Origin of the sequence: Fictibacillus arsenicus (assembly GCF_001642935.1) — a bacterium.
In the GTDB taxonomy this organism is placed as follows: Bacteria; Bacillota; Bacilli; order Bacillales; family Fictibacillaceae; genus Fictibacillus; species Fictibacillus arsenicus_B.
The window spans coordinates 1,726,418-1,841,760 of the sequence record NZ_CP016761.1; the positions used below are offsets into that span (position 1 = coordinate 1,726,418).

117 protein-coding genes, 1 riboswitch and 1 other annotated feature (2 of these 119 running past the window's edge) are annotated in these 115,343 nt (G+C 39.7%); of the genes, 105 read left to right on the plus strand and 12 right to left on the minus strand.

The window, feature by feature from the left end; translation table 11 throughout:
* Positions 1–314, plus strand: partial view of a nucleotidyltransferase domain-containing protein gene (locus ABE41_RS09045; protein WP_367642149.1) — the final stretch only. The gene continues 409 nt to the left of window position 1, outside the view; the window shows 314 of its 723 coding nt (coding positions 410–723); its start codon lies beyond the left edge, outside the window; the stop codon is at positions 312–314.
* 44 nt (positions 315–358) lie between these two features.
* Here ABE41_RS09045 and ABE41_RS09050 read toward each other — a convergent pair whose 3' ends face one another.
* Positions 359–709, minus strand: coding sequence for a YugN family protein (locus ABE41_RS09050; RefSeq protein ID WP_066289067.1), 351 nt, complete (start codon positions 707–709; stop codon positions 359–361).
* A 160-nt stretch (positions 710–869) separates the two neighbouring features.
* Here ABE41_RS09050 and ABE41_RS09055 point away from each other — a divergent pair, with 160 nt between their 5' ends.
* Together ABE41_RS09055 and ABE41_RS09060 are read left to right on the plus strand one after the other, a co-directional pair.
* Positions 870–1,298: a CBS domain-containing protein gene (locus ABE41_RS09055; protein ID WP_066289069.1), complete on the plus strand. Its 429-nt coding sequence runs from the start codon at positions 870–872 to the stop codon at positions 1,296–1,298.
* 108 nt (positions 1,299–1,406) lie between these two features.
* On the plus strand, positions 1,407–2,438 hold the full coding sequence (locus ABE41_RS09060; protein ID WP_066289071.1) for a CAP domain-containing protein: 1,032 nt from the start codon (positions 1,407–1,409) through the stop codon (positions 2,436–2,438).
* A gap of 47 nt (positions 2,439–2,485) precedes the next feature.
* Here the strand turns inward: ABE41_RS09060 and ABE41_RS09065 are convergent, their stop codons facing one another.
* Positions 2,486–2,965, minus strand: coding sequence for a PaaI family thioesterase (locus ABE41_RS09065; protein WP_066289073.1), 480 nt, complete (start codon positions 2,963–2,965; stop codon positions 2,486–2,488).
* Positions 2,966–3,366: 401 nt separating this feature from the next.
* On the opposite strand from ABE41_RS09065, the gene ylbD reads away from it, so the two are divergent.
* The 4 genes from ylbD to ABE41_RS09085 all read left to right on the plus strand — a co-directional run bounded on the left by ylbD (position 3,367) and on the right by ABE41_RS09085 (position 5,330).
* On the plus strand, positions 3,367–3,768 hold the full coding sequence (ylbD, locus tag ABE41_RS09070; RefSeq protein ID WP_066289078.1) for a spore coat protein YlbD: 402 nt from the start codon (positions 3,367–3,369) through the stop codon (positions 3,766–3,768).
* A 14-nt stretch (positions 3,769–3,782) separates the two neighbouring features.
* Complete coding sequence (locus ABE41_RS09075) at positions 3,783–4,070, plus strand: YlbE-like family protein (protein ID WP_066289081.1); 288 nt, start codon at positions 3,783–3,785, stop codon at positions 4,068–4,070.
* 66 nt (positions 4,071–4,136) lie between these two features.
* Positions 4,137–4,568: a hypothetical protein gene (locus ABE41_RS09080; protein WP_066289083.1), complete on the plus strand. Its 432-nt coding sequence runs from the start codon at positions 4,137–4,139 to the stop codon at positions 4,566–4,568.
* A 327-nt stretch (positions 4,569–4,895) separates the two neighbouring features.
* Positions 4,896–5,330 carry a YlbF/YmcA family competence regulator gene (locus tag ABE41_RS09085; RefSeq protein WP_066289085.1) on the plus strand — a complete coding sequence of 145 codons (435 nt, stop codon included), beginning with the start codon at positions 4,896–4,898 and terminating at the stop codon, positions 5,328–5,330.
* A gap of 3 nt (positions 5,331–5,333) precedes the next feature.
* On the opposite strand, the gene ABE41_RS09090 is transcribed toward ABE41_RS09085, so the two are convergent.
* Positions 5,334–5,657, minus strand: a complete 324-nt coding sequence (locus ABE41_RS09090) for a hypothetical protein (protein WP_066289088.1) — start codon at positions 5,655–5,657, stop codon at positions 5,334–5,336.
* A gap of 112 nt (positions 5,658–5,769) precedes the next feature.
* Between ABE41_RS09090 and ABE41_RS09095 the strand changes: the two genes are divergently transcribed.
* A complete protein-coding gene (locus tag ABE41_RS09095) occupies positions 5,770–6,045 on the plus strand; it encodes a YlbG family protein (RefSeq protein WP_066289093.1) in 276 nt (91 codons plus the stop codon).
* Positions 6,046–6,084: 39 nt separating this feature from the next.
* Here the strand turns inward: ABE41_RS09095 and ABE41_RS09100 are convergent, their stop codons facing one another.
* Positions 6,085–6,462: a DUF7147 family protein gene (locus tag ABE41_RS09100; RefSeq protein ID WP_066289095.1), complete on the minus strand. Its 378-nt coding sequence runs from the start codon at positions 6,460–6,462 to the stop codon at positions 6,085–6,087.
* Between the two features lie 340 nt (positions 6,463–6,802).
* Between ABE41_RS09100 and rsmD the strand changes: the two genes are divergently transcribed.
* Together rsmD and coaD are read left to right on the plus strand one after the other, a co-directional pair.
* Positions 6,803–7,357, plus strand: a complete 555-nt coding sequence (gene rsmD, locus ABE41_RS09105) for a 16S rRNA (guanine(966)-N(2))-methyltransferase RsmD (RefSeq protein ID WP_066289097.1) — start codon at positions 6,803–6,805, stop codon at positions 7,355–7,357.
* A 20-nt stretch (positions 7,358–7,377) separates the two neighbouring features.
* Positions 7,378–7,866 (plus strand): pantetheine-phosphate adenylyltransferase, encoded by a 489-nt coding sequence (gene coaD, locus ABE41_RS09110; protein WP_066289099.1) that lies wholly within the window; start codon positions 7,378–7,380, stop codon positions 7,864–7,866.
* Here the strand turns inward: coaD and ylbJ are convergent.
* The gene (ylbJ, locus tag ABE41_RS09115; protein ID WP_066289107.1) at positions 7,863–9,080 is read right to left on the minus strand and encodes a sporulation integral membrane protein YlbJ; all 1,218 of its coding nucleotides are present in this window, start codon (positions 9,078–9,080) and stop codon (positions 7,863–7,865) included. The two genes, coaD and ylbJ, sit on opposite strands and share 4 nt — an antisense overlap.
* A 129-nt stretch (positions 9,081–9,209) precedes the next feature.
* Here ylbJ and ABE41_RS09120 point away from each other — a divergent pair, with 129 nt between their 5' ends.
* Both ABE41_RS09120 and ABE41_RS09125 read left to right on the plus strand, forming a co-directional pair.
* Entirely contained in the window at positions 9,210–10,007 is a 798-nt protein-coding gene (locus ABE41_RS09120; protein WP_066289110.1) for a patatin-like phospholipase family protein, read from the plus strand.
* Positions 9,994–11,034, plus strand: a complete 1,041-nt coding sequence (locus ABE41_RS09125; RefSeq protein ID WP_066289112.1) for a SepM family pheromone-processing serine protease — start codon at positions 9,994–9,996, stop codon at positions 11,032–11,034. The genes ABE41_RS09120 and ABE41_RS09125 overlap by 14 nt, the downstream gene beginning before the upstream one ends.
* Positions 11,035–11,411: 377 nt before the next feature.
* Here the strand turns inward: ABE41_RS09125 and ABE41_RS09130 are convergent, their stop codons facing one another.
* Positions 11,412–12,617 (minus strand): nucleotidyltransferase, encoded by a 1,206-nt coding sequence (locus ABE41_RS09130; RefSeq protein ID WP_066289115.1) that lies wholly within the window; start codon positions 12,615–12,617, stop codon positions 11,412–11,414.
* A 151-nt stretch (positions 12,618–12,768) separates the two neighbouring features.
* On the opposite strand from ABE41_RS09130, the gene ABE41_RS09135 reads away from it, so the two are divergent.
* The 4 genes from ABE41_RS09135 (at position 12,769) to ABE41_RS09150 (ending at position 15,283) form a co-directional block, all read left to right on the plus strand.
* Positions 12,769–13,287, plus strand: coding sequence for a YceD family protein (locus ABE41_RS09135; RefSeq protein WP_066289118.1), 519 nt, complete (start codon positions 12,769–12,771; stop codon positions 13,285–13,287).
* Positions 13,288–13,338: 51 nt separating this feature from the next.
* Positions 13,339–13,512 (plus strand): 50S ribosomal protein L32, encoded by a 174-nt coding sequence (gene rpmF, locus ABE41_RS09140; protein ID WP_066240492.1) that lies wholly within the window; start codon positions 13,339–13,341, stop codon positions 13,510–13,512.
* 79 nt (positions 13,513–13,591) lie between these two features.
* A complete protein-coding gene (locus tag ABE41_RS09145) occupies positions 13,592–14,356 on the plus strand; it encodes an enoyl-CoA hydratase/isomerase family protein (RefSeq protein ID WP_066289120.1) in 765 nt (254 codons plus the stop codon).
* Positions 14,357–14,713: 357 nt separating this feature from the next.
* Positions 14,714–15,283 (plus strand): RsfA family transcriptional regulator, encoded by a 570-nt coding sequence (locus tag ABE41_RS09150; RefSeq protein WP_066289123.1) that lies wholly within the window; start codon positions 14,714–14,716, stop codon positions 15,281–15,283.
* A 31-nt stretch (positions 15,284–15,314) separates the two neighbouring features.
* Here the strand turns inward: ABE41_RS09150 and ABE41_RS09155 are convergent, their stop codons facing one another.
* A complete protein-coding gene (locus ABE41_RS09155) occupies positions 15,315–15,794 on the minus strand; it encodes an N-acetyltransferase (RefSeq protein ID WP_066289129.1) in 480 nt (159 codons plus the stop codon).
* Positions 15,795–15,960: 166 nt separating this feature from the next.
* Between ABE41_RS09155 and ABE41_RS09160 the strand changes: the two genes are divergently transcribed.
* The 23 genes from ABE41_RS09160 (at position 15,961) to ftsZ (ending at position 41,708) form a co-directional block, all read left to right on the plus strand.
* Entirely contained in the window at positions 15,961–17,304 is a 1,344-nt protein-coding gene (locus ABE41_RS09160; protein WP_066289131.1) for an acetyl-CoA carboxylase biotin carboxylase subunit, read from the plus strand.
* A gap of 18 nt (positions 17,305–17,322) precedes the next feature.
* On the plus strand, positions 17,323–17,535 hold the full coding sequence (locus ABE41_RS09165; protein ID WP_066289134.1) for an acetyl-CoA carboxylase biotin carboxyl carrier protein subunit: 213 nt from the start codon (positions 17,323–17,325) through the stop codon (positions 17,533–17,535).
* Positions 17,536–17,584: 49 nt separating this feature from the next.
* A complete protein-coding gene (locus ABE41_RS09170; protein WP_066289136.1) occupies positions 17,585–19,126 on the plus strand; it encodes an acyl-CoA carboxylase subunit beta in 1,542 nt (513 codons plus the stop codon).
* Positions 19,127–19,395: 269 nt separating this feature from the next.
* The gene (locus tag ABE41_RS09175; RefSeq protein WP_066289139.1) at positions 19,396–20,289 is read left to right on the plus strand and encodes a ketopantoate reductase family protein; all 894 of its coding nucleotides are present in this window, start codon (positions 19,396–19,398) and stop codon (positions 20,287–20,289) included.
* 4 nt (positions 20,290–20,293) lie between these two features.
* Positions 20,294–20,677, plus strand: coding sequence for a DUF3397 domain-containing protein (locus ABE41_RS09180; protein WP_066289141.1), 384 nt, complete (start codon positions 20,294–20,296; stop codon positions 20,675–20,677).
* Between the two features lie 80 nt (positions 20,678–20,757).
* Positions 20,758–22,380: a bacillithiol biosynthesis cysteine-adding enzyme BshC gene (gene bshC / locus ABE41_RS09185; protein WP_066289143.1), complete on the plus strand. Its 1,623-nt coding sequence runs from the start codon at positions 20,758–20,760 to the stop codon at positions 22,378–22,380.
* 128 nt (positions 22,381–22,508) lie between these two features.
* Positions 22,509–22,940, plus strand: coding sequence for a division/cell wall cluster transcriptional repressor MraZ (gene mraZ / locus ABE41_RS09190; protein ID WP_066289146.1), 432 nt, complete (start codon positions 22,509–22,511; stop codon positions 22,938–22,940).
* Positions 22,941–22,973: 33 nt separating this feature from the next.
* Positions 22,974–23,906, plus strand: a complete 933-nt coding sequence (gene rsmH / locus ABE41_RS09195; protein ID WP_066289152.1) for a 16S rRNA (cytosine(1402)-N(4))-methyltransferase RsmH — start codon at positions 22,974–22,976, stop codon at positions 23,904–23,906.
* A gap of 15 nt (positions 23,907–23,921) precedes the next feature.
* A complete protein-coding gene (gene ftsL / locus ABE41_RS09200; protein WP_066289153.1) occupies positions 23,922–24,287 on the plus strand; it encodes a cell division protein FtsL in 366 nt (121 codons plus the stop codon).
* Positions 24,288–24,302: 15 nt separating this feature from the next.
* Positions 24,303–26,522: a penicillin-binding protein gene (locus ABE41_RS09205; protein WP_066289156.1), complete on the plus strand. Its 2,220-nt coding sequence runs from the start codon at positions 24,303–24,305 to the stop codon at positions 26,520–26,522.
* Between the two features lie 74 nt (positions 26,523–26,596).
* Complete coding sequence (locus tag ABE41_RS09210) at positions 26,597–28,531, plus strand: stage V sporulation protein D (RefSeq protein ID WP_066289159.1); 1,935 nt, start codon at positions 26,597–26,599, stop codon at positions 28,529–28,531.
* Positions 28,532–28,631: 100 nt separating this feature from the next.
* Positions 28,632–30,098 carry a UDP-N-acetylmuramoyl-L-alanyl-D-glutamate--2,6-diaminopimelate ligase gene (locus ABE41_RS09215; protein WP_066289161.1) on the plus strand — a complete coding sequence of 489 codons (1,467 nt, stop codon included), beginning with the start codon at positions 28,632–28,634 and terminating at the stop codon, positions 30,096–30,098.
* Positions 30,095–31,477 carry a UDP-N-acetylmuramoyl-tripeptide--D-alanyl-D-alanine ligase gene (locus ABE41_RS09220; RefSeq protein WP_066289164.1) on the plus strand — a complete coding sequence of 461 codons (1,383 nt, stop codon included), beginning with the start codon at positions 30,095–30,097 and terminating at the stop codon, positions 31,475–31,477. Before ABE41_RS09215 ends, ABE41_RS09220 begins: the two co-directional genes overlap by 4 nt.
* A complete protein-coding gene (mraY, locus tag ABE41_RS09225) occupies positions 31,474–32,448 on the plus strand; it encodes a phospho-N-acetylmuramoyl-pentapeptide-transferase (RefSeq protein WP_066289165.1) in 975 nt (324 codons plus the stop codon). The genes ABE41_RS09220 and mraY overlap by 4 nt, the downstream gene beginning before the upstream one ends.
* Positions 32,449–33,801: a UDP-N-acetylmuramoyl-L-alanine--D-glutamate ligase gene (gene murD, locus ABE41_RS09230; protein WP_066289167.1), complete on the plus strand. Its 1,353-nt coding sequence runs from the start codon at positions 32,449–32,451 to the stop codon at positions 33,799–33,801.
* 63 nt (positions 33,802–33,864) lie between these two features.
* Positions 33,865–34,938: a stage V sporulation protein E gene (gene spoVE, locus ABE41_RS09235; protein ID WP_437435472.1), complete on the plus strand. Its 1,074-nt coding sequence runs from the start codon at positions 33,865–33,867 to the stop codon at positions 34,936–34,938.
* A 442-nt stretch (positions 34,939–35,380) separates the two neighbouring features.
* Positions 35,381–36,289 carry a UDP-N-acetylmuramate dehydrogenase gene (gene murB / locus ABE41_RS09240; RefSeq protein WP_437435473.1) on the plus strand — a complete coding sequence of 303 codons (909 nt, stop codon included), beginning with the start codon at positions 35,381–35,383 and terminating at the stop codon, positions 36,287–36,289.
* Between the two features lie 240 nt (positions 36,290–36,529).
* Positions 36,530–37,309 carry a cell division protein FtsQ/DivIB gene (locus ABE41_RS09245; RefSeq protein ID WP_066289173.1) on the plus strand — a complete coding sequence of 260 codons (780 nt, stop codon included), beginning with the start codon at positions 36,530–36,532 and terminating at the stop codon, positions 37,307–37,309.
* Positions 37,296–37,991: a DUF881 domain-containing protein gene (locus tag ABE41_RS09250; RefSeq protein WP_083207750.1), complete on the plus strand. Its 696-nt coding sequence runs from the start codon at positions 37,296–37,298 to the stop codon at positions 37,989–37,991. The genes ABE41_RS09245 and ABE41_RS09250 overlap by 14 nt, the downstream gene beginning before the upstream one ends.
* Positions 37,992–37,996: 5 nt before the next feature.
* Positions 37,997–38,704 (plus strand): DUF881 domain-containing protein, encoded by a 708-nt coding sequence (locus ABE41_RS09255; RefSeq protein WP_172827348.1) that lies wholly within the window; start codon positions 37,997–37,999, stop codon positions 38,702–38,704.
* 1 nt (position 38,705) lies between these two features.
* A complete protein-coding gene (locus ABE41_RS09260) occupies positions 38,706–39,059 on the plus strand; it encodes a small basic family protein (protein WP_066289181.1) in 354 nt (117 codons plus the stop codon).
* A gap of 143 nt (positions 39,060–39,202) precedes the next feature.
* Complete coding sequence (gene ftsA / locus ABE41_RS09265) at positions 39,203–40,483, plus strand: cell division protein FtsA (protein ID WP_066289189.1); 1,281 nt, start codon at positions 39,203–39,205, stop codon at positions 40,481–40,483.
* Positions 40,484–40,514: 31 nt separating this feature from the next.
* A complete protein-coding gene (gene ftsZ / locus ABE41_RS09270) occupies positions 40,515–41,708 on the plus strand; it encodes a cell division protein FtsZ (RefSeq protein WP_066289193.1) in 1,194 nt (397 codons plus the stop codon).
* 279 nt (positions 41,709–41,987) lie between these two features.
* On the opposite strand, the gene ABE41_RS09275 is transcribed toward ftsZ, so the two are convergent.
* Together ABE41_RS09275 and ABE41_RS09280 are read right to left on the minus strand one after the other, a co-directional pair.
* Positions 41,988–42,875: an AbiTii domain-containing protein gene (locus tag ABE41_RS09275; RefSeq protein ID WP_066289199.1), complete on the minus strand. Its 888-nt coding sequence runs from the start codon at positions 42,873–42,875 to the stop codon at positions 41,988–41,990.
* Positions 42,876–42,937: 62 nt separating this feature from the next.
* Complete coding sequence (locus ABE41_RS09280; protein WP_066289203.1) at positions 42,938–44,266, minus strand: hypothetical protein; 1,329 nt, start codon at positions 44,264–44,266, stop codon at positions 42,938–42,940.
* Positions 44,267–44,560: 294 nt separating this feature from the next.
* Between ABE41_RS09280 and ABE41_RS21035 the strand changes: the two genes are divergently transcribed.
* The 25 genes from ABE41_RS21035 to ABE41_RS09400 all read left to right on the plus strand — a co-directional run bounded on the left by ABE41_RS21035 (position 44,561) and on the right by ABE41_RS09400 (position 69,982).
* On the plus strand, positions 44,561–44,722 hold the full coding sequence (locus ABE41_RS21035; protein WP_156774260.1) for a hypothetical protein: 162 nt from the start codon (positions 44,561–44,563) through the stop codon (positions 44,720–44,722).
* A gap of 842 nt (positions 44,723–45,564) precedes the next feature.
* Positions 45,565–46,476 carry a sigma-E processing peptidase SpoIIGA gene (gene spoIIGA, locus ABE41_RS09285; RefSeq protein WP_066289205.1) on the plus strand — a complete coding sequence of 304 codons (912 nt, stop codon included), beginning with the start codon at positions 45,565–45,567 and terminating at the stop codon, positions 46,474–46,476.
* Positions 46,477–46,508: 32 nt separating this feature from the next.
* Complete coding sequence (sigE, locus tag ABE41_RS09290) at positions 46,509–47,228, plus strand: RNA polymerase sporulation sigma factor SigE (protein WP_066294757.1); 720 nt, start codon at positions 46,509–46,511, stop codon at positions 47,226–47,228.
* A 121-nt stretch (positions 47,229–47,349) separates the two neighbouring features.
* Entirely contained in the window at positions 47,350–48,132 is a 783-nt protein-coding gene (gene sigG / locus ABE41_RS09295) for an RNA polymerase sporulation sigma factor SigG (RefSeq protein ID WP_066240567.1), read from the plus strand.
* Between the two features lie 388 nt (positions 48,133–48,520).
* Positions 48,521–48,805 (plus strand): YlmC/YmxH family sporulation protein, encoded by a 285-nt coding sequence (locus ABE41_RS09300; protein ID WP_066289211.1) that lies wholly within the window; start codon positions 48,521–48,523, stop codon positions 48,803–48,805.
* Positions 48,806–48,879: 74 nt separating this feature from the next.
* Entirely contained in the window at positions 48,880–49,704 is an 825-nt protein-coding gene (pgeF, locus tag ABE41_RS09305) for a peptidoglycan editing factor PgeF (protein ID WP_066289212.1), read from the plus strand.
* Between the two features lie 4 nt (positions 49,705–49,708).
* Positions 49,709–50,389, plus strand: a complete 681-nt coding sequence (locus tag ABE41_RS09310; RefSeq protein WP_083207751.1) for a YggS family pyridoxal phosphate-dependent enzyme — start codon at positions 49,709–49,711, stop codon at positions 50,387–50,389.
* 12 nt (positions 50,390–50,401) lie between these two features.
* Positions 50,402–50,824 carry a cell division protein SepF gene (locus tag ABE41_RS09315; RefSeq protein ID WP_066289213.1) on the plus strand — a complete coding sequence of 141 codons (423 nt, stop codon included), beginning with the start codon at positions 50,402–50,404 and terminating at the stop codon, positions 50,822–50,824.
* A 19-nt stretch (positions 50,825–50,843) separates the two neighbouring features.
* A complete protein-coding gene (locus ABE41_RS09320; RefSeq protein WP_066289215.1) occupies positions 50,844–51,119 on the plus strand; it encodes a YggT family protein in 276 nt (91 codons plus the stop codon).
* Positions 51,120–51,128: 9 nt separating this feature from the next.
* On the plus strand, positions 51,129–51,902 hold the full coding sequence (locus ABE41_RS09325) for a YlmH family RNA-binding protein (RefSeq protein WP_066289218.1): 774 nt from the start codon (positions 51,129–51,131) through the stop codon (positions 51,900–51,902).
* A 76-nt stretch (positions 51,903–51,978) separates the two neighbouring features.
* Entirely contained in the window at positions 51,979–52,488 is a 510-nt protein-coding gene (locus ABE41_RS09330) for a DivIVA domain-containing protein (RefSeq protein WP_066289220.1), read from the plus strand.
* 39 nt (positions 52,489–52,527) lie between these two features.
* Positions 52,528–52,753: a binding site (T-box leader), on the plus strand.
* A gap of 291 nt (positions 52,754–53,044) precedes the next feature.
* The gene (ileS, locus tag ABE41_RS09335) at positions 53,045–55,807 is read left to right on the plus strand and encodes an isoleucine--tRNA ligase (protein WP_066289223.1); all 2,763 of its coding nucleotides are present in this window, start codon (positions 53,045–53,047) and stop codon (positions 55,805–55,807) included.
* Between the two features lie 271 nt (positions 55,808–56,078).
* Positions 56,079–56,543 (plus strand): signal peptidase II, encoded by a 465-nt coding sequence (lspA, locus tag ABE41_RS09340; protein ID WP_066289226.1) that lies wholly within the window; start codon positions 56,079–56,081, stop codon positions 56,541–56,543.
* Positions 56,536–57,450, plus strand: coding sequence for an RluA family pseudouridine synthase (locus tag ABE41_RS09345; protein WP_066289228.1), 915 nt, complete (start codon positions 56,536–56,538; stop codon positions 57,448–57,450). The genes lspA and ABE41_RS09345 overlap by 8 nt, the downstream gene beginning before the upstream one ends.
* A gap of 193 nt (positions 57,451–57,643) precedes the next feature.
* On the plus strand, positions 57,644–58,186 hold the full coding sequence (pyrR, locus tag ABE41_RS09350) for a bifunctional pyr operon transcriptional regulator/uracil phosphoribosyltransferase PyrR (RefSeq protein ID WP_066289231.1): 543 nt from the start codon (positions 57,644–57,646) through the stop codon (positions 58,184–58,186).
* Between the two features lie 162 nt (positions 58,187–58,348).
* Entirely contained in the window at positions 58,349–59,668 is a 1,320-nt protein-coding gene (locus ABE41_RS09355) for a solute carrier family 23 protein (RefSeq protein WP_066289233.1), read from the plus strand.
* A gap of 127 nt (positions 59,669–59,795) precedes the next feature.
* Positions 59,796–60,716: an aspartate carbamoyltransferase catalytic subunit gene (locus ABE41_RS09360; protein ID WP_066289236.1), complete on the plus strand. Its 921-nt coding sequence runs from the start codon at positions 59,796–59,798 to the stop codon at positions 60,714–60,716.
* Entirely contained in the window at positions 60,691–61,983 is a 1,293-nt protein-coding gene (locus ABE41_RS09365) for a dihydroorotase (protein ID WP_066289237.1), read from the plus strand. The genes ABE41_RS09360 and ABE41_RS09365 overlap by 26 nt, the downstream gene beginning before the upstream one ends.
* Entirely contained in the window at positions 61,980–63,077 is a 1,098-nt protein-coding gene (locus ABE41_RS09370; protein WP_066289239.1) for a carbamoyl phosphate synthase small subunit, read from the plus strand. The genes ABE41_RS09365 and ABE41_RS09370 overlap by 4 nt, the downstream gene beginning before the upstream one ends.
* Complete coding sequence (gene carB, locus ABE41_RS09375; protein ID WP_066289244.1) at positions 63,070–66,276, plus strand: carbamoyl-phosphate synthase large subunit; 3,207 nt, start codon at positions 63,070–63,072, stop codon at positions 66,274–66,276. The genes ABE41_RS09370 and carB overlap by 8 nt, the downstream gene beginning before the upstream one ends.
* Positions 66,273–67,043 carry a dihydroorotate dehydrogenase electron transfer subunit gene (locus ABE41_RS09380; protein WP_066289246.1) on the plus strand — a complete coding sequence of 257 codons (771 nt, stop codon included), beginning with the start codon at positions 66,273–66,275 and terminating at the stop codon, positions 67,041–67,043. Before carB ends, ABE41_RS09380 begins: the two co-directional genes overlap by 4 nt.
* Positions 67,040–67,978 (plus strand): dihydroorotate dehydrogenase, encoded by a 939-nt coding sequence (locus ABE41_RS09385; RefSeq protein WP_066289247.1) that lies wholly within the window; start codon positions 67,040–67,042, stop codon positions 67,976–67,978. The genes ABE41_RS09380 and ABE41_RS09385 overlap by 4 nt, the downstream gene beginning before the upstream one ends.
* The gene (gene pyrF / locus ABE41_RS09390; RefSeq protein WP_066289250.1) at positions 67,951–68,685 is read left to right on the plus strand and encodes an orotidine-5'-phosphate decarboxylase; all 735 of its coding nucleotides are present in this window, start codon (positions 67,951–67,953) and stop codon (positions 68,683–68,685) included. Before ABE41_RS09385 ends, pyrF begins: the two co-directional genes overlap by 28 nt.
* Complete coding sequence (gene pyrE / locus ABE41_RS09395) at positions 68,654–69,292, plus strand: orotate phosphoribosyltransferase (RefSeq protein ID WP_066289252.1); 639 nt, start codon at positions 68,654–68,656, stop codon at positions 69,290–69,292. The genes pyrF and pyrE overlap by 32 nt, the downstream gene beginning before the upstream one ends.
* Before the next feature lie 30 nt (positions 69,293–69,322).
* Complete coding sequence (locus tag ABE41_RS09400) at positions 69,323–69,982, plus strand: class I SAM-dependent methyltransferase (RefSeq protein ID WP_253805492.1); 660 nt, start codon at positions 69,323–69,325, stop codon at positions 69,980–69,982.
* Positions 69,983–70,670: 688 nt separating this feature from the next.
* Here the strand turns inward: ABE41_RS09400 and ABE41_RS09405 are convergent.
* Entirely contained in the window at positions 70,671–72,380 is a 1,710-nt protein-coding gene (locus ABE41_RS09405; RefSeq protein WP_066289258.1) for an Rqc2 family fibronectin-binding protein, read from the minus strand.
* A 97-nt stretch (positions 72,381–72,477) separates the two neighbouring features.
* On the opposite strand from ABE41_RS09405, the gene ABE41_RS09410 reads away from it, so the two are divergent.
* From ABE41_RS09410 to spoVM, 17 genes are all read left to right on the plus strand, one after another.
* A complete protein-coding gene (locus ABE41_RS09410) occupies positions 72,478–75,150 on the plus strand; it encodes a calcium-translocating P-type ATPase, SERCA-type (RefSeq protein ID WP_066289261.1) in 2,673 nt (890 codons plus the stop codon).
* Between the two features lie 383 nt (positions 75,151–75,533).
* The gene (remA, locus tag ABE41_RS09415; RefSeq protein WP_066240628.1) at positions 75,534–75,791 is read left to right on the plus strand and encodes an extracellular matrix/biofilm regulator RemA; all 258 of its coding nucleotides are present in this window, start codon (positions 75,534–75,536) and stop codon (positions 75,789–75,791) included.
* Positions 75,792–75,806: 15 nt separating this feature from the next.
* Positions 75,807–76,424 (plus strand): guanylate kinase, encoded by a 618-nt coding sequence (gmk, locus tag ABE41_RS09420; protein ID WP_066289264.1) that lies wholly within the window; start codon positions 75,807–75,809, stop codon positions 76,422–76,424.
* Positions 76,424–76,630 (plus strand): DNA-directed RNA polymerase subunit omega, encoded by a 207-nt coding sequence (rpoZ, locus tag ABE41_RS09425; RefSeq protein ID WP_066289267.1) that lies wholly within the window; start codon positions 76,424–76,426, stop codon positions 76,628–76,630. Before gmk ends, rpoZ begins: the two co-directional genes overlap by 1 nt.
* Before the next feature lie 263 nt (positions 76,631–76,893).
* Entirely contained in the window at positions 76,894–78,105 is a 1,212-nt protein-coding gene (gene coaBC / locus ABE41_RS09430) for a bifunctional phosphopantothenoylcysteine decarboxylase/phosphopantothenate--cysteine ligase CoaBC (protein ID WP_066289273.1), read from the plus strand.
* Complete coding sequence (gene priA, locus ABE41_RS09435) at positions 78,102–80,510, plus strand: primosomal protein N' (protein WP_066289276.1); 2,409 nt, start codon at positions 78,102–78,104, stop codon at positions 80,508–80,510. Before coaBC ends, priA begins: the two co-directional genes overlap by 4 nt.
* A gap of 21 nt (positions 80,511–80,531) precedes the next feature.
* A complete protein-coding gene (gene def, locus ABE41_RS09440; RefSeq protein WP_066289280.1) occupies positions 80,532–81,005 on the plus strand; it encodes a peptide deformylase in 474 nt (157 codons plus the stop codon).
* Positions 81,006–81,010: 5 nt separating this feature from the next.
* Positions 81,011–81,940, plus strand: a complete 930-nt coding sequence (gene fmt, locus ABE41_RS09445; protein WP_066289283.1) for a methionyl-tRNA formyltransferase — start codon at positions 81,011–81,013, stop codon at positions 81,938–81,940.
* Positions 81,941–81,942: 2 nt separating this feature from the next.
* Positions 81,943–83,316 (plus strand): 16S rRNA (cytosine(967)-C(5))-methyltransferase RsmB, encoded by a 1,374-nt coding sequence (gene rsmB, locus ABE41_RS09450; RefSeq protein WP_066289287.1) that lies wholly within the window; start codon positions 81,943–81,945, stop codon positions 83,314–83,316.
* Positions 83,309–84,394 (plus strand): dual-specificity RNA methyltransferase RlmN, encoded by a 1,086-nt coding sequence (rlmN, locus tag ABE41_RS09455; RefSeq protein WP_066289290.1) that lies wholly within the window; start codon positions 83,309–83,311, stop codon positions 84,392–84,394. The genes rsmB and rlmN overlap by 8 nt, the downstream gene beginning before the upstream one ends.
* A 7-nt stretch (positions 84,395–84,401) precedes the next feature.
* Positions 84,402–85,160, plus strand: coding sequence for a Stp1/IreP family PP2C-type Ser/Thr phosphatase (locus tag ABE41_RS09460; RefSeq protein WP_066289293.1), 759 nt, complete (start codon positions 84,402–84,404; stop codon positions 85,158–85,160).
* Positions 85,157–87,127, plus strand: coding sequence for a Stk1 family PASTA domain-containing Ser/Thr kinase (gene pknB / locus ABE41_RS09465; protein ID WP_066289297.1), 1,971 nt, complete (start codon positions 85,157–85,159; stop codon positions 87,125–87,127). Before ABE41_RS09460 ends, pknB begins: the two co-directional genes overlap by 4 nt.
* A gap of 2 nt (positions 87,128–87,129) precedes the next feature.
* Positions 87,130–88,020, plus strand: coding sequence for a ribosome small subunit-dependent GTPase A (rsgA, locus tag ABE41_RS09470; RefSeq protein ID WP_066289299.1), 891 nt, complete (start codon positions 87,130–87,132; stop codon positions 88,018–88,020).
* Positions 88,021–88,668, plus strand: coding sequence for a ribulose-phosphate 3-epimerase (rpe, locus tag ABE41_RS09475; protein WP_066289305.1), 648 nt, complete (start codon positions 88,021–88,023; stop codon positions 88,666–88,668).
* Between the two features lie 19 nt (positions 88,669–88,687).
* A riboswitch (TPP riboswitch) is annotated at positions 88,688–88,795 on the plus strand.
* A 325-nt stretch (positions 88,796–89,120) separates the two neighbouring features.
* Entirely contained in the window at positions 89,121–89,690 is a 570-nt protein-coding gene (gene thiT / locus ABE41_RS09480; RefSeq protein WP_066289307.1) for an energy-coupled thiamine transporter ThiT, read from the plus strand.
* Positions 89,687–90,331 carry a thiamine diphosphokinase gene (locus ABE41_RS09485; RefSeq protein WP_066289309.1) on the plus strand — a complete coding sequence of 215 codons (645 nt, stop codon included), beginning with the start codon at positions 89,687–89,689 and terminating at the stop codon, positions 90,329–90,331. The genes thiT and ABE41_RS09485 overlap by 4 nt, the downstream gene beginning before the upstream one ends.
* A 105-nt stretch (positions 90,332–90,436) precedes the next feature.
* Positions 90,437–90,517 (plus strand): stage V sporulation protein SpoVM, encoded by an 81-nt coding sequence (spoVM, locus tag ABE41_RS09490; protein ID WP_066240671.1) that lies wholly within the window; start codon positions 90,437–90,439, stop codon positions 90,515–90,517.
* A gap of 596 nt (positions 90,518–91,113) precedes the next feature.
* Here spoVM and rpmB read toward each other — a convergent pair.
* A complete protein-coding gene (gene rpmB / locus ABE41_RS09495) occupies positions 91,114–91,302 on the minus strand; it encodes a 50S ribosomal protein L28 (protein WP_066240673.1) in 189 nt (62 codons plus the stop codon).
* Between the two features lie 234 nt (positions 91,303–91,536).
* Between rpmB and ABE41_RS09500 the strand changes: the two genes are divergently transcribed.
* From ABE41_RS09500 to rnc, 11 genes are all read left to right on the plus strand, one after another.
* Positions 91,537–91,899: an Asp23/Gls24 family envelope stress response protein gene (locus tag ABE41_RS09500; protein ID WP_066289314.1), complete on the plus strand. Its 363-nt coding sequence runs from the start codon at positions 91,537–91,539 to the stop codon at positions 91,897–91,899.
* Positions 91,900–91,914: 15 nt separating this feature from the next.
* A complete protein-coding gene (locus tag ABE41_RS09505) occupies positions 91,915–93,588 on the plus strand; it encodes a DAK2 domain-containing protein (protein WP_066289316.1) in 1,674 nt (557 codons plus the stop codon).
* A gap of 298 nt (positions 93,589–93,886) precedes the next feature.
* Positions 93,887–94,549, plus strand: a complete 663-nt coding sequence (gene sdaAB, locus ABE41_RS09510) for an L-serine ammonia-lyase, iron-sulfur-dependent subunit beta (protein WP_066289318.1) — start codon at positions 93,887–93,889, stop codon at positions 94,547–94,549.
* 14 nt (positions 94,550–94,563) lie between these two features.
* Positions 94,564–95,451 (plus strand): L-serine ammonia-lyase, iron-sulfur-dependent, subunit alpha, encoded by an 888-nt coding sequence (gene sdaAA / locus ABE41_RS09515; RefSeq protein WP_066289321.1) that lies wholly within the window; start codon positions 94,564–94,566, stop codon positions 95,449–95,451.
* Positions 95,452–95,453: 2 nt separating this feature from the next.
* Positions 95,454–97,490, plus strand: a complete 2,037-nt coding sequence (gene recG / locus ABE41_RS09520) for an ATP-dependent DNA helicase RecG (protein ID WP_066289323.1) — start codon at positions 95,454–95,456, stop codon at positions 97,488–97,490.
* A gap of 178 nt (positions 97,491–97,668) precedes the next feature.
* Positions 97,669–98,241 (plus strand): transcription factor FapR, encoded by a 573-nt coding sequence (gene fapR / locus ABE41_RS09525; protein WP_066289325.1) that lies wholly within the window; start codon positions 97,669–97,671, stop codon positions 98,239–98,241.
* 6 nt (positions 98,242–98,247) lie between these two features.
* Positions 98,248–99,246 carry a phosphate acyltransferase PlsX gene (plsX, locus tag ABE41_RS09530; RefSeq protein ID WP_066289328.1) on the plus strand — a complete coding sequence of 333 codons (999 nt, stop codon included), beginning with the start codon at positions 98,248–98,250 and terminating at the stop codon, positions 99,244–99,246.
* Between the two features lie 3 nt (positions 99,247–99,249).
* Positions 99,250–100,200, plus strand: coding sequence for an ACP S-malonyltransferase (gene fabD, locus ABE41_RS09535; RefSeq protein ID WP_066289330.1), 951 nt, complete (start codon positions 99,250–99,252; stop codon positions 100,198–100,200).
* Entirely contained in the window at positions 100,193–100,933 is a 741-nt protein-coding gene (gene fabG / locus ABE41_RS09540; RefSeq protein ID WP_066289332.1) for a 3-oxoacyl-[acyl-carrier-protein] reductase, read from the plus strand. The genes fabD and fabG overlap by 8 nt, the downstream gene beginning before the upstream one ends.
* A 329-nt stretch (positions 100,934–101,262) precedes the next feature.
* On the plus strand, positions 101,263–101,496 hold the full coding sequence (acpP, locus tag ABE41_RS09545; RefSeq protein ID WP_066289334.1) for an acyl carrier protein: 234 nt from the start codon (positions 101,263–101,265) through the stop codon (positions 101,494–101,496).
* A gap of 174 nt (positions 101,497–101,670) precedes the next feature.
* Positions 101,671–102,387: a ribonuclease III gene (gene rnc, locus ABE41_RS09550; RefSeq protein WP_066294761.1), complete on the plus strand. Its 717-nt coding sequence runs from the start codon at positions 101,671–101,673 to the stop codon at positions 102,385–102,387.
* Between the two features lie 47 nt (positions 102,388–102,434).
* On the opposite strand, the gene ABE41_RS09555 is transcribed toward rnc, so the two are convergent.
* Entirely contained in the window at positions 102,435–102,659 is a 225-nt protein-coding gene (locus tag ABE41_RS09555) for a DUF1128 domain-containing protein (RefSeq protein ID WP_066289337.1), read from the minus strand.
* 568 nt (positions 102,660–103,227) lie between these two features.
* Here ABE41_RS09555 and smc point away from each other — a divergent pair.
* From smc to ABE41_RS09620, 13 genes are all read left to right on the plus strand, one after another.
* A complete protein-coding gene (gene smc, locus ABE41_RS09560) occupies positions 103,228–106,794 on the plus strand; it encodes a chromosome segregation protein SMC (RefSeq protein WP_066289342.1) in 3,567 nt (1,188 codons plus the stop codon).
* Positions 106,795–106,806: 12 nt separating this feature from the next.
* Positions 106,807–107,796 carry a signal recognition particle-docking protein FtsY gene (gene ftsY / locus ABE41_RS09565; RefSeq protein WP_066289344.1) on the plus strand — a complete coding sequence of 330 codons (990 nt, stop codon included), beginning with the start codon at positions 106,807–106,809 and terminating at the stop codon, positions 107,794–107,796.
* Between the two features lie 411 nt (positions 107,797–108,207).
* Positions 108,208–108,531: a putative DNA-binding protein gene (locus tag ABE41_RS09570; protein WP_066289345.1), complete on the plus strand. Its 324-nt coding sequence runs from the start codon at positions 108,208–108,210 to the stop codon at positions 108,529–108,531.
* Positions 108,532–108,546: 15 nt separating this feature from the next.
* Positions 108,547–109,893, plus strand: a complete 1,347-nt coding sequence (gene ffh / locus ABE41_RS09575; RefSeq protein ID WP_066289348.1) for a signal recognition particle protein — start codon at positions 108,547–108,549, stop codon at positions 109,891–109,893.
* Positions 109,894–109,975: 82 nt separating this feature from the next.
* The gene (gene rpsP / locus ABE41_RS09580; protein WP_066289350.1) at positions 109,976–110,248 is read left to right on the plus strand and encodes a 30S ribosomal protein S16; all 273 of its coding nucleotides are present in this window, start codon (positions 109,976–109,978) and stop codon (positions 110,246–110,248) included.
* A 21-nt stretch (positions 110,249–110,269) separates the two neighbouring features.
* Positions 110,270–110,497, plus strand: a complete 228-nt coding sequence (locus ABE41_RS09585) for a KH domain-containing protein (protein WP_066289352.1) — start codon at positions 110,270–110,272, stop codon at positions 110,495–110,497.
* Between the two features lie 351 nt (positions 110,498–110,848).
* The gene (gene rimM / locus ABE41_RS09590) at positions 110,849–111,364 is read left to right on the plus strand and encodes a ribosome maturation factor RimM (RefSeq protein WP_066289354.1); all 516 of its coding nucleotides are present in this window, start codon (positions 110,849–110,851) and stop codon (positions 111,362–111,364) included.
* Positions 111,365–112,105, plus strand: coding sequence for a tRNA (guanosine(37)-N1)-methyltransferase TrmD (gene trmD / locus ABE41_RS09595; RefSeq protein WP_066289357.1), 741 nt, complete (start codon positions 111,365–111,367; stop codon positions 112,103–112,105).
* A gap of 113 nt (positions 112,106–112,218) precedes the next feature.
* A complete protein-coding gene (rplS, locus tag ABE41_RS09600) occupies positions 112,219–112,563 on the plus strand; it encodes a 50S ribosomal protein L19 (protein WP_066289359.1) in 345 nt (114 codons plus the stop codon).
* Between the two features lie 84 nt (positions 112,564–112,647).
* Complete coding sequence (gene lepB / locus ABE41_RS09605) at positions 112,648–113,199, plus strand: signal peptidase I (RefSeq protein WP_066289363.1); 552 nt, start codon at positions 112,648–112,650, stop codon at positions 113,197–113,199.
* 11 nt (positions 113,200–113,210) lie between these two features.
* Positions 113,211–114,071, plus strand: coding sequence for a ribosome biogenesis GTPase YlqF (ylqF, locus tag ABE41_RS09610; protein WP_066289365.1), 861 nt, complete (start codon positions 113,211–113,213; stop codon positions 114,069–114,071).
* A 110-nt stretch (positions 114,072–114,181) separates the two neighbouring features.
* Positions 114,182–114,967 (plus strand): ribonuclease HII, encoded by a 786-nt coding sequence (locus ABE41_RS09615; RefSeq protein ID WP_066289366.1) that lies wholly within the window; start codon positions 114,182–114,184, stop codon positions 114,965–114,967.
* A gap of 1 nt (position 114,968) precedes the next feature.
* Positions 114,969–115,343, plus strand: the beginning of a protein-coding gene (locus tag ABE41_RS09620) for a DUF6240 domain-containing protein (RefSeq protein ID WP_066289368.1). It continues 1,083 nt past the right edge of the window; 375 of the gene's 1,458 nt are visible here — the first part of the coding sequence; the start codon lies at positions 114,969–114,971; its stop codon lies off the right edge, out of view.

Consider the following 115,343-nt stretch of genomic DNA (forward strand, 5'->3'; position numbering starts at 1 on the left):
ACCTTTTAAATGATTTAGAAGGATCAATCAATGAGATTGAGGATTTGTTTATTGTGTCAAAGCTAGCCGACTTAACGCATGAATTTGTGCTTAGAGTCAACGGTCATTGGATTGGAGAAGGTAAGTGGATCATTAGGGCATTAAAGGAGTTCAATGAATCATTTGCAGATGATTTTGCTGAGGTGTTTAACCTTTACTATAGCAGCCGTGAAAAAGCAGGTGTGATTCATTTTGTTGATGAAACTATCGCTCCATACGGAGGCAGGCTTTTTGAAGGTTATTCTTCACAAGCACCTGAAAGTGCAGCTGAATAGAAAAAAAATCCCTCATGATCATGATCTGAGGGATTTTTTTTATTTTATACATGGAGTTCATTATGAAGTGCTTCAATCAACTTGTTGCATTGGTTAACGACATGTTTTGGAAACTCTTCATCATATTCGACACCGTGCGGATAATAATGCTTGCCTAAATATGGAGTGCCAAGTTCAATCTTAGCATGCGGTGTTTCAGTTTCTCCCTCAATCACGTGGCAAGGAAAACGGAAATAATAAACATCGCCGTTTGTCATGTCTTCAAATTTGTAATCGTATGTAATACGGTCATAGTCCCATTGCCCTGCGCGGATCATTCCGTGGCTGTCCATGACATGTTCTAAAAGTGAGAATTCAATTACCTTCCCGTTTAAGCCGCTTTCTTCAAATTTCATTGTGAAACCTCCTAGGAAAATTCAATAAAAAATAACAATCACTTCTTAATGATATTATGAAAGCGCTAAAGATGCAATCATTGTCAAAAACATGCATATTTGTTCTTTTAACGCAAAAGATAAAAGGTATCAAAATGAATATTTAAGGAGGTATTTTTTTATGAAAAAGATAAGTGATATTATGACGAGAGATGTAGACTTTGTAACGCCATTGGATAATGTCTACGAAGTAGCTGTAAAAATGAAACAAGATAATGTAGGTGTTATACCAGTTTGTGAAAACGAACAGATAATAGGGGTAATTACAGACCGCGATATCGTAGTAAGAGGCGTAGCAGAGAAACGCCCGGGCTCTACTCAAGTTTCTGATATCATGAGTGAAGATTTGTATACGGGAACACCTGAAATGACCGTGAAGGAAGCTGCTGAACTTATGGCTGATAAACAAATCAGAAGACTTCCGATTGTTGAGAACAATAAAATAGTAGGAATTATTTCCTTAGGTGATATTTCTCTTAATAAAGAAAGTGATAATGCGGCAGGACATACTTTAAGTGAAGTTTCAGAACAGAGAGATCAATTGCAATAAGTACTTAAACAGTATCATCATTTATTGATGATGCTGTTTTTTTATTAACCCTGTAAATCGCACTATATGCTAAACTATAAGAAGATGAAAGACACAGGGGGAACCATTATGCGTGGATTGGTTACTTTTTTTCTATCTGTAGTGATCTTGATTGGTTTGTTTTTTTATGACGTACTGCCAGAATTTTCATTGGAAAAAGAACCATCTGAAACAAAATTAAAGTACATAGAAGAACCATTAAAAATTCCAGAAGGCGCTTTATCTTATTGGCTGGGCAAAGATATAGATACTTTTAAAAAGCAGTGGGGAGAACCCGAGAGAATTGATCCATCAGCTTATGATTATGAATGGCTGATTTATGGCAGCAGAAGTCCTAAAGGATACATGCAGGCTGGTGTTCAAAATGGTAAAGTCGTTACCATTTTTGCGATTGGTTCTGAGTTGAATACGAAACCTTTTACCATTGGTGATTCATCAAACAGCATCATTAAGCAATATCCGATTGAAAGTGATGTTACCATTAACGATGGTGAGAATTTTTTCAGATTTGAACTTTCTGAACAAGAAGTAATGCTTAGACCGCTAATTAATGTTGGTAAAGATAAATGGGTACAATTGTACTTTGATAAATTTACAAATAAATTATCAAGTGTTAGATACACCACATCGAATATTTTATTAAAACAGAGACCTTATTCTATTGTTTACAGGGGAGACCTTCCGGAAACTGATGAAATATCGGAAGAACAACAAATTAACATTGATCAATCAGAGGAACAGCAAATTTTTGAACTGACGAATATTATCAGATTGAAATACAGTAAGAACCCGCTGCTATGGGATGAGAGTACATCAGATGTTTCCTTCTTACATTCTAAGGACATGCTCGAACAGCAATATTTTTCACATGAGAGCAAAGACGGAAGAACACTTTCAGACCGGCTGCAGGAAGGAAATGTAGAATTTATGCAAGCGGGTGAAAACATTGCTGCAAACTACACTGATGGAATCGCAGCAGTTGAGGGCTGGATGAACAGTGAAGGACATCGAAATACAATGCTAAACGATGAATATACCCATTTAGGGGTAGGTGCTTATAAGAAGTACTATACACAAAACTTTCTTATTCCTGCTGAATGAAGTAAAGAGCTGACTTGATAAGTCAGCTCTTCTTTATTTACCAGCTTTCATTCTGGAAGCTTAAAGAATGTTCCAGTAGCTGAAGCAATTAGGTTTCCTTTTTCATTTCTTACTTTACCTTCCATTCGTACTAATTGACGGCCATTATGAACAACTTCAGCTCTGCAAATGAATTTTTCACCAATACCAGGTGATAGGAAATCCACTTTTAACTCTACGGTCACTGCTCCCTTTTTATTTCCAGGGACATGGCTTGCCAAAGTACCTAAAGCGGTATCAAGTAGTGTTGCAGTAAGTCCTCCGTGAACAATTCCTAGGGAGTTATCAAGCAGAGGTGAATTTGGCATTTCCATTTCCAAAAGGTTCTCATCTAAAAGGGTAGTTTTGAATTGCAATAAGGATGCGATATAAGTAAGGTTTGTGTTTTCTCGTTTAGCCTTCAGGCTGTTTAATAATAATTTCATAGCCTCTTTTTCTTGTTCGCTGCTTTCATCAATAAAATGGTTAAATTCTTCTATAATATCCACAGATGCATTCCCTCAATCTTTTTATTTGGCTGTTTTCTAAAAGATTGTTGCTTTCGAGTAATTTTTTCATTCTCTTCATTGACAGTTGATTGGAGCGCAAGGTGCGAGACTCCTGCGGGATTAGCGGGACAGGTGAGACTACCAAGGGCGCAAAGCGCCGAGGAGGCTCACCGCACGCCCCGCGGAAAGCGAGCAACCTGAAGCGGAAATCAACCACTTACAAGAGCAACAAAGATTACGAAAACAGCCTTTTATTTTTATTGTACCTTTTTAGACACAGTGGAATAAAGTAAACAGAATCATCTTAGAAATTTTACGAAAAATGGGCGCACCAAATACTGGGCATTTATGTATCATGTAGTAAAACATGATTCGTCAGTGGACGGCTGGGGGTGGATTCTGTGGTAAAGACTGATATCGAAAGCTTCAAGGAATTTGTGCAAAAACATCCTGAATTAATAAAAGAAGTAAAGAAAAATAAACGGCCCTGGAAAGAAGTTTACCAGGATTGGATTGTGTTAGGAGAAGAGCATGAAAGCTGGAATCAATATTCCAAAGAGAAGAAAAAGCAGCAAGATAAACGGTCATCATCTGCACAAAATACGAAATCAGAACTAACGATAGGCGATATTATCGCTGGGCTGAGCAAACTTCAAATCAACGATGTCCAGAAATACTTATCGCAATTTGGCAGTTTAATGGACGCAGTTCAAGAACTTTTACAGCAATTTAATAATCAGTCTGACAGACCAAGCCAGCTGCCGGAAAATAAAATGAATGATTATCCTTCTTACAAAGATTAAAGGATGTGAGTGGAGTGCGCAGAGAAATCCAGGATTACTTAAATACAAGACCTGACCTCAAGTACTATATAAGAGAAAAGCCTGAATGGTATAGAAAGTTATGCCGCAATCCTTTTTCAGTGGCAGAACTTGAAGAAAGCGCAAAAGTATTTTATGGACGTACATTTGGCCAGAGAGTAGACCGGTTTCACCAGCAGCTTCAAAACTTTGGACTATTAATGGAATTAATCTCAGTTATGGGGGAGACATCAAATGATTCCATGCCTCCTGAAGGATTTAATCCTCAGATGCCTGATGCGTAATTAAACATCAGGCGGATAATATAATAAAATTTGGAAAAAACTATTCCTATAAGGAGTGGTTTTTTTATGAATAAAAAGAAGGCAATGTTACTAGCCGCCGGATTTATAATGATCGTTTCTCTAGTTACATTCGGGTTTAACTACACTGATACTGCCAAGCAAAATGAGTCTGATAATAATAAAGCGATAGAAGCATCAAGTGTATATCCGTTAATGGAAAAAGATTGGGCCATAAACTACCGTGTAAAAAAACAGCGCATCTATGTAGAAAACATTATCCCTAGATTTTCTTTTCAAGGGAATGCTTCAGAAGGTATGAATCGATTAGATGGGTATATAGCTGTTTTTATAAATGGGAAATGGACAATGAATGCGAATAAATCTATCTTTATATTGAAAAATATGAGCCAGGGAAAACATAAGATTACACTTCAGCTTAAGAAAACTGACGGATCAGATTACGGGATTAAAAAAAATATATATGTTCATATTCGCTGACTCTTCTAACCGAAGGGTTTTTTTATTTGGTCTTGTAAGTAGTTGATTTCCGCTCCAGGATGCTCGCTTTCCGCGGGGCGTGCGGTGAGCCTCCTCGGCGTATAGCGCCTGCGGGGTCTCACCTGTCCCGCTGCTCCCGCAGGAGTCTCGCACCTTACGCCCCAATCAACTTGTCAATGAAGTGAGGTAAAAAAATACTCAAAAGCAACAATTTTTTTAGAAAAGAACAGCCTTTTATTTACTGCTAACAGACGGCTGTGCTTTTAACTAGAATCATTATCCGCTATAATAAAAAGGAAACCTCATACCTAAAGGGAGGTGTGTCGTATGAGTTTAGATCAAGTTGTATTGCTGGAAGAGTCTTTAACATTAGCTGAAATGGTTTCAAGTTCCAGCATTGCGTTTGAATATAAAAAATCCAAATACATTTTGGAACAAGATAAACAAGCTCAGGAGATGATCTCACGCTTTGCAGATATGAAAGAGAAGTATGAAGAAGTGCAAAGGTTTGGTAAATATCATCCTGACTTTCATACAGTTTCTGCACAAGTTCGTACGCTTAAAAGGGAACTGGATTTTCATGAGAACATAGCAAACTTTAAGAAGGCTGAGAAAGAGCTTGAAACGCTTCTTATTGAGTGCAGCAGAATCATTGCCCACAGTGTTTCGGAGCAGATTAAAGTACCGACAGGCAATCCGTTTTTTGATGAGAGTTCTTGCAGCGGAGGCTGTGGATCTGGAGGATCTTGCGGGTGTGCATAGAATCTAATTATTCCTTAGTCTGATACAATCAAAACATAAGTTGCCGCAGCAGAACATTTTTTCCTGGGGAACCAGGAAACGCATACGGAAAACAAAAAGGTTTTCTTCTGATCTGACAAAGTTTATTTCCAATGTTAGACGTTTTCCTTTCATTGATTTTACCGCATGTTTTTTCAAAATGTCTGTTGTGGCATCAAGTGATGTATTTGGGACAACTAATACATATACAAAAGGAATGCCTGCCATTATTTTTTTTTCGATATTTATCACTTCAGGGGCTGGTTTGGTACGATTAAAAAAATCTTCCCATATGATATTTAAGTCCATACAGCATCACATCCTTATCAAACAAATAGTATGGGTAAAATATATTATCGAAGCTTTGCAATGTGTGTGTATTATAGAGGTATGAAAATTTTTAATTAAAGGGGCTTATGTTATGATTGGTAACCGTCGTGGACTCTCTGTCTTTCTCCATTCCTTAAAGTTCTCTAAGCAGCTGCGGCGCTATGGAAATGTTCATTACGTTTCCAGAAGACTGAAATATGCTGTGTTATATTGTGATGGAAACAAAGCAGACGAGATTGCAGCAAAGCTAGAGTCACTGCACTTCGTAAAAGAAGTAAAGAAATCCCACAAACAGGAAATTAAAACCGAATACGAAAGTAAAATTGCTGATAAAGCAAAAGAATATGATTATAAAATGGGTATTTAAAAACAGGCGAGCAAAGCTGAATAGCTGCTGCCTGTTTTTTTACGTTAACGGCGGGATTAAATAGTTAAGCCTTAAGATGCCGGTAAGGTAATGGAAATAGAGCTCAGTTTCGGCAAAATCTGTTGACGGTTTAACGTGAAAAGAAATAATTTCCTTATTGATCTCAGCGGCTTTTGCTTCAAACAAGCTGTAGCGTTTCGAAGGTATAGGTATTCCTTCACGGCATATGTATAAAGGCTGAAATTTACCCTCTGATGCAGGATTAAGAACTGCTGCAACAGATGCATATTCTTTGTCTTCTTTTTTTACCCTCAAACACAAAAGCTGTGAAACTCTATTTTGGTTTGTTTCCATAATTTCGAAAAGCTCATATAAATCAGAATACCCTTCACCAAGCTCAATAAATCGTTGAATCATATCAGATGCTCCTTTCTCCTTCCTCAATGTAGCATAACAAAAAGCCGTTATAAAGGGTTTTACACATGAAAAAAACCTGCAGCATTTGCTGCAGGTTGCCTTTAAAACAAAATCACTTCTGTTCAAAGGCGATGGGAGAGGAGAAACCGGATGAAGAACTTATGGGGAGTAAGTCTTCTCCGCGGTTGGCAACAACATCGTTCGTGATGTTGTTATATGTAGTATGACCTCTTTTATTTTGCTCTATACTTACTAGTAAAAGATTTGACTGTTTGATTACGTGTTTACTTGTGATAGGATAGGTAATGGAAAAAAGGACAAAAGAATCAGGTGAAAAAACGTGAGAGTAATAGCTGGAGAATGCAAAGGAAGACCACTTAAGGCTGTACCGGGAACAAATACGAGACCAACTACCGATAAGATTAAAGAATCCATTTTTAACATGATCGGCCCTTTTTTTGAGGGGGGAACAGGTCTTGATCTTTATGGCGGAAGCGGAGGTCTTGGACTCGAAGCATTAAGCCGCGGTATGAATCATTTTATATTCATTGATAAAGACCAAAGAGCTATACATACGATTAAAGAAAATATAAAACAATGCAACTATGAAGAAAAAACGGAAGTTTTTAGAAATGATGCAAAACGCGCATTGAAAGCGCTTCATAAAAGAGAAGTTCGATTTGATATGATATTTCTCGATCCTCCTTATGCAAAACAGATGCTTATTAAAGATATGGAGGAGATTGATAAGCTCGAACTGCTTGCAGATGATGGAAGCATCGTAACGGAACATGGGGCAGACATTTCACTGCCTGAGCAGGTTGGCAACTTTCAACGCATAAGACAGGAAACCTACGGGAAAACGACGACGATTTCTATTTTTAAACGCATTTAAGAAAATAAGAGGTGAAGATTATGCCAACGACTGCTGTTTGTCCTGGTAGCTTTGACCCTGTTACAAGAGGTCATCTGGACATTATTAAACGCGGAGCAAAAGTATTCGATGAAGTAATTGTTGTAGTAGCCAATAACCAGAGTAAAGACCCTTTATTTACAGTAGATGAAAGAATAGTTTTGTTAAAAGAAGTTACACAAAAGTTTCCTAATGTAAAAGTAGATTCTTTTAATGGTCTTTTGATTGATTATGTAAAAAGTATCGGTGCAAATGTTATCTTAAGAGGACTTAGAGCCGTTTCAGATTTTGAATATGAAATGAAAATAGCTTCTATCAATAAAAAATTGGACGATGAGGTCGAAACATTCTTCATGATGACCAATAACCAATATTCATTCTTAAGTTCAAGCATTGTAAAAGAAGCTGCAAAATATCATGCGAACGTATCGGACTTGGTTCCTGAAGTTGTAGAAGAAGCTCTTAAAGAAAAATATAACAGCCCCCGTTAGTAACGGAGGCTGTTTTTCTTAATAAGTTTTCGATGCCAAATGAATATGGAAAGCAATAAAAATCCGAGTGTTACATAGTGACTATGTGCCAGCGCAGCCATACCGTAATTACCAAAATCCTCACTTTTTTCAGTAATGAAGGCAAATGCCGGAGCTGCTCCGCTTTTAACGTGGTACAAATAAGGGAATACTAAAACACAAATAATAGCAGACAAAAACCCATGCATGATTCTCGCAATAAAGAAAGGTTTAAACTTAATATCTGTATCTGCAAGAATACTGGCAACTTGTGCCTGTACAGAAAAACCGCTAAATGCCAAGATGAAACTTGTGATTGCTGCTTGCTGTAAAACGGAGGATTGAGCAAGACTTGTTAAATTGCTGCCAAGTGTAATTTCAAAAATACCTTTTATTAATGGAAGACTTAGTGTTTCCGAAAGTGAAAACAGAAGGAAGATATAGTTCATGAGCTTTGATAAAAGATCAGCAACATGCAGCAGATCCATCATTCGGCTTAATACCGAAAACAGAATGATAAAACCGCCTATCATTAAAAGGGTTTTAGTGGACTGCTGAACGGCATCACCAAGCAGCTGACCAATAGGGCGGTTATCAGCCAGCCTTGCCTCATGCATGTGTTTAAAAGCATTTTTGAGTCCTTTCCCGCGATAAATATCATTTTGAGTTCTTTCGTCTTTTTTCCAGCCATGAAATCTCATGATCAAGCCGACAACGAAATTTCCTATATAATGACTGACGGCAAGTACGATACCAAGAGCTGCATTATGGAAAAAGCCAACTGCGATCGCACTGAACATAAAGAGAGGGTTAGAACAGTTTGTAAAAGAAACGAGACGTTCTGCTTCTATGGTAGTAATCTGTTTTTGATGCCATAGACGGGCTGTTAATTTCGCTCCTGCGGGAAAACCTGATGAGATTCCCATCGCCCAAACGAACCCTCCAGATCCAGGCACTCGAAACAGTGGCCGCATAAGAGGTTCAAATATAACACCAATAAGATGTACGACACCAAAGCCCATCAAGACCTCAGATAATATAAAAAAAGGCATAAGAGAAGGGAAAACAACATCCCACCACATTTTGAGCCCTGTTACAGATGCCATATAGGTATCTTTTGGGTATATAATAATGGAAAAAGCAATAATGATTGCAGAAGCAGCCAGTAAAAATGATTTTAAATGTGCTTTATTCATAAAGGGGAGTGCTCCTCTCACCAATAAATTACGCAATGCTTACTTGTCCTCATCCTTATTTATACGTATAGCGAATCTCTTTAGACCATATGTTAAAAAAAGACGATGCTTCCAAAGGAGGAGCAAAGGATGACTGAACCCAAAATCGGACTTGCTCTAGGATCTGGCGGTGCCAGAGGCTTTGCGCATCTTGGAGTGGTAAAAGCGTTAAGAGAAGCTGGAATTCCAATCGATATGGTGGCTGGAAGCAGTATGGGAGCGCTTGTCGGTGCAATGGTTTGCATCGGACAAAATGACGAAAACCTTTATAAAATGGCAAATCTTTTTAAACGGAAATATTATATGGACTATACAGTTCCAAAAATGGGCTTCATTACTGGCAAAAAAATAAAAGAATTAATAAAACTTCTTTCAAAGCAAAAACTTATTGAACAAACGGAGATTCCTTTGGCCATCGTTGCAACTGACTTGCTTCATGGAGAAAAAGTAGTATTTAGAACTGGACCGATAGCTGACGCAGTAAGAGCGAGCATATCTATTCCAGGAATTATGGTTCCTGAAAAGATAGACGGCAAGCTATTAGTGGATGGCGGCGTAATTGACCGTGTGCCTGTATCTGTAGTTCGAGAGATGGGGGCAGATTTGGTTATTGCAGTGGATATATCTCATTTTAAAGCCGAGCATGAGGTATCTTCTATTTTTGATGTGATCATTCAAAGCATAGATATCATGCAGCGTGAAATGGTCAGGTGGCATGAAGTATCTGCCGACATTATGATCCGTCCAATGGTAGAGCAATTCAGTTCTACGGCGTTTAAAGATGTTAATGACATCATTGCTATAGGAGAGGAAGCTGGCAGAAAGCAGGTTCCAAAAATATTAGAAAAGATTAAGACGTGGAAGGAGTCATCGAATGACCATCAATAGAGATGAGAAGAAAAATTTTTTCTCACAAAATAAATTTGTAATCTTGTTTTTAATCGCATTTGCATTCATCGCTTTTTATCCCCTTCCTTACTACATTACTTCTCCTGGAGATGCAAGGGAGCTGGATCCGATAATTCATGTAGAAGATGGTGATGAAGATGAAGGGGTCTTTATGCTGACAACCGTATCGATCGGTACAGCTAATATCCCGCAGTACATATGGGCAAAACTCAGCGATTATCGAGAAGTAATACCTGCAGATCAAATCAGAAGCGAAGATGAAACAGATGAGGAATATAACCAGCGACAGCTGCAAATGATGGAAGATTCTCAGCATGCGGCGACAATCGTTGCATATCAAGAAGCAGGAAAGAAAGTCGACATAGAATATCACGGTGTGTATGTGACGGGAATCATGTCTGGCATGCCGGCAGAAGAAAAATTAAAAGTTGGAGATAAGATCGTAGCAGTTGACCATAAACCTGTTATGGAAACTAAAAAACTGCTTGAAGTGCTAAGTCCTAAAAAAGCAGGGGACAAAGTAGATTTGACTATTTTACGCGGTGATAAAAAGATGAACGTCGCTTTAAACATTGAAGAGTTCCCAAAAAAGTATGTGCAAGATGAAGGTCCAAAAGCAGGACTAGGAATCACTTCACCTGTAGCAGATGTTTCAATCGTAACGAATCCAAAAGTTAAGATTGACACTTCTCAAATCGGAGGACCGTCTGCTGGTCTTATGTTTACTCTTGAGATCTTAGATCAGCTTAATAAAGAAGACTTAACACACGGAAAAAAAATTGCAGGAACAGGCACGATGGATCTTCAGAAAAACGTGGGTCCGATCGGAGGGATTCAGCAGAAGATAGTAGCTGCGGATGATGCAGGTGCAGAAATATTCTTTGCGCCAGTTGAAGCCAACAACTATCGTGATGCTGTTAAAGTCCAAAAGGACATCGGTTCGAAGATGAAGATCGTGCCAGTAAAGACTTTAGATGACGCTTTGGAGTATTTGGAGAAGCTTTAATTAAGGCTGTTTTCGCAATTTTTGTTGCTCTTTTAAGTGGTTAATTTCCGCTGCAGTATGCTCGCTTTCCTCGGGGCGTGCGGTGAGCCTTCTCAGCGCTCTGCGCTTACTGAGTCTCACCTGTCCCGCTGCTCCCGCAGGAGTCTCGCACCTTCCGCTCCAATTAACTTGTCAATGAAGAGAGGTAACAAAAGACTCAAAAGCAACAATCTACTAGAAAAGAGCCTTAATTAACAAAGAAAGGATGCAGATCTGTTTTAATGGGACCTGCATCCTTTTTCTTTATGTATTTGCGGCATTTAAGAAAAGAATGAGTAGCTCGTTTAGCAGGATTTATCCTTGCTGAAACGAGCGACATACGAAATTTATGAGCGCTCTTACTTCACCATCACCGGCGGAGTATTATACTCTTCCTTCTCAGCCTCTAGCCTGCTTAATGATGCTCCTTGCGCATACACTAGCGACGTTTTGGCCTCCATCTTCAAACCTTCAAAATCATGTTTTGAGACGGTCGTCACCAGAGGTAATTCTAATGATTTTTTTACAGAACTCAGATATTCGCGTCCTGTTTCTGTCATCCCTAAGACACGCAAATATGCAGGAGGAGACTCTAAAATACGGTGCATATCCTCTTTACTTACTTTGTTCAGGACATGAAGACATGCTCGCTGTAGTCTTGTCCATGTATATCGCTTTGTTTTTAAACGGATCATAAACGAATGAAAGCTGTCAGAGTCCTTCATTGCTTCGATCATTCTATTTTCTAATCCTTCTTCCACTTCATAAAACCTGTTTAATTCAGAAGGACTTGAAGATAATAGTTGATAACGAAGCAGCGGGTAAAAACGTTCCCAGTTCATTAATGCACCTTTATCCTCTTTTTCTTCTTTTAATATGTCAAAAGTGAAAGACGGCATATAGTTAATTGCTTTTTCAATATCGTGAGAGAATACAGCTTCCCGGATAGCAGTTGCACTTGCAATGTCTCCTTTTCCTAGAACAACATCATGATAATCCGCGTTCTTTCTTTTTATAGTCAGCGGCTTTATAACTGAACCTAGTTCCCGGCTTGCACGTATGTATTCAAACCCTAAAATGTTATTTGGCTTGCTTAGGTCAAGTGTCAGTGGCATATTAAGCTGTTCATATGCCTTGGCAGCAGCTGCAGGATAGGAGAACCCTTGTGAGATAAATTCGCTAATATATGCTTGGTAGACATGGTCTTGGGAACTTACTAATTCATGTGTTTCGTTAAAAACCGTGACATCACCAGATTCGCTTCCAAAGCAGAAGGAATCAGCACCTGCTGCTTGAAGCAAATAGATGCTCCCAAAAGCAAAACGGGGTGCGTGGCTTGTGGCATAAGCGTAAGGAAGTTCAATCACAAGATCAGCGCCTCCTAAAAGAGCCATCTTCGTTCTTTTCCATTTAGAAAGCAGAGCAGGTTCCCCACGCTGAAGAAAGTTTCCGCTCATAACAGCGATAATACAGTCAGCTTGTGTTACATTCTTGGATTCCTGCAAATGATAATAATGACCATTGTGAAAAGGGTTATATTCTACAACAACACCGGTAGCTCTCAATATTTCCACTCCCTTGACAGACCTTAAATCTTTTACGTTTACATTGTACTAAAAACAGTTTAAAATCAAAAGCATCACTGTAAAGATATAATATTGACATTTTATATTTTGACCGATATAATTACTACTGTTGCCTTGAGGTGATAAAGACATGAAATGGTCACTACAGGAATTAAAGAATTTTTACCGTAAACCGTTAACGTTTGAACAAAATGTTGATGCGAGCGGTGTGATGGAAAAAGACCCGGAGATCAGAAGCATTGATCCTGTTTACGTAGAAGGACATGCAGATGTTACTCAACAAAAAGCCACTTTTTATTTGACGATAAAAGGAAAAATGGTGCTGCCTTGTGCAAGCACATTGGTGGATGTGGAATTTCCATTTTCGGTAAAAACGACGGAAATTTTCATTTTCGACCCGAACTATACGGAATTTGAAGATGAAGAAAGCCTTCATAAAGTCGAAGGACATTACGTTGATCTTCTCCCTGTCATCGAAGAGCATATTTTGCTTGAAAAGCCGCTGAAAATAACGGCTGGTGATGTCACAGATGGTCCTGCTCCCAAAGAGGGAAAAGGATGGCAAAGGATAACGGATGAAGACCGTCAAAACCGGGTTGACCCGAGATTGGCTGGTCTGGCTAAATTTTTTGACAAAGACAATGAATGAAAGAATAGGTTATAATGATTCTTTCAAGACCTTTAAGGAGGTGGATACAAAATGGCAGTACCTTTTCGCAGAACATCACAAACTCGCCAAGCGAAGCGTCGTACACACTATAAGCTTTCCATGCCTGGTATGGTAAAGTGTCCACAGTGCGGAGAATACAAGTTATCTCACCGTGTTTGTCGTGAGTGTGGATCTTACAAAGGAAAAGAAGTAGTTAGCAAGTAATGAAAAACAGGAAGCCTTATGCTTCCTGTTTTTTCATATACATAAAAAGAAGCGCTTTCTTTTATTGGAGGTGTAAAGATTGAGTGAGCAGCCTGTACTCTGGCATAAAGAAAATCAAATCGGTTGGGTAACGCTAAACCGTCCTTCTGTAAGAAATGCAATTAATTTTGAAGTGATGGAAAAATTGTCATCACTATTGGATACAGCAAAAAAAGATGATGATGTAAAAGTGCTGATCATTACGGGAGCTGGAACAAAAGCCTTTTGTTCTGGCGGGGATTTAAGTGCTTTTCACTCATTAAAAACAGAAGATGAAGCATTTGGCATGCTTTCTAAGATGGGGAATGTGCTGGATGAATTATTTTTCTTTCCTAAACCTACTGCAGCATTGATAAATGGCTCAGCGGTTGGAGGGGGTTGTGAGATTGCTGCTGCCTGTGATATCAGGCTTGCACGTGCTGAAGCGAAAGTTGGTTTTATACAGGGTAAGCTTGGAATAACAACTGGCTGGGGTGGGGGCAGCTATCTTTTAGAGCGAATCGGTCAGACGGAAGCCATGGATCTCCTCTATAGCTCTTCTCCAGTCACTGCTAAGCAAGGAATGGACCTCGGATTTATACAATATGTAATCAAAGGAAGCAGTAAAAAAGAAGCTGAACGTTATTTACAGCGATACACTTCACAGCCTCTTGGAGTAATCACTTCCTATAAAACGCTTCAGCTCAATAGGTTTGATCAGCAGAAAATTAAGCAAAATGTTCAGCACGAAATAAGAAGATGTGCAAAACTCTGGGCTTCTGATGAACATCATAGAAGAGTAGAGGCGTTTTTAAAAAAGGCTTAATTCTAAAGATTTTTGCTTTTAAATATTTATTATTGAATTGGCTTCTTTGACTAGATGATTGGAGCGCAAGGAGTGAGACTCCTCGAAAATGAAAAATCACATTTTCTTAGTGCGATGTAACGCTGTCGAAGTCTCCTTATCCTGCGGGATCCGCGGGACATGTGAGACCTCTGCAGGCTTAAATAGCCTAGGGGGCTCACCGCACGCCCCGCGGAAAGCAACATCTCCTAATAGCAACAATGGTTACGAAAACAGTTTTTAAAAAATAAACTTACCCTCATTTTAGTAGAATAAAAAGTCTATCTTTTCTAGCACTAGCATATTCATATTACAAACCACTAAAATGGGGGGATCATAATGACCAATTTGCGCCAGGATGCCTGGACAAAAGACGAAGATGCGATTCTTGCAGAAATTACACTAAGGCACATACGTGAAGGCAGTACACAGCTTGTTGCGTTTGAAGAGGTGGGAGAGAAATTAACAAGAACACCTGCTGCCTGTGGGTTTAGGTGGAACTCACTTATACGCAAACAATATGAAAAAGCGATAGCTGAAGCGAAAAAAGTTCGCAAAGAACGCAATAAAAGAAAAGGTAAACAGCTAGTTTTACAATCCAGCGATAATTCATTTTCTGTCAATGCAGAAGTCTATAGCAGAAATGAAGGAGAGAAAAGTCTCTCACTGAATGAAATCATTGTATTTTTACAGCAGCTACAATCAGAAGGTCCATCCGCAAAAAATTTAGAAGCTGAAAACAAAGCCCTGCTTTCAAGGCTGCAGCATATGAAAAAAGAGAACGGAACTCTGAAAAATAAGCTGGATAAAGTTAATAAAGAATATGAATCTGTTTGCCGTGACTATAAAGAAATTCTGCAGATCATGGAAAGAGCTAGAAAACTGACAGAAGTACCTGTTGAAAATTAAAAAAAGATGGCATCTGCCATCTTTTTTCAATTTATGCAAGCCGCTGTTCGCTTACTCCGGATGGATACCATACATAAGGATTTTGTCCGCGGTCGCGGTCTTTATTATATGTTACTGCCTCAAACCCCATCTTCTCCCAAAAGCTGCCTGATTGCTGTCTTCCGTTAGTCTTGATAGGCAAATTAAACGTTTTAGCAAACTCCACTAGAGCTCTTCCAAGTCCTTTTGTCTGGTAATGCGGAAGTACTTCCAGTTTCCATAACTCTAAATAGTCTTGCGGAGGATCAAAATATTGATCATACGCCGCTTCGATCTGATATAAACTCATTCGTGCGACTAACTTATCACCGTAATAAATTCCGTAGAAAGGGGACTCGCTGTCGTTTTCAATCATATTTTCTTGAAGGTCCTCGAGCATTGACAGTTCTTGTACACCATATTCTTTAAACTGTTTAAACTCTTCCAATGTTTTATAGTTAACTAATAATTTCTTAACTTCATATTGAAACATCTTCTCTCCCCCAGTCATTCTGTACTTTTCTCTATGCTTATAGTATATACTAATTATGCTAAAAATTCTTTAAAAATAAAATATTCGTTTAGTTTGCGCTTTCAAAAAAGGAAAATGAGTCTTTTTGTCGAAAAAGGTAATGTTGACAACAGGAAGGAGGATTAACATGAAAAAAATCTTAATAGCTAATCGTGGAGAAATTGCACTTCGAATTATTCAAACGTGTAAAGAAATGAATATTGAAACAGTTGCCGTTTATTCTGATGCAGACAAAGACCTCCCTTTTGTAAAGGCTGCTGATGTGGCAATACATATTGGGGAATCCCCGGTTGCCAAATCTTATTTACAAAGTGATTCTATCTTAAAAGCCGCTATCGAGCAAAAAGTGGATGCTATTCACCCTGGGTATGGCCTTCTATCTGAAAATGACGAGTTTGCTAAAAAAATTGAAGAAGCAGATATTAAATTTATTGGTCCTTCACCTCAAACCATCGAGTGGATGGGTGACAAGATCATGGCTCGCAAAACGATGCAGCAAGCAGGCGTTCCAATCGTTCCGGGCACTATCGAACCAATCGAGGATGTAGAAGAAGGTGTGAAACTTGCTGAACAGATCGGTTATCCTGTCATGCTTAAAGCAAGCAGCGGCGGCGGCGGAATCGGAATGGTAAAATGCGAAAATAAAGAAGATCTTCATAAGCATTTCGTATCCTCGCAGCAGAGGGCTAAGAACTATTTTGGCTCCGGAAGAATGTTTATTGAAAAATGTATTGAAAACGCAAGACATATTGAAGTTCAGGTAATGGGTGATACACATGGGAATATCGTTCACTTGTACGAACGCGACTGCAGCATTCAGCGTCGAAACCAGAAAGTGGTAGAAGAATCTCCTTCACCTTTTTTAACTGAAAGTCTTCGCTCAAAAATTACAGAAGCTGCGGTGGAAGCAGCAAAAGCTGTAAATTATGTGAATGCAGGAACAGTTGAATTTGTAGTAAGTGAGAACGGTGATTTCTACTTCCTGGAAATGAATACACGTCTTCAAGTTGAGCACCCCGTGACAGAAAGTATTACAGGACTTGATTTAGTAAGATGGCAGATTCAGATCGCACAAGGAGAAACTTTGCCACTGGCTCAAAATGAGATCTTGAGCAAAGGGCATGCGATGGAATTCAGACTGTATGCTGAGGATCCAGTTTCTTTCTTCCCTGCGCCTGGAAAGATTGAAGAATTAGTTTGGCCTGAAATGGATAACGTGAGAATTGATACAGGGTATGAAAGCGGAAATCAGGTCACACCTTTTTATGACCCAATGATTGCGAAGATTATTGTAAGCGATTCCAATCGTGCTGAATGTCTGATTAGCGCAAAGCGTTTCTTTGACAGTATTCAGATTAAAGGGCTCAAAACAAACGTGCCGCTTTTTCAACAGCTATTAGAAGATGAAGGATTTAGAAAAGGGAACTACACAACAGATTTCCTCAGCAAGAGATCAGTAAGCAAACCGTAAACAAAAAGGAGAGAGAACATGAAAGAAATTACAGCATCTATGGCAGGAACAGTATGGCAAGTATTAGTAAGTGAAGGTGATGAAGTAACAGCAGGACAAACCGTTATTATTTTGGAATCTATGAAAATGGAGATTCCGGTTGATGCTGCAGATGCAGGAACAGTAGAAAGCATCAAGTTTGCATCTGGCGATTTTGTAAATGAGGGAGACGTACTCGTTACGTTGAAATAAAAGTTATGCCCACATTCTGAGCGAGCGCTCACTCTCTTGAAGGAGGTACATGATGGTAGCAAAATTAGAAAATCAGCTAAAAGAGAAAATTGAACAGATAGAAGCTGGAGGAGCACAAAAGTATCATGAAAAAAACAGTGCCCAAAACAAAATGTTCGTGCGTGACCGTCTTAAACAATTATTCGATAAAGGTGAATATACAGTAGAAGATGCAAAATTCGCTAACAACCAAGCAGGTGATCTGCCTGCTGATGGTGTTGTTACTGCGATCGGTAAGATGGGTGGAAAAACAGTTTGTGTAATGGCAAATGACTCTACAGTAAAAGCAGGCTCTTGGGGAGCACGTACTGTAGAAAAAATAATCCGTATTCAAGAAACGGCTCAAAAACTTAAAGTGCCGATGCTGTATCTTGTTGACTCAGCGGGAGCAAGAATAACAGATCAGATCGACATGTTTCCAAATCGGCGCGGAGCAGGGAAAATCTTTTATAATCAAGTGAAGATGTCAGGGATGATCCCTCAGATCTGTATTTTATTTGGTCCTTCTGCTGCAGGTGGAGCATACATTCCAGCTTTCTGTGATGTTGTTATCATGGTTGATCAAAATGCTTCCATGTATTTAGGAAGTCCGCGTATGGCTGAAAAAGTTATTGGCGAAAAAGTAACGCTTGAAGAAATGGGCGGAGCAAGAATGCATTGTTCGATAAGCGGATGCGGTGATGTTCTGGCTGCAGATGAGACAGAAGCAATTGAAGAAGCTCGCCGTTATCTTTCTTACTTCCCTAGTAACTATAAAGAAAAAGCACCGGTTTCTGAAGCACTCTCTCCAAAAGCAGGGAGAGAGCTCGAGGAGATTGTTCCAGAAAATCAAAACGTTCCTTTTGATATGTATGAGTTTATCGATGGATTGATTGATGAGGGCAGCTTCTTTGAGATGAAAAAGCTGTTCGCACAAGAAATCGTTACTGGATTTGGACGTATTAACGGAAAGCCGGTTGGTATTATTGCAAATCAGCCTAAAGTAAAAGGCGGAGTATTATTTGTAGATTCAGCAGATAAAGCTGCACGGTTTATCACTCTCTGTGATGCTTTCTCAATTCCGCTTCTTTTCTTATCAGATGTTCCCGGCTTTATGATTGGGACAAAAGTTGAGAGAGCAGGAATTATCCGACACGGAGCAAAACTGATTGCTGCGATGAGCGATGTTACGGTTCCGAAAATTTCTGTAATCGTTCGTAAAGCATACGGTGCTGGTCTTTACGCAATGGCAGGTCCTGCTTTTGAACCAGACTGCTGTTTGGCGCTTCCAACAGCGCAGATTGCTGTCATGGGACCAGAAGCAGCAGTAAATGCTGTTTATTCCAATAAAATTAACGAGATTGAAGATGTGAAAGAGCGAATTCAATTCGTACAGCAAAAACAGCAGGAATATAAAGAACACATTGATATTTACAAGCTTGCATCAGAAATGATCATTGATGATATCGTTTCCCCTTCATCCCTTAGAGATGAACTGAAGAACCGATTTAGTTTCTATGAAAACAAAGAAATGATTTTCAGTGAACGTAAACATCCAGTATATCCTGTATAAAATGCACCCCTCCTTCTGAAGGAGGGGTGTTTTTGTTTTCGCATTGTTGCTCTTGAAAGTGGTTGATTTCCGCTCCAGGTTGCTCGTTTTCCGCGGGGCGTGCGGTGAGCCTCCTCGCGCATTGCCCGTTCAGGAGTCTCACCTTTAACCAAGTACATGTGCTCCTGCGTTTACAAGCGAATTCTGACGAGGTGTGTTCATCGTCGTTATGGTAATTCCTTTTATATGGTAAAATCATACTAAGAAAATTGATGGTAGGGAGGTATTCTATGAAAGTCGGTGTGATTGGCGGGGGCGCAATTGGCTTATTAATCTCTTATTTTCTCAAATTAAACGGGCATGAACCTGTTATATATACACGAACTAATGCACAAGCTGAATTTTTAAATCAAAATGGAATTACATATAGAAATCAATCAAGCAATGAAAAAAACGTTAATGTTCAAGCACGCCAAGTGAAGGAATATTCAGGTGAAGAATCGTACTGCATCATTACGGTGAAACAAACTTCGATCCCGGAATTATTCTTTTTAAAAGATGAAAAATTCCAAGAAGTATCGTACTTGTTTTTGCAGAACGGGATTAGCCATATAAAATTTTTAGAAAATCTTCCGCAAGAGAATCTCTCAGTGGGAGTTGTGGAGCACGGAGCAGTTAAAGAAAGGTTTTCATCTGTTCACCACTTAGGAGAAGGCAGAATTAAAGTGTCATCTTTTAAAGGTGATTCAACATCTGAATGGATTGAAATTCTTCATAGTTTACATTTTCCTGTCACTGCAGAGAACAATTGGGAAGAAGTGCTGTACAAAAAATTAATTATGAATTCCTCCATAAATCCAGTAACTGCAATGCTTAGAATACCGAACGGTCAATTGATCGAAAATAAATATGCTCTTTCAATCATGAAGGAACTTTTTGAAGAAACAATTTTAGTTTTGGATATGACGGATAAACGAGTTGAATTATGGAAGGAATTGTTAGATCTTTGCAGAAATACTTCATTTAACCGTTCTTCTATGCTAAAGAGCGTCGAAAGCGGCCAAATAACTGAAATAGACAGCATTACAGGTGAAATTATAGAGCGTGCAAAGAATAGGAACATACTGGTTCCTTGTTCTATGCATGTGTTTAAAGCTGTTAAAGCATTGGATTGGAGAGGATGAGTAATTGTCTAGTGTTTTTGGTGCTGTTCTTGCTTCATTCATAACGGTACCATTTCTTGTCTTTTTTGTTGTTAATATGAGCATTTATAAAGTAACCAGGAAAAAAAGAAAAGCTTTTAAAATAAGTACGGATGTAACAACCCTTTTTTTATTTCTTTCGATTGAAAGAATGACAGTTGAAATTTGGGGCCAATCTTATTATTGGGTACTAATCATATTGTTTATATCAGGATGTGTATTGTTCACATTACTAATCTGGAAAAATGATCTGGACATGCCACTGGGGAAAATCTTCAGACTGAACTGGCGGCTGCAGTTTTTGCTGCTTACTTTTGGCTATTTTTCACTTATGGCATACGGGATAATCGATCGCATACTTAAGGCTTAGAGCATATCTTTTATAATCAAGGCTGTTTCTTTGCTATACTCTTTAAGGATGTAATTGATATGCAGAAAGGAAGTACATAAATGAGACTGGAGGAAATAAAACTTCAGACATCGCCATTTCTAGAGAAGTACTTGAATGGAGATGAGGATGCTGCCAGTTTTTTTGATTATAAAGAGCCTTTTAACAACAGGGATTTTTTTAAAAGACAGCAGGAGTTAAAGAATTATTCGTTTCCAAGAAATGAACTGACTGAATATTTGTCATCATACAACCAAAAGATCGGTACTTCAGACAAAACACTGAATAACATTCAAAAATTAAAAAGCAGTGATGGATTAGCAGTTGTAGGAGGGCAGCAAGCCGGTCTTCTTACTGGACCGCTACTCGTAATCTATAAATGTATCAGCACAATTCATTTAGCCAAACAAGCAGAAAAAGAGCTTGGGGTTCCAGTTGCTCCTGTATTCTGGATAGCAGGTGAAGATCATGATATGGATGAGATAAACCACGTTATTGTTCCTATGAATGATACTGCTAAGAAAATTTCTTTAAAAGCAGCGTCATCAGTAAAATCTTCTGCTTCATTGTGGCAATGGGATCCAGATGATGTGAAGCCTTGGCTCAAAGATGTTTTTCGTTCGTTTGGAGAAACTGCTTTCACAAATGACTTCCTTGCACAAACTGAACGTTTTCTTTACGAATCAGACTCTATCGTAACCTTTTTTGCAAAACTTCTTTCATGCTGGTTTTCAGAAGAAGGATTAATATTACTGGATTCAGGTGATCCTGAATTCAAAAAGCTTCAATCTAAATATCTTGAAAAGATGATTCGAAACAATCTTGATATCGATCAGGCATTTAAAATGCAAACTAAGAATCTGAACAGTAAGGGATTTGCTGATCCGATTGAAGTTCAGCAAAACAATGCTCATTTGTTTTACACGAAAAATGGGGAGCGTATTCTGTTATTTCGAAATGAACATGGTTTCACTTCTAAGGAAAAAGACTTTACAATTTCTGTAGATGAATTATTGAAAGAAGCTGCACTTTATCCAGAGAAGTTCAGTAATAATGTAGTGACTCGTCCTTTAATGCAGGAATTCCTGCTGCCTGCTTTATCCTTTATAGCAGGTCCAGGAGAAATTTCATACTGGGCATCACTTGGAAAAGTCTTTCGTCATTTTGACCGTAAAATGCCTGTAGTAATGCCAAGACTGTCTATAACACTTGTACCACAAAGGATTAAGGGACTCTTAGATTCTAAGAAACTTAGAGCGGAACAGGTGTTAGTAGAAGGAACTGAAAAGTACAAAAGAGATTGGTTCGATGAGAACAGACCTGTTGAAACGAATGATTCAATAGAGACTGTGAAATCGGATATCGCAAAATCATATTCACAGCTGGTAAAGCTTGCTGAGGAAATAGATCCTAAGCTGCTTCCAGTCGCTGAGCAAAACTTGAACCGTATTTTATCTGAGATTGATTATATGGAACAAAAGATGGAACAGCGTGTCAGGCAAAAAGTAAAAGTTCCGCTTGCTGAATTTGATGAAATTATGCTGGAATTAAAACCAGGCGGTGTATTGCAAGAAAGAGTGTGGAACGTATATCAATATATGAACGAAGAAGGCTCAGATTTAATAAAAGACCTATTAGAATTCCCTTTTTGTTTCAATGAAAAACATAAAATTGTTTTCCTGTAAAAATGAAAAAATATTTTCGAAAAAATCCTGTGAGACAGCAGGATTTTTTTTTTTGTAAACGAATAATACTTGTAGTGGTGAAAAGTGGAGCGTTGTGGTAGATTTAGGGGAGAAAGTGGGGTGATCATATGTTCATGGGAGAGTATCAGCACAGCATCGATGAGAAAGGACGTATGATCATCCCCTCCAAATTTCGTGAAGAACTAGGCACCGAGTTTATTTTGACTCGCGGGTTGGATCAATGTGTATTCGGTTATCCTTTAAGTGAGTGGAAGGTTATTGAGGAAAAATTAAAGAGCCTGCCATTTACTAAAAAGGATGCACGGGCCTTTACCCGTTTTTTCTTTTCTGGAGCTGCAGAATGCCAGCTTGATAAACAGGGAAGAGTGAATATTGCATCTCCGCTCAGAGACTATGCAAAACTAGAAAAGGATTGCGTAGTGATAGGTGTGTCGAATAGAATTGAGATTTGGAGCAAATCAATTTGGGAAGAATACTTCTCAAAATCAGAAGATTCTTTTGGTGAGATTGCAGAGAGTCTTATGGACTTTGATTTATAAACCCTTAAGTTTACAGCAGAAAGGAATTTTCCATTGTTTGACCATATAACCGTTTTAAAACAAGAATCAGTAGATGCATTAAACATTAAACCAGATGGAATTTATGTTGATTGTACGTTGGGTGGGGCAGGCCATAGTGCACTTATACTGTCCCAATTAGAAACCGGTCATTTATATGCTTTTGATCAAGATGACAAAGCTATCGAAAATGCACGGCAGGTGTTGAAAGAATATGAAGGGAAGTTCACGATCGTCCGCAGTAATTTTCGGTACATAAAAGAAGAGCTGAACCGCCTTGGGGTACAAGAAGTAGATGGGATTCTTTTCGATCTTGGGGTTTCATCACCGCAGCTTGACGAAGCTGACAGGGGATTCAGTTATCAGCATGATTCTGAATTAGATATGCGAATGGATCAGACTAGTGAACTTACAGCGAAGCAAATTGTAAATGAATGGTCTTTTAACGACTTGATGAAGATTATTTCTCGATATGGCGAAGAAAAGTTCGCTAAGCAGATCGCAAGAAAAATTGAAGCGGCCAGAGAGAAAAAAGAGATTCAAACAACCGGTGAACTTGTCGAAATAATAAAGGATGCTATACCTGCACCTGCGAGAAGAACAGGTGGTCATCCGGCAAAAAGGACATTTCAAGCCATTCGTATTGCAGTTAATGATGAACTGAACGCCTTTGAAGATGCACTTAAAGACTCCATTGAACTATTGAATATCGGTGGACGTATTGCAGTCATCACGTTTCATTCACTTGAAGATCGTGCGTGTAAAAATATACTAAAAAAAGCCAGTACAGGCCCGGAACTCCCTCCAGGGCTGCCTATCATATCAGAAGAATACAAACCAACTTTAAAACTGATCACACGTAAACCAATTGTGCCAACAGAGAACGAGCTTGAAGAGAATAGAAGATCTCGATCAGCGAAACTAAGAATTGCCGAAAAGCAGAAATAGAGAGGAGAAAAAGTATTGAGTAATTTAGCATATCAAGTTCAAAAACAACAAATACAAACACAAGCACAGCCCCAAAGAAATCCTAGACCCGTCGAACAGCCGTCACGAAAACTTTTTACAAAAGGTGAAGTGATCTTGTGGGGAATGATGGGAGTTGTTTTAATAGCCGGTCTAGTGTGGCTTATTTCACTTTACGCATCTGTATATCAAACTACTGCTAAGGTTGAAACAATCCAAAGAGATATCTCAGCTGAAACTAAGATCGTAGAAGATTATCACCTACAAGTTACAGAATTAAGCAACCCTGAGCGCATCATGAAAATCGCTAAGGAACAAGGATTTATTTTTGATGATAAAAACGTAAAAGTTGTTCAGGACTAAAAAGCAGGTGTTGTTATGAAATTAAAAAGAAAAAATGTAGGAGCAGGTATTCTTATGGTTTTGTTTACCGTGCTCTTTTTTGTATTAACAAGCAAGTTCTTTCTCGTGGCATCTTCTCAATCTGCTGAAGGTGTAGATTTAATCGAATATGGTCAAAGAAAATGGATGAAGAGCGATGTTCTTGATGCGAAGCGCGGCACGATGTTTGACAGGAATGGTGAAGTAGTTGCACAAGATATTCCTTCTTACAGTGTAATTGCAATTCTTGACAAGAATTACCCGAATCATATCAAGGATCCAGAAGATGCTGCTGGAAAATTAGCTAAGGTTATTGATACTGATAAAGAAAAGCTAGTTGAATTGCTAAGCAAGGAAGGCCGTTTTCAGGTTGAGATCCCTTCAGGCCGAAAAGTTTCTTACCGCAAAAAGGAACAGATTGAAGACCTGAAGATTCCTGGAATTGATTTTCTTAGAGAATCCAGACGTTACTATCCTAATCAAACATTTGCCTCTCATGTTATCGGTTATACAGGAAATGGTGAAAAGGGAGTTCAAGCTGGATTGATGGGTCTTGAGAAATCATTGAATAAATATTTGCAGGAAAAGGACGGAAAGATTACATTTCTTGGAGATGCATTCAGCCGTGCTATCCCTGCTAATAAAGAATCGGTTGAGAAACCTAAGCATGGTCAGGATGTCTATTTGACTATCGATGAAAAGATCCAGTTATATTTGGATGAGGCGATGCAGGAAGCGGCTAAAGAATATGAACCAGAAAAGATTACAGGAATTGTTGCAGACCCTAAAACAGGAAGAATCCTAGCGATGAGCAACTATCCAGCTTTTAATCCGAATCAAAAAGATATCAAAAACTACACAAATTTTGCGGTTTCTTATCCTTTTGAACCTGGATCAACCATGAAAATCTTCACATTGGCAGCAGCTATTGAGGAAGGCAAATATAACGGAAACGAACAGTTCCAGTCAGGTTCGTACAAACTTCCGAATATCGGACGCCCGATATATGATCATAACCGCAAGGGCTGGGGAACGATTACTTACAATGAAGGGGTTCAAAACTCTTCTAACGTAGCATTCTCAAAATTAGTACGGGAAAAATTAGGGTACGAGAAATTTAGAAGCTACATCTCTAAATTTGGATTGGATCAAAAAACAAACATTGATCTGCCTAATGAGAAGAACGGTTCTATCCTATATAACTATGAAATTGAAAAAGTAACAACTGCGTTTGGACAAGGTTCCACTATTACACCTATTCAACAGATACAAGCGGCAACTGCGATTGCGAATGGCGGCAAAATGATGCAGCCATATGTGATCGATAAAATTATGAACCCTGAAACAAAAAAGGTGGTCCAAGATAATGAACCTAAAGTGAAAGGGAAGCCGATATCAGAAGCCACTTCCAAGCAAGTCAGGGACATTTTAGAAACGGTTGTAACTGAAGGAACTGGGAAGCCATACATGATTGATGGCTACAGTGTAGCAGGTAAAACTGGGACTGCACAGATTCCGGGAAAAGATGGGAAGTACATTTCAGGATGGGGAGAAAATGTCTTTTCATTTATTGGAATGGCACCTAAAGATGACCCTAAACTACTAGTGTATGTTGCTGTCGAACGTCCAAAGGTTGAATTTCCAGAAATGGGGTCTACACCAACAGCTAATATTTTTACCAGTGTTATGAAAAACAGCCTTCAATATTTAAATATCCAGCCGGAAGCGAAAGAAAAACAGAGTAAGTCGAAAGCGAAAAAAACATACGGTAAGGAATTGGATAATTACACAGGACAATCTGCTAAGGAAGCTAAATCTGAACTTGAAAAGTTAGGTATGCAAGTTTCTGTGATTGGCTCTGGAGATGAGGTTATAAAACAGGAGCCTTATGAAGGAGCTTATGTCATTAAGGGAGAGCGTGTTATTTTACGGACTTCAGGCGATGCCAAAATGCCGGATTTAACAAACTGGTCCTATATGGACATACTTCGCCTGAGCAAGCTTCTGGGACTGAAAGAAACAATCACAGGCAGCGGATTTGCAGTCAAACAAAACGTTAAGGCAGGGAACCCGGTAAAAGAGGGAGATTACCTGGTGGTTCAGCTTGAGGCACCAAAGGAAACTGAACCTGTATCAGAAGAAAATAGTGAAGAGGCAGAACAGAACGGCGAAGGAACGGAGCAGAACAGCGAAGAAGAAACCATAGTAACTGACTAAGTAACAGCTATATGTTCTATGCGCTTGTGTACAAGCATATATTTGAAACGAATCATACAGAGGAGGTATTGTATGTGCGAGTTTCAAATGTAACAGTACGCAGGCGCTTAATTTTTGTTCTTGTATTTGGACTAGCATTCTTTTTTGTTATATCGGTCCGTCTTGGATATGTACAGTTCGTTTTAGGGAATATGCTGACAGATCAAGCTCTGGATTCGTGGAGCCGGAATATTCCTTTTGAACCTAAGCGAGGTAAGATCCTTGATAGAAATGATGTAGTACTTGCTACAAATATCAGTGCTCCGACTGTCTTTGTTGTGCCAAGACAGGTCAAGGAACCAGAAGATACAGCTGAAAAACTTGCAGCAGTTCTGAATATATCAAAAACCGAAGTTTATAAGAGGATTACTAAAAAAGAGTCGATTGTAAGAATTGATAATGGCGGCAGGAAGATCAGTAACAACAAAGCGAAAGAGGTAGAAGCATTAAATCTTTCAGGTGTGTTTGTCGCTGAAGACAGCAAGCGTCATTATCCTTATGGTGCCTATCTCTCTCATGTGCTGGGTTTTGCAGGTATAGACAGTCAGGGCTTAACAGGTCTGGAACTATATTATGATGATCAATTAAACGGTAAAAAAGGACATGTTTCTTTCTTCTCTGATGCCCGCGGCAGAAGAATGCCTTCTTTATCTGATAAATATGAAAAACCTAAAGACGGGTACGATCTGAGACTTACCACTGATTCCAGAGTTCAGACGATCATTGAGCGGGAATTGGATATTGCACAAGCCACATACAATGCAGATGGAGCGATTGCAATCGCTATGAACCCGAACACCGGTGAAATTTTAGGTATGAGTTCAAGACCAGATTTTGATCCTGAAGAATACAAGCGTGTAGCCCCTGAAGTTTATAACCGCAACTTGCCGGTTTGGGCTCAGTATGAACCTGGTTCTACTTTTAAGATTATTACACTTGCAGCCGCTTTAGAAGAAGGTAAAGTGGACCTTGAAAATGACCACTTTCACGATCCAGGTTCGATTGAAGTTGCGGGTAGAAAGCTGAAATGCTGGAAAGCCGGAGGGCATGGCAGTCAGAGCTTTTTAGAAGGTGTTCAAAACTCGTGTAACCCAGGCTTTGTTATTTTAGGGCAGCGATTAGGAAAAGATAAACTGTTCTCATATATAAAAGACTTTGGATTTGGCGAAAAAACGGGGGTTGATCTTGCAGGTGAAGGAAAAGGAATCCTATTCCCGCTTGATCGTGTAGGTCCGTTAGAACTAGCAACAACGGCTTTTGGCCAGGGGGTTTCAGTTACTCCTATTCAGCAGGTTGCAGCCGTTTCTGCGGCCGTAAATGGGGGGTACTTGTACGAACCATATATAGCTAAAGAGTTAGTTGATCCTGTAACGGGTAAAGTAGTCAGTAAGCAAACTCCAAAACTTAAAAGAAAAGTTATTTCTGAAGAAACATCCAAAGAAGTCAGACATGCTTTAGAAAGTGTAGTTGCTCAAGGAACAGGGAAAAATGCATTTGTAGATGGTTACCGTGTTGGCGGTAAAACAGGTACTGCCCAAAAAGCAGAAGGCGGCGTCTATTTAAAAAATAATCATATCGTTTCTTTTATTGGAATGGCACCAGCGAACAACCCTGAGATTGTAGTTTATGTCGCAATCGACAATCCGAAAGAAACATTGCAGTTCGGGGGAATTGTCGCTGCGCCAATCGTTGGAAACATAATTGAAGACAGTCTTTCCGCAATGGGTGTAGAAAAACAAAAAGGGCAGATTGAGAAAGAAAAGACATGGCTTGATGCCCCTGAAGTGGTCGTACCAAATTTAGTAGGGAAGAAAACAAAAGAGCTGACAAATCTATTATACAATTTAAAAATTGAAACATCTGGCAAAGGGAATTACATCGTTCAGCAAGCTCCGCAAGCAGGAGTAAAGCTTCAGGCAGGAAAGACGATCCGTTTATTTTTGGGTGACAAAAAAGATGTGGAAGATTAAAATGGAAGATGTACACATAGCCAAGCGCGTAATCTTGCCTTGGCTTATTTTTCTTAATATGTTGAATTTCTAAGGATGATTAGAGGAGAGGTCAGGATTAATGGAATTAAGAGAATTGCTTACATATTTAGTGAATTATGAAATGGATATTGAAGCCAATCCTGAAATTACCTCTGTTGAAATGGACTCGAGGAAAGCTGGGAAAGGCTGTCTATTTGTATGTATTGAAGGAGTAATATTTGACGGCCATGATTTTGCTGAGACTGCTGCGAAAAATGGTGCAGCAGCTATATTAGCTGAAAAGGATATAGATGTTAACATTCCTGTAATTAAAGTTAAGAACTCTAAAAAGGCTTTGGCTGTTTTGGCAGATGCTTTTTATGGCCATCCCTCACAAAAATTGCATTTAATCGGGATCACTGGAACAAACGGCAAGACAACTACATCTCACCTTATTGAAAAAGTTTTTCGTGATGCAGGCAGAAGTACTGGAATGATCGGTACGATAGAAATGAAAATTAAAGATCAAAGTTTTAAAGTAGCAAATACTACACCTGATTCATTATTTCTTCAAAATGCTTTCTATAGAATGACTCAGGAAAAAGTTGATGCAGCAGTAATGGAAGTATCTTCACATGCTCTTGATCAGGGACGTGTTTGGGGCTGTGATTTTGATATTGCCATCTTTACGAATCTTACACAGGATCACCTCGACTACCATAAAAATATGGAAGAATATCAGTTTGCTAAAAGTCTTCTGTTCTCTCAAATGGGCAATACTTATCATAGAGCAGATCGAAAGGTAGCTGTCCTCAACAACGATGATCCAGCTTCTAAAATATTTGAGAGAGTTACATCTGCACAAGTGATTTCTTACGGGATCGACAATGATAGCGATGTTCGTGCTGCAGACATAACTATTGGCTCGCAAGGAACTTCGTTTACACTGGTTACACCAAAGGGTTCTAGGAAAGTTACACTTAAGCTTATCGGTAAGTTTTCCGTTTATAACGTACTTGCAGCTATTACAGCATGCTTATTATCCGGATTGGAACTTGATCAGATTATTTCATCTCTTGAAGATGTAACTGGCGTTTCAGGCAGATTTGAACCTGTAATAGCAGGGCAGGATTTTACGGTTATTGTTGACTATGCACATACACCTGACAGTTTGGAAAATGTTTTAAGAACGATTAAGGAATTTGCCAAAGGAAGTATCACTGCAATAGTAGGCTGTGGAGGCGACCGTGATAAAACAAAGCGCCCTCTAATGGCAGGTATTGCTGCAGACTTAGCAGACTCAGCTATTTTTACAAGTGATAATCCGCGTACAGAGGACCCGCTTCAGATTCTAAAGGATATGGAAGAGGGAGCAGACGAAGGAAGTTATGTGACGATTCCTGACCGAAAAAAAGCGATTGAATATGCAGTTGAGCGAGCAAAAACAAATGATGTTATACTTATTGCCGGCAAAGGCCACGAGACTTATCAGATAATTGGAAAAGACGTGTTTGATTTCGATGATAGAATCGTTGCACGTGAAGCGATTAAGGCGGTGAAAAAATGAAGCTGGATATAAAGGAACTGGTCGCATTAGCCGACCGGTCATCCGGAAAAAAAGAAAATATTGTATTAGAAAGTGTTTCAAAAGATACGAGACAAAAAACCGAGAACGCTCTTTACCTGCCAATTGCAGGAGAGCGGTTTGATGGGCACGATTTTTTACTCGATGCTATTAAACAAGGGTGCATCGCTGCTGTCTGGCAAGAAGGTAAAGAACTTCCTGCCGGGCTTCCAGAGGATTTCCCTGTACTTTACACAACAGATACAGTAGAGTACCTGCAAAAAATATCTAAGTATTTCCTTAAAAAAGTTAATCCTGTTGTAGTTGCTGTAACAGGGAGCAATGGCAAAACTACTACAAAGGACATGATTGAAAGTGTGTCTTCAACTAATTTCAAAACATTTAAGACACAAGGGAACTATAACAATCATATTGGACTTCCATTAACGATTCTCGCTATGGAGGAAACAACGGAAGTTTTAATACTTGAAATGGGAATGAGCAACTTTGATGAGATTTCCCTTTTAAGCAAAATTGCTGAACCAGATGCTGCTGTTATTACAAACATCGGCGAAAGCCATCTTGAACAGCTTGGCAGCCGTGAAGGTATAGCAAAAGCAAAGCTTGAGATTGCTGATGGGTTAAAACAAGGCGGTCTGCTCATCATTGATGGCGATGAACCGCTTCTTTCACATGTAAAGGGTGAAAATGTTCTTAAAGTCGGTTTTGGAGATTCTTGTACGCTTAAATTATCCAACTTGCAGACTGACGCGCAAGGTGTTTCTTTTACATTGGAAGAAGGTACTTCTGTGTACCGCATCCCTATGCTCGGGCGGCATAATATTAAAAATGCGGCATATGCAATTGCAATCGGGCATTACTTAAATATAGAAGAAAATAAAATCCAAGAAGGACTGGAAAATCTTAAAGTTACTTCAATGAGATTAGAGATGAAAAAGGGCCGAAAAGGTACGCTCCTGATTAACGATGCGTATAATGCGAGTCCAACGAGTATGATTGCTGCACTTTCAACGCTTGCAGAATTAAACGATATCTCCAGAAAAGTCGCAGTACTTGGAGATATGTATGAATTAGGCTCGACCGAAGAAAACATGCACAGAAAAATAGCTGATCATGTTGCTCCTTCAATTAACCATGTGATAACAGTTGGAGAAAAAGGAGCATGGATAGCAGACGAGTTAAAGAAACAAAACCGAAAAGACCTTGACGTAATTCAATGTCTGAAGAAAGAAGAAGCGCAGGAACCGATTGAAAAGCTCTTATCGAAAGACACTGCTATTCTTTTTAAAGCATCGAGAGGGATGGTTCTAGAAACCCTAATCTCTACATTTACAGAGGAAGAACAGGAGTCGAAAAAATGATTGAGCAAGTCTTACTATTTACATTAGTTGCATCCTTTTTAATAGCAGTATTAAGTTCACCTTTTTTTATACCTTTTTTAAGAAGGCTGAAGTTCGGGCAAAGCATTCGTGATGAAGGACCTAAATCTCATCAGAAGAAACAAGGAACACCAACCATGGGTGGGATTGTTATCGTATTAGCCCTTGTGGTCGCTACATATGCGATGACTGCAAAGTTTTTCACCATTACCACTGAAACGCATCTTCTTCTTCTTGTGACATTAGGTTATGCACTCATAGGATTTTTAGATGATTTTATTAAAGTAGTTAAGAAAAGAAACCTTGGATTAACTTCCAAACAAAAGCTTGTTGGACAGCTGATCATTGCGGCTCTCTTTTATTTAGGGTTAAAATTGATCGGTTTTTCAACTGCGGTTAATATCCCAGGAACTGATTTTTCGTTTGACCTTGGGTGGTTTTATCCGGTCTTTGTACTATTTATGTTAATCGGTGCTTCTAACGCAGTAAATCTTACAGACGGCCTTGATGGGCTTCTGGCTGGAACTGCAGCTATCGCATTCGGTGCTTTTGCAGTATTAGCTTCAACGATGCTTCAATTTGAGGCGGCAATCTTCTGTGTGGCAGTTGTTGGTGCGGTTTTAGGATTCTTAGTGTTTAATGCACACCCTGCAAAAGTGTTTATGGGTGATACCGGCTCACTCGCACTAGGCGGTGCTATAAGTGCTGTTGCGATTTTAACGAAGATGGAAATTCTGCTTGTTATCATTGGGGGAGTATTTGTAATCGAAACTCTTTCGGTAATGATCCAGGTAACCTCTTTTAAGCTTACAGGCAAGCGGGTATTTAAAATGAGCCCGCTACACCATCATTATGAACTGTCTGGCTGGAGTGAGTGGCGCATCGTTGTTACTTTCTGGCTTGTTGGACTTGTATTTGCAGCTTTAGGAATTTATTTAGAGGTGTGGGTTTAAATGAAGAACAAAGAGTTTTTTACAGGTAAAAACATTTTAATTGTAGGTTTGGCCAAAAGCGGTTTTGCTGCAGCAAAACTGCTTCATTCTTTTGGAGCACATGTTACAGTAAATGACAGACAGCCAAGAGAAGGGAATGCTGAAGCAGAAATGCTGGAGCAGATCGGAATTTCCGTAGAGTGTGGCGGACATCCATTTAGCCTGCTTGACGATGACATTGATTTTTTAGTGAAGAATCCTGGAATTCCTTACGAGAATCCATTAATAGCTGAAGCTGTAAAACGCAAAATTCCTGTTTATACTGAAGTAGAGATCGCGGGTCTTATTTCTGAAGCATCTATCATTGCCATAACAGGCTCAAATGGGAAAACAACAACCACGACATTAATTGGAGAAATGCTAAAAAACAGCGCTAAAACCCCAGTTGTTGCGGGCAATATAGGCACTGTTTTTTCAGAGGTTGCAGCAAAGTCAACCTCTGACGATATCCTTGTAGCAGAACTATCAAGTTTTCAGCTGATGGGTACAGAAAAATTCAAACCGCAAATCTCTGTCTTTTTGAATCTTTTTGAAGCGCATTTGGACTATCATGGCTCTGTGGATGAGTATGGAAAAGCAAAAGCAAAGATTACTGAGAACCAAGATAAGGACGATTATGTCATCTATAATGCGGATGATGAGCGTGTAACAGAACTTATGAAACATTCAAAAGCCAAGCATATCCCTTTTTCAGTTAAGAGACAGCTGAAAGAAGGAGCTTATATTCAAGAAAGTACTCTGTATTTTCAAGATAGAAAGATCATCGAGCTGAAAGATATCGTACTTCCTGGTGAACACAACTTGTCAAATATTATGGCGGCAGTTGCTGCGTCTATGCTTGCTGGTGCATCAACAGAACAAATTGGAAAAGTGTTAACAACCTTTGCTGGTGTAACTCACCGTCTTCAATATGTATGTGAGGTTGAGGGAAGACGATTTTATAATGATTCAAAAGCTACGAATATATTAGCAACAAAAGCCGCCCTTTCAGCTTTTGAAAAGAATGTTATTCTCTTGGCAGGCGGTCTCGACAGAGGAAACACATTTGATGACCTCATTCCATCATTAAAAAATGTAAAGGTACTTGTCACATTCGGCCAGACTGCAGAAAAAATGGCTGATGCAGGAAGACAAGCAGGAATAGAAACGATAAAACGTGCTGATAATGTGGAAGAAGCTGTTCCCGTGGCATACAGCCATTCAAAAGATGGTGACGTTATATTGCTTTCTCCTGCATGTGCAAGCTGGGATCAATATAAGACTTTTGAACAAAGAGGGGACATGTTTATCAACTCCGTGCATAAACTTAAATAAGGTTTGTACAAATAACAAGAGTTGAGGTGTTTCCCTTTGCCTGCAACGAGATCAACCCCTGATATGATTATGATTGTTGTTACGCTTCTGCTGTTATCCGTCGGAATCATCATGGTCTACAGCGCTAGCGCAGACTTGGGACAGTATAAGATGGATGATTCATTCTTTTTTGTGAAGCGGCAAATGTTATTTGCTGGAGTCGGAATTGCAGCGATGTTCTTTATTATGAATATCAACTATATGACTTGGAGAGTTTGGTCAAAAATTCTTCTTATCATTTGTTTTTTTCTTTTAATCGCTGTCTTAATTCCTGGTGTCGGATTGGTTCGCGGAGGTGCCAGAAGCTGGATCGGCGTCGGAGCATTCTCTATCCAGCCTTCTGAATTTATGAAATTAGCCATGATTGTCTTTTTGGCAAAATATTTATCAGAACACCAAAAGAAGATTACATCTTTAAAAAAAGGATTGCTGCCAACACTTTCTTTAGTGATGGTCGCCTTCGGAATGATTATGCTCCAGCCTGATCTCGGTACAGGCGCAGTTATGGTTGGAACGAGTATTGTTATGCTTTTCGTTGCGGGTGCTCGAATCTCTCATTTTGTTGGAATGGGGCTAATTGGATTGATTGGGCTGGCAGGTTTAATTATTTCAGCTCCATACCGAATTAAACGGATTACCTCCTTTTTAGATCCTTGGAGCGATCCATTAGGAAGCGGTTTTCAGATCATTCAGTCACTGTATGCATTGGGGCCAGGAGGGCTGTTAGGTCTAGGACTGGGACAGAGCAGGCAGAAGTTTGGATATTTGCCAGAACCGCAAACAGATTTTATTTTTGCGATAATTTCTGAGGAACTAGGATTTATCGGTGCTGTTTTTGTTTTAATCCTGTTCAGTTTACTTTTATGGAGAGGTATTAGGATCGCACTTGGAGCACCAGACCTTTTTGGTTCCTTTTTAGCGATCGGCATCATAGGGATGGTCGCTATTCAAGTAATGATCAACATTGGAGTTGTGACAGGGCTAATGCCGGTAACCGGGATTACCCTTCCATTTTTAAGCTATGGAGGTTCTTCTCTTACACTTATGCTTGCCTCGATCGGAGTAATATTGAATATTAGCCGCTACGCTCGTTATTAATACTTGAGTTTCAAAGGGAATTCTCTTATTCTAATCATAGTGAAGATTCAATGGTTACCCTGTCAAAAAAATGGCAGGGTATCTTCTTTTTCTTAAGTGTCTTTTTAAAAGATTGTTGTTTTTGGATATTTTTGCGAGATGCTTCATTGATAAGTTGGTTGGAGCGGAAGGTGCGAGACTCCTGCGGGATCAGCGTGACAGGTGAGACTCCTAACGGCGCAAAGCGCAGAGGAGGCTCGCCGCACGCCCCGCGGAAAGCGAGCATCCTGCAGCGGAAATCAACTACTTCCAATTTTTTTCTTAAGACAACATAGCAATAAACATAATTGTTTTTTCGAATACTACTTTGTTGATGTTTATCAATCGTTTAAACATGGAAAAGAATAATGCATAATATATAAATAGAGTTATGCGCGATGAATGTAGGGGGTTTTTTATAATGATAAACCAAATAGCTGATACGTTAAAAAATGAAGACTTAGGAACTGTATTATTAAATGAACCGTTAAAAAACCACACAACATTAAAAATCGGGGGTCCAGCGGATCTTTATTTCGAACCGAAGAATATTGACGCCCTTAAAAAAGCGGTTGTTTACTTAAAAGAAGCGAATGTTCCGATTCGGGCTATCGGAAGAGGGTCCAATCTCCTCGTTGCAGACGGCGGTATTGAAGGTGCTGTTATCAAAGTAGGGGAGGGGCTGAACCAGTTAAAACAAGATGATAACAAGATTACAGTCGGCGGGGGATACTCTTTAATTCCGCTTGCCACTTTAATGTCCCGAGAAGCTTTTACTGGACTTGAATTTGCTGCCGGTATTCCTGGGTCTGTTGGCGGTGCTGTATTCATGAATGCGGGAGCGCATGGTTCTGATATGTCTCAAATCGTTGAAAAAGCACTTATTCTTTTTCCTGACGGTGAACTGAAATGGCTGAAGAATGAAGAGCTGGGTTTTTCTTATCGTACATCTGTACTTCAAGAAACAGGCGGTATTTGTGTTGAAGCTGTCTTGGTGTTAGAAAAAGGCGATAAGGAAACAATTATGGCTGAACTTAAGAAAAATAAAGATTATAGAAGAAATACACAGCCTTGGAATTTTCCATGCTGTGGAAGTGTATTTCGAAATCCACTTCCTAATTACGCTGGGCAGCTAATTGAATCTTCAGGACTTAAAGGCACGAAGATCGGCGGAGCGCAAATATCAGAAATGCATGCGAATTTCATTGTAAATACCGGTGATGCTAAGGCACAAGACGTTTTGGATCTTATTGGTCATATCCAAAAGACGATTAAAGAAAAGCATGGAATCGACATCGAAACAGAAGTTGAAATCATCGGGCGGAATGAATAACAAAAAATTGGATAAATAGTGCTAAATTGGGACTTATCCGTGCTATAATACAGAGAACAAGAGAAAAATGACCAACGACGTTGTGAAGCGAAGAATCAGTTTCGTTTATTCCTGATAAATCAGCTGTATTTTAAGCCTTTATTTGTAGGGCTTGGCGTCTTTAGCCAAGTTCTTTTATTTGATTCAAACAGTTGGGCATTTGTTTTTTTCTTGTACTATTTGATAAAACGGAGGAAGAGGATGGACAAGGTGAAGGTTGTCAAGATTGAGGACCGAATTCCGAAGCTGAAAGAACATCGTAAACAAAAAGCGAATCGCCGCCTGATATTTTACTTGTCCTTTTTCTTCCTGTTATTAATGGTCGTTGTATATTTTCAATCTGATTTGAGCCATGTAAAAAAAATAACGGTTTCAGGAAACTACTTTGTAACCGATGATGAGATTTTAAAAAAGAGCCGGATTTCAACTAATACAAAATACTTAAACATATCAGAAGACAGCATACAAAAAAGACTCGAAGCGATTTCTGAGATAAGTTCTGTTGCCATCGAAAAGAAATTCTTTAATCATGTGGTGATCACTGTTAAAGAATATCAGCGGGTTGGTTATTTTAAAAAGGACAATACATATTATCCGATGCTGCAAAATGGAAAGATGCTAGAACCCCTTAATAAAAATGAAAGACCTGTAAATGCACCTGTTATTGTCAGCTGGAAAGAACCAGAGCAACTCGAGACGATGGCACAAGAACTTCAAAAACTGCCAGAGGGAATCATACACCGTATTTCGGAAATTACCCATACGCCTGATTTGGACAATCCTAGTAAACTAACATTGTTTATGACAGATGGAAATAAAGTAGTTACTTCAATATCCAAGTTTTCAGAAAGACTATCCGCTTATCCTTCTTTGATAAGCGAAATTAAGCCAGATGAAAAAGGTACATTTTATTTAGGAATAAGTACGAGATTTGAACGATACAACCGAGAAGTTACGGAGGAAAAAAATGAGGAAAATTAAAGGGATGCATCTCTTTTTGTCTCTTATCCTTCTAGTTACCGGTTTCATTTTATCCTTCTCCTACCAAAGAGCTCAAGAAGAGCAAAAAGAAGCTGTTCAAACTGACGAGTGGAAAAAGGAAGATTCTTTACGCAGCCAAATATTAAGTCTTCAAAAAACAAACCGTGAACTGTCAAATGAACTTAAAGGTTTGCAGCAGAGCGTTGAAAAGAAAGAAAACAAATTTGCTGATCAGGAAGAGATCTCTTCTAAACTCGTAGAAGAATTGAAAGAACTGCGAATGGTAGTAGGGAATGTGAAAGTGAAAGGGGAGGGGGTAGAAGTTACACTTCAAGACTCCTCTTATATTCCAGAAGGTGAGAACCCGAATAATTATATTGTCCATGAAGAACATATTAGAAGTGTAATAGATGAGCTTCATGTTTCAGGTGCAGAAGCAATTGCGATCAATGGCCAGAGAATTTCACACGATACTTATATTGCATGTATTGGACCTGTTGTAAGTGTTGATGGTAATCAGTATCCTGCACCATTTGTTATTACAGCCATTGGAAACTCATCCGCACTGGAAAAATCTTTGAATCTATACATTGTAGATAAAATTGTGAATGATGGTGTGGAAGTAAGAGTAGAACAGGAAAGCGCGATCGAGATGGAGCCATTTATAACAGAAGAGGGATGAGTAAGTTGAAAGATAAACAATTTATGTTTGCAACTATTGCCCTCATTATAGGCGGAATGCTGGCGATCCAGTTTGAGACCACAAATAACCCGATCACCAGAGACACACGAGATCTTTGGGAACTAAGAGCTGATCTGGAGAAAGAAAAACAGCGTCAGCAGGAGCTAAATGAGGAACTTCAGCGTTATAGCGAACTTTTGAATAAGTATAAGACTGAAGGAAAAGACGAAAAAATCGAAGCGATGGAAAAAGCTTTGGCAGATTTAAAAAAACAGGCAGGATTAACTACAGTGAGCGGTCAAGGAATCGTAATGACTATCGAACCTTTTAATGACGAGCTAATTGGAGTAGATCGCCCTCTGCCACAGATTGACCCTGATATGCTTAGAAGACTTGTTAATGAATTGAATAGATACGATGCGAAAGAGATCAGTATTGATGGACAGCGCATTGTATCGAAAACACCGATCCGGGAAGTAAATGGTGACATTTACATAAACAACGAGCCTATTTCAACTTTTCCTATAGAAATCAGAGTACTGGCTAAAAATAACGAAAAACTGCATCAAAAAATTATTGCTTCGCTTGCAGTTGAAGAGTTTATAAGGGAAGACTTCCTTGTAGAATCTGCTCCGGCAGCAAAAGTGATTTTGCCAGCATTTGATAAGGAAGTAAAGGTGAAGTTTATGAAACCGGCAAAGGAGGAAACATAAGATGTGGTTACCGGTACTTGGACTCTTGCTAGGTCTATTATTAGGTTTCATGTCTGATATCCGGGTCCCTCCTGAATACTCAAACTATTTATCAATAGCTGTGCTGGCTGCGTTGGATACATTATTTGGAGGTATCCGTGCTCATCTCCAGGGCAGTTTTGAAGATAAAGTGTTCATTACAGGTTTTTTCTTCAATATTTTACTAGCTGCCGGTCTGGCATATCTAGGTGTTCACCTAGGTATTGACCTGTATTTAGCTGCAATTTTTGCATTTGGGGTAAGGCTGTTTAATAATATCGCTGTTATCAGACGACTATTAATCTCGAAATGGTCAGACTCACGTAAAAAGGCCTAAAAAATTTGAAAAAACGGTAAAAAAAAAGAGGGATAACCCGTTGTTTGTGGAATTTATTCCATAAATAAGCGAAAATGAAGGAATTTTGTTCATCTTTAATAGATGAAGGATTTAATGGATGAAAGGTTAGGAGGTGCCACAGAATGAACAGCAATGAAATTTATGTAAGTTTAGACATCGGTACATCCAATATTAAAGTGATCATTGGAGAAATGACCAGTGAATCCTTTAATGTTATTGGTGTTGGCCATGCGAAATCAGCTGGAATCCGAAAAGGTTCCATTGTAGATATTGATGAAACTGTTCGTTCCATAAGAAAAGCCGTTGAACAGGCAGAAAGAATGTTAGGTATCCCTATCAATGCCGTTATTGTAGGTGTGAAAGGAAACCATATTCAGCTTCAGCCTTGTCACGGAGTTGTAGCAGTATCTAGAGAAGATCGAGAAATTGGTGATGAGGATATTGCTAGAGTAATAGAGGCAGCTCAAGTTATGTCAGTGCCTCCTGAAAGAGAAATCATCGATGTTATCCCACGGCAGTTCATTGTTGATGGAACTGATGAAATCATTGATCCAAGAGGAATGCTTGGAGTACGATTGGAAATGGAAGGAACGGTTATTACCGGTTCTAAAACCATCTTACATAACTTACTTCGATGTGTGGAACGAGCAGGTCTTACAGTAGCTGATATTTGTCTAGAACCATTAGCTACATCATCAATTGCTCTTTCACGCGATGAAATGGAGCTTGGAGTGGCACTGATTGATATCGGCGGTGGTTCAACTACGCTTTCCGTTTTCGATCAAGGGACGATGCAACTGACTACAGTTCTTCCGATTGGCGGAGACTTTATTACAAAGGATATATCAATCGGATTAAGAACATCTGCAGAAGATGCAGAAAAAATCAAACTTAAACACGGTCATTCTTTTGTCGATTATGCATCTAAAGATGAAACATTTACCGTGTCTCAGATCGGCTCTTCTCAAGAGCAGGAAATTTCACAATATGAGCTATCATTAATCATCGAGGCGCGTATGGCTGAAATTTTTGAAATGATTGATGATGAATTGCATCAGCGAGGATATTCTGAACTCCCTGGCGGTTTTGTCATCACTGGGGGAGTAGCAGCCATTCCAGGAGTATTGGAATTAGCCCAGGATATATTCCAGCAAAATGTAAGGGTTTCATTGCCTGATTATATCGGTGTAAGAGAACCGAAGTTTACAGCAGGAGTGGGGCTGATTCAATTTACTCACAAAAATATTAAAGTACAGGGAAAAGAAGTTGCTTCTGCATTAGCTGAAGATGCAGGGGAGCCTTTGCCGAAGAAAAAACAGTCCAGCCAGAAGCCGGCACAAGAGAAACAACCCGGCGGAATGAAATCAAAAGTGAAAGACTGGTTTGGTTTATTTTTCGAATAACTTAAGGAACTAGTCATTAGGAGGAACGCTCATGTTAGAGTTTGATATGAATATGGATCAATTGGCAACGATTAAAGTTATTGGTGTTGGCGGCGGCGGAAGCAATGCTGTTAACCGAATGATTGAACACGGAGTACAAGGTGTAGAATTTATTTGTGTTAATACAGACGCACAAGCCTTGAATCTTTCAAAGGCGCCTGTAAAAATGCAGATCGGCACTAAGTTAACAAGAGGACTTGGAGCAGGTGCAAATCCTGATATCGGTAAAAAAGCTGCTGAAGAGAGCCGTGAACAGATCGAAGAGGCTCTTTCTGGAGCTGATATGGTTTTCGTAACGGCTGGAATGGGCGGAGGAACTGGTACAGGTGCAGCCCCAGTAGTTGCTGAAATCGCTAAAGATTTAGGTGCGCTTACTGTGGGTGTAGTAACGAGACCTTTTACATTTGAAGGCCGCAAACGTTCTACGCAGGCAGTTGGCGGAATTTCTGTATTAAAAGAAAAAGTAGATACACTTATCGTAATTCCAAACGACCGCTTATTAGAAATCGTTGATAAAAATACACCAATGCTTGAAGCATTCCGTGAAGCAGATAACGTACTTCGTCAAGGTGTACAAGGTATCTCTGACCTAATCGCTGTACCAGGTTTGATTAACTTGGACTTTGCAGACGTTAAGACAATTATGACTGAGCGCGGATCTGCACTAATGGGTATCGGTGTTGGTACTGGTGAAAACCGTGCAGCAGAAGCAGCGAAAAAGGCTATTTCATCACCGCTTCTTGAAACGTCAATCGACGGAGCTAAAGGTGTATTGATGAATATTACTGGTGGCGCTAACTTAAGTCTCTACGAAGTAAATGAAGCTGCTGATATTGTTTCATCAGCATCTGACCCAGAAGTTAACATGATTTTTGGTTCTGTAATAAACGAAGAATTAAAAGATGAAATCCTTGTAACTGTAATCGCAACTGGATTTGATGAGAACGAAAAGCTAGTGAATAATCAGCAAAGAGCTGAGCGTCCAAGAATGCAGCAATCTCCTGCATCTTCTAATCAATCTCACTCAAATCAAAGTCAGCCGCAATCACAAGGTCAGTCTCAATCACAGTCACGCGAAGAAAGCCAATCTGAATCAAGAAGCAACAATTCTTATTCCAATGCTGATTCAGATACGTTGGATATTCCAACATTCCTTCGTAACCGCAGCCGTAACAGAAGAAAATAAAATACAAAAATAAAAGCATGTTCTCTTCGATAGAGAGCATGCTTTTTTGTTTTTTCCATAAAAAAGCTGTTTACATTCATTTATATTCTGCAACGTCACTAATTGGAATATAAATCGTTGTAAGGGACAAAAGGAGCTGGGTCAATCATGGAAAAGAAAATAAAAGCTGTCGCTGTTTACTTTCGGTAAAGTCGTGAGGAGGAAACGGAAGAAACTCTGAATAGACAACAAGCTGACTCATTGACCTATGTGGAGTCCAATAAGGACTCCATTGTTGTTTTACATATTAATTTTACTAAGTTCGTGAAGTAAACCAGAAGCTAACAAACTTCCTGTAATTCCCTCAAGTACATTTCTAATAGTTTGTAATGATTGATTTATAACCGAAGACTTTGGTTGAGTTGCTCCTAATTGTGTTGTAATTGTTGCAATTTCTGTTTCAACAGTTTGTTGCGAGTCCTCTTGAAGTCCAATTTGATTAAGGTTTTCTTTAAGGGTAGAAATGAAGGTGGAGACTTTACCCAAGTCCATTTCATTTATCATTGTTTGATTTGAATTTTGTGTGTTTTGTTGTATCTGTACTCCAGTTGCATTTCCTATAACAACAGTATAATCATGTTTGCTTGCTTCTTGCTTTTCCTCTTTTGAGAAGCTTAGTCCTTCTCCCATAATGCCGTCCTCCTCTAGTTTCAACGACCATTCAAGAATAATATTTCTTACAATGTCTATCATTCTCTGAGCTTGAGATTTTCCGAAAGTAAGTCGAAACTCTGCTATTTCATTGAGTAGTTTTGATAAGAGATTTTGTTGACCTTGTGGTAAATGGATAACTAAATATTCAGAATCACTTTTGACCAGGTCTTCAATTTCAGTGATTGGTTGAGCAATTTTACATTTACTAACTATATCCAATATTTCCTCGTCTTCGATAATGACTGGAGACCAACCATGATAAGCATTAAACCACTGAATTTTTCCAACAACTTCTCTGTATTCTGGAATTTCATTTCGGGGCACTTTGAAACCATTCAATTCTTGATTAACCCATTGCTCGAACTCTATGATTTTTAATTTCCTTGCAACAACCATTGACTTTCTTAATAAATCGGAAATGTTTGAAGTTGACCTCATGGCTTCCATTTGAAGTTCTTGAACAATTGAACCCATTGTTTATTCCCCTTTTCGCCTTGTTTTAATTGAAAAGAGAGAGGGGAGCGTTATGTCCTCTCTCACTTAGTTGATATAATTTGTGTTACTTTTTCAGCTATCGCTTGCAGCAATTGAGGATTAGAGCTTACAGTCTCAAGAGCATTTTGTTGTATCTGAGTTTGTCCTTGTTGAGTTTGTGTATTCGGTAATTCAACTCCAAAATACTTATCAACAAGACTTTGCTTTACCTTTTTTTGTTCCGTTTCTTCTAAATCTTTCAGATAAGGATCAAGTGAAGCGAGTTCCAATTCTATTTTTCTATTTCGACGTTCTTCATTTCTATGGTTAGTAGCTTGTTTTGCACAATAAGTGAACAGGGTTATTCCTACACCAGTCAAGACTACTCTACTGATTAAAGCAGTCCAAGTCATTGTTCCTTCATGAAGAATAATGAACTTATAACCAAACCATAAAACACCTAAAATCGAAAGAATAGAAATAGCATTCCAAACAAAAGCTTTATTACCTTCACTATTGGCAATTTTTTGATAACCTTGAGCGAGTCCTTTCATACTCATTATTCCAAGTATTTTTTCAGCCTTTTGGTTCATTTCTTTTATTTGGTCAAGCTCAGATTGTACTTTAGACTTCAAATCGTCAATTAATGTATCAAAAGACTGTTGTTGATTTTCTGTTTGTTGTTCAAAACCCTCATTTAATGTATCAAAGGACTCCTTTTGTGTTGTAACGAGCTTTTCAAAGCCATCGTTATATGAACTAAGATTCTCTTTAAAGTCATCTTCAGCTTTCTTCAAGAAGTCATTGAACTCTTCATTCCTATTCGTTTGGGCATTTAAAAACTGATTCTGAAAATCACTGATAACTGAGTCAATCCTACCTTTTTGATTTTCGATTGCACCAGTTAGTTCATTTAGTTTTTCAGTATTAATTTTTAATGTTGCAGAGGTATCTACTGCTTCTCTTTCTACGTTTGACAAGTGTTGACCAACAGATTTTCTAAAAGAAATTACGGAGCTTCTAATCCCTTCAATATCATCTGGGGTTTTTGGAACCAAGAATTGAGTGAAATAGGGTAACAAATTTTCAAGGTGATTGAATATATTGGTTAAATGCTGTTCGTTTTTATCATTCCTGAAATTTGTTAGATAACTAGCAATTTGATTAATAGTGTTATTCATATTTGTTAATGAAGTTGTTGAAACTAGCCACGGGTCAACCTTGTCCAAAGCTTCTTTCAAAAAGGTAAAGGTCTCAAGTATTCTACCTAACATTTGCAGTTTGTTTGTATTTAAATTACTAGAGTCCATTTCGTCTAATAATTGTAATACTCTATCGATATTGGTGTATGTAGCATGTTGGGTTATTCTTTCCTCTAGTGCAATTGACATGAAATTCACTCCTTTAAACAATCCATATAATATTAATTATATAGCAAGTATCGATAGGAATGTACAAATATTGACAAAAACAAGTTCCGCTTATATCAAATGCTTGGAGAAGTGTTTTTGATTTTAGGTTGAAACTTAACCGTTGAGAATGACCACAACCTTTTTAGACTGTACGGAGTTTTCTCAATTGCAAAGAGCTTCTTTTTATTTTGTCACAACGTTAACATCTTCTCGTTGGTTCAAGTAATGAGACAAGTCTGCTCATTAATAAACTTGAATAAGGAGTTGGTCAACATGAAAAATCAACATGAAAATTTTTTGGAGAATAATATAATAGAAAAGAACTTAACCAGTGAGACGAAGGTCGAAGGGATTGGGACGGTGAAAACATATGGAGAACTAAATGTGAGGAAACTTGTTGAGAGGTTACTTAAGTCAAAGTATATTGCCGATTGAATGGAGACCAATATGGCTCCAATTTTTTTTGCATAGTTGTTGCAAAATACTCATAGTTTGTTTTCATATCATTGTTGCATTTAAAAGTAGCTGATTTCCGCTCCAGGTTGCTCGCTTTTCACCTATCGAACGTTGAGCCTCCTGTCGCTTTGCGCCATTAGTTTCAATGAAGCATATGTGCTCCTGCGTCTCAAAGCAACTCTCAATGAAGCCAGCTTCCTCGTCGCATGCTTTGCGAGAAGAATATTCAGGTAGTTGGCACGCTCGTCCCGTAGGACAAGGAAGGCAACGACCGCATTATATCGCACGAAGAAAATGTGATTTTTATTTTTAAGGAGTCGGGCAACCTTGCGCTTCCATCAACATGCATGTTAAGAGAATAAAAAAATTAAAACATTCAAAAGCAACAATCCTATAGAAAACAACCTTTCTAAACTTCTTTTGGCTTTCTATACAAAAGGATCATTGAAAAGTAGATTGTTGCTGCAGATAGATTTATGAAGTGCTTCATTGAATAGTTGATTGGAGTGTAAGGTGCGAGACTCCTGCGGGACAGGCGGGCAGGTGAGACACTTAAGAGTGAAACGTACAAATGTGGCTCACCGCCTGCCCCGCGGAAAGCGAGCACCTGAAACGGAAATCAACCACTTCCAAGAGCAGCAAGGATTACCAAAACAGAGCGTTTAATTTTGTCATATTCTTGTCCCAAAAACGTATATCTAACATATAAGCTTTTTTGACAAAAAAAGAGAAAATAAGAACAATACTTCTCTCATAAACTGACAGACTTTCAAACAACCTATACGTTATACTAATTTCAAAATTAAGAAAGGAGAAAACCAATGACCCTTTATTTGGATGTCATTTGGTTTCTTAATTTCTGCATTGATTATGTATTGATCTCGTTAACAGCCTATGTTTTAAAGCGCAATGCATCGAAAAAGAGAATCCTTCTTGCCTCTCTTCTAGCATCCAGTTACGTCATTTTAGTTGTCTATCCAGAACTGATGGTTTTCTCACAGCCTTTGGTAAAGTTTCTTTTGTCTATTGCAATCATGATTACAGCTTTTGGCTTTAAACGTATTCGATTTGTAGTGAAAAATGTAGCGATGTTTTATTTTGTTTCCTTTGTAACGGGTGGCGGAATTTTTGCACTTCATTATTTTATGCAGAGTGAAGCTGTGATTATGAATGGGGTTATTTCAACCAAAAGTACAGGAATGGGTGATCCGGTAAGCTGGTTGTTTGTAGCGGCAGGTGTACCAGCTCTTTGGTATTTTTCGAAGAAAAGAGTAGATGACATTACTGTGGAAAAAATGGATTCCAACAGTCTTGTCAAAGTGAAAATCTCTATTGGAGAAGTCATTATTTATGCAAATGGACTTATTGATACAGGTAATAAATTATACGATCCCATTTCAAAAATGCCCGTTATGGTTTTAGACATGAACATCCACAGCTCTGAATTTCCAGAAGCTATTCAAACGGCTGCAAGAGATGTGATGTCGATTGGTACTGAGGATAATGATCATCCATGGATCAGCAGATTGCGAATCGTACCGTATCGATCTGTTGGACATCAGCAATTTCTTGCCTGCTTAAAGCCAGATCGGATTGAGATTGAGAAGGATGGAATTGCAGTTTGTTCACCGCCGGGTCTTGTTGGATTAAGCTGGACTTCATTATCAAGCGAGGGTCAGTTTGATGCCATTGTGCATCCGAAAATGTATCTTCAACATGTACAAGCGTCATAGTAAGCACTTGATGTGAAAGGGGAGTAAAAATGATCAGCAAATTGCGACTTAGGATAACGATGTTTTGGTATAAGCTATTATTCAAGCTTGGATTAAAATCAGACGAAATTTACTACATCGGCGGTAATGAAGCGCTGCCTCCTCCATTAAGTAAAGAAGAAGAAGCGGTTTTGCTCGAAAAACTGCCTTCAGGTGATCAAGCTGCCAAGTCCCTTTTGATCGAACGAAACTTGCGTCTTGTTGTTTATATTGCCAGGAAGTTTGAAAATACAGGAATCAATATCGAGGACTTAATAAGTATTGGTACGATAGGTTTAATTAAAGCTGTAAATACGTTTAATCCAGAAAAAAAGATTAAACTAGCCACATATGCTTCCAGATGTATTGAGAATGAAATATTGATGTACCTGCGTCGCAATAACAAAACACGTTCTGAAGTATCTTTTGACGAACCATTAAATGTGGATTGGGATGGCAATGAACTGCTGCTTTCAGATGTTCTCGGTACTGAAGATGACCTTATAACAAGAAGAATTGAAGCTAACGTTGACCGGAAACTTTTACTAAAAGCTCTTTTTACACTCAATGACAGAGAGAAACAGATCATGGAACTCAGGTTCGGACTCTCAGGCGGAGAAGAAAAAACACAAAAAGATGTAGCAGATATGCTGGGTATATCTCAATCATATATCTCGAGGCTTGAGAAGAGAATTATTAAAAGGCTTCAAAAAGAATTTAATAAAATGGTTTAGATATTATTCTATATAGGATATTGAATCATTAACTGCTTTAATCAAAATTTACAATTGCATAAATTTCCCTCCGTTCGGTGATACTTAATTTGAAATTAGCTCCCGGCAGGAGGGAAAAGACTTGACAAGAAATAAAGTTGAGATTTGCGGAGTTGACACATCAAAGCTTCCTGTTTTAAAAAATCCAGAGATGCGTATCTTGTTTGATAAAATGCATAAGGGTGATCCGGATGCGAGAGAAACTCTGGTGAATGGAAACCTCAGGCTCGTCCTGAGTGTGATTCAGCGATTCAACAACCGCGGAGAGCATGTTGATGATTTATTTCAAGTAGGGTGTATCGGACTCATGAAGTCTATTGACAATTTTGATCTTGGTCAGAATGTTAAATTTTCTACCTATGCTGTACCGATGATTATTGGTGAAATAAGGCGTTATCTTCGGGACAATAATCCGATACGCGTTTCCAGAAGTCTAAGAGATATTGCTTATAAAGCATTGCAAGTTCGTGACCAGCTCATGAATAAACTATCTCGGGAGCCAACAGCACAGCAAATTGCAGAAGCGCTAGATGTACCGAAGGAAGAAGTCGTTTTTGCACTCGATGCCATCCAAGATCCTGTGTCATTGTTTGAACCCATCTATAATGATGGAGGAGATCCTATTTTTGTTATGGATCAGATCAGTGATGATAAAGCTAAAGACATGCAATGGATCGAAGAAATCGCATTAAAAGAAGGTATGAGACGTCTAAACGACAGAGAAAAAATGATATTAACTATGAGGTTCTTTCAAGGCAAGACACAGATGGAAGTGGCAGATGAAATTGGAATCTCCCAAGCCCAGGTGTCAAGACTTGAGAAAGCAGCAATATCTCAGATGAACAAAAATATACAGAGCAGCTAAAACCCGCAGATCTGCGGGTTTTTTTAATGAGCTTTTTTCTAAAAGATTGTTGCTATTGAGTATTCCTGTCACCTCTCTTCTTTGATAAGTTGATAGGAGTGTAAGGTACGAGACTCCTCGAAAATGAAAAATCACATTTTCTTCGTGCGATGTAACGCTGTCTAAGCCTTCCTTGTCCTGCGGGAGCAGTGGGACAGGTGAGACCCCGCCAGCGCGAAGCGATAGGGAGGCTCACCGCACACCCCGCGGAAAGCGAGCATCCTGGAGTGGAAATCAACCACTTGCAAGATCAACAAAGTTTATGAAAACAGCCTAATATTTCTTTATTGCTACGAACATGAAACAGCTTGTTCCTTCATATAATGAAAACAGAAAGGCGGGTTGTGACATGAACAAAATATCAGACTTTCAAGTTAAAGACGTTGTTAACGTAGCAAACGGAAAAAAACTAGGCCATATTGCTGATCTTGAGATTAATTTAAATACCGGAAAGATTGACGCAATCATCATTCCTGGTGCAGGAAAAATGCTTGGGTTTTTTGCAAGAGAAAATGATATTGTAATTCCATGGCGCAACATCGTTAAAATAGGTGCAGACGTAATACTCGTCAGGCATATGGAAGCCAGTGAATTAAACGAATACGTAAAAGAACCGTTTGATCAATTGAAATAAACGGTTCTTTTTTTCTTTATTCCTCAAAAATGTGGTAAAATAAAGATAAAACTTTCCAGGAGGAATACATAGAAATGAAGACATTTAAACAAACTGGAAAGCACCTTGTTATAGAAGAATGGCAAAAAGAGAATTCCTTTATTACCGCTGGTTTCACCATGCGTGATGGAGGGTATAGTCCAATGCCTTTCAACTCATTAAACATGGGATTTCATGTTAATGATGAACCCAGATTTGTACAAGATAACCGCAAAACTTTTGCCGATGAAATTAATTTCCCGATTCAATATTGGGTAGGTTCAAAGCAGGTTCACGGTACACATATTGTAAAAGTCACTGGAGAAGACCGTGGCAGAGGCTCAATGGATTTTGAAACTGCTATCTCAGATGCGGACGGATTGTACACAAAGGATGAGGACGTTCTATTAACTTCTCTCTATGCAGATTGTGTTCCGCTTTACTTTTATTCACCAAAAAATAACTTGATTGGTCTGGCACATGCGGGATGGCGCGGAACAGTAGGGAAAATCGGTCCTAAAATGATCGAGCTCTGGTGTGAAAAAGAGAATGCAGACATTCAAGATATTAAAACAGCAATTGGACCTGCAATAGGTGAATGCTGTTATGAAGTTGATGAAAAGGTTATTCGTGAAGTAAAAGAAGCATTGAAGCAGGATGAAGAACCGGGTGTATTCACAACAAACAATATTGGCAGATTTCAATTAAACTTACAAAGATTAAATGAGATTCTATTCTTGCAAGCCGGAGTACTTCCAGAAAACATCATGGTCTCCCAGCAATGTACGAGCTGTGAAAATTCTATGTTCTTTTCACACCGCAAAGATAATGGCAAGACGGGCAGGATGATGAGTTTTATAGGCAGGAAAGGAGTTAAGTAAGCGTTTGAACATATTAGAAAATAAAGAAAAGATATTAAATGAGATTCAAGCTGCATGCATGAAAAAAAACAGGTCTCCAAAGGGCGTTAATCTAGTTGCTGTAACGAAATATGTAAGTAACGAAACGACGAAGAATGCTGTTTTGGCAGGTGTTGAACATATCGGTGAAAACCGCATTGAAGGATTGCTTGAAAAAAAAGAATACCTGGCAGACAAGAATGTAAAATGGCACTTTATTGGCACGCTTCAGTCTCGTAAAGTAAAAGATATTATCAATCATGTAGATTATATCCATTCCTTAGACCGGCTAAGCTTAGCAAAAGAGATTCAAAAAAGAGCAGACAAGACGATTTCTTGTTTTGTACAAGTCAATGTTGCTGAAGAAGATTCGAAACATGGACTGGCAGTAAAAGAAGTTATTAGTTTTGTCGATAAACTAAAAGACTACGACAAAATTAAAGTTGTAGGTCTTATGACAATGGCGCCTTTTACAGAAGATGAATCGATTGTAAGAAATGTATTTTCAACGTTAAAACAGTTGCAAATCGACATTCAAAATAAAGATCTGCCGCATGCACCTTGCGAGGAACTTTCTATGGGAATGTCTAACGACTATGTGATAGCAGTTGAAGAAGGAGCAACCTTTGTTCGAATTGGAACAGACTTAGTAGGAAAAGAATTTTAGGAGGTGGAATAAATGGGAATCAAAACAAAGTTTAAGCGTTTTTTTGATTTAGAAGATGATTATGAGTATGAGAAAGATTATGAAGAAGAGTCTTTGGCTGAAGAGGAAGAGATTACACCATCTCATACCAAAAAGGGCAAGCCGAATGTTGTGAGCTTGCAAAGTATCCAGCAGCAGGTTAAGGTTGTTCTTGTTGAGCCGCGCGTTTATGCTGAAGCTCAAGATATTGCGGATCAGCTGAAAAATCGAAGAGCAGTAGTTATGAATTTGCAAAGAATTCCGCATGATCAGGCTAAACGTATCGTAGACTTCTTATCAGGGACTGTTTATGCGATAGGCGGAGATATCCAAAAGCTCGGACCAAATACATTTTTGTGCACTCCTGAAAACGTTGATGTTTCCGGTACGATCTCAGAAATGATGGACGAAGACTAAACCAGGCAGGTGAAATTTATTGGTATACGAAATTGCAAACGTAGTTCAGACACTGATACAAATCTACTATTACATGATAATAGGATACATACTTTTATCTTGGTTTCCTAACGCTAGAGAGTCTTCAATCGGCCAGGTTATTGGAAGGCTTGTAGAACCTTATCTCTCTCCTTTCCGCAAAATCATTCCGCCGCTCGGCATGATTGATCTTTCGCCAATCGTAGCACTTATGTCACTGCACTTTGCGCAATATGGAGTAAGTGCAGTAGCTAGAATGCTCGCTGGCTCATTTTAAGGTTTTTTTATGAGTATTTACCAGCATTACCGGCCAGAGGAACATGAGTTTGTTGATCGCGTAATGAGATGGAAATCAGAAACGGTTGAACGATATAGTCCGAAGCTGACTGATTTCCTTGATCCTCGTGAACAGGAAATTGTTAAAACAATTGTAGGAAACGATACAGATGTACGCCTCTCTTTGTGGGGAGGCTCTTCTTTTTCTGAACGAAAAAGGGCACTGCTTTATCCGGATTATTATGAAGCAGCACAAGATGATTATCAGCTCGTCTTTTATGATATTGCCTATCCATCTAAGTTCACAACAATCGAGCATCGTGATGTGCTGGGAGCTTTGATGAATATTGGAGTAAAAAGAGGCAAGTATGGCGATATCCTAATATCCGGAGATCAAGTACAATTTGTTTGTGCAGCTGAAATATCAGGATTTATAGAATTGAACCTTACGAAAATAGGTAAATCAGGAGTTAAACTGCATCATATAGGAAATCATGACTTGATGGAAATTAAAACTGATTACGATGAAAAAAATGGAACCGTTTCTTCTCTCCGGTTGGATGTTATTGTTGCTGAGGTTTATAACCTTTCACGTTCTAAAGCTTCACCTTTAATACAGCAGGGCCGTGTTAAATTAAATCATAAAATAATAGACCAGGTTGCAGCAGAAGTTATGGAAGGTGATGAACTCTCAGTTAGAGGTTTTGGCAGAAGCAAATTATTCGCTATTGAAGGCATGACCAAGAAAGAAAAATGGCGTATACGATACGGACTTTTAAAATAATTTCCAGGAATAGAAGGAATGACCGACATTTTGTCGAAATTAGGTAGGAAATAATGCATCTATGGAGGTGGCTGTTTTGCCTTTAACGCCGTTGGATATTCATAATAAGGAATTTACAAGAGGTTTCAGAGGGTATAGTGAAGATGAAGTGAATGACTTTTTAGATCAAGTCATTAAAGATTACGAAGCGGTTATTCGTGAAAAGAAAGATTTAGAGGAAACAGTTTCCAAGCTTGAAGAAAAAATTTCATACTTTAAGAACATTGAAGAAACGTTGAATAAATCCATTCTTATTGCACAAGAAACTGGTGAAGAAGTAAAGCGCACAGCTTCAAAAGAAGCACGCTTGATCGTTAAGGAAGCTGAAAAGAACGCAGACAGAATTATCAATGAATCGTTATCGAAGTCCAGAAAGATTTCAATGGAGATCGATGAATTGAAGAAGCAATCATCTGTGTATCGCACACGATTTAGAATGTTAATCGAAGCACAGTTGGAGATGCTAAAGAATGATGACTGGGATTCTCTAAACGCCCCTGAAAATCTTGAAGGCTATGAACTTCAGGAAGTAAAGACGGAAGCTTGACATTCATTTAAAAAATCGCATATACTTTTGTAAGATTAATATGTGACGAAGACGGGGACAGTAAGGTACTTTTCTCTATTATAGCGAACCAGGAAATGGTGCAAGCCTGGTATAGAGCGGTATTCGAAGATCACCCCTGAGTTCCTGGACTGAAAACTTTAGTAAGTTCAGGCGCTTCATCCACGCTACGGATGACTAAGCGGGTTTTAGATGAAAATCAGAACCTATTAGGGTGGTACCGCGGGTTAACCTTCTCGTCCCTACTGTAACAGTAGTGGGCGAGAAGGTTATTTATTTGGCTTTTTTCTAATAGATTGTGGTTTGAGTATTTTTTTCAATCTCTTCAATGACAAGTTGATTGAAGCGCAAGGTGCGAGACTCCTGCGGGACGAGTGGGACAGGTGAGACTCCTAGTGGTGCAAAGCGCCAGGAGGCTCACCGCCCGCCCCGCGGAAAGCGAGCATCCTGAAGCGTAAATCAACCACTTACACAAGCAACAAGGAATGCGGAAAACAGCACTTTATTTTTACGGTAACGATATTAAGGAGGAAAAGCAATGAATTATAAAGACACTCTTTTGATGCCTAAAACGGAGTTCCCGATGCGTGGAAACCTTCCACAGCGTGAACCTGTTGTTCAGGAGAAATGGAATGAATTAAATATCTATGAAAAAGTTATGGAAAAAACGAAGGATCTGCCGCCTTTTATCCTTCATGACGGTCCTCCTTATGCAAATGGTGATATTCATATCGGCCACGCTGAGAATAAGATTCTAAAAGATATCATCGTTCGTTTTAAATCAATGACAGGTCACTATGCTCCATATGTTCCTGGCTGGGATACACATGGGCTGCCGATTGAAACGGCTTTGACAAAAAGCGGAAAAGTAAAAAGAAAAGAACTCACAGTTGCTGAGTTTCGTAAACTTTGTGAAGAATATGCATTAAAGCAAGTTGATCATCAGCGTGAACAATTCAAGCGTCTTGGTGTTCGCGGTGATTGGGAGAATCCTTATATCACTCTTGATAAAAGATATGAAGCTAGACAGATCGAAGTGTTTGGCGAAATGGCAAAAAGAGACCTTATCTACAAAGGATTAAAGCCAGTTTACTGGTCGCCTTCCTCAGAATCTGCATTGGCTGAAGCAGAGATCGAGTATCAAGATAAGCGTTCTGCTTCCATCTATGTTGCATTTGATGTGAAAGATGGAAAGGGAGTTTTGGATGCAGACGAAAAACTCGTTATCTGGACAACAACTCCATGGACGATTCCTGCAAATCTTGGTATTTCAGTTCACCCTGAACTAGACTATGTTTCTGTTCAAACTGAGAACGGTAAATATGTTGTAGCTGAAGCATTAGTAGAATCTCTTAAGAAAGAGTTTGAATGGGAACAAGCTGAAATTGTTAAACGATTTAAAGGAGCAGAAATCGAACATGCTGTTGCAAGTCATCCGCTTTATGGACGTGATTCACTCGTTATGCTTGGTGACCACGTAACAACAGATGCAGGTACAGGATGTGTTCATACAGCTCCTGGACACGGGGAAGATGACTTCCTTGTAGGAAAGCGCTACGGATTAGACGTTTTGTGCCCAGTAGACGACCGCGGTGTAATGACAAAAGACGCTCCTGGTTTTGAAGGTCTGTTCTATGATGAAGCAAATAAGCCGATCACAGAACAGCTTCAGGAAAAAGGTGCATTATTAAAGCTTTCGTTTATCACTCACTCTTATCCTCATGACTGGAGAACGAAGAAACCTGTTATTTTCCGAGCCACAGCTCAATGGTTTGCTTCAATTAAAGGAATTCGTGATGATATGCTTTGTGCGATTGAAGAAGTGAACTGGGTTCCTACATGGGGTGAGACTCGACTTCACAACATGATCAAAGACCGTGAAGACTGGTGTATTTCCCGTCAGCGTGCATGGGGTGTGCCGATTCCGGTATTCTATGGTGAAGATGGCGAAGCGATCCTAACAGAAGAAACGATCGCTCACGTTGTAGAACTATTTAGAGAGCATGGTTCTAACGTATGGTTTGAAAGAGAAGCGAAGGATCTTCTTCCTGAAGGATTCACTTCTCCACACAGTCCAAACGGACGTTTTTCAAAAGAAACAGATATCATGGATGTTTGGTTTGATTCTGGAACATCACACTGGGGTGTGCTAGAAGAAAGAGAGAACTTAGTTCGTCCAGCAGATCTTTATCTTGAAGGATCTGACCAATACCGCGGCTGGTTTAACTCGTCACTTTCAACATCTGTTGCAATCACTGGCAAAGCTCCTTATAAAGCAGTGCTAAGCCATGGATTTGTTCTCGATGGGGAAGGACGCAAGATGAGTAAATCAATTGGTAATACATTGGATCCGATCAAGGTGATGAAGCAGCTTGGTGCTGATATCATCAGACTATGGGTCTCTTCTGTAGATTACCAGTCAGATGTACGTGTATCAGATGATATTTTAAAGCAGGTAGCTGAAGTTTACCGTAAAATTAGAAATACACTTCGCTTCTTATTAGGAAACCTGCACGGTTTTGATCCAAAACAGCATGCAGTTTCATTTGAAGATATGCCTGACCTTGAAAAATATATGATGGTTAAGCTGGATCAAGTCGTTTCAAAAGTTAAAAAAGCTTATGAAGAGTATCAGTTCATTACCGTTTATAATACGATCCACAACTTCTGTACGATCGAGTTAAGTTCTTTCTATCTCGATATGGCAAAAGACACGCTTTATATCCAAGCTGAAGATGATCATAAACGAAGAAGCATTCAGACTGTGTTATATGAATCACTTATGGCTTTAACAAAACTGTCTGCACCTGTTTTATCTCACACAGCAGATGAAGTTTGGGAGTACATTCCTGGAGTTGAAGAAGTTAGTGTTCAATTGACTTCTATGCCTGAAGAGAAAAACTATAAAGGTACAGAGCAGCTTGAAAAAGACTGGGATCTGTTTATGGATGTTCGCGATGAAGTACTAAAAGCTCTTGAAGAAGCGAGAAGCCAGAAAACGATCGGTAAATCACTTACTGCATCCATTACTTTGTATCCAACTGAGTCGCTTAAGCCTTGGCTTGAGAACGTTGAAGATTTAAATAAACTCTTTATCGTTTCAAAAGCGGAAGTTGGCGGTGTGAAATCAGAAGCACCAGAAAATGCGTCTTCCTTTGATCATGTTGCGGTATCAGTAACATCTGCTGAAGGTGAAACATGTGAACGCTGCTGGGTTGTTTCAGAAGAAGTTGGCAAAAATGACAATCACCCAACACTTTGTGCGAGCTGTGCAGAGATCGTTGAAAAGAATTATGCATAATCGCTAAAGGAATCCCGCTGTTTTGGCGGGATTCTTTTTTATATACGAAAGAAGATAATTGTCGAGGAATGCAGACTCGTGGATAAACCCCGAAAATTTTTGGATTAACAGCCAAATCTCATGGATATAAGCTCAAAACTTTTGGATTCAGCTTGAAAACTTTTGGATTCACGTCTCTAAACAGGTGTTGATTGGGTAAATTAAATTGTAGAACATCCGATGGCTGTGCTACAATTCATAAAGACATATTTAATATATCGGAGGAGTTCTATTGTTTTATTATCTATTGGCCTTGTTAATGTTCGCGGCTGATCAAGCGACAAAATGGATGATTGTTAAAAAAATGGACCTCGGCCAGTCTATACCTGTCATTGATCAAGTGTTATACATAACCTCACACCGAAACAGAGGGGCTGCATTCGGTATTCTGCAAGATCAGCGCTACTTTTTTATTATCATAACAATTATTGTAGTTGGTGCTGTCATCTATTATTTACAGAAGCATGCCACTGACAGATTGCTTAAAACGGCACTGGCACTCGTTCTTGGAGGCGCATTAGGAAACTTTATCGATCGTCTTCTTCGCGGAGAAGTAGTTGATTTTGTTGATGTATATATCGGAAGCTATGATTTCCCTATCTTTAATGTCGCAGACAGTGCCCTAGTAATCGGTGTAGGTTTGATTTTTATCCAAAGTTTTATGGAAAGCAAACAGAAGGAGACAGAAAATGAGTAAATTTGAATATACGGTAACCCCTGAACAAGAAGGGAACCGTATTGATAAAGTTTTGTCTGATGTCCAAAATGAATGGTCACGGTCACAGATTCAAAACTGGATTAAAGATAAAATTGTATTACTGAACGAAAAACCTGTTAAGTCAAATTATAAATGTGTATCAGGTGATACCGTTGAAATCGAAATACCTGAACCTCAGGAACTGGATGTTGTTCCAGAAGAAATGGATCTTGATATTGTTTATGAAGACTCGGATGTCCTTGTTGTGAATAAACCAAGAGGGATGGTAGTGCACCCTGCGCCAGGACACTATAACGGTACACTTGTTAATGGTCTGATGGCACATTGCAAAGATTTATCTGGAATTAATGGTGTTCTGCGACCTGGTATTGTACATCGTATCGATAAGGATACATCGGGATTATTAATGGTAGCAAAAAATGATATGGCACACGAATCACTCGTAAGCCAGCTCAAGGACAAAACAACAACTAGAATTTACAAAGCGATCGTTCACGGCGTTATGCCTCATGATCAAGGAACGATTGATGCTCCGATCGGCCGGGATAAAAGCGATCGTCAAAAAATGACCGTTACAGATGATAATAGCCGTAATGCTGTTACTCATTTTAATGTAATAAAACGATTTACTAACTATACATTTGTTGAATGCCAGCTTGAGACTGGAAGAACCCATCAGATTCGTGTTCATATGAAATATATTGGCTTCCCGTTGGCTGGAGATCCAAAATACGGTCCATCTAAAACACTTCCAATTGAAGGACAGGCACTTCATGCTCAAACTCTGGGCTTCAATCACCCAAGAACAGGTGAGTACATGGAATTTGAAAGAGAGATTCCTTCTGAAATGAGCGAGCTATTGGATTTGTTAGAGAAAAGAAGTTGACAAAGGGAACACAGTTTGTCATAATCAATGTAACTTAAATAGTCCTTTAACTTTAGTCCCGTGAGGCTGAGAAGGAAACGTTGTTAAAGAGAATCCAACAGGGATTACTCTATCCTCTCGTCATGCGTGACGGGAGGATTTTTTTTTGCGAATGCTGACGGTTAAAGGGATCTTGGAAAAAGGAGGGTGCATTATGTCAAAGACAGTATTAATGGATGACCAGGCAATTAGGAGAGCATTGACTCGAATTGCTCATGAAATTATCGAGCGAAACAAAGGAGTCAAGAACATTGTATTAGCCGGCATAAAAACCCGAGGTGAGTTTCTTGCAAAAAGACTTGCTGAAAGAATTGAACAAATCGAAGGTAATGCAGTTTCAGTTGGTGTGATTGATATTACGCTATACAGAGATGATCTGAGAATCAAGACTGAAAATCAGGAGCCCGAGCTGAAAGGAACTGACATTCCTGTTGAAGTATCAGACAAAAAAATTATCTTAGTAGATGATGTTCTTTATACAGGAAGAACCGTAAGAGCTGCAATGGATGCGATTATGGATCTTGGACGAGCTTCCAGTATACAGCTGGCAGTATTGATTGACAGAGGACACCGGGAACTGCCGATCAGAGCTGACTACGTTGGCAAAAACGTTCCAACTTCAAGTGAAGAAGTTATTTCTGCGTCACTGATCGAAGTGGACGGACTGGATGAAGTAGCAATCTCAACAAATAAATAATTGTCCCTTTAAATTCAGTCCAGAGAGGCTGGCAAGGGAGGTAATAAATCGCGTGCAGCACAGAAAGACCTGTGTGCGCGTGTGCCTCCACGGCCTCTTTTGCTAAAGCAAGAGAGGTTTTTTAATGGAAAGAATGCTTTTTTAAAATGGGAGGTAATTAATATGGATAACAATACAAAAGCAATTTTAGATGTACATGAAAAACCATCACCGGTTCAATGGCTTACATTAAGCCTGCAGCACTTATTCGCTATGTTTGGTGCAACAGTGCTTGTACCGTTCTTAGTTGGACTTCATCCTGGAGTCGCGCTAGTTTCAAGCGGACTTGCAACGCTTGCGTATCTTTTAGTAACAAGAGGTCAGATTCCCGCTTACCTCGGATCGAGCTTCGCTTTTATAACGCCGATTTTAACTGTAAAAGCTTTTGGCGGTCCTGAAGCAGCAATGCTCGGAAGCTTTCTTGCAGGTCTTGTATACGGAGTAGTCGCACTGCTCATTAAAGGCTTCGGTTTTAAATGGCTGATGCGCATTCTGCCTCCAGTAGTAGTCGGACCAGTAATTATCGTAATCGGACTTGGACTTGCAAACGTTGCTGTAGGAATGGCAATGAACCTGCCTGGAACTGAAGAATACAGCTTAACACATTTTACAGTCGCACTATTTACACTGGCAGTGACAATCATTTGCTCCATCTTTTTTAGAGGAATCTTAGGAATTATTCCAATCTTAATAGGGATCATCGCTGGATATACATTTGCCTACTTTAGAGGATTGGTTGACTTTACCAAAGTAGCTGAAGCGAATTGGATTCAAGCTCCTGATTTCATCGTACCGTTCGTAACGTACACTCCTGACTTTTCTTGGAGTATCGCGATGATTATGATGCCTGTCGCAGCAGTAACGATTGCTGAACACATCGGACATCAGCTTGTATTATCTAAAGTGGTTGGACGCAATTTTATTGAAAAGCCAGGGCTTCATCGTTCCATTTTAGGAGACGGACTTGGAGTCATGATCGGCTCCATGATCGGTGGACCGCCAGTAACGACTTATGGTGAGAACATTGGAGTATTAGCAATCACTCGAGTCTACTCGGTATTCGTAATAGGAGGCGCTGCAGTGACAGCCATCCTGTTCGGATTCTCCGGAAAAGTAACAGCCTTAATCAGCACGATTCCAACTGCTGTAATGGGAGGAGTATCAATCCTGCTGTTTGGTATCATCGCTTCATCTGGATTAAGAATGCTTGTAGATAACAACATCGACTTTGGAAATAAAAGAAACCTGATAATCTCATCTGTAATTCTTGTAACAGGAATTGGAGGAGCGGCACTTAAGATTAATGCAAACTTTGAGATTGCTGGAATGGCACTCGCTACATTAATCGGTATCTTTTTGAACCTGGTACTGCCAGGCAAAGAAGATGATAATGACTTAATGAATAAGATGTTTAAAACGAACGGTAACGATACAGCTGCATAATACACCTTTTAATTAAGTACGAGAGACTTAAAAGGGTGGACATTAATAAAAGAACTTTGATTCTTTTGTTAAGGGCACCCTGAAAAAACTTTCAGGGTGCTATTTTTATGTAAAAGGAGAGTTTTGGATGAATCATCTGCTATCAATGAATGAATTGTCTATTGAAGACATCCAGTACATTTTAAATCTTGCTGAAGAATTTAAAGGCGGTAAACAAGAAAAAGCTTTTGACCAGAAGCTGATCGCAAATTTATTTTTTGAGCCAAGTACTAGAACAAGGTTTAGTTTTGAAGCTGCTGAACACAAGCTTGGTATGAAGCCTATGAATGTTGAAGTGAGCGGTTCAAGTGTTCAAAAAGGAGAAACGCTTTATGACACATTAAGAACACTTGAGGAAATCGGAGTTTCAGGGTTCGTGATCAGGCATCCCGAAGACCGCTATTTTGATGGCTTAGCTGAAAAAATAAACGTGCCGATCATCAATGCAGGTGATGGATGCGGCAATCATCCGACACAATCACTTTTAGATCTATTAACAATTCAACAAGAATTCATCGTAATACAGGGTTTAACTGTGGTCATTGTGGGAGATATTCTTCACAGCCGAGTTGCCCGGTCTAATGCGGAAGTTCTTCGCAAAATGGGTGCAAGAGTGCTGTTTTCTGGTCCTGAGGAATGGTTTGTAGATGAATGGAAAGAAGATTTTATTCCGATGGATGAAGCAGTTGAAGCGGCTGATGTAGTAATGATGCTAAGAATTCAGCATGAAAGGCACAGCGCAAGCATGTTGCTGACAAAGGAAGATTATCACCAGCAATATGGTTTAACGATCGAACGTGAAAAAAGAATGAAGGATCATAGCATCATCATGCATCCGGCTCCAGTTAATCGCGGGGTTGAAATAGCGGATGAGCTGGTGGAATGTGAACGCTCCAGAATATTTAAACAAGTTCAAAATGGAGTCTACATCCGGATGGCTGTGCTTAATTGGACACTAAAAACAAACCAGGAGGCGGTAAACAATGGGTTATTTATTGAAAAACGCTAGCATTTTAGACGGGAATAACAATTTGATTAAAACAGATATCCTGATTGAAAAAGATATGATTAAGAAGATTGAAGAAAACATTCCCTTTGATCAGCATGAAGTTTTCGAAGCAGAAGGAAGACTTGTTACTCCTGGTTTTGTTGATCTGCATGTTCATTTAAGAGAGCCTGGCGGTGAACATAAAGAAACGATTGAAACGGGAACAAAAGCGGCTGTGAAAGGCGGCTATACAACGCTGGCTGCCATGCCGAATACACGGCCTGTTCCGGATACGATCGAAACGATGGAATTTGTTCAGCAAAGAATCAAAGAAACGGCAAGCTGCAGAGTTTTGCCATACGCTTCGATAACAACTCGTCAGATTGGAAAAGAATTAACCGATTTTAGCGGTTTGTTAGAAAAAGGAGCCTTTGCATTTACAGATGATGGAGTAGGTGTTCAATCAGCCGGTATGATGCTAAAGGCCATGAAAGAAGCGAGTGAAAACGATGCTGTAATCGTTGCTCATTGTGAAGACAATACACTTCTTCCAAAAGGAGGGGCATTTCATGAAGGACAATTCACTGAAAAGGAAGGGCTGCCTGGCATACCATCTGTAAGTGAATCTGTGCATATCGCACGAGATGTTCTGCTCGCTGAAGCAGCGAACGCAAGATATCATGTCTGCCATGTAAGTACAAAAGAATCCGTAAGAGTTATAAAAGACGCAAAGCGTGCAGGGATTAAAGTAACGGCAGAAGTTACACCTCATCACCTGATCTTAAGTGATAAAGACATTAAGAGTAATGACACCCATTATAAGATGAACCCGCCTTTAAGAAGCGAAAGTGACCGTGAGGCATTAATACAAGGATTAAAAGAAGGAACGATTGATTTTATCGCAACTGACCATGCTCCGCACAGTGCTGAAGAGAAAAACCAGGATGTTGAACTCGCACCGTTCGGAATCGTAGGACTGGAGACAGCTTTTCCGCTTCTATACAGTGAGCTTGTTTTAAACCAAGAAATTCTTACACTGCAAGAGTTAGTTGACATGATGACCAGCAAACCTGCTGTGAGCTTTAATCTTCCATACGGAACACTTTTAGAAGGTGCAAAAGCGGATTTAACAATCGTTGATTTGAATAAAGAAGAAGCAATCGACACAAAAACATTTGTTTCTAAAGGTAAAAATACACCATTTGATGGAAGAGTATGCAAAGGGTGGCCAGTCGCAACAATTTTTGAAGGAAAGCTTGTTTACAACAAGGAGGAGAGCTTCGTATGAAACGTTACTTAATCTTAGAAGATGGCACAATTTTTAATGGTTTAGCTTTTGGATCAAATCGTGAAGCAAACGGAGAGGTTGTTTTTACAACGAGTATGACAGGCTATCAGGAAGTTCTTACAGACCCTTCATACTGCGACCAAATTATAACTTTCACGTATCCGCTAGTAGGCAATTATGGCATCAATCGTTCGGATTATGAATCCATACGGCCGGCAGCAAGCGGAATCATTGTAAATGAACATGCGGAGTTCCCTAACCATCATGAAGGAATTCAGTCCTTAAGCAGCTGGCTCACGGCTAAAGATATTCCAGGACTTTATGGAATTGATACTAGAAAATTAACAAGAAAAATCAGGCAGCACGGGACATTAAAGGGAAGATTGTCCAATACGATTGAAAATGCTCAAGAAATCATCGATGAGATGAACGCATCACCTTTATCAACAGATCAAGTATCAAAAGTTTCGACTAAATCACCTTATCACCTTCCAAACAGCGGAAATAGAGTGGTTGTTGTAGATTTTGGAGTAAAAACAGGTATGCTGAGAGAATTATCAAGAAGATTATGCGATGTAATCGTAGTCCCTTATAATACACCGGCTGCTGATATTATCCGCCTTCAGCCAGATGGTGTTCTCTTGAGCAACGGACCTGGTGATCCAAAAGATGTCCCTGCAGGCATAACGATGATACAGGAGCTTTTAAACTATAACATTCCGATTTTAGGAATCTGTTTAGGGCATCAGCTTCTTGCGCTAGCTTGCGGCGGTGATACTGAAAAGCTGAAATTTGGACATCGGGGATCGAATCATCCTGTAAGAGATCTTGAGACAGGTAAGATTGCGCTGACTTCACAAAATCACGGCTACGCCGTTACTGAAAATTCATTAATGAACACTTCTTTAGAACTTACACATCAGGCTGTAAACGATGGAACTGTTGAAGGATTAAAACATAAAGAGAAACCAGCATTTTCAATCCAATATCACCCTGAAGCATCACCTGGACCACAAGATTCTAATCCGATATTTGATGACTTCATGAATATGATTAAAACAACGAAGAAAGAAGGTTTGATGCAGAATGCCTAAACGACATGACATACGAAAGATTTTAGTAATTGGATCAGGACCGATTGTAATTGGACAAGCAGCAGAATTTGATTATGCAGGAACACAGGCTTGCCAAGCATTAAAGGAAGAAGGATACGAGGTTGTACTTGTAAACTCAAATCCTGCAACAATAATGACAGATCCGAACATGGCAGATAAAGTATACATCGAACCTTTAACACTTGAGTTTGTATCAAGAATCATCCGTCAGGAACGCCCAGATGGTCTTCTTGCAACACTTGGTGGACAAACTGGCCTTAACCTGGCCGTCGAACTCTTCAATTCCGGTATTTTAGAGGAATACAACGTGGAATTTTTAGGCACTAAGCTGCCTTCTATTCAACAAGCAGAAGACCGAGATCTGTTTAGAGAATTGATGAGAGAGCTGAATGAACCGGTTCCTGAGAGCGCGATTGTCCACAACATGGATGAGGCAAGAGAGTTTGTTGAAGAACACGGTTACCCAGTGATTATTCGACCTGCTTTCACATTAGGTGGAACTGGCGGCGGTATCGTTACCGATAAAGAAGAGTTTTTAGAAATCACACCGGCAGGTCTGCATGCAAGCCCAGTTGGACAAGTTTTGATTGAAAAGAGTATCGCAGGATTTAAAGAAATTGAATATGAAGTGATGAGAGATAAGAACGACACTGCAATCGTTGTATGCAACATGGAAAACATTGATCCAGTGGGTATCCATACAGGAGATTCAATCGTTGTTGCACCGAGTCAAACTTTAACAGACAGAGACTATCAGCTGCTGCGCAACGCTTCATTAAAAATAATCAGAGCATTGAAAATCGAAGGCGGCTGCAACGTTCAGCTGGCACTTGATCCAGATAGCTCACAATATTATGTAATCGAAGTAAATCCGCGTGTAAGCCGTTCATCAGCTTTAGCATCGAAAGCGACAGGTTATCCAATCGCAAAGCTTGCAGCTAAAATCGCGGTCGGCTATACATTAGATGAAATCAAAAACCCAGTAACAGGCACCACATACGCTTGTTTTGAACCAGCACTTGATTACATCGTAACTAAGATTCCAAGATGGCCATTTGATAAGTTTGAAGGTGCAAATCGAAAGCTTGGAACTCAAATGAAGGCGACAGGAGAGGTTATGGCAATCGGCCGCAACTTTGAAGAATCACTTTTAAAAGCGGTTCGTTCGCTTGAAATTTCAGCTTTCCACCTGGAAGTGAAAGAAAATCACCTTACAGAGTCAGAAGTAGAAGAAAAAATCCTGAGAGCAGATGATGAAAGATTATTCTATATCGCAGAGGCATTCAGAATGGGGATCACAGTTGAACAGATTCACGAATGGACAAAGATTGATCTGTTCTTCCTTGAAAAACTGCACGGTATTATTTTGCTGGAAGATAGAGTGAAGGAACGTAAGCATGATGCTGGGATCTTGCAAAAAGCAAAGGAAAAAGGATTCAGCGATAAATGGATTGCAGAAGCTTGGGGAATGGATGAATACGAGCTGTATAAATTCAGACAAAACGAAAACATCATGCCAGTTTTTAAAATGGTAGATACTTGTGCAGCAGAATTCGAATCAGCTACACCATATTATTATGGAACATATGGTGATGAAGATGAGTCTGTCATCACAGATAAAAAGAGCGTTGTTGTATTAGGTTCAGGGCCAATAAGAATCGGTCAAGGAATTGAATTCGACTATGCAACAGTTCATACAGTATGGGCGATTCAGGAAGCGGGTTATGAAGCCATTATCATAAACAATAACCCTGAAACAGTTTCTACAGATTTTAGTATGTCAGACAAGCTTTATTTCGAGCCATTGACTGTAGAAGATGTTATGCACGTGATTCAGCATGAAAAGCCAGAAGGAGTTATTGTGCAGTTTGGAGGACAAACGGCGATCAACCTTTCTGAAGAGCTTGAGAGAAGAGGAATCAAAATTCTTGGAACTTCGCTCGACAGTATGGATTTGGCAGAAGACAGAGAACGTTTCGAAAAAGTGATGCAGAAGCTTAGCATACCTCAGCCTGCTGGTAAAACTGCTTTTTCAGTAACAGATGCGGTAGCTATAGCGTCATCAATCGGATATCCGGTGCTCGTTCGTCCTTCATATGTACTTGGCGGACGCGCGATGGAGATTGTTTATCAGGCAAGCGAACTCCTGCAATATATGGAGAATGCAGCCCGGGTTAATCCGGATCATCCCGTATTAGTAGACAGATACCTTGAAGGAAAAGAGATAGAAGTTGACGCGATTTCTGACGGAACGGACGTCTTTATCCCAGGAATGATGGAGCATATCGAACGCGCAGGTGTTCACTCAGGTGACTCGATCGCGGTCTATCCTCCACAAACACTTCCTGAAGAGATTAAACAAAAAATAATCAAAAGAACGATTTCTATTGCAAAAGGCTTAAATATAGTCGGTCTCTTGAACATCCAATTTGTGTGGCATAAAGATGAAGTTTACGTACTTGAAGTGAACCCGCGGTCCAGCCGAACAGTTCCATTCTTAAGTAAGATTACAGGTGTGCCGATGGCGAATGTAGCAACAAAAGTGATCTTAGGTGAAAGCCTGAAGAAACAAGGATATGAAACGGGCTACCAAAAGGAAGCAGATGAAGTTTCCGTAAAAGTTCCAGTGTTCTCATTCGCAAAACTGCGCCGGGTCGATACGTATTTAGGACCTGAAATGAAATCAACAGGTGAAGTAATGGGAAGGGATAAGAATCTTCAAAAAGCGCTTTATAAAGGTCTTATCGCTTCTGGAATGAAGATTCCGGCATACGGAACTGTGCTCTTTACAGTGGCAGATAAAGATAAAGCTGAAGCACTTGAAATGGTAAAAAGATTTTACGAGATCGGCTACACTATTATGGCAACAGAAGGAACAGCAAGCATTATCGAAAAAGAAGGGATTCCAGTAGATGTAGTCGGCAAAATCGGTTCTGAAGGAAGAAACCTGCTTGATGTTATTCGAAAAGGTGAAGCACAGTTTGTTGTAAACACACTGACAAAAGGAAAGATCCCGGCAAGAGACGGTTTCCGAATCCGAAGAGAGTGTGCTGAAAACGGTGTAGTTTGTCTGACAAACCTGGATACTTCTGTAGCTTTGTTAGAAGTTCTTGAATCCATCTCATTCTCAGCTCATGCTCTTTCATCCTTCACAAAAAATAAAAAGGTGCTCGTATGAAGAAACATTTGTTAAGCATTACTTCTAATACGGAAATTGCACGCAACATCTTTGAGATGAAACTGACTGGCCCTGGTACAGCAACAATGACTGTACCTGGTCAGTTTCTCCATGTCAGTGTCGGAAAACATACATCAAAACTGCTGCGCCGTCCGCTTTCAATCTGTGATGTTGATTTTGAGAAAGAAGAAGTCACACTTCTGTATAGAGCACAAGGAGAAGGAACAAAGCAATTAAGCCAAAAACAACCTGGTGAGATTGTTGATGTATTAGGACCTTTAGGAAACGGCTTTTTTCTTGAAACCATTGACGACAGTAAAACAGCATTACTGATCGGAGGCGGAATAGGAGTGCCTCCACTCTATTATCTTGGGAAGAAACTAAGAGAAAAAGGGTTGAAAGTTAAATTCATTTTAGGTTATCAATCTCTTGAAGACAGCTTTTATATCGAACAGTTTCAAGAAATAGGAGAAACAATCGTAACGACAGTTGATGGCTCTTTTGGCATTAAAGGATTTGTAACAGATGCGATGGATCAGCTTACTTCAGATGAACCTGTTATCTATTCGGTTGGACCTGCTGTAATGCTTAAAGCAGTTGAACAAAAAGCTGCTGGATTAAATGGATTCATCTCATTAGAAGAAAGAATGGGCTGTGGGATAGGTGCCTGCTTCGCATGCGTCTGCCCAACTGAAAACAGACAATCAGGCTATGTGAAAATATGCAACGATGGTCCTGTCTTTAAAATGGGGGAGGTTGTTTTATGAGCAGGTTGAGTGTTTCATTGCCTGGACTGAATATGAAGAATCCCATTCTGCCAGCATCAGGCTGTTTTGGATTCGGAAAAGAATACGCAAAATGGTACGACTTAAGCCTATTAGGCGGAATCACAATTAAGGCAGCTACCCTTGAAGGGCGATTCGGTAACCCTACACCACGTGTAGCGGAAACAGAAAGCGGCATGCTGAATGCAATAGGACTTCAGAATCCAGGGGTTAAAGGAATCATAGAAAATGAACTTCCTGCATTAGAGCCTTATAACATTCCCATCCTTGCTAACATTGCGGGATCGACTGAAGAAGAGTATATAGAAGTAACAAGACAAATCTCTGCTTCACCTCTAGTAAGTGCTGTAGAACTAAACATTTCTTGTCCTAATGTTAAAGAAGGCGGAATCCAGTTCGGAACACATTATAAATCTGCTGCTGATTTAACAAAAAAAGTGAAAAATGTTTCTGAAAAACCTGTTTACGTTAAACTTTCTCCGAACGTATCGAATATCACAGAAATGGCTGAAGCCGTTGAAGAAGCGGGTGCTGACGGTTTATCTATGATCAACACGCTTGTAGGCATGAAGCTTGATTGGAGAACAGGAAACCCTATACTAGCTAACAAAACAGGCGGACTTTCAGGACCAGCGATCAAACCGGTAGCCATCCGTATGATCTATGAAGTGAGCCAAAAAGTTTCGCTTCCAATTATAGGGATGGGCGGAGTGAGTACGGCTGAGGATGTTTTAGAAATGATGTCAGCGGGTGCTTCGGCTGTTGCAGTTGGAACGGCAAACTTCGTAAACCCATATGTGTGTCCGGAAATTATTGAGAAGCTTCCCGAGTTGTTAGATGAGATAGGCGTCGAGCAGATCAGTGAAATGACTGGAAGGAGTTTGAGGCAATGGAAAACCCCGTTATCATCGCGTTAGACTTTGAGAATGCAGATAAAGCGAAAGAGTTTCTTTCAAGTTTTAAAGGACAATCACCTTATGTAAAAGTAGGAATGGAACTTTACTATGCAGAGGGACCATCGTTTATCAAATGGCTGAAAGAAAGAAACTTTCGTATTTTCCTGGATTTAAAGCTTCACGATATCCCGACAACCGTTCATAAAGCAATGAAAGTGCTTGGCTCTCTCAATGTTGACATTGTCAACGTACATGCTGCAGGGGGAACTGCGATGCTGAAAGCAGCTAAGGAAGGTCTATTGGCAGCTGGTGCTTATCACACAAAATTGATAGCAGTTACACAGCTGACAAGTACAACTGAGAAAGTGCTGAGCGATGAACTTTTAATAAAAGATACCAGCTTAAACGACTGTGTTGCTCATTATGCAAAACTTGCAAAGGATTCAGGTTTAGACGGAGTAGTTTGTTCTGTTCAAGAAGCGAATTCTATTAAAAAAGTTTGCGGATACGATTTTTTAACAGTAACGCCAGGAATCAGACCACAAGGAGCAGATACTCACGATCAGGCGCGGATTGCGACACCTGCAGAAGCAGCTAGGATGGGTTCGGATTTTATGGTTATCGGAAGAAGCATTACACATTCGGATCAGCCAGTTAACACATATAAAGATATTTTAAACGAATGGAGAGAAAGCTATGAAAACAACAATCGCAAAACATTTGCTTAATATCAAAGCAGTTACACTTTCACCAGAGGAACCATACACATGGTCTTCAGGAATGAAATCTCCAATCTATTGTGATAACCGGTTGATTCTGGCTTATCCTGAACTGCGTAAACAAGTTGCTGAAGAATTAGTCTCAATGATTAAGAATCATTATCCTGAGGCCGATTTGATCGCTGGTACAGCTACTGCTGGCATCCCGCATGCTGCTTTCGTTGCAGACCAAATGAATTTACCGATGTGCTATGTAAGATCGAGTGCTAAAGCGCATGGTAAAGGAAAACAAATTGAAGGTCTAACCGAAAAAACGAAAAAAGCAGTTGTTGTTGAAGACTTAATTTCTACAGGTAAAAGCTCGATTCAAGCTTGTCAGGCACTTCAAGAAGCTGGAGTTGAAGTATTAGGTGTTGCAGCAATATTCAGCTATGGACTTGAAAAAGGGATAGAAGCTTTCGAAAAGGAAGGTGTTTCCTTCCAAACAGTCACGAATTTTAGTACATTAATAAAGGAAGCACAAGAAAGCGGTACGATTAGTGGACAAGGGCTTTCTTTATTAAAAGAATGGCAACTAGACCCTGAAAATTGGGGAGCTGCCTCTTTTTCCAAATAGTTTTCTAAGGAGAATACGATTTTGAGAAAAATGAACGGTGAAGAATTCGATGAGCTAGTATCTTTTTTTGACAGCATGGCACGGACATCTTGGCTAAAAAGAGTTCATGATACGTTGAAAGAAACGACAGGATCTTGGAAAGATAAGGACATTTTAGATGTTGGATGCGGAACTGGCAGGTTATTGCTCCGCGGAGCAGAAGAAGCAAACAAACTAGTAGGGGTTGATCTTTCATCAGAAATGGTGAAAGCGAGTATTCAGCAATTTTTCTATCATGAACTAAGCGGGAAGAGCCAGTTTTTGGTAGCTGATGCAGAAAACCTGCCTTTTGAAGATGAATCTTTTCATCTATCATTATCAACTTGCGTGATGTTTTTATTGCCAGATCCATCGAAGGGTATAAACGAGATAAATCGTGTACTGAAAAAAGATGGCCTGATCGCCATGCTTAATCCGAGCGAAAAGATGAGTCAAGAAACTGCTGCTCAGTACGCAAAAGAAAATGATATTTCTGGTTTTGAAAGAACGGCGTTATTGAAATGGTCGAATGTCAGTACAAGAAGACACCGTTATACGGCAGATGAAATGACGGCATTGCTCGAAGAACTTCATTTTTCAGAGGTAACACACAAAGAAGTACTCGGTGGACTTGCCATTATCAGCATGGCAAAAAAAGAGCAGGACAGCTAATCAATAGCTGTCCTGCTTTTTTGGATGGTTTTGAAAACATTACAGACTTGAAGGGGTTGATTTCCGCTCCAGGCGCTCCCTTTCCGCGGGGCGGGCGGTGAGCCTCCTGGCGCTTTGCGCCTTTAGGAGTCTCACCTGTCCCACTCGTCCCGCAGGACAAGGAAGGCTTCGACAGCGTTACATCGCACGAAGAAAATGTGTTTTTTCATTTTCGAGGAGTCTCGCACCCTGCGCTCCAATCAACTTATCAATGAAGTTTTTGAAAACCAAAAATAGCAATCAATTTAAACAAAGCCTTAAGAAAAAAAGTGGATAATTTCCGGTCGAGAATGATCGTTTTCAGCCCGGTGTGCGGTGATCCCGCAGGAGTGTTTACCTTACTCTCCATCAATCTACAATGAAGGGTATTTAAAAACAATCTGAAAAAAACACCTACAATAATAGAAAAAAGGAATATCTTTACTTTTGGCTGTTTTCTAAAAGATTGTTAGTATAGAGAGATTTTAAAATTCATCATTGAAAAGTTGATTGTAGTGGAAGGTGCGAGACTCCTGCGGGACTGGCGGTCAGGTGAGACACTTATAAGTGAAACGTACGAATGTGGCTCACCGCCTGCCCCGCGGAAAGCGAGCAACCTGGAACGGAAATCAACAACTTCCAAAAACAACAAAAATATACGTAAAGAGCCTTACTTTTTTAACTTGAAAACGAGATCTTCATCAGGTGTTACGTACAATGTCTGCTGATTATCATAGATAACAAATCCCGGTTTTGCTCCGCTTGGTTTCTTAACATGCTTCACTAGTGTGAAATCAACAGGTACAGAACTGGAGTTTTTTGCTTTGCTGTAAAATCCAGCTAAGACAGCAGCCTCTTTTATATCTGTTTCACTCGGTTCAGCTGAACGTATTAGCACATGGGATCCAGGAATGTCTTTCGTATGAAGCCATGTTTCGTTTGCCCGAGATAGTTTAAATGTTAAATAGTCGTTTTGTTTATTGTTCTTTCCGACTAAAATCTCTGTTCCATCACTAGAGACGAATTTTTCAGGCTGAGGAGTACTGTTTTGTTTTTTCTTTTGCTTGCTCTGACGATGTTTTAGATATCCGCCTTCACCAAGTTCCTCTCGTATTTCCTCAACATCTTTCATTGATGCAGAATCCATCTGAACGATGAGACGCTCAAAATAGAGAAGTTCGTTCTTGGATTTTTCTATCTGATCTTTTATGATAGAAACCGACTTTTTGAGTTTTCCATATTTTTTAAAATAGCTTTGAGCATTTTCTGCAGGTGTTTTTAAAGGGTCAAGTTCGATTTTAACTAAAGGCTGGTCTTCGCTAAAATAATCTTCAACTTCTATTGCTTTATCGCCTTTTTTCGCCATGTACATATATGCAGTAAGAAGTTCTCCTTTACGTTGATATTCTTCAGCATTGACGGTTTGTTCAAGTTCTCGCTCTAGTTTTCCGATCTTTTTGATAATCTTGTCATACTCATTAGAGAGGTATTTCTCAAGGTCGTTCGCCTGTTGTTTAATACGATCGCGGTCTGCTTTTCCATAAAAGAAGCGGTCGAGAAGCTTGCTGACAGTTTCAAACGGGCGAACTTCACCATCAATATGTGTTAAAGAAATGACCGAAAAGTATTCTTTCTTTTCAGTTGTGATCATCTGCGGTTCATAACGTTTTTCAGCCAACTGATTCATAACTGACAAAAAGGCGTCAGCTACTTGATCTTTGATGGTTAAGCCTGCCCGTTCAAGTATTTCTTTTGCGATTAAAGGAGAAAAGCCGCTGAATCTCGCAACAAGCTGTTTGTCCAATTTACCTTCATTCCAAGAAATTTTTGAAATAAATTCTTCTTTCTCAGAAATAGAATATGGATCTATTTTTTCCTGTGCAGGAGGAAGCACATAAGAAAAGCCTGGCAGGACGGTTCTATGCCTGTTTTGAAAACTAGGAATATGTTTGATGCTGTCTATTATTTTCTCAGACTTTTCATCAATTAAAATAATGTTTGAGTGTCTTCCCATGATTTCCACATAAAGCACTTTTGTGGTCTCGTCTCCGATTTCATCCCTGTTTTTAACGGTAATCTTAATTATTCGTTCTACGTCCAGCTGTTCAATTTTTTCAATAAAAGCGCCTTCTAGATGTTTTCTGAGCAGCATGCAAAACATAGGAGGAGTGTCAGGATTTTCGTATTGGTGTTCTGTAAGATGTATCCGTGCAAATGATGGATTTGCGGATATCAATAGCTTATGATTTTTTCCGTTTGAACGAATGGTAAATACTAGATCTGTTTTATGAGGCTGATAAACTTTTGAAATCCGTCCGGATGTTAAAGTCTCCTGAAGTTCAGCAGTTACAGCACGTGTCATTATTCCATCAAAACTCATGATAAGTTCACCTCTTATTTCTGATTCATAGTATAGCATTTTTGCGGACATGCCTGCATATAAATGGCTTTAACTAATCTTATTAGAGGTGGAAGCTATGAATTGGTACCAGCTGCCGCAAGACGAAATTGAATCAATACTCAACAGCAGGTTAGATGAAGGTCTAACGAAGAATGAGCAAGAAAAGCGATTGAAGCTTGATGGACCCAATCAGCTAGAAGAAGTTAAAAAGCAATCAGCTATTCTGATGTTCCTTGCACAGTTTAAGGATTTTATGGTGCTCGTGCTTTTGGCAGCAACATTGCTGTCTGGTTTTTTAGGCGAGTATCTGGATGCGATTGCTATTATCTTAATCGTTGTGATGAACGGAATTCTAGGGTTTATTCAAGAAAGAAAAGCAGAGAAATCCCTTGCTTCACTAAAAGAATTATCCGCTCCGACCGCACAGGTTTTAAGAGAAGGTAAGTGGGTTTCGATCGCAGCGAAAGATGTGGTTACAGGTGATGTAGTAAAAATTAAGAGCGGTGACAGAGTTGGAGCAGACATTCGATTGCTCAAAACATCAGGCCTTCAAATTGAAGAGTCTGCTTTAACGGGTGAATCCGTTCCTGCCCAAAAGCATAACAATATTTTAACTGCAGACGAGCTTACACTTGGTGACCAGGATAACATGGCGTTTATGGGAACGATGGTAACTCGGGGGACGGGACAAGGGATCGTAGTTGCAACTGGCATGAAGACTGAGATGGGGAAAATTGCTCACTTAATACAATCAGCTGAGAACTTGGCAACTCCTCTTCAGATGAAACTTGAACAACTCGGAAAAATTTTGATCGCTCTGGCATTGCTGTTAACCGTTCTTGTTGTTTTAGCTGGGGTTTTGCAAGGGCACGATCTGTACAGCATGATTTTAGCAGGGGTTTCTTTGGCTGTTGCCGCAATACCTGAAGGGCTGCCTGCTATTGTTACGATTGCGCTCGCGCTTGGTGTACAAAAGATGATCCGTAAACGAGCGATTGTGCGCAAGCTCCCTTCGGTCGAAACACTCGGGTGTGCTACCGTAATCTGTTCCGACAAAACAGGAACGCTTACACAAAATAAAATGACAGTGACTCGAATCTGGTCTCAAGGCAGACAGTGGATCGTAAATGATGATGGTTTTGAAGTTGCGGGATCAGGAATTAATGAAGACGGTAAGAGAGGAGATAAGCTTACTGAAGTTTTAGCTTATGCCGCTCTTTGTAACAACGCTACACTCGAGGAAGGCAAGAATGGTTCTTTTATAGAGGTTGGAGATCCGACAGAAACAGCTTTATTAGTCAGCGCTTATAAAGCTGGTATTACTAAAGAATCATTAAGTGAACAGTTTACGATTCAGCATGAGTTTCCTTTTGATTCAACAAGAAAAATGATGAGTGTAATTGTTCAGGATACAGAAGGGAATCAGATGCTCGTTGTAAAAGGAGCTCCTGATGTCTTAATGGAAAAAAGTGATTATATTGTATGGGATGATAAGAAACAGTTAATTAAGCAAGCTCATAAAGAACGGATTAAAGAAGCGATCTATGCATTAGGAAGCCAAGCTTTGAGAACGATCGCTGTCGCTGTCCGGCCACTAAAGGAGGGGGAATATTACGCCCAAGCCTCCTTCGCAGAAAGAAGCCTCACTTTTGTCGGACTTCAAGGAATGATGGATCCGCCTCGTCCAGAAGTAGAAGAAAGTATAAGAGACTGCCAGACTGCAGGTATTAAAACGATTATGATCACAGGTGACCATGTAGTAACTGCAGCGAGCATCGCCAAAAAGCTGAACATGCTTCCTGAAGGCGGCAGAGTGATGGAAGGTGCCGAGTTAGCGCAGCTTAATGACGAAGAACTGGACAAAGTTTCAGAGAATGTTTACGTGTATGCGCGAGTATCACCGGAACATAAATTGAAAATTGTAAAGTCTCTGCAGAGAAAAGGCCATGTAGTAGCGATGACGGGTGACGGGGTGAATGACGCCCCTGCCATTAAGTCGGCTAATATTGGAATTGCTATGGGGATCACCGGAACAGATGTGGCAAAAGAAGCTTCTTCTCTTGTACTGGGGGATGATAACTTCGCAACCATTCGTTCAGCCATAGAAGAAGGAAGAAACATCTATGAAAATATCCGTAAGTTTATTCGATATCTATTAGCTTCAAACGTCGGAGAAATTCTCGTCATGCTTTTTGCGATGATCATGGGACTGCCTTTGCCTCTCGTACCGATTCAAATTTTGTGGGTGAACCTCGTTACAGACGGACTGCCTGCAATGGCTTTGGGTGTGGACCAGGCAGAAGAAGACGTCATGAGACGTAAACCACGGCAAGCAAAAGAAGGGGTCTTCTCAAGAGGACTCGGATGGAAGATTGTTTCCCGCGGATTTTTAATAGGGGCAGCAACGATTCTCGCATTCTGGGTAACTTTAAAAGAAAATCCAGATCAGTTGATCGTGGCACAGTCAGTCGCGTTTGCTACACTTGTTATGGCGCAATTAATTCATGTGTTTGACTGCAGAAGTGAACGTTCGGTTTTCCACAGAAACCCGTTTCAAAACGGATATCTTGTTCTAGCAGTCATCTCATCGATTTTACTTCTGCTTGTCGTAATGTATGTCCAGCCTTTACAAGAGATTTTCCACACTGTACCGCTGTCACTAAGACAATGGCTGCTCGTAATGGGCATGGCATCTATACCGACATTTGCTTTAGCAGGTTTTCAGCTGTTTAAAAGAGAAATAAGATAAATAGAAAGCTGGCTCACTTTTTTTAGGAGCCAGCTTCGTTTGTTTTTTACTAAAAAACAAGCAAGTTCTGAAAAGAATTTGCTCGATTTATGCTCGCCCGGGAAGATTTACGAGCGGTTCCCAGGATTTACGAGCGAATCATAAACTTTACGGTGTTCAACGAGATAAATGAGCTTCCAAGAAGTTATAAATCCGATCGCTTTAAAGAGTCCCATGCTAATTATTGATGATATTTCCTCAAATTGAGGGAAAATAGTTTAGATTCTCGATTTTGTGTGCTAAAATATAGGAACATGTGTACAGTTTTTCACAATATCGTGCAATTAGCGTATGACCCGTTATTCCATTTGGCTAGAATAGTAGCAGGTTAGGGGCGGTTAAAGATGAAATTAATTAATATTGGTTACGGAAATATTGTTGCTGCTCACCGGATTATTGCGGTAGTCAGTCCAGAATCTGCACCGATAAAACGATTAATCACGGTCGCAAGAGAAAAGAATATGCTGATTGATGCTACATATGGCCGCAGAACGAGAGCGGTCGTTGTGACCGACAGTGATCATGTCATTCTGTCGGCTGTACAGCCAGAAACTGTAGCTCACAGACTGATGTCGGTTGATGAGGGCTCAGAAGAAAGTTAGGTTGTGGAGGTTTATATGGAAAAAGAAAGAGGCATTCTGTTTGTGCTATCCGGTCCTTCTGGTGTAGGGAAGGGTACTGTATGTAAAGCACTTCGAGAACAAAAGCTGGACATTCAATACTCAGTCTCAGCCACGACGAGGCAGCCGCGTGAAGGCGAACGACATGGGGTAGAATACTTCTTTAAAACAAAAGAAGAATTTCTGAGCATGATTGAAAATAAAGAATTGCTCGAGTGGGCAGAATATGTCGGCAACTATTATGGAACGCCGATCGAATATGTGAACCGCACACTTGATGAAGGCAAAGACGTTATTTTAGAGATTGAAGTTCAAGGTGCACTTCAAGTGAAAAATATTTTTCCGGAAGGTGTATTTATCTTCTTAACACCACCTAGTCTTGATGAACTAAGAAGCCGTATTGTCGGGCGGGGCACTGAAACAGAAGATTTGATAAACAATCGCATGTCAGTTGCCAAAGAAGAGATCGAGCTTATGAAGCACTATGACTATTCTGTGGTTAATGATGAGATTGATTCAGCATGTAACCGAATTAAAGCTATCATTACAACTGAACATTGTCGTGTTGACAGAGTTCGTCCGAAATACCAAAAAATTTTAGGAGATGACCAATAATGCTATATCCATCCATCGATTCTCTTATGGAAAAGATAGACTCAAAATACTCACTTGTAACACTTAGTTCAAAACGTGCAAGAGAAATTCAAAAGTATGGCAACCAGCAGATTGCTAAACCTGTATCATACAAGTTTGTTGGTAAAGCACTTGAAGAAATTCAATCTGGTATCTTAACAAAAGTTGGGGAAACACCTGCTGATTAATATATAGAACCTGAAAAAATATACAACCTTGTCTAAAGGTTGTTATTTTTTTGTTCTACTTTCAGAAAGTATAACTTGTTAGCAAGATGATTTTCGACGTAGCAAAACAAGTTTAGGTCGAAAGTGTAAGCGCAACTAAGGCTGAAGCGAAAGGCTTGGCGTCAGCCAAGTTTTCTTTATAAAAATTCATAAAGTTTTTTAATACATATAAATGCTGTAAAATAGATGTGAATTGTTAAGCAAATGAGCGGCGGAAGGGGTTTATTATGGAAAAGAAAAAAATATTGCTTGCTGTTTCAGGCGGAATCGCTGCCTATAAAGCAGCTCCCGTAGCAAGTAAATTATATCAAAGCGGATATGAAGTGAAAGTTATACTCACAGAATCTGCCCAGAAATTCATTACACCGTTAACCTTTCAAACGCTGACAAGACAAGCTGTATATACAGATACGTTTGAGGAAAGAGAACCTTCAATTGTCAGTCATATCGATCTTGCAGATTGGGCAGACCTTGTACTGATCGCTCCTGCTACTGCGAACGTTATCGGGAAACTGGCAAACGGCATCGCGGACGATATGCTGACTACAACATTACTTGCAACAAAAGCAGATGTGCTGATCGCGCCTGCTATGAATGTAAATATGTTTAATCATCCAGCTGTAAAAAAGAACATGGAAACTCTTGCTGTGTTCGGGTGGCGGTTTATTGAGCCGAATGAAGGACTCCTTGCCTGCGGATGGATTGGCAAAGGAAGACTTGCTGAACCAGAGGAACTCATAAATGCTGTTCATATGTACTTTAAGGAAAAAAGTGAAGATCAGATAATGCCTCTTTCAGGAAAGAAAGTCATGGTAACAGCTGGTCCTACACGAGAGGAACTGGACCCAGTACGTTATTTTACAAACCATTCCTCAGGAAAAATGGGATATGCGATTGCTTCTGCAGCAAAAAAACTTGGAGCAGAAGTAACTTTAGTAACGGGTCCTACATCACTTGAAATACCATCAGGAGTACAAGTTGAAAGAGTCATTTCTGCAAAAGAAATGTTTGATAAAACAATCAGTCATTACCGAGATCAAGATATCGTCATTAAATGTGCAGCCGTAGCAGATTATACACCTGTTACTGTTCATTCAAATAAGTTTAAGAAAAAGAATGATACGTGGACGATTGAACTAAAGAAAACAGATGATATTTTAAAAGCGCTTGGCGAGAGAAAAGAACATCAAATTCTCGTTGGATTTGCTGCGGAAACTGAAAATCTTGAAGACTATACAAAAGATAAATTAGTAAGAAAGAATTTGGACATGGTAGTTGGAAACGATGTATCAAAAGAAGGGTCCGGTTTTGGAAGTGATACAAACGAAATTATCATGATTAAAAAAGATGGCTCTATACGGCCGCTGCCAATTCTTACAAAAGAACAAGCAGCGAATGAAATATTAGAAGAAGTGATGGAAATGATGAAAAGATGATTGCGGCAGTCGTTGTTGACGTCCCTTCAGGCAGTGTAAATAAGACGTTTGATTATAAGGTTCCTCCAGGGTTGGAGAATTGGGCTGAACCAGGTATGCGTGTGATCGTGCCGTTCGGACCAAGAAAACTTCAAGGCTTTATATTAGCAGTAAAGCAATCGTCTTCTGTAAAAGGTATAAAAAACATCACAGAAATACTCGATCCTCTTCCTGTCCTTACGCCGGAACTAATAGATCTAGGCCAATGGCTGGCAGAGAACACGCTAAGTTTTTATATCACTGCTTATCAGGCAATGCTTCCTGCAGCAATGAAAGCAACTTACGAAAAATTTTTTACAGTACTTAGGCCGGAAATGTTATCGAGTGAAGTGTCTGTTCTTTTCTCCGCGAGTGGAGAACTAAGCTTAAACGAGGTAACAAAAAACCATGTTCATCTGCTCAAGAAGCTTCAGGAACTGACAAAAACAGGAGTCTTGGATGTTGTCTATAAAGTAAAAGACAAAGCAAACAAAAAGAAAGTCAAATTTGTTTCACTAGGAAACAAAACTGAAGCCGAAGAACTCCTGAACCAAAATGGCAAAAGAGCTGAAAAACAAAAAGCTGTAATTTCAGAACTTTTAAGCAGACCTCCAGGCGAATATTCTCTGCAGGAAATTCTTCATGAGACAGGTGCTTCCCTATCTTCAGTTCAGTCGCTTTGTAAAAAAGGTGCCGTGTATATCGAAGAAAAGGAAGTATACAGAGATCCTTACCAAGGGAGAAACATCAAACAGACCGAACCGCTTCCTTTAACGGAAAACCAGCAAAATGCCATAACTCCGGTTTTAGATTCTATTGAAAACAATGAACATCAAACCATACTCGTTCATGGTGTTACCGGAAGCGGAAAGACAGAGATCTACCTTCAATCTATTCAATCTGTCTTAGATAAAGGGAAGGAAGCTATCGTACTAGTTCCGGAGATCTCGCTCACACCTCAGATGGTCAACAGATTTAAAGGACGATTCGGAAGCTCTGTTGCAGTATTGCACAGTGCTTTGTCTATTGGAGAGAAGTACGATGAATGGAGAAAGATCCTTCGAAAAGAAGTTTCAGTAGTTGTTGGTGCTCGGTCTGCCGTTTTTGCACCTTTTGAAAATTTAGGAATCGTTATCATAGATGAGGAACATGAATCAAGCTATAAGCAGGAAGATCATCCACGCTATCATGCAAGAGATGTAGCGATCTGGAGAGGAAAGTATCATTCTTGCCCGATTGTACTTGGAAGTGCAACACCTGCTTTGGAAACTTATGCAAGAGCACAAAAAGGACGCTATCAACTTGCTGAATTAAGTTCCCGTGTTCATTCAAATCCGATGCCTGAAGTGACTATTGTGGATATGAGGGATGAGTTGAAAAAAGGAAACCGCTCGATGTTTTCTAATGAATTAATGGAAAAACTAAAAGCTGGAATTGAAAAAGGAGAGCAATCTGTTCTTTTTCTTAACCGGCGCGGCTATGCTTCATTCATATTGTGCAGAGATTGCGGATATGTAGCGCAATGTCCGCATTGCGATATTTCTTTAACCTATCACAAAAGATACGGTGAATTAAAATGCCACTATTGCGGTTATAAAGAGATTACTCCGTCCGCATGTCCTTCGTGTTCCTCAGAACATATTCGTTTTTTCGGAACAGGAACGCAAAAGGTAGAAGAAGAGCTTGCTAAAGTTCTTCCTGAAGCTAGAGTCATTAGGATGGACGTAGATACAACATCTAAAAAAGGAAGCCACGAAAAACTGCTTACTTCTTTTGGGGAAGGTGAAGCAGATATATTGCTTGGCACACAGATGATCGCAAAAGGACTTGATTTCCCAAAGGTAACATTAGTAGGCGTTTTGGCTGCTGATACGATGCTGCATTTGCCTGATTTCAGAGCGTCTGAAAAAACATTTCAGCTTCTTACACAAGTGAGCGGCCGGGCAGGGAGGCATGAGCTGGAAGGGAAAGTGATTGTTCAAGGATATGACGTTGAACATTACAGCATCCAGCTAGCTTCACAGCATGATTATCTCAGTTTTTATAATCATGAAATGAAAACAAGGAAACTGCATCAATACCCGCCATTTTATTATTTGGGCCTTCTTACCTTCAGTCACCTGGAATTGATGCAGGTTGTTGAAGCAAGTGAAAAGGCAGCAAGCTTTTTGTCAAAAAGGCTGTCACCTGACAGTCTCCTGCTTGGCCCTGTTACGTCACCGATCGCACGTGTGAAGGATAGATATCGGTACCAGGTAATGATAAAATACAAAAATGAACCAGAGCTTAGAAATTGGTTTGAAGAAATAATAGCCCATTTTCAAAAAGATAAAAGTATAAAAGATCTGCAGATTACTGGAGAGTTAAATGCCCAGACACTTATGTAGCAGTTAGGAGAATAGAATACGATGACAATTCTTAAGATTGTAGAACACCCAGATCCAGTTTTAGAAACAGAATGTGAACCGGTAACAGCGTTCGATAAAAAGTTAAAAAAACTGATAAACGATATGTTTGATACGATGTATGATGCAGAAGGAGTAGGTCTTGCAGCTCCTCAGATCGGGATTGCTAAACAGATCGCAGTTGTAGATGTTGGTGATGAAGAGGGACAAATCGTGTTGATCAATCCGGTCGTAACAGCAGCTACCGGAAGCCAGACTGGACCAGAAGGCTGCTTAAGTTTCCCCGGGCTCTTCGGTGAGGTTGAACGCCCTTTTGAAGTAACTGTGAAAGCACAAGATGAGAACGGAAAAGAATTTACTATAAAAGCAAACGATTTTCTTGCCAGGGCACTTCTGCATGAGATCGATCACCTGCATGGCATTTTGTTTACATCTAAAGTAATCGCTTATTACGAAAACGAGGAAATGGAGAGATAGGTTACATGAAGATATTATTTATGGGAACACCTGACTTTTCCGTGCCCGTACTTCGTCAGCTAGTAGAAGATGGTTATGAAGTTATTGGCGTTGTTACCCAGCCAGACAAGCCAGTAGGAAGAAAAAAAGAAATTAAGCAGACACCTGTTAAAGAAGAAGCGATCAAACATGGAATTAAAGTGTATCAACCCGTAAAGCTGCATGAAAACTATGAAGAGATTCTGGCTCTTAAACCTGATCTGATTGTTACGGCCGCTTACGGACAAATCCTGCCTAATGCAATTTTGGAAACACCTAAATATGGATGCATCAATGTCCACGCCTCATTGCTTCCAAAATACAGAGGCGGAGCGCCGATCCATAAAAGCATAATCGACGGAAATGATAAAACCGGCATCACGATTATGTATATGGTTGAAAAATTAGACGCAGGTGATATACTTACCCAAGTTGAAGTACCGATCGAAGAAAATGACCACGTAGGTTCTATGCATGACAAATTAAGTGCGGCGGGTGCTAAATTATTATCAGAAACTATCCCTTTGCTTGTTGAAGGAAAGATTACTCCTGTCCCCCAAAAGGAAGATGAAGTAACTTTTGCCTGGAACATAACTAGAGAACAGGAAAAGATCGATTGGACCCGATCAGGAAAAGAGATCCATAACCATATACGCGGTCTTCATCCGTGGCCAGTTGCTTATACGTTATTAAACGGCCAGCCTCTTAAAGTTTGGTGGGCGGAAAAGCAAGAAACGAGTTACTCTGCAGAACCTGGTACTGTAATTGGCATACATGAAAATGGACTTCAGGTGGCCACCGGGGATCAGACGAGCATCATTATTACAGACTTGCAGCTTTCCGGGAAAAAGAGAATGCTCGCAAGTGATTATCTTAAAGGAGCAAGCGTACCACAAGGCTTGAAATTAGGTGAATAAAGTTGGAAAACAACATACGGGCAATCGCCCTGGACGTTTTAATTAAAATCGAACAAAATCAGGCATACTCAAATTTACAGCTGAATCAGACGCTCCAAAAAGCAAATGTAAAAGAAATTGATAAAGGTCTTTTAACGAGCATTGTTTATGGTACGATCCAGCGTAAAAACACGATAGATTTTTATTTAGATCAACTGCTGAATAAACCAATAAAGAAAAAAGACCGCTGGGTTATATCGTTGCTTAGACTGTCCATTTTCCAGATGCTATACATGGACCGTGTTCCAGATCATGCAATCATTCATGAAGCTGTAGAAATCGCTAAACAAAGAGGACATCAAGGTCTTGCAGGTCTTGTAAACGGTATTCTGCGCAAATTGCAGCGTGAGGGAACAGCTGAAATGGACAAAAAAGCAGGTGCAGGTTCCGAAAAAGCGGCTTTAACATACAGTATGCCGCAGTGGCTTTTTGACCGCTGGAGCTCTCAATTCGGAAATGAAGATGCTGAAAAAATGGCCGAATCAAATCTTTTGCCGTCTCCGGTTACAGCGAGGGTAAATACGATGCTAACGACAAGAGACGAAGTTCTTCAGCAGCTGGAGCAAGAAGGAGTTTCTGCAGAAGAAGGAGAATTGTCTCCTGAGGGTATCATAATAAAAGACGGCTATCTTCCAGGAACAGAAGTATATAATAAAGGCTTAGTTACGATTCAGGATGAAAGCTCAATGCTTGTTGCTAGAGCTGTAGCTCCATTACCTGGAGAAGTCATTCTAGATGCATGTGCTGCCCCAGGCGGCAAATCAACCCATATGGCTGAAATGATGAAAGGAAATGGAAAAGTTGTTTCTTTAGACCTTCATGCCCATAAGATAGAATTGATTAATAAACAAGCAAAGAGACTGGGTCTTGAAAATATCGAAGCCTCAGTTTTAGATGCTCGAAAAGCAGGAGAAAAATACGACTCTGCATCTTTTGATAGAGTTCTTGTTGATGCCCCTTGCAGCGGTTTTGGTGTAATCCGCAAAAAGCCGGATCTTAAATGGTCTAAAACAGAAGAAGATGTTTTAAAGCTTGCATCCATTCAAAAGGATATATTGGAATCCGCTTCTCAAATGGTGAAAGCTGGAGGTCAGCTTGTCTACAGCACTTGTACAGTAGATCAGGAAGAAAACAGTGAAGTAGCAGAATGGTTCCTTCAAAATCATCCTGAATTTGAATGGGATCCGGACTTTTCCGAAAAGATGCCAGAAAAAGTGAAAACCTTTATAATAGAAGGACGATCAGATCTGCAAATTATGCCTCATTATTTTAATAGTGACGGCTTTTACATTGCGGCTTACAGAAAAAAGACAACAGGTGGTGAGAAACATGCTTAAACCATTAACAGATAAACAGACAAAGCCTAATATTAAACCTTCTATATTCTCATTGGAGCTTCACGAACTTGAAGCTTGGCTGACGGATATTAGAGAACCTAAATTCAGAGGCAAACAAATCTTTGAATGGCTGTATCAAAAACGTGTGTCCTCTTTTGAGGAAATGACAAACCTTCCAATAGGTTTGCGTGAGAAGCTGGAAAAAGATTTTTATATCAAACCTTTAAAAGAAGTGATACGCCAAGAATCAGCAGATGGTACGATCAAATTCTTATTTGAACTGCAAGATGGCTATTCCATTGAAACAGTACTTATGAGACATGAGTATGGAAACAGTATTTGTGTAACGACACAGGTTGGATGCCGATTAGGCTGTACTTTCTGTGCTTCTACTTTGGGAGGATTAAAGCGCAATCTGCAAGCTGGCGAAATTGTTGCCCAAGTTCTTCAGGTTCAGAGAGCTTTAGATGAAACAGAAGAAAGAGTAAGTTCTGTTGTTGTCATGGGGATCGGTGAACCGTTCGATAATTATGAAGGACTTATGTCTTTCCTTAAGATTATCAACCATGATCTAGGGCTAAATATCGGTGCTCGCCATATCACGATTTCAACAAGTGGCGTGGTACCTTATATTTATAAATTTGCTGATGAAGGAATGCAAATTAATTTTGCGATCTCTCTTCATGCTCCAAACACAGAAACAAGAAGCCGCCTAATGCCAGTTAACAGAATGTATCCATTAAACGAACTAATGGATTCCATTAGTTATTATATTAAGAAGACCGGCAGACGTGTAACATTTGAATATGGTTTATTCGGAAAAGTTAACGATACAGTGGAACACGCAAATGAGCTCGCAGATCTTATTAAAGATATTAAGTGCCATGTTAATTTAATTCCAGTAAACTATGTACCAGAAAGAGATTATGTAAGAACACCGAAAACACAAATATTTAAGTTCTTAGAGACGTTAACCTCAAGAGGCATTAATGCCACCATCAGAAGAGAACAAGGACATGACATTGACGCAGCATGCGGTCAGCTGCGTGCGAAGGAACGTAAAGAAGAGACGAGGTGACGGGGATATGCAAATTGCCTTTCAAACTGATGTTGGAATGGTAAGGAAGCATAATGAAGACAGCGGGGAAGTGTTCACAAAGGGTGAACACTTTCTTGCAGTTATTGCTGATGGTATGGGCGGTCATAAAGCGGGGGATATCGCAAGTCAGGAAGCCCTTAAAGTGATTAAAGAAGCTTGGGTTCATTTTGAAGAAAACTTGGGAAATATTAAAGACTGGATTCAAAGTGTACTGAACGATACTAATAAACATATATTCCAATTTTCTCAAGTTAACCCTGAGACTAGAGGGATGGGTACAACGATTGTGGCTGCATTGGGAACGAAAAACGAGATTACAGTTGCTCATATTGGTGACAGCAGATGTTATTTATATTCAAAAGGTGAATTGAAAAGGGTAACGGATGACCATTCACTTGTTCAGGAACTTGTGAAGTCCGGTCAGATCACAGAAGATGAAGCTGAAATTCACCCAAGACGAAACATGATTATGAAAGCAGTTGGAACCGATGAAACCGTTGAGGCAGAATTAAACGTGATCACTTGGAATTCCGGTGATTACCTGTTGCTGTGTTCAGATGGATTATCAGACAAGGTATCATTTAAAAAAATTAAAGAAGCGTTGGATAACTCAATGGAAACCGTTGCCGATAAGGTTGAAAAATTAATAGCCTGGGCAAAAGATGCGGGTGGAGAAGATAACATAACTGCTATCCTTATTCAAAATAGTTCTGACACAGAAATAAAAGGGGAAGCAAAAGCATGATTGGAAAAAGAGTCAGTGGCCGCTACAAACTTTTAGAAGTAATTGGTGACGGCGGAATGGCCATCGTTTATCGAGCAAAAGATTTAATTCTGGATCGGGATGTTGCTGTAAAAGTTCTTCGTTCAGAGTTTAATAAAGATGAAGATTTTATTAGAAGGTTTAAAAGGGAAGCAGAATCAGCTACAAGTCTGGACCATCCGAACATTGTAAGTATATATGATGTAGGAGAAGACGAAGAAATCTATTTTATTGTTATGGAGTACGTGCAAGGGAAGACACTTAAACAATACATAAAAGAACACGGAAAAATATCTGTAGAAGAATCCTTGCACATCATGAAACAAATTGTTTCGGGTATGGCAGTTGCCCATGACCATGGAATTATTCATCGTGATATTAAACCGCACAATATTTTAATTACTGATAATGGAACAGCGAAACTTACCGATTTTGGGATTGCACTGGCTATTACTTCTGCAACCATTACACATACTAATTCAATATTGGGTTCTGTTCATTATTTTTCTCCTGAACAGGCTCGGGGAGGAATTGCCAATGCAAAATCGGATATTTATTCCTTTGGTGCTGTTTTATATGAAATGGTTACAGGCAGAGTGCCTTTTGTTGGTGAATCACCGGTTTCTGTTGCTTTAAAACACCTTCAGGAAAATGTGATAGAGCCTCGGAGGCTAAATCCGGAGATTCCTCAAAGTGTTGAGAACATAATTTTAAAAGCACTGGCAAAAAATCCTCTTAAAAGGTATGACAGTGCCCAAGAACTGTTAAATGACATGAACTCTGCGCTTCAGCCGGAACGCATGTATGAGCAAAAATGGAATGAGGACAGTGATGAGGATGAGAAAACAAAATTCATACCTCCCATTGTTCCTCCGCCTGTTGAAGAAACACCTGTTATGAAAGAAGAAGAGAAAGCCCCCGAAAAGAAGAAAAAGAAATGGTGGCTGATTCTATTAATTACCTTTCTTTTATTAGGAGGAGCGGCAGTAGCTGCATTTACCATTTGGTCGTCCGTATTTTCTGTTCAAGAAGTCAATGTTCCAGATGTAGTTGGAGACGATTATGAGGATGCTTTTGATAAATTAAAAGCAAAAAGTCTGGATGTAAAACGCGAGGAAGTTTTTGATCCTGAAATAGAAGACGGTCATGTAATACGCCAGAACCCTTCTCCTGGAACGGCTGTGAAAGAACACGCTGTAATTACACTGCATGTTTCAAAAGGACCTGAAAAGGAAAATATGCCTGATGTAGAAGGCTACAACATCGAATCTGCACAAGCACTTTTAAAAGATAAAGGATTCACAGATATTGATATCAATTATGAGGAATCTGATTCAGAGCCAGAAGGGACGGTACTTACTCAAAGTCCTGACAGAGATGAGAAAGTAACTCCTGCTGAAACTACGGTTACTTTAACCGTAAGCTCGGGTACACCAACTGTCCAAATTTCAAATCTAATCGGATTAACTCAGCAAGACGTTGAAACATTTGCAGATAATGAGGGACTTGTAGCTGAATTTACGTCTGAGTATTCGGATACTGTAGAAAAAGGAAAAGTCATTTCCCAAGACCCGGCACCTTTTACACAAGTTGAAAAAGGAGCGACGATTACAGTTGTTCTGTCGGATGGTCCAGATCCAAATAAAGAAGAAGATGCAGAAGAATCCGATGAAATTGGGGGAGACCGCACTACAACGGAAAATATCGAAGTTAAGCTAAACAAAAGAGATAAGAATGAGCCTGCCCGGGTAAAAATTGTTTATTCGGACAAAAATGCAGCAAATGAAGTTTTCGTGGAAGAGGAGATAACAGAATCAAAGGAGTATTCTCTCCCTTTGACTATTGCTGAAGGCGGTACCGCTTCTTACGTTGTTTATATCAATGATAAAGAAGCAAAGAAAGAAACAATAAATTATGATGATATTCAGGAAGGGGACGATGGTGATTAAGCATGCCTGAAGGAAGAATCGTTAAAGCGCTGGCTGGTTTTTATTACGTAAAGGAACAAGGCAAGACTGAAGTTTTCCAATGCAGGGGAAGGGGGAACTTTCGAAAGAAGAAAGTGAACCCGCTTGTTGGTGACTGGGTAGAATATGAATCCAGCAACGTTACGGATGGCTATATTCTTGATGTGAAAGAAAGAAAAAATGAATTAGTCCGCCCACCCATCGCAAACGTAGACCAGGCCATTCTCGTTTTTTCGGCAACCGAACCTGATTTTAGCACGCTTCTCTTAGATAGGTTTCTTGTTCACATAGAGGCAAATGATATTCTGCCTGTAATCTGTATTTCTAAAATGGATCTTGTCCAGGGTACTGATGACCTTGATGAGATTCAAAAATATATAGAAACATACAAAAGATTAGGATACGATGTGTTTCCCACTTCAACAAAAACAGACGACAGCCTGGAGATGTTCTATCCGCTTTTTAAAGATAAAGTAACGGTTTTTGCTGGGCAGTCCGGTGTCGGAAAATCATCGTTATTAAATGCCATTAACCCAGAGCTCATGCTTGAAACGAACGAAATATCGAGCCACTTAGGACGGGGTAAACATACAACTCGGCATGTTGAACTCATCTTGTTTGGAAACGGTCTTGTCGCTGATACACCTGGATTCAGTTCCTTGGATTTCATGAACATTGAAGCTGAAGACTTGTCTATGTATTTTCCTGAGATGAATGAGAGACGCGGAAATTGTAAATTCCGATGGTGTTCACATACTTCAGAACCTAAATGTGCTGTCAAACAGGGTGTCGAAGAAGGAGCAATTCCACAATTTCGATATGATCACTATGTAAGCTTTTTACAGGAAATAAAAGATCAAAAACGGAGGTACTAAATGGTTAAAATAGCTCCTTCCATTCTATCGGCTGACTTTTCAAAGTTAGGCGAAGAAATAAAAGCGGTTGAGATGGCCGGTGCCGATTACATTCATGTAGACGTGATGGATGGACATTTCGTACCAAATATTACGATGGGTCACCTAGTCCTTAAAGCTATACGTCCATTGACTGAATTGCCGCTGGACGTACATCTAATGATAGAGAATCCGGATTCATATATTGAGGATTTTGCAGAGGCAGGTGCAGATATTATTACTGTCCATGTTGAAGCGGCAACTCATCTTCACAGAACGATACAACTGATTAAAGCTAAAGGTGTTAAAGCAGGCGTTGTATTAAACCCAGCTACTCCAGTTGATGCAATAAAGCACATCATCCATGATATCGATATGGTATTGCTTATGACAGTTAACCCTGGATTTGGCGGACAGTCTTTTATCCAAAATGTTGTCCCAAAGATCAAAGAAGTTTCTGAGCTAGTACAGACTCATGGGCTGAATGTAGAAATTGAGGTAGATGGCGGTGTTAATGCTGAAACTGCCCCTTTATGCATTGAAGCAGGTGCGAACGTTTTAGTAGCCGGTTCTGCCATATATGGGAAAAAAGATTTAAAAGATGCAATAAACTCCATTCGTGGTGTATAATTAAGATGTCAATAAAATAAGTAACCACAGGGGGAGTCCTATAAATGGGCTGAGAGGGGAGTGTACTCCCGACCCTTTGAACCTGAAGCTGGATAATGCCTGCGTAGGGATGTGGAGTCGTACTTTTTGCATTCAGATGATATGAATCTTAAAGCAACCGCACTCACATGCCGGTTGCTTTTTTTATTTTATTAAAGGCTCTTTTCGTAATCTTTGTTGCTATTAGAAGACGTTGATATCCGCTCCAGGATGCTCGCTTTCCGCGGGGCGTGCGGTGAGCCCCCTAGGCTAATCAAGCCTGCCGGGGTCTCACCTGTCCCGCTACTCCCGCAGGAGTCTCGCACCTTGCGCTCCAATCAACAATTCAACGATGTTCCATTTAAAAAAACATTCAAAAGCAGCAAGCTTTTAGAAAACAGCCTTTTCAAATCATCGATCGAGGAGGATAAAAGATGAAAAACAATAACATTTTACTATTAACAGAAATTGCTATTATGGCTGCACTTTCATTGATTTTAGGACTTATAAAATTCAATGGTGTTTGGCCGCAAGGGGGTTCTGTCTCTCTTGAGATGGTGCCGATTTTTCTAATAGCATTCAGAAGGGGATTGAAAGCAGGGGTTTTTACAGGATTAGCAGTAGGATTGCTTCAATTGCTTGTAAATCCATATATCGTCCATCCTGCTCAGCTTATTTTAGATTACCCGCTTGCTTTTGCTTTAGCAGGTGTTGCAGGTGCATTTGCGCCGTCAATTACTCAAAATAAAGCAAAGAGAACTTTATTGATGCTTACAGGGATTTTTATTGGATGTGCCTTGAGACTTGCTTCACATGTATTATCGGGGGTTATTTTCTTTAGTGATTTTGCCGAAGAGATGAATGTATGGCTTTATTCAATCATGTACAACGGTTCGTTTATGGTCGTCATTTTTGGAATTACATCTCTAATCGTGATTTTTATAACTAACACTGCTCCAAGATTATTGCATGCAGCAAGAAAGGGATATCATCAGGCAGCATGAAAATAAGAATTGTCGCCGGTGGTCCAGATCATCTGATCCCAGAACTTAAAAACTATGATTCCTCACCAGGAGATCTGTGGGTTGGCGTTGACAGAGGTACATTCATCCTTTTGCAGAAAGGGATAAAGCCTGCATATGCTTTCGGTGATTTTGATTCGGTTTCAGCAGCAGAAAAGGAGAATATACTAAAGTCAGATATTATCCTGAATGAATACCAGTCGGAAAAAGACCACACTGATATGGAATTAGCGCTTGAATGGGCAATGGATCAAAAACCAAAAGAAATACTATTATTCGGCGCAACTGGAGGAAGACTGGATCACGAGATGATAAACATCCAGCAGCTCTATAGAACCATTTCTAGCAATGTTGAAGTTAAAGTAGTAGATCTTAAAAATGAAATCTCACTAAAGCTCCCTGGAAAATATACGATTGAAAGAGAGGATCTTTACTCCTATATTTCTTTCTTAGCTTTTCAAGGAGAAGTAAAAGGCATCACGCTAAAGGGATTCAAATATCCTTTAGAAAAAGCTTCCTTGAAGATGGGGTCTTCCCTCTGTATATCAAATGAGCTTGTAAATAAAAATGGTACTTATTCTTTCGACTCTGGCATAATATTGATGGTAAAGAGCCGTGATTAAAAAAATTACGGAAAACAGGTCCCGAGACACCTTTTTATAACACGGGGAATAATGTATGTTAGGTTTTGCTCTTATCATTTTTTATGGGCCTGGAGGAGGGGTAAGATGAAATTTTATACCATTAAACTTCCTAGATTCTTAGGGGGATTCGTACGTGCCATCTTAGGTTCTTTTAAAAAAGGATAACAAACAAAAAAAGCGCCCTGTGCGCTTTTTTTGTTTGGCTGTTTTCGCAATACTTTGTTGCTTTTGAAAGTAGTTGATTTCCGTTACAGGATATTCGCTTTCCGCGGGGCGTGCGGTGAGCCTCCTTGACACTTTGTGTCATTAGGAGTCTCACCTGTCCCACTCGTCCCGCAGGACAAGGAAGGCTTCGGCAGCGTTACATCGCACGAAGAAAATGTGATTTTTCATTTTCGAGGAGTCTCGCACCTTGCACTCCATCCAACATGTCAATGAAGATATTAAAAACTACTCAAAGCACAAACTTTTAGAGAAGAGGCTTTTGTTTTTATAAAGATATTTTGTGAGGATATTTACGGTACGTGTTCTTAAATTTATTACACGTTTGCGCAAAATATATGTAATTTCACGCAAAGAGGCTCTAGTTTCACGCGGGTTAGAAAGAGGTTTCACGCAGAATCTCTTTCTGACCAAGCAGAACTGGTCTAATTCCACGCACGATGTGTAATAAGTGTCAAAAAAGCTGCACTAAAAAGTGTACGGCCTCTACATATATATTGAAAATAAAAAAAACAGCAGCTTCTGCTGCCGTTTTTTTATTAAACGCGTTCTACTTTACCTGATTTAAGTGCACGAGCAGATACATATACGCGCTTAGGCTTTCCGTCCACAAGAATGCGAACCTTTTGGACATTAGCTCCCCAGCTTTTCTTTGATTTGTTCATAGCGTGAGAACGCTTGTTTCCAGTTTTAGGTCCTTTTCCAGTAATAAAACATTTACGAGCCATAGTAGGTGAACCTCCTTTACAGCAAAAAAGCTTTGCATCAATTCAATCGTATGTTAAATACTAAATAATATTAGCATGACTCTCTGAGCATTGCAACATATTCATTATGGTTTTCAAGTAAATTTCCTTGACAATACTTTTTACATAGTGTGAAATGTAGTAGTCCTTTCAAAAAAACATAATGTATAGTAAAATATTTGTTAGCCATTTAACAATTTAAAGGGGGATGTAAGCATGTCCATTGAAATGAAAACAACCTATGGTCAAATTGATATTTCTAATGAAGTGATTGCTACTATCGCTGGCGGTGCAGCAATTGATTGTTACGGAATTGTTGGCATGGCATCAAGAAAGCAATTAAAGGATGGATTAACTGAACTTTTAGGACGTGAAAATTTCTCCCGAGGGATCGTTGTCCGACAAGAGGAAGATGAAGTACATATTGATATGTATATCATTGTAAGCTACGGAACAAAGATTTCTGAAGTGGCTCATAATGTTCAGAACAAAGTGAAATATACCCTGGATCAAATGCTTGGATTGGCGGTTGACTCAGTCAATATCTATGTTCAGGGTGTCAGGGTGACAACCCCTTAGTTAGGAGGAAGTTTTGTGTCTTTAAAAGTATTAGACGGAAAAAAGTTTGCAAAAATGGTGCTCGAGGGTGCTTCAAACTTATCAAGAAATGCAGCAATGGTCGATGCACTTAACGTATTTCCTGTACCAGATGGTGATACAGGAACAAACATGAACTTAACGATTACATCTGGTGCAAAAGAGGTTGAGAAAAACACTTCAAGTCAAATAGGCGCTGTAGCAAATGCGTTCGCTAAAGGGCTTTTAATGGGAGCAAGAGGGAACTCTGGCGTTATTTTATCACAGTTATTCAGAGGGTTCTCTAAAGCTATTGAAGGCAAAGAATCCATTACAGCGGTTGAGTTTGCTAATGCATTTGACAAAGGTGTAGAAACTGCATACAAAGCTGTTATGAAGCCTGTCGAAGGTACAATTTTAACAGTTGCAAAAGATGCTGCTAAAAAAGCAGTTAAAGAAGCAAAAAAATCAGATGATGTCCTTTATATTATGAAGGAACTCGTTAAAGAATCTAAAGCTTCCTTAAACCGTACACCAGATCTTCTTCCTGTTTTAAAAGAAGTAGGAGTAGTAGATTCGGGCGGACAAGGTCTAGTCACTGTATATGAAGGCTTTTTAGCTGTATTAGAAGGAAAAGAACTGCCAAAAGTATCAGTAAATGCTCCTTCAATGGGTGAACTTGTCAACGCGGAACATCACAAAGCTCAAATTCACATGAAAACTGAAGATATCCACTTTGGATACTGCACAGAGTTCATGGTGAAATTTGAATCAAATAAAATCAAAAACAATCCATTTGATGAAACAAACTTCCGAAACGAGCTCGCAGAACATGGTGACTCACTTCTCGTTGTTGCGGATGATGATGTGGTAAAAGTACACATTCATACAGAGCAGCCAGGCAACATGCTGACTCTTGCTCACCGTTATGGGAGTTTGATCAACATTAAGATTGAAAATATGCGTGAACAGCATTCGGCTATCTTAGAAAGTGAAAATGAAGTTATTCCTTCATACTCTCAGCCTGCTGAGAAAAAGAAAGAATACGGGATTGTAACAGTAGCTATGGGCGAAGGAATCGAAGAAATGTTTTCTTCAATGGGAGCATCCGTTATCCAAGGCGGACAGACTATGAATCCTAGTACAGAAGACATTGTGCGTGCTATTTCTGAAGTGAATGCAGAAAAAGTATTCATTCTTCCTAACAACAGCAATATCATCATGGCTTCTGAACAGGCTGCTAGCGTTGTTGATGAAGAAGTTGTCATCATCCGCACTAAGACTGTTCCACAAGGCATCGCTTCCATCCTGGCGTTTAATCCTTCGGCAGATATGAAAGAAAACGAAAAGAAAATGAACGAAGCAATTACTTCTGTAAAATCCGGGCAAGTAACTTACGCTGTCAGAGATACATCAATCGATGGTGTTGAGATTGGTAAGGGTGACTTTATGGGGATTTCAGAGGGTAAAATCATCACTTCAAAGACAAATAAGCTAGAAGTGACGAAAGAGCTTTTAGAAAAAATGATGGATGAAGATACAGAAATCGTAACCATCATTTATGGTGAAGATTCTTCTGAAGATGAAGCGCAAGAACTTGCCGATTTCATCGAAGAAAAATTCCCCGATGCTGAAGCTGAGATCCATAACGGAAAACAGCCGATCTACTCATTTATCCTTTCAGTTGAGTAACATTGTTGCTTTGGAAGTGGTTGATTTCCGCTCCAGGGTGCTCGCTTTCCACGGGGTGTGCGGTGAGCCTCCTGCCGCTTTGCGCCATTAGGAGTCTCCACCTGACCGCTCGTCCCGTAGGAGTCTCGAACCTTGCGCTCCAATCAACTTGCATCTGATGAGAATTGAAAAAGCCAAAAGCAACAATCTTTTATAAAAGAGCCAAAATTAAAAGTATTCTCTCTTAAACTTAAAGTGTGATAAAGTTAAGAGGGAATACTTATTTTATTGGGAAAAAACGCAATCGAAGGAGATCGTCATGAAATATAAAAGTGTTTTTGATATTATCGGTCCCATCATGATCGGACCATCAAGTTCACATACAGCCGGTGCTGCTAGAATTGGAAGAGTAGCAAGACATTTATTTGGCAGAAAGCCGGAGTTTGCCAAGATTTCTTTTTACGGTTCTTTTGCGAAAACGTATCGCGGTCATGGAACTGATGTTGCTATAGTCGGTGGAATATTAGACTATGACACATTTGATACCCGGATTGTGGATGCGCTTACAATAGCGAAGCAGGAAGGCATTGAAGTATCGATGACTGAGGAAGATGCAGTCACTGACCACCCTAATACGGCAAGAGTAATTATTGGTGATAAGAATGGGCAGATTGAAGTTGTAGGAATTTCAATTGGCGGCGGAAAGATCGAAATTACAGAATTGAACGGATTCAGTTTGAGGCTTTCGGGCAACCATCCGGCACTTCTTATCGTTCATAATGACAAGTACGGAGCTATTGCAGGTGTTGCAAACATTTTGGCAAAGCATGAGATTAACATTGGACATATGGAAGTTTCACGTAAGGAAAAAGGAAAAGAAGCATTAATGGTGATTGAAATTGATCAGAATGCGGATGAAGTTATCATCAATGAATTGAATTCTCTTCCTATCGTCCAGCAAGTCGTAAAGATACATGATTAAGAGGTGAGGAACGAATGTTTCGTAATGTAGCTGAATTAATAGAATTAGCTGAATCAAAGAAAAGCAAAATTGCAGATATAATGATTGAACAAGAGATGGAAGTAACAGGCCGTTCAAGAGAAGAAGTTACTTCATTCATGGACCGGAATCTAACGGTAATGGAAGAAGCGGTATTACGAGGGATAACAGAGGACGTTAAATCTCATTCTGGTTTAACTGGAGGAGATGGAAAGCTTTTACAGGCGTATATTAAGTCTGGTAAATCCCTTTCCGGAGATCTGATGCTTGATGCAGTAAGTAAAGCTATGGCAACAAATGAAGTAAATGCTGCAATGGGAACAATCTGTGCGACTCCAACTGCGGGCTCTGCAGGCGTTGTCCCAGGAACTTTATTTGCATTAAAAGGAAAACTTAATCCTACTCGGGAACAGATGATTGAATATTTATTTACAGCAGGTGCATTCGGATTTGTTGTAGCTAATAACGCATCTATTTCAGGAGCAGCAGGAGGCTGTCAAGCAGAGGTTGGATCAGCTACTGGTATGGCAGCGGCAGCGATTGTAGAATTAGCTGGAGGAACACCTTCACAGGCAGCAGAGGCAATGGCTATCGCCTTAAAGAACATGCTTGGTTTAGTTTGTGATCCTGTAGCAGGTCTTGTAGAGGTTCCGTGTGTAAAAAGAAACGCGATGGGAGCAAGCAATGCAATTGTTGCTGCAGACATGGCTTTAGCTGGCATCGTAAGCAGAATTCCTTGTGATGAAGTAATAGATGCCATGTATAAGATTGGACAGTCAATGCCTTCTGCACTTCGTGAAACCGCTCAAGGCGGTCTTGCTGCTACTCCAACTGGAAGAGAGCTTGAGGCAAAAATATTCGGCATTCCGCTAAATGAGAAGTAATTATGATTACGGAATCTATAACTGCCGTTCAAGGAATCGGTGAGAAAAAAGCAGAAGAATTAGCAAGTATGGGGATTTTTAATGTCCAGGACCTACTTGAGTATTTGCCTTATCGATACGAAGATTATCAGAAAAAAGATTTATCAGAGATCGCACATGACGAAAAAGCTACCATTGAAGGGAAGGTTCATTCTGAGCCTTCTTTGCGTTATTTTCCGAAGAAAAAATCAAGACTCTCGTTTCGGATGCTGATCGGCAAGTATTTAATTACTGCTGTAATCTTTAATCGTCCATTTTTAAAAAGTCAAATAACCCTTGGACAATCTTTGACCATCACAGGTAAATGGGACCGTAATAAAATGACGTTAACAGTGAGTGATGTTCATTTTGGAACATTTTCCGATGACAGAAAAATAGAACCTGTATACTCTGTTAAAGGTACATTGCACGGAAAAACGATGCGAAAATTCATTTTTCAAGCGTTCAAACAATTTTCCGGCCAGATTCCGGACCCATTGCCAGAAAAACTTCGTGAAGTATATCGTTTGCCTGAAAAAGAAGCGGCTTTAAAAATGATGCATTTTCCTGAAAGTTTCCAAGTCCTAAAGGCTGGGAGAAGAAGACTCGCTTACGAGGAGCTTTTATTTTTTCAGTTTAAGATGCAGATTTTCAGAAAGTGGAACAGACAGCAATCTGAAGGTGCTTCTCTATTATACGACAGGTCTAGAGTTGATCTTTTTATTCAGTCGCTCCCTTTTCAGCTTACAGAAGCCCAGCTGCGGGTAGTAGAAGAGATTTTAAAGGATCTTTCTGATACGAGCAGAATGAACAGGCTTCTGCAAGGAGACGTCGGCTCGGGAAAAACAGTAGTAGCTGCGATCGCCCTATATGCTGCTGTCACAGCAAACAGACAGGGTGCACTGATGGTCCCTACAGAAATTCTTGCTGAACAGCACTTTCAATCTTTGAAAGAGCTTTTTAAGCCATTTGGCATAACCGTGGCTTTGTTAACAAGTTCAGTTAAAGGGAAACTTCGAAAAGAAACCCTTAGATTGTTAAGTGAGGGTGAGATTCAGATCATGGTAGGGACGCATGCATTGATTCAAGAAGAAGTGGATTTTAAAAATCTCGGATTAGTCATAACAGATGAGCAGCATAGGTTTGGTGTAAATCAGCGCAGAGTTCTCAGGGAAAAAGGAGAAAAGCCGGATGTCCTTTTTATGACAGCTACTCCTATACCTCGTACACTTGCCATTTCTGCGTTCGGCGATATGGATGTTTCTACAATAGATGTTATGCCAGCAGGAAGAAAACCTATCATTACGCATTGGGCAAAGCATGGAATGTTAGAACGTGTTCTTGATTTTATCAGAAAAGAGATTGTTAATGGCAGGCAAGCATACGTTATTTGTCCTCTTATTGAAGAATCAGAAAAAGTAGATGTCCAAAACGCTATAGATGTACATGCCCAATTAAGCCAATACTTTCATGAATACGAAGTAGGGTTAATGCATGGCAGACTTCATTCTTCGGAGAAAGATGAAGTGATGCGGCAGTTCGCTGCAAACCAATGCCAGATCCTCGTTTCAACAACTGTTGTTGAGGTAGGTGTGAATGTACCTAATGCTACCATCATGGTCATTTATGATGCTGAAAGATTTGGATTATCACAGCTTCACCAGTTGCGAGGAAGGGTTGGCCGTGGCAGTGAACAATCATATTGTGTGCTTATCGCAGATCCCAAAACAGAAGAAGGCCAAGAACGCATGAGAATCATGACTGAGACGACGAACGGTTTTGAGCTTTCAGAAAAAGACTTAGAGCTTCGCGGGCCGGGAGACTTCTTTGGCAATAAACAAAGCGGTCTGCCAGCATTTAAAGTTGCTGACCTCGTGCATGATTATCGAATTTTAGAGACAGCAAGAAATGATGCTGCTAAACTTGTAAATTCAGATGAATTTTGGACTGACGAAATGTACGCATTAATTAGAGAAATACTTACCAATGAAGGTGTGCTGGATAAGGAAAGGCTCGATTAATTCTTGAAAGATGAATACTGATACTATATACTACTATTAGTACCAGCTCTTAATAGCAGAAAGAACATACAGCAGGTACGCCAATACATACGGCGCCTGCTTTTCTAACGCCCTTCATTTGCAGAGAGAATATCTTTCTCATAAATGGGACCTTTTTAACGGAAGAAGGAAAGTATTTATGAAAAAAACAAAACGGGAGCGGCAAGAGCTGCTAAAGGAAACGATAAAACAAACACCTTTTATTACTGACGAGGAACTTGCGGAGAAATTCAGTGTAAGTGTGCAGACAATCCGTCTTGACCGGCTGGAACTTTCAATACCTGAGCTTCGGGAGAGGATTAAGTCTGTAGCTGAAACGAAGCTGGACGATGTTAAAGCACTGCCTCTTGAAGAAGTAATCGGTGAGATCATTGATCTTCAATTAGATGAGTCAGCTATCTCGATTCTTGATATAAAAGAAGAACACGTATTTTCACGCAACAAGATAGCGAGAGGACATCATGTATTTGCTCAGGCGAACTCTCTTGCAGTTGCTATTATTAATGATGAACTCGCTTTAACTGCACGGGCCAGCATTCGTTTTTCTCGCCCTGTAAGAGTTGGCGAAAGAATTGTGGCAAAAGCGAAAGTTACAGAAAAAGGCTCAGAACGGACAACTGTTGATGTTAATAGCTATGTTGAAAAAGAGCTTGTCTTTAACGGTGAGTTTACGATGTTCAGATCAAAACAAGATTCAAAGGAAGGAAGTTAAATCAGCATGATTATCACAATAGATGCAATGGGCGGTGACAATGCACCGAAGGAAATCGTAAAAGGTGCATTGCTGGCTGTTGAACAATATCCTGAACTAAACATTACTTTGGTTGGTGACCAAGATAAAATCAATGAACATTTACCAAGCGATCATTCATTTAAAATTATTCATACAACTGAAGTAATTGAAGCAGCTGAGGAACCTGTTCGCGCTGTACGCCGAAAAAAGGATGCTTCGATGGTATTGGCGGCAAATGAAGTGAAGACAGGAAATGCAGATGCTTATATTTCTGCGGGAAATACGGGAGCTCTTATGGCAAGCGGACTCTTTTACGTTGGCAGAATTAAAGGGATCGAACGGCCAGCGTTGGCACCTACGCTCCCTACACTCGATGGAAAAGGATTCTTATTTCTAGACGTGGGTGCGAACATGGATGCAAAACCTGAGCATCTATTACAATATGCCTTGATGGGATCAGTCTATTGCAAAGAAGTCAGAGGAATCGATAATCCTCGTGTAGGTCTGCTTAACGTCGGCACAGAAAGTGAAAAAGGCAATGCTTTAACGAAAGCAGCTTTTCCTTTGCTGAAGGACGCAAACATTAATTTTGTGGGGAACGTTGAATCCAGAGATCTTTTAATGGGCGCAGCAGACGTTGTCGTATGTGACGGTTTTGCAGGCAATCTTGTATTGAAGTCCATTGAAGGTACTGCGATGAGCATGTTCTCAATGATTAAAGAAACGCTCACATCAAGCTTAACGAGCAAAATTGCAGCAGGTGTATTAAAACCGAAGCTTAAAGGAATTAAAGATAAACTGGACTATACAGAATATGGCGGTGCAGGATTGTTCGGATTAGCTGCACCAGTTATTAAAGCGCACGGCTCATCCAATGCAAATGCAGTCTTAAACGCAATCAGACAAACTAAAGATATGGTAGACAAAAATGTTGTGAATACTATATTGAGCCATATTCAGCCTGACAGCCAAAAGGAGGAATAACTTATGGGTAAAATCGCCTTTCTTTTTCCAGGACAAGGTTCTCAATTCGCGGGAATGGGAAAACAAATAGCAGAACAAGAAACTCTGGCAAAAGATATTTTTGATAAAGCAGACGAAGTATTAAAATTCGATCTTTCAAAGATCATTTTTGAAGGTCCTGAAGATCTTCTCAAGAGAACAGAGAATACTCAGCCAGCATTGCTTACTGTATCAACAGCTGTACTTGAAGTTTTTAAAAAACATGGTATCTCTGCTGATTACACTGCAGGGCATAGTCTTGGGGAATATTCAGCACTTGTCGCAGCTGGAAGTATTTCGTTTGAAGATGCGGTTTATGCTGTTAGACACCGCGGACTCCTAATGGAAGAAGCTGTTCCTGCTGGTGTAGGAACAATGGCTGCTGTAATCGGATTCGATCAAGAACGCCTTGAGGCAATTACTGCTGAAGTTTCAGAGTACGGAGACAGTGTGCAAGTGGCTAATTTGAACTGTCCAGGTCAAATTGTTATTTCTGGAACGGTAAAAGGTGTTGAATCAGCGGGCAGCAAAGCAAAAGAAGAAGGCGCAAAAGTAATTCCTTTACAGGTAAGCGGACCTTTTCACTCTGCTTTAATGAAACCAGCGGCGGAAAAATTTGCAGAAGTTTTATCAAATATTACAATACATGATGCGAAAACGCCTGTAATCGCAAACGTTACGGCGAAACCTGTTACATCGAAAGAAGAAATTAAGTCCAAGCTGATTGAACAGCTATATTCTCCTGTACGCTGGGAGGAAACCATTAGAGAGTTAATGGATTCGGGTGTTGATACATTCATTGAGATCGGACCTGGTAAAGTATTGTGCGGTCTTGTAAAAAAGGTAAATCGCCGAGCTAACGTGTTAGCGATCGGAGATATGGATTCAATGATGCAAGCTTTGGAAAAACTGAAAGGGGAATCTGTTGATGCTTAATAATAAATCTGTGTTAATTACAGGTGCTTCTCGAGGTATTGGACGTGCAATTGCCCTTTATTTTGCAAAAAATGGCGCGAAAGTAGCGGTCAACTATTCTGGAAGTGAAGCAAAAGCCAATGAGGTAGTTGAAGAAATTAAAGCAAACGGCGGTACAGCCTTCTCGATTAAAGCTGATATTTCAAGTTCAGAAGACGTGACGAATATGGTTAAGTCTGTCATAGATGAATTTGGAAGCCTTGATGTTCTTGTAAACAACGCAGGAATTACAAGAGATAACCTTTTAATGCGAATGAAGGAAGAAGACTGGGACGCAGTCATAAACACTAACTTAAAAGGTGTATTCTTAACAACAAAAGCTGTTTCAAGACAGATGATGAAACAACGAAATGGCCGTATTATAAATATTGCTTCGATCGTCGGTGTTTCAGGAAACGCAGGACAAGCAAACTATGTTGCCGCAAAAGCGGGAGTAATCGGACTTACAAAAACGACTGCGAAGGAGCTTTCTTCAAGAGGAATTACGGTTAACGCAATTGCTCCTGGTTTCATTGAAACAGATATGACAGGCAAGCTTGAAGAAGGAATTAGGGAAGATATGCTAAGAAATATTCCATTGGCACGCTTCGGCCAGCCGGATGATATTGCAGCAGCTGCGGCGTTTTTAGCAGGTGATTCCAGCTCGTATATTACTGGCCAGACACTTCATGTTGATGGCGGAATGGTTATGTAATCCTGCTGGTTAGCTTAATAGGGTGTTACAAAAGGCTAGTTTCTAAAAGATTGTTGCTTCTTGTCTTATTTTGTCTCCCTTGTCAAGTTGATAGGAGTGTAAGGTGCGAGACTCCAGCGGGATCAGTGTGACAGGTGAGACTCCTAAGGGCGCATGGCGCCGAGGAGGCTCACCGCACGCCCCGCGGAAAGCGAGCATCCTGAAACGGAGATCAACTACTTACAAAGGCAACAATGATTTTTGCAAAAACAGACTAATTTATACAACGTAATCCCTCTAGTTTTTTTAGAGGAAAAAGCATATACTATTGAAAGGAGGTGACACACAAAATGGCAGACGTTTTAGAAAGAGTTTCAAAGATTGTTGTTGACCGTCTAGGTGTTGACGCGTCTGAGGTTAAGCCTGAAGCTTCCTTTAAAGAGGATCTAGGTGCAGACTCTCTTGATGTAGTGGAACTAGTTATGGAACTTGAGGATGAGTTCGAATTAGAAATTTCTGATGAAGATGCTGAGAAAATTGCAACTGTTGGTGACGTTGTAGATTACATAAACAGCAAACAATAAGGTTTTACGGATAAAGTCCCGTGTATAAATGCGGGGCTTTCTTCCCTTTTTGGGGAGGAAACAGCAAATAGCCCTTTACGAGATTTTTGGAGGAAGTTTATGAAAGGTTCAAAACATCAATCAACTCAAAAGAAAACAGTTAAAAACCGGTTTAAATCGGCTTCCAAAAAGGGCATGGATGACAAAGTGCGCATTCAGAAAGTAGCCCCTCTTCAGGAACGTTTAAACATTCAGTTTGAAAATGTAAAACTATTAGCACAAGCTTTTACGCATTCATCATATGTGAATGAGCATCGAGGAAGAACATTCGAGGATAATGAAAGACTGGAATTTCTGGGAGATGCTGTTCTGGAACTGACAATTTCTCAATACTTGTACACCAAGTTTGCAAACATGAGTGAAGGTGAGCTCACAAAACTTCGAGCGGCTATCGTTTGTGAACCATCATTGGTGCTGTTTGCTAACGACCTGCACTTTGGTGACTTTGTACTATTGGGAAAAGGAGAAGAAAACACTGGTGGACGATCACGGCCTGCTCTTTTAGCTGATGTCTTCGAGGCATTCATAGGAGCGTTGTATCTTGATCAGGGACTCGACAAGGTAAAGGAGTTTTTAAATCAGTACGTTGTACCACGGATAAACGAAGGTGCTTTTTCTCATGTGATGGATTTTAAGAGCCAGCTGCAAGAATATGTTCAGCGTGAAGGATTAGGTCATATTGATTATAAGATCGTACAAGAAAAAGGACCTGCTCATAACAGGGAATTTGTTTCTGAGGTCAGATTAAATGATGCTGCGTTTGGCATCGGGTATGGAAGATCCAAAAAAGAAGCAGAACAGCACGCTGCACAAGAAGCGATTGAAAAGGTTGCAAAAAAAGTGAACCAATAATTAAAACCCCCTTAAAACTTGGCGAATGCCATGCAAGGGGGTTTCTGTTATTTCTTTTTAAGGGATGCAAGTTCTTCTACGATTCCTTCCATATCCCTAATGCTGAATGAAGGCATTTTCATTACCATGTCATATAGTTCTTTAATATCATCGTATTTGTTCAGCTCATAATCTTCAGGCTGAATCAGTCCGCCGTTAACCAGCTGCAGTTTCTTTTTTAAGCTTTCAATCATAAAAGCTAGATTCTCATGATTTTCATTTGTTAAGTCCATAGTGAAGCTCCTTTAGCATTTAATAAGTGAAACCTAATATCAGTCTGTATGAGGGCCGTTCAATTAACTTTCTCTATTTTAGCATACAGTAATCTTTGTGACTATGAGAGAGTAAATCTATGATAAAATAAAACAGTTAAAGAATTTTTTTTACATAATTTAAGAATTTGTTAACTGTAAGGATGGGTAACTGAACTTAATCTAAGGCTCTTATCTAATAGATTGTTTTTTGAAGTTCCTTCGTCGACAATTTGATTGGAGCGCAAGGTGCGTGCCTACCACATGAGAAGCTTCTCGCTAGGCATGCGACGAGGAAGCTCACATCGGTAGCATTTACTTGTAGACGCAGGAGCAAGGATACTTCCATGAAGCGGTCAGGTGAGACCATTCAATGTCGCAAAGCGCCGAGTGGGCTCACCGCACACCCCGCGGAAAGCGAGCATCCTGGAGCGGAAATCAATCCTTTCAAATAGCAACAAAGTTTACGAAAACAGTCAAATCTAAAATTACTGAAATAACCGTTTGAACACGAATGCTTATATAAAGCAGGAAAAAGGGGGATTTAAAGATGTTCCTCAAACGAATTGATGTAGCAGGATTTAAATCATTTGCAGAGCGGATACAAGTAGAATTTGTTCAGGGAGTAACTGCTGTAGTTGGGCCGAACGGAAGCGGAAAAAGCAATATATCAGATGCTGTAAGATGGGTGCTTGGCGAGCAGTCTGCCAAGTCGCTTCGCGGCTCTAAGATGGAGGATATCATTTTTGCCGGCAGCGATAATCGCAAACCGTTGAATGTCGCTGAAGTCACTCTCACTTTAGATAACGAAGACCAGCATCTTCCTCTTGATTATAATGAGATTTCTATTACAAGAAGAGTTTATCGCTCAGGTGATAGTGAATACTTAATCAATAAGCAGCAATGCCGCTTAAAAGACATTGTTGAATTATTTATGGACTCTGGACTTGGAAGAGAAGCTTTTTCTATTATTGGACAAGGCCGGGTAGAAGAAATTTTAAGCAGTAAATCTGAAGAGAGAAGAAAAATCTTTGAAGAAGCCGCAGGAGTTTTAAAATATAAAACAAGAAAACAAAAGGCTGAACAAAAACTATTTGAAACTCAGGAAAACTTAAACAGGGTTGAAGATATCCTTCATGAACTTGAAGGGCAGGTTGAACCTCTAAAAATACAGGCATCTATTGCGAAGGATTATCTTGAGAAGAAACAGGAATTAGAGGTCGTTGAGACTGCTGTTCTCGTTCAGGAGATAGAAGACCTTCACGAACGCTGGGAAAAACAAAAAACATGGGTGGCAGAACTACAGAAACAAGAATCTGAACTTTCCGTAAAAGTTAAGCAGGGTGAATCTGCGATTGAAAGAGCCAGACTTGATATGCAGGCGATGGATGAATCTATTGATGAACTTCAGGGAGCTCTTCTATCAGCAAGTGAAACGCTGGAAAAACTTGAAGGAAAAAAAGAAGTTTTAAAAGAGAGAAAGAAAAACTATGATCAGAATAAAACTTCACTTTTAGAGCAGATTCAGCAACTGAAAGTAAAAAAAGAACAACTAGAAACACAATTGCTCTCAGAGAAAAGTATTTTAGCAGATAAAGAAAAGCAATTAAAAACGGTTCGAAAACAAGTTACTGAGGAAGAAAGCCGTTTGACTGTCCTTGAAATGGATGTGGAAGCAGAGCTTGAAAAACTAAAAAGTGATTATTTTGAACGCCTAAATGAACAAACGACTATCAAAAATGAAATGCGTTATATTGAGGATCAGTCTAAACAGCAAAACTTTAAAAGCAGCAGATTGGATGAAGAAAACAATAGATATCTTCATCAAAGGGAAGAATTAAAGAAGACGAAAGAACAGGCTGAGCAGAGCTATAAAGAAGCTGAAACTCAACTGAAGAAGAAACAGGAAGAGTATCAGAACTTAAAATCCGCTGTTTCTTTAGAAGAACAAGAAAGCCGTTCAAGTCAAGAGAAATTGTATCAGGCTTATCAGTATATCCAGCAATTTAAATCAAAGAAAGAAATGCTAGAATCGATGCAGGATGAATATGCCGGATTTATGCAGGGAGTAAAAGAAGTATTAAAGGCAAAGGAGACGAGGTTATCTGGAATTGAAGGTGCCGTAGCCGAACTTCTTTCTGTTCCGTCTGAGGTTGAAACCGCTATTGAGACAGCTTTAGGGGCTTCTATGCAGCATGTTGTTGTCGATCACGAACAGAACGCAATGAAAGCCATCCAATTCTTAAAACAAACAAGAGCTGGCAGAGCAACATTCTTACCGTTAAACGTAATTAAAAGCCGCAATGTTTCGAGTGCGGATGTTCATAATGCACGCACAGTTGATTCTTTTGTTGGAGTCGCAGCTGACCTCGTGCATTTTGATCAAAAGTATAAGAACATAGTTGGAAACTTATTAGGAAACATTATAATTTCCAAGGATCTAGCTGGAGCAAATGCGATTGCAAAGCAAGTGAACTATCGCTATCGAATAGTTACCCTTGAAGGGGATGTTGTCAGCCCAGGCGGTTCAATGTCTGGGGGAAGCCTCAAACAGAAGAGTTCCTCTCTTTTAAGCAGACAAAGAGAAGTTGAAGTACTGACTGAAAAATTAGCTGCAATGGAGAAACAAACTCTTAGCTTAGAAGAAAAAGTTACTAATCTAAAAGCAAAAGTTACAAAAAACAAAGAAGCATTAGACAATCTTCAAGCTGAAGGTGAGAAACTAAGAGAACTTGAACAAGAACTCAAAAGTAACCTGCGTGAGATTGAGATTCAAGAAAAGAGTTTAAACGACAGGCTGCAATTGTATGATCGTGAAAAACATACATTTGAGTCTGAGCGTTCGGCCGCTGACACGAGATTAATGAATCTTAAGAAGAGGCTTGATAAAGCTGTGAAATCTGGCAGTGAACTGGAGAAAACAATCGCAGACCTAACTGAAAAGAAGAAGATGCATCAGTCTTCTAAAGAAGAGCTTAGAGAAACTTTGACACAATTAAAAATTAAAACTGCCGAGCTTGAACAGCAAGTGGCAAATCTTAAAGAAAAAAGTCTGCGGCTCGAAGAAGAGTTTGCAGGTGTAAGTGCTAAAAGCAAGGAAACAGAGGAAGATTACTGGCTTCTTGAAGAAGAAATGAATTCAAGTTCGTCAGGAGAGGATTCTCTCGATGAACAGATTAAGCAAAAGAGACATGAAAAAAATACTGCATTAAAACTGATAGCTGAACGCAGACAAGAAAGAACAGAGTCATTCCGCTCTATCGAAAAAATGGAAATTGAGCTTAAGGAAGCGAAGCGCCAATACAAACAATTGAGTGATGGATTAAGAACGGAAGAAGTGAGCATAAACAGACTTGATGTGGAACTTGAAACCCGTCTGACCCATCTCCGGGAAGAGTATGAACTGTCATATGAAGGTGCTAAGCAAAAACACAAACTTGAGATGCCGTTGGAAGATGCTAAACGAAAAGTAAAGCTGATCAAAATGGCGATCGAAGAGCTGGGTGTTGTCAATATCGGTGCCATTGAAGAATATGACAGAGTCAGTCAGCGTTTTAATTTCCTAACAGAACAAAGGGATGACCTGACGGAAGCTAAAAATACACTGTATGGCGTAATTTCTGAGATGGATGAAGAAATGAAAAATCGTTTTGAAGAGACGTTCACAGCCATCCGATCGCATTTCGGGGTCATCTTCAAAGAGTTATTCGGAGGCGGCCGAGCAGACCTTGTGCTGACTCAGCCAGACGACATGCTTGCAACAGGTGTTGATATAATGGCGCAGCCTCCTGGTAAAAAGCTTCAGCAACTAGGGTTGTTATCTGGGGGAGAGCGTGCTTTAACTGCAATAGCACTACTCTTTGCCATCCTTAAGGTGCGTCCTGTTCCATTTTGTATTTTGGATGAAGTAGAAGCCGCATTAGATGATGCAAACGTGAACCGTTTTGCAAAGTATTTGCGGGCATTCAGCAAAGAAACACAGTTTATCGTTGTAACCCATCGAAAGGGTACAATGGAGGAAGCCGACGTATTGTATGGGGTGACCATGCAGGAATCAGGCGTTTCAAAACTTGTTTCAGTACGCTTAGAAGAAACTAAAGAACTGGTAACATCGTAGGGAGGAAATAAAGTGAGTTTTTTAAAGAAGCTAAAAGAAAAATTTTCAAATCAACCATCAGAATCCTCTTCTGAGAAATTTAAAGATGGATTAGAAAAAACAAGAAGTTCTTTTTCATTTAAAGTAAATGACTTGTTAAAAAGGTATCGTAAAGTAGATGAAGAGTTTTTTGAAGAACTTGAAGAAATCTTGATCGGCGCAGATGTGGGAGTGCATACAGTTCTTGATATTATTGATGAACTAAAGGATGTAGCTCGTACAAGGAATATTAAAGATCCTCAAGAGCTTCGTTCAGCGATCACGGAAAAGCTTGCAGAAATGCTTCAAAAAGATGATAGCGAAAACAAGCTGAATCTACAAGCAGATGGCATGACAGTCATATTATTCGTTGGTGTTAACGGAGTGGGGAAGACAACTACGATTGGAAAACTGGCACACCAGCTTAAGAATGACGGCAAGAAAGTTATTCTCGCTGCTGGAGATACGTTCCGTGCAGGTGCGATCGACCAGTTGGAAGTATGGGGAGAGCGTGCAGGAGTTGACGTTATCAAACATCATGAAGGTGCCGATCCGGCTGCGGTAATCTATGACAGCATACAGGCAGCAAAATCAAGAAAAGCTGACGTGCTTTTATGTGATACAGCCGGCCGACTCCAAAATAAAGTAAACTTAATGAACGAACTTTCGAAAGTAAAACGAGTGATCGAACGCGAAATACCCGGCGCACCGCACGAAGTTCTGCTGGTTGTAGATGCAACGACCGGGCAAAACGCGATGAACCAGGCTAAAACATTTGGACAATCAACAGATGTGACAGGGCTTGTTTTAACAAAACTTGATGGAACAGCAAAAGGCGGAATCGTCCTAGCGATCCGCCACGAACTGGATATCCCAGTGAAATTCGTAGGACTTGGCGAAAAAATTGATGACCTGCAGGAATTTGATCCGGAACAGTTTGTATACGGATTATTCGCTGGAACAGAAGAGGAAGAAGCAGAGTAATATCTGCTTCTTTTCTTTTAGGATGATAAAAAAGTCAAATTCCATCTGCGAAGACACATTTAAAAGTAAATTTGATGATCACATAAAAAGAGTCATTAATCATATAAAAAAGCGCAATAATCACATAAAAAATGGACACAATCAAAGAAAAACGAGCGGCCATCACATAATTTAACATTTTATGGAAATTGAAATACAGAGTCTGTCTATCTCATGGTAAACTTCAGCAAATTTATGTAACTACAGCCTTTGCATCCATCTAACTTCAAAGAGTTGAGCACCAAAGCATCTATTGTGTATTGAATGCTGGCACTAACAAGTTATTCTGTTAAGAAAAAAACTTGACATCTATTTTTTATGGTTGTATAGTATTCACGTAAAGGCATTTCACTTAACAAGGGTTGTGAAAGTATGCTTGATAAAACGATGAGAATTAATTATCTTTTTGATTTTTACCAATCACTGTTAACCCCTAAGCAAAAGAATTATATGGGCTTATATTATTTAGACGATTATTCTCTCGGTGAAATTGCTGAACAATATAATGTCAGCCGCCAGGCCGTTTATGATAATATTAAACGGACAGAGGCGATGCTGGAAGAATACGAAGAGAAGTTAGGGCTTTTTGCAAAGTTTCAGGAACGTGATCAGTTGCTGTCATCTTTAAGAGAGCTGCTGAAAACTGAACCTGCTAACGTAATTGCAATTATCGATCGCCTTGAAAATATGGAATAGGAGGCGTTCAGTGAGATGGCATTTGAAGGTTTAGCCGACCGTCTTCAGAACACTTTACAAAAAATTCGCGGAAAAGGGAAAGTAAATGAAGCGGATGTAAAGGAAATGATGAGGGAAGTACGCCTTGCTCTTCTTGAGGCGGATGTTAACTTTAAAGTGGTAAAAGATTTTGTGAAAAAGGTATCTGAACGTGCAGTTGGTCAGGAAGTGCTAAAAAGCCTGACACCTGGACAGCAAGTTGTAAAAGTGGTTAATGATGAACTTACAGCATTGATGGGCGGAGAACAGAGTAAAATCGCTGTTTCCAACAAGCCCCCGACGGTTATTATGATGGTTGGTCTTCAAGGTGCAGGTAAAACAACCACTACAGGAAAGCTTGCGAATCATTTGCGTAAAAAACAAAATCGCAAACCGCTTCTTGCTGCAGCTGACATATACCGTCCCGCTGCGATAAAGCAGTTAGAAACACTCGGGAAACAGCTTGATTTTCCAGTCTTTCAAATGGGAGACCAAGTTAGTCCCGTAAAAATTGCTGAATCAGCGATTGCGAAAGCGAAAGAAGAGCATCATGACTATGTGCTCATTGATACAGCCGGGCGTTTGCACATTGATGAAACGCTGATGGATGAATTGAAACAGGTTAAAGAAACAGCAAAACCTGATGAGATCTTCCTGGTTGTGGATGCGATGACAGGTCAGGACGCTGTGAATGTTGCAGAAAGTTTTAATGAAGCACTTGGAATTACAGGTGTCATTCTAACAAAGCTTGATGGTGACACACGCGGTGGTGCCGCGCTTTCAATCAAAGCTGTTACAGGACTTCCTATTAAATTTGTAGGTCTTGGTGAAAAGATGGATGCTCTTGAGGCGTTCCATCCTGATCGAATGGCTTCTAGAATTTTAGGAATGGGCGACATGCTGACACTTATTGAAAAGGCACAGTCCTCAGTAGATGAAGATAAAGCGCGTGATCTTCAGAAAAAGATGCGTGATATGTCGTTCACATTTGATGATTTTCTTGATCAGATGGGACAAGTAAGGAATCTTGGACCATTAGATGAAGTGCTTGGCATGCTTCCTGGCGCGAACAAAATGAAAGGCCTTAAAAACGTTCAGATTGATGAAAAACAAATCGGTCACGTTGAAGCTATCATTCGTTCGATGACTCTTAATGAAAGAGAACAGCCAGAGATTATCAATGCAAGCCGTAAAAGACGTATCGCTAAAGGCAGCGGACGATCAGTACAAGAAGTGAATCGCCTTATCAAACAATTCGAGGACATGAAGAAAATGATGAAACAAATGTCCGGAATGATGAATGGCAAGAAGAAAAAAGGTGGATTTAAATTCCCTTTTATGTAAACTGAATTTTCAGGTTTACAAACCTGTCAATTTATACTATCATATTATTTTGTGTGAACTATTTTCGGAGGTGCAAGTTATAATGGCAGTAAAAATTCGTTTAAAACGTATGGGTGCTAAGAAAGCTCCTTTTTATCGTGTAGTAGTAGCAGATTCTCGTTCTCCTCGTGATGGACGTTTCATCGAAGAGATCGGAACTTACAACCCAGTTGTTAACCCAGCTGAAGTTAAAATTAACGAAGAAAAAGCTCTTGAGTGGATGACAAACGGTGCGAAGCCATCTGACACAGTTCGTAACCTATTCTCAAAAGCTGGTCTTATGGAGAAATTCCATAACGCTAAAAACCAAAAATAATTTTGACGAAGGGGAACTGATATGACAGAGTTGATCGAAGCGATTGTGAAAGCTCTAGTTGATCACCCAGAAGAAGTTAGCGTCAAAGAGGTTAATGAAGGACATCGCCTTGTTTATCAATTATCCGTGAACCAGACTGATATGGGGAAAGTGATCGGCAAACAAGGAAGAGTGGCCAAAGCGATTCGTACCGTTGTAAATGCAGCAGGAACGAATCAAAATAAAAGGATTTCAATCGAAATCGTCTAAAAAGGATGAGGGAAACCTCTTCCTTTTTTTATCTTTTAAAAAGGTTTTTATCTAAAAGATTGTTGCTTAAGGTCTTTTTTTTCATTCTCATCCTTGACATGTTGATTGGAGTGAAAGGTGCGAGACTCCTGCGGGATTAGCGGGACAGGTGAGACTCCTAAGGGCGCATAGCGCCGAGGAGGCTCACCGCACGCCCCGCGGAAAGCGAGCATCCTGTAACGGAAATCAACTACTTTCAAAAGCAACAAAGTATTGTGAAACAGCCTTTAAAAAATATACATACCTGGATTATGATAAACTTTAGACTAGATAATAATAAGAATAAGTCGTACGAGAGAAGGTTTTAAAATTATGGAAAAATGGCTGAACGTCGGAAAAATCGTTAACACACACGGCATTAGAGGGGAAGTTCGTGTTATTTCAAGAACAGATTTTCCGGAAGAACGATATAAGACAGGCAATACCTTATATGTAGAAAAAGAACCTGGAAACCTTATACCTGTAACCATTGAAGCTCATCGCAAACATAAGCAGTTTGATCTTTTAACGTTTGAAGGTTTAGGCAACATTAATGATGTTGAACCATTTAAAGGGCATTTGTTAAAAGTTCCAAAAGAACAGCAAGTGTCTTTAGAAGAAGGTGAATTCTTTTACCATGACATCATTGGGTGTGCTGTTTTTACGGTTGATGGCGAAGAACTAGGGAAGGTGAAAGAAATTTTATCACCAGGTGCAAATGATGTATGGGTAGTAAAACGCAAAGGGTTTGGCTCGGACATTTTGATCCCTTATATTCCATCCGTTGTTAAAACAGTTGATTTAGAAGGTAAGAAGATTTCAATAGAACCTTTAGAAGGACTTTTCTAAATGAAAATAGATGTATTAAGCCTGTTTCCAGATATGTTTTCAGGTGTTTTCGGCCAGTCTATTTTAAAAAAAGCACAAGAAAAAAGTGCGGTTCAGTTTCAGGTGCTCGATTTCCGCGAATTCTCATCAAATAAACATAGAAATGTAGATGATTATCCTTATGGCGGAGGAGCGGGAATGGTGTTGACGCCACAGCCGTTATTCGATGCAGTTGAAACCTTAACGAAAGAAACATCTGAGAAACCAAGGATCATCCTGCTTTGTCCACAAGGAGAGAGGTTTTCTCAAAAGAAAGCGGAAGAACTCTCTAAAGAAAAGCACCTGATCTTTTTATGCGGCCATTACGAAGGCTATGACGAGCGAATCAGAGAATATTTAGTTACAGATGAGATCTCAATCGGCGACTATGTCTTAACAGGCGGTGAACTTGGTGCGATGGTAGTGATTGACGCAGTAACAAGATTACTACCTGGTGTACTTGGAAAAGAAGAATCGCATCTTCAGGATTCGTTCAGTACAGGTCTTTTAGAACATCCTCAATATACGAGGCCAGCAGACTTCAGGGGTATGAAGGTACCTGATGTTCTTATGTCTGGAAACCATAAAAATATTGAAGAATGGCGAAAAAAAGAATCATTAAAACGGACTTACGAAAGACGTCCTGATCTTTTGGAAAGCATAGAGTTAACTAAAGAAGAAGAAAATTGGCTGAGAGAAATAAAAGATAATAAAACAACTTGATACTCGTCTGATTTATATGGTATTATATTGTTTGTGGCTTATGCCCGTTTAATCCGGTGTTCCGCTGCTTGATAATCACGCAAGAACATCCATGGGAAGGGAGGCAATAAACTATGCAACAGCTTATTGCAGATCTTGCAAAAGATCAATTAAAATCAGATTTACCAAAATTCCGTTCAGGTGACACTGTACGTGTACACGTGAAAGTAATCGAGGGTACTCGTGAGCGTATTCAGCTTTTTGAAGGTGTTGTTATCAAAAAGCGTGGGTCTGGGATTTCTGAAACGTTTACTGTTCGTAAAATTTCTTACGGTGTAGGTGTGGAGCGTGCGTTCCCTGTACATTCACCTAAGATTGCGAACCTTGAAGTTGTACGTCGCGGTAAAGTTCGCCGTGCTAAGCTATACTACTTGCGTGCACTTCGTGGTAAAGCAGCTCGTATTAAAGAAATTCGCTAATAATTCTCGAAAGGAGCTTGACTTACTCAAGCTCCTTTTTCCATATTATAAGTAAGGAATTTCTACAGATGGTGAGGATTAAGAATGGCTCGTACAAAAAACGAAACGTGGGAATGGATTAAAGCATTAGCTGCAGCATTGTTATTGGCAGGTATCATCCGGTTCTTCCTTTTTGCCCCTGTGGTAGTCGATGGACAATCAATGATGCCGACTCTTCACGATGGAGATCGATTAATTGTTAATAAGTTCAGCTATATCATTGGAGAACCAAACAGATTTGACATTGTAGTCTTTCACGCTACAGAAGAAAAAGATTACATAAAAAGAGTTATTGGTTTGCCAGGAGATACTATTGAATATAAAGATGATACTCTTTATGTGAATGGCAAAAAGGTGAAAGAAGAATACTTAGAAGCATATAAGAAAAAAACAAAAGACGGAAATTTCACGTATGACTTCACTTTACTGGAAGTGACAGCAAAACAGAAGGTACCAGAAGGACAATTGTTTGTTCTAGGTGATAATCGCCGGAACTCCAGTGACAGCCGGAACATCGGTACTGTTAACGAAGATGAAATCTTAGGAAAAGCATCATTCCGTTTCTGGCCGTTATCCGATATAGGATTTGTAAAGTAGGGTGAAATAACATGACCATTCAATGGTTTCCGGGCCATATGGCAAAAGCTCGCCGGGAAATAACTGAAAAACTTAAAATGATCGATGTCGTTTTCGAGCTTGTAGACGCCAGAATTCCATTAGCATCACGAAACCCGATGATAGACGAGATACTTGGAGAAAAGCCGCGTATTGTTTTATTGAACAAAGCAGATCTGGCTGATCCGAAAGTAACGTCAATGTGGCAAAGCTATTTTTCAGATAAAGGAATTCCATCTCTGGCAATAAACTCACAAGACGGAAAAGGTATTAAAAAAATTGAACCTATTGCACACGAACTTGTAAAAGAAAAGTTCGATAAGATGAGAGCAAAAGGAATCGTTAAACCGCGTGCTGTACGTGCTTTAATCGTTGGAATCCCAAATGTCGGGAAATCTACAATTATTAACAGAATGGCAGGCAAGAACATTGCTGTAACCGGCGATAAGCCAGGCGTAACAAAAAAACAGCAGTGGATCAAAGCTGGTAAGACTCTTGAACTACTGGATACACCAGGTATTCTTTGGCCGAAATTCGAGGATCAGTCAATAGGTCTCAAGCTTGCTGTAACAGGAGCGATTAAAGAAACGTTATTTGATTTTACAGAAGTTGTACTATTTGCTGTGAAATATTTAAACGCACATTATCAAGAGCGTCTTGTTGAGCGATATAAATTATCAGACATACCCGATGATCCTCTTCGTTTATTTGAAGAGATCGGCAAAAAAAGGGGATGCATCATGAGCGGTGGTGAAGTTGATCTCGAAAAAACTGCAGAGATTGTGCTTCGCGACCTTCGTTCAGAAAAATTAGGCCGCTTGTCTTATGAGCTGCCATCAGCAATAAATGAATAAAGTGGTAAAACAGGCGCGTGAATTTTATGTGCCTGTTTTCTTTGAATCGATAAAGTCTTAAAAGACAGATTAGCAAGCCGATAAATAATACATAAAGAGTGTGAATAAAAATGAAGTTATCCATAAAAGAATGGGATCAGAAACTAAGAAACAGTTCCACAGAAGAAATCAGCCGCCTTCTTGAGTTTCTCGCTTCAGATGAGAGACAAGGTGCTAAAAAGTTATTTAAAACATATACAAGCCGTTTGTTAGAAGTGGAAGCGGAGTTAAGAAGGCTTGAAATCATGTGCTCCTTTGAAAAACAATGTACTGCAAACGGCAAAAATTTTATCGCTGGTGTCGATGAAGTTGGACGTGGCCCGCTAGCTGGACCTGTAGTGGCTGCGGCCGTTATTTTACCAGAAGGCTATACTCTAAATGGGATTAATGACTCCAAAAAACTATCAGAAAAAAAACGGGAAGATTTATATGAAAGAATCGTAAAAGATGCTGTTTGCTATAGTACTTATTTAGTCCAGCCTGACAAGATTGATGAGATCAACATCTATCAGGCATCTAAACTAGCCATGACTGAGGCAGTTTACCAGTTGAAGATCCAGCCAGATCAGCTTTTGATCGATGCCATGGAAATTCCTCTGCCGATTGATCAGAAGAAAATTATAAAAGGAGATGAAAAAAGCATCTCTATTGCAGCGGCTTCTATTGTTGCAAAAGTTACACGGGACCGATATATGAAGAAGCTTGACCAAATGTATCCTCATTATGGTTTTAAATCAAATATGGGCTACGGCACGAAAGAGCATCTAGAAGCGCTGAGAACTTTCGGGGCAACTGAAATACATCGCAAAACGTTTAGTCCAGTAGGAGAAATTATTCAGTATACCGGGAGTGAATAAGGTGTTATCCATTAACAACATCATCAATCCACAGCCGCTTGCACAAAATTCAGCAACAGGCATCAACCTGAAACTAAACCAATTGTTAACCGCTAAAATTTTGGAGATTTATCCCGATCAAACAGCAAAAATTTTATATAATGGTGCAGCTGTGCATGCCAAATTAGAGGCTCCCTTAACAAAGGGGAGTCACTACTTGTTTGAAGTTGGGGACAAAAACGGCACAGTAATCTTAAAAAAAATAGATGTAGATCCTTTAAAATCAACAACTGAACAAATTCTGCAAAAGCTAAATCTTCCACAAACCGAAAATAACAAAGAAGCTGCAGAATTTGTTGTCTCTGAAAAAATGCCAGTAACAAAAGAAAATGTTAAA

What these genes read in the sequence shown, in the direction of transcription:
- ABE41_RS09050 (WP_066289067.1), bottom strand. Translation starts at nt 709, where the DNA reads ATGAAATTTGAAGAAAGCGGCTTAAACGGGAAGGTAATTGAATTCTCA.
- ABE41_RS09055 (WP_066289069.1), top strand. Translation starts at nt 870, where the DNA reads ATGAAAAAGATAAGTGATATTATGACGAGAGATGTAGACTTTGTAACG.
- ABE41_RS09060 (WP_066289071.1), top strand. Translation starts at nt 1,407, where the DNA reads ATGCGTGGATTGGTTACTTTTTTTCTATCTGTAGTGATCTTGATTGGT.
- ABE41_RS09080 (WP_066289083.1), top strand. Translation starts at nt 4,137, where the DNA reads ATGAATAAAAAGAAGGCAATGTTACTAGCCGCCGGATTTATAATGATC.
- ABE41_RS09085 (WP_066289085.1), top strand. Translation starts at nt 4,896, where the DNA reads ATGAGTTTAGATCAAGTTGTATTGCTGGAAGAGTCTTTAACATTAGCT.
- ABE41_RS09090 (WP_066289088.1), bottom strand. Translation starts at nt 5,657, where the DNA reads ATGGACTTAAATATCATATGGGAAGATTTTTTTAATCGTACCAAACCA.
- ABE41_RS09095 (WP_066289093.1), top strand. Translation starts at nt 5,770, where the DNA reads ATGATTGGTAACCGTCGTGGACTCTCTGTCTTTCTCCATTCCTTAAAG.
- ABE41_RS09100 (WP_066289095.1), bottom strand. Translation starts at nt 6,462, where the DNA reads ATGATTCAACGATTTATTGAGCTTGGTGAAGGGTATTCTGATTTATAT.
- coaD (WP_066289099.1), top strand. Translation starts at nt 7,378, where the DNA reads ATGCCAACGACTGCTGTTTGTCCTGGTAGCTTTGACCCTGTTACAAGA.
- ylbJ (WP_066289107.1), bottom strand. Translation starts at nt 9,080, where the DNA reads ATGAATAAAGCACATTTAAAATCATTTTTACTGGCTGCTTCTGCAATC.
- ABE41_RS09120 (WP_066289110.1), top strand. Translation starts at nt 9,210, where the DNA reads ATGACTGAACCCAAAATCGGACTTGCTCTAGGATCTGGCGGTGCCAGA.
- ABE41_RS09125 (WP_066289112.1), top strand. Translation starts at nt 9,994, where the DNA reads ATGACCATCAATAGAGATGAGAAGAAAAATTTTTTCTCACAAAATAAA.
- ABE41_RS09135 (WP_066289118.1), top strand. Translation starts at nt 12,769, where the DNA reads ATGAAATGGTCACTACAGGAATTAAAGAATTTTTACCGTAAACCGTTA.
- rpmF (WP_066240492.1), top strand. Translation starts at nt 13,339, where the DNA reads ATGGCAGTACCTTTTCGCAGAACATCACAAACTCGCCAAGCGAAGCGT.
- ABE41_RS09150 (WP_066289123.1), top strand. Translation starts at nt 14,714, where the DNA reads ATGACCAATTTGCGCCAGGATGCCTGGACAAAAGACGAAGATGCGATT.
- ABE41_RS09155 (WP_066289129.1), bottom strand. Translation starts at nt 15,794, where the DNA reads ATGTTTCAATATGAAGTTAAGAAATTATTAGTTAACTATAAAACATTG.
- ABE41_RS09160 (WP_066289131.1), top strand. Translation starts at nt 15,961, where the DNA reads ATGAAAAAAATCTTAATAGCTAATCGTGGAGAAATTGCACTTCGAATT.
- ABE41_RS09165 (WP_066289134.1), top strand. Translation starts at nt 17,323, where the DNA reads ATGAAAGAAATTACAGCATCTATGGCAGGAACAGTATGGCAAGTATTA.
- ABE41_RS09170 (WP_066289136.1), top strand. Translation starts at nt 17,585, where the DNA reads ATGATGGTAGCAAAATTAGAAAATCAGCTAAAAGAGAAAATTGAACAG.
- ABE41_RS09175 (WP_066289139.1), top strand. Translation starts at nt 19,396, where the DNA reads ATGAAAGTCGGTGTGATTGGCGGGGGCGCAATTGGCTTATTAATCTCT.
- bshC (WP_066289143.1), top strand. Translation starts at nt 20,758, where the DNA reads ATGAGACTGGAGGAAATAAAACTTCAGACATCGCCATTTCTAGAGAAG.
- mraZ (WP_066289146.1), top strand. Translation starts at nt 22,509, where the DNA reads ATGTTCATGGGAGAGTATCAGCACAGCATCGATGAGAAAGGACGTATG.
- ABE41_RS09205 (WP_066289156.1), top strand. Translation starts at nt 24,303, where the DNA reads ATGAAATTAAAAAGAAAAAATGTAGGAGCAGGTATTCTTATGGTTTTG.
- ABE41_RS09215 (WP_066289161.1), top strand. Translation starts at nt 28,632, where the DNA reads ATGGAATTAAGAGAATTGCTTACATATTTAGTGAATTATGAAATGGAT.
- ABE41_RS09220 (WP_066289164.1), top strand. Translation starts at nt 30,095, where the DNA reads ATGAAGCTGGATATAAAGGAACTGGTCGCATTAGCCGACCGGTCATCC.
- mraY (WP_066289165.1), top strand. Translation starts at nt 31,474, where the DNA reads ATGATTGAGCAAGTCTTACTATTTACATTAGTTGCATCCTTTTTAATA.
- murD (WP_066289167.1), top strand. Translation starts at nt 32,449, where the DNA reads ATGAAGAACAAAGAGTTTTTTACAGGTAAAAACATTTTAATTGTAGGT.
- spoVE (WP_437435472.1), top strand. Translation starts at nt 33,865, where the DNA reads ATGATTATGATTGTTGTTACGCTTCTGCTGTTATCCGTCGGAATCATC.
- ABE41_RS09245 (WP_066289173.1), top strand. Translation starts at nt 36,530, where the DNA reads ATGGACAAGGTGAAGGTTGTCAAGATTGAGGACCGAATTCCGAAGCTG.
- ABE41_RS09250 (WP_083207750.1), top strand. Translation starts at nt 37,296, where the DNA reads ATGAGGAAAATTAAAGGGATGCATCTCTTTTTGTCTCTTATCCTTCTA.
- ABE41_RS09260 (WP_066289181.1), top strand. Translation starts at nt 38,706, where the DNA reads ATGTGGTTACCGGTACTTGGACTCTTGCTAGGTCTATTATTAGGTTTC.
- ftsA (WP_066289189.1), top strand. Translation starts at nt 39,203, where the DNA reads ATGAACAGCAATGAAATTTATGTAAGTTTAGACATCGGTACATCCAAT.
- ftsZ (WP_066289193.1), top strand. Translation starts at nt 40,515, where the DNA reads ATGTTAGAGTTTGATATGAATATGGATCAATTGGCAACGATTAAAGTT.
- ABE41_RS09275 (WP_066289199.1), bottom strand. Translation starts at nt 42,875, where the DNA reads ATGGGTTCAATTGTTCAAGAACTTCAAATGGAAGCCATGAGGTCAACT.
- ABE41_RS09280 (WP_066289203.1), bottom strand. Translation starts at nt 44,266, where the DNA reads ATGTCAATTGCACTAGAGGAAAGAATAACCCAACATGCTACATACACC.
- ABE41_RS21035 (WP_156774260.1), top strand. Translation starts at nt 44,561, where the DNA reads ATGAAAAATCAACATGAAAATTTTTTGGAGAATAATATAATAGAAAAG.
- spoIIGA (WP_066289205.1), top strand. Translation starts at nt 45,565, where the DNA reads ATGACCCTTTATTTGGATGTCATTTGGTTTCTTAATTTCTGCATTGAT.
- ABE41_RS09300 (WP_066289211.1), top strand. Translation starts at nt 48,521, where the DNA reads ATGAACAAAATATCAGACTTTCAAGTTAAAGACGTTGTTAACGTAGCA.
- pgeF (WP_066289212.1), top strand. Translation starts at nt 48,880, where the DNA reads ATGAAGACATTTAAACAAACTGGAAAGCACCTTGTTATAGAAGAATGG.
- ABE41_RS09315 (WP_066289213.1), top strand. Translation starts at nt 50,402, where the DNA reads ATGGGAATCAAAACAAAGTTTAAGCGTTTTTTTGATTTAGAAGATGAT.
- ABE41_RS09325 (WP_066289218.1), top strand. Translation starts at nt 51,129, where the DNA reads ATGAGTATTTACCAGCATTACCGGCCAGAGGAACATGAGTTTGTTGAT.
- ileS (WP_066289223.1), top strand. Translation starts at nt 53,045, where the DNA reads ATGAATTATAAAGACACTCTTTTGATGCCTAAAACGGAGTTCCCGATG.
- ABE41_RS09345 (WP_066289228.1), top strand. Translation starts at nt 56,536, where the DNA reads ATGAGTAAATTTGAATATACGGTAACCCCTGAACAAGAAGGGAACCGT.
- pyrR (WP_066289231.1), top strand. Translation starts at nt 57,644, where the DNA reads ATGTCAAAGACAGTATTAATGGATGACCAGGCAATTAGGAGAGCATTG.
- ABE41_RS09355 (WP_066289233.1), top strand. Translation starts at nt 58,349, where the DNA reads ATGGATAACAATACAAAAGCAATTTTAGATGTACATGAAAAACCATCA.
- ABE41_RS09360 (WP_066289236.1), top strand. Translation starts at nt 59,796, where the DNA reads ATGAATCATCTGCTATCAATGAATGAATTGTCTATTGAAGACATCCAG.
- ABE41_RS09365 (WP_066289237.1), top strand. Translation starts at nt 60,691, where the DNA reads ATGGGTTATTTATTGAAAAACGCTAGCATTTTAGACGGGAATAACAAT.
- ABE41_RS09370 (WP_066289239.1), top strand. Translation starts at nt 61,980, where the DNA reads ATGAAACGTTACTTAATCTTAGAAGATGGCACAATTTTTAATGGTTTA.
- carB (WP_066289244.1), top strand. Translation starts at nt 63,070, where the DNA reads ATGCCTAAACGACATGACATACGAAAGATTTTAGTAATTGGATCAGGA.
- ABE41_RS09380 (WP_066289246.1), top strand. Translation starts at nt 66,273, where the DNA reads ATGAAGAAACATTTGTTAAGCATTACTTCTAATACGGAAATTGCACGC.
- ABE41_RS09385 (WP_066289247.1), top strand. Translation starts at nt 67,040, where the DNA reads ATGAGCAGGTTGAGTGTTTCATTGCCTGGACTGAATATGAAGAATCCC.
- pyrF (WP_066289250.1), top strand. Translation starts at nt 67,951, where the DNA reads ATGGAAAACCCCGTTATCATCGCGTTAGACTTTGAGAATGCAGATAAA.
- pyrE (WP_066289252.1), top strand. Translation starts at nt 68,654, where the DNA reads ATGAAAACAACAATCGCAAAACATTTGCTTAATATCAAAGCAGTTACA.
- ABE41_RS09400 (WP_253805492.1), top strand. Translation starts at nt 69,323, where the DNA reads ATGAACGGTGAAGAATTCGATGAGCTAGTATCTTTTTTTGACAGCATG.
- ABE41_RS09405 (WP_066289258.1), bottom strand. Translation starts at nt 72,380, where the DNA reads ATGAGTTTTGATGGAATAATGACACGTGCTGTAACTGCTGAACTTCAG.
- ABE41_RS09410 (WP_066289261.1), top strand. Translation starts at nt 72,478, where the DNA reads ATGAATTGGTACCAGCTGCCGCAAGACGAAATTGAATCAATACTCAAC.
- remA (WP_066240628.1), top strand. Translation starts at nt 75,534, where the DNA reads ATGAAATTAATTAATATTGGTTACGGAAATATTGTTGCTGCTCACCGG.
- gmk (WP_066289264.1), top strand. Translation starts at nt 75,807, where the DNA reads ATGGAAAAAGAAAGAGGCATTCTGTTTGTGCTATCCGGTCCTTCTGGT.
- rpoZ (WP_066289267.1), top strand. Translation starts at nt 76,424, where the DNA reads ATGCTATATCCATCCATCGATTCTCTTATGGAAAAGATAGACTCAAAA.
- priA (WP_066289276.1), top strand. Translation starts at nt 78,102, where the DNA reads ATGATTGCGGCAGTCGTTGTTGACGTCCCTTCAGGCAGTGTAAATAAG.
- def (WP_066289280.1), top strand. Translation starts at nt 80,532, where the DNA reads ATGACAATTCTTAAGATTGTAGAACACCCAGATCCAGTTTTAGAAACA.
- fmt (WP_066289283.1), top strand. Translation starts at nt 81,011, where the DNA reads ATGAAGATATTATTTATGGGAACACCTGACTTTTCCGTGCCCGTACTT.
- rlmN (WP_066289290.1), top strand. Translation starts at nt 83,309, where the DNA reads ATGCTTAAACCATTAACAGATAAACAGACAAAGCCTAATATTAAACCT.
- ABE41_RS09460 (WP_066289293.1), top strand. Translation starts at nt 84,402, where the DNA reads ATGCAAATTGCCTTTCAAACTGATGTTGGAATGGTAAGGAAGCATAAT.
- pknB (WP_066289297.1), top strand. Translation starts at nt 85,157, where the DNA reads ATGATTGGAAAAAGAGTCAGTGGCCGCTACAAACTTTTAGAAGTAATT.
- rsgA (WP_066289299.1), top strand. Translation starts at nt 87,130, where the DNA reads ATGCCTGAAGGAAGAATCGTTAAAGCGCTGGCTGGTTTTTATTACGTA.
- rpe (WP_066289305.1), top strand. Translation starts at nt 88,021, where the DNA reads ATGGTTAAAATAGCTCCTTCCATTCTATCGGCTGACTTTTCAAAGTTA.
- thiT (WP_066289307.1), top strand. Translation starts at nt 89,121, where the DNA reads ATGAAAAACAATAACATTTTACTATTAACAGAAATTGCTATTATGGCT.
- ABE41_RS09485 (WP_066289309.1), top strand. Translation starts at nt 89,687, where the DNA reads ATGAAAATAAGAATTGTCGCCGGTGGTCCAGATCATCTGATCCCAGAA.
- spoVM (WP_066240671.1), top strand. Translation starts at nt 90,437, where the DNA reads ATGAAATTTTATACCATTAAACTTCCTAGATTCTTAGGGGGATTCGTA.
- rpmB (WP_066240673.1), bottom strand. Translation starts at nt 91,302, where the DNA reads ATGGCTCGTAAATGTTTTATTACTGGAAAAGGACCTAAAACTGGAAAC.
- ABE41_RS09500 (WP_066289314.1), top strand. Translation starts at nt 91,537, where the DNA reads ATGTCCATTGAAATGAAAACAACCTATGGTCAAATTGATATTTCTAAT.
- sdaAB (WP_066289318.1), top strand. Translation starts at nt 93,887, where the DNA reads ATGAAATATAAAAGTGTTTTTGATATTATCGGTCCCATCATGATCGGA.
- sdaAA (WP_066289321.1), top strand. Translation starts at nt 94,564, where the DNA reads ATGTTTCGTAATGTAGCTGAATTAATAGAATTAGCTGAATCAAAGAAA.
- recG (WP_066289323.1), top strand. Translation starts at nt 95,454, where the DNA reads ATGATTACGGAATCTATAACTGCCGTTCAAGGAATCGGTGAGAAAAAA.
- fapR (WP_066289325.1), top strand. Translation starts at nt 97,669, where the DNA reads ATGAAAAAAACAAAACGGGAGCGGCAAGAGCTGCTAAAGGAAACGATA.
- plsX (WP_066289328.1), top strand. Translation starts at nt 98,248, where the DNA reads ATGATTATCACAATAGATGCAATGGGCGGTGACAATGCACCGAAGGAA.
- fabD (WP_066289330.1), top strand. Translation starts at nt 99,250, where the DNA reads ATGGGTAAAATCGCCTTTCTTTTTCCAGGACAAGGTTCTCAATTCGCG.
- fabG (WP_066289332.1), top strand. Translation starts at nt 100,193, where the DNA reads ATGCTTAATAATAAATCTGTGTTAATTACAGGTGCTTCTCGAGGTATT.
- acpP (WP_066289334.1), top strand. Translation starts at nt 101,263, where the DNA reads ATGGCAGACGTTTTAGAAAGAGTTTCAAAGATTGTTGTTGACCGTCTA.
- rnc (WP_066294761.1), top strand. Translation starts at nt 101,671, where the DNA reads ATGGATGACAAAGTGCGCATTCAGAAAGTAGCCCCTCTTCAGGAACGT.
- ABE41_RS09555 (WP_066289337.1), bottom strand. Translation starts at nt 102,659, where the DNA reads ATGGACTTAACAAATGAAAATCATGAGAATCTAGCTTTTATGATTGAA.
- smc (WP_066289342.1), top strand. Translation starts at nt 103,228, where the DNA reads ATGTTCCTCAAACGAATTGATGTAGCAGGATTTAAATCATTTGCAGAG.
- ABE41_RS09570 (WP_066289345.1), top strand. Translation starts at nt 108,208, where the DNA reads ATGCTTGATAAAACGATGAGAATTAATTATCTTTTTGATTTTTACCAA.
- ffh (WP_066289348.1), top strand. Translation starts at nt 108,547, where the DNA reads ATGGCATTTGAAGGTTTAGCCGACCGTCTTCAGAACACTTTACAAAAA.
- rpsP (WP_066289350.1), top strand. Translation starts at nt 109,976, where the DNA reads ATGGCAGTAAAAATTCGTTTAAAACGTATGGGTGCTAAGAAAGCTCCT.
- ABE41_RS09585 (WP_066289352.1), top strand. Translation starts at nt 110,270, where the DNA reads ATGACAGAGTTGATCGAAGCGATTGTGAAAGCTCTAGTTGATCACCCA.
- rimM (WP_066289354.1), top strand. Translation starts at nt 110,849, where the DNA reads ATGGAAAAATGGCTGAACGTCGGAAAAATCGTTAACACACACGGCATT.
- trmD (WP_066289357.1), top strand. Translation starts at nt 111,365, where the DNA reads ATGAAAATAGATGTATTAAGCCTGTTTCCAGATATGTTTTCAGGTGTT.
- rplS (WP_066289359.1), top strand. Translation starts at nt 112,219, where the DNA reads ATGCAACAGCTTATTGCAGATCTTGCAAAAGATCAATTAAAATCAGAT.
- lepB (WP_066289363.1), top strand. Translation starts at nt 112,648, where the DNA reads ATGGCTCGTACAAAAAACGAAACGTGGGAATGGATTAAAGCATTAGCT.
- ylqF (WP_066289365.1), top strand. Translation starts at nt 113,211, where the DNA reads ATGACCATTCAATGGTTTCCGGGCCATATGGCAAAAGCTCGCCGGGAA.
- ABE41_RS09615 (WP_066289366.1), top strand. Translation starts at nt 114,182, where the DNA reads ATGAAGTTATCCATAAAAGAATGGGATCAGAAACTAAGAAACAGTTCC.